Origin of the sequence: Rheinheimera sp., assembly GCF_030824435.1 — a bacterium.
Classification (GTDB): domain Bacteria; phylum Pseudomonadota; class Gammaproteobacteria; order Enterobacterales; family Alteromonadaceae; genus Pararheinheimera.
Window position 1 is genome coordinate 1 of record NZ_JAVBXS010000013.1, and the last position, 115,343, is coordinate 115,343.

At 48.3% G+C, this 115,343-nt stretch carries 99 protein-coding genes and 2 tRNA genes (1 of these 101 running past the window's edge); 37 read left to right on the top strand and 64 right to left on the bottom strand.

The genetic code is table 11. The features are described from left to right. Positions 1-270 precede the first annotated feature (270 nt). Entirely contained in the window at positions 271-2,664 is a 2,394-nt protein-coding gene (locus RCH83_RS01350; RefSeq protein WP_306518279.1) for a collagenase, read from the top strand. A 26-nt stretch (positions 2,665-2,690) separates the two neighbouring features. Further along, entirely contained in the window at positions 2,691-3,317 is a 627-nt protein-coding gene (locus tag RCH83_RS01355) for a hypothetical protein (RefSeq protein ID WP_306518281.1), read from the top strand. Between the two features lie 135 nt (positions 3,318-3,452). On the opposite strand, the gene RCH83_RS01360 is transcribed toward RCH83_RS01355, so the two are convergent. The 10 genes from RCH83_RS01360 to RCH83_RS01405 all read right to left on the bottom strand — a co-directional run bounded on the left by RCH83_RS01360 (position 3,453) and on the right by RCH83_RS01405 (position 14,144). Continuing rightward, entirely contained in the window at positions 3,453-5,489 is a 2,037-nt protein-coding gene (locus RCH83_RS01360) for a TonB-dependent receptor (protein WP_306518283.1), read from the bottom strand. After that, positions 5,474-5,899 carry a hypothetical protein gene (locus RCH83_RS01365; RefSeq protein WP_306518285.1) on the bottom strand — a complete coding sequence of 142 codons (426 nt, stop codon included), beginning with the start codon at positions 5,897-5,899 and terminating at the stop codon, positions 5,474-5,476. Before RCH83_RS01365 ends, RCH83_RS01360 begins: the two co-directional genes overlap by 16 nt. Positions 5,900-5,967: 68 nt before the next feature. Continuing rightward, complete coding sequence (locus RCH83_RS01370) at positions 5,968-6,855, bottom strand: hypothetical protein (RefSeq protein WP_306518287.1); 888 nt, start codon at positions 6,853-6,855, stop codon at positions 5,968-5,970. Between the two features lie 229 nt (positions 6,856-7,084). Beyond that, positions 7,085-7,567: an Ig-like domain-containing protein gene (locus RCH83_RS01375; RefSeq protein ID WP_306518289.1), complete on the bottom strand. Its 483-nt coding sequence runs from the start codon at positions 7,565-7,567 to the stop codon at positions 7,085-7,087. Positions 7,568-7,577: 10 nt separating this feature from the next. Next, entirely contained in the window at positions 7,578-9,161 is a 1,584-nt protein-coding gene (locus RCH83_RS01380) for a DUF4331 domain-containing protein (RefSeq protein ID WP_306518291.1), read from the bottom strand. Positions 9,162-9,483: 322 nt separating this feature from the next. Continuing rightward, positions 9,484-10,149, bottom strand: a complete 666-nt coding sequence (locus RCH83_RS01385; RefSeq protein ID WP_306518293.1) for an anti-sigma factor domain-containing protein — start codon at positions 10,147-10,149, stop codon at positions 9,484-9,486. Next, positions 10,146-10,685, bottom strand: coding sequence for a sigma-70 family RNA polymerase sigma factor (locus tag RCH83_RS01390; RefSeq protein WP_306518295.1), 540 nt, complete (start codon positions 10,683-10,685; stop codon positions 10,146-10,148). The genes RCH83_RS01385 and RCH83_RS01390 overlap by 4 nt, the downstream gene beginning before the upstream one ends. Before the next feature lie 293 nt (positions 10,686-10,978). After that, positions 10,979-11,440: a hypothetical protein gene (locus RCH83_RS01395; RefSeq protein WP_306518297.1), complete on the bottom strand. Its 462-nt coding sequence runs from the start codon at positions 11,438-11,440 to the stop codon at positions 10,979-10,981. Between the two features lie 429 nt (positions 11,441-11,869). After that, positions 11,870-13,564 carry an NAD-dependent malic enzyme gene (locus RCH83_RS01400; RefSeq protein WP_306518299.1) on the bottom strand — a complete coding sequence of 565 codons (1,695 nt, stop codon included), beginning with the start codon at positions 13,562-13,564 and terminating at the stop codon, positions 11,870-11,872. A 151-nt stretch (positions 13,565-13,715) separates the two neighbouring features. Then, positions 13,716-14,144: an Lrp/AsnC family transcriptional regulator gene (locus RCH83_RS01405; RefSeq protein WP_260656461.1), complete on the bottom strand. Its 429-nt coding sequence runs from the start codon at positions 14,142-14,144 to the stop codon at positions 13,716-13,718. 148 nt (positions 14,145-14,292) lie between these two features. On the opposite strand from RCH83_RS01405, the gene RCH83_RS01410 reads away from it, so the two are divergent. From RCH83_RS01410 to RCH83_RS01425, 4 genes are all read left to right on the top strand, one after another. Next, on the top strand, positions 14,293-15,510 hold the full coding sequence (locus tag RCH83_RS01410; protein WP_306518301.1) for an aspartate aminotransferase family protein: 1,218 nt from the start codon (positions 14,293-14,295) through the stop codon (positions 15,508-15,510). A 96-nt stretch (positions 15,511-15,606) separates the two neighbouring features. After that, positions 15,607-16,653, top strand: coding sequence for an arginine N-succinyltransferase (gene astA / locus RCH83_RS01415; protein WP_306518303.1), 1,047 nt, complete (start codon positions 15,607-15,609; stop codon positions 16,651-16,653). Further along, complete coding sequence (gene astD / locus RCH83_RS01420; RefSeq protein ID WP_306518305.1) at positions 16,650-18,170, top strand: succinylglutamate-semialdehyde dehydrogenase; 1,521 nt, start codon at positions 16,650-16,652, stop codon at positions 18,168-18,170. Before astA ends, astD begins: the two co-directional genes overlap by 4 nt. 141 nt (positions 18,171-18,311) lie before the next feature. Next, complete coding sequence (locus tag RCH83_RS01425) at positions 18,312-19,115, top strand: DUF1338 domain-containing protein (protein WP_306518307.1); 804 nt, start codon at positions 18,312-18,314, stop codon at positions 19,113-19,115. A 78-nt stretch (positions 19,116-19,193) separates the two neighbouring features. Here RCH83_RS01425 and RCH83_RS01430 read toward each other — a convergent pair whose 3' ends face one another. The 3 genes from RCH83_RS01430 to RCH83_RS01440 all read right to left on the bottom strand — a co-directional run bounded on the left by RCH83_RS01430 (position 19,194) and on the right by RCH83_RS01440 (position 21,654). Then, a complete protein-coding gene (locus RCH83_RS01430) occupies positions 19,194-19,808 on the bottom strand; it encodes a M23 family metallopeptidase (RefSeq protein WP_306518309.1) in 615 nt (204 codons plus the stop codon). Positions 19,809-20,054: 246 nt separating this feature from the next. Next, the gene (locus RCH83_RS01435) at positions 20,055-20,747 is read right to left on the bottom strand and encodes a hypothetical protein (protein WP_306518311.1); all 693 of its coding nucleotides are present in this window, start codon (positions 20,745-20,747) and stop codon (positions 20,055-20,057) included. Between the two features lie 43 nt (positions 20,748-20,790). Further along, positions 20,791-21,654 carry an MBL fold metallo-hydrolase gene (locus tag RCH83_RS01440; RefSeq protein WP_306518313.1) on the bottom strand — a complete coding sequence of 288 codons (864 nt, stop codon included), beginning with the start codon at positions 21,652-21,654 and terminating at the stop codon, positions 20,791-20,793. A gap of 287 nt (positions 21,655-21,941) precedes the next feature. Here RCH83_RS01440 and RCH83_RS01445 point away from each other — a divergent pair, with 287 nt between their 5' ends. Continuing rightward, complete coding sequence (locus tag RCH83_RS01445; RefSeq protein WP_306518315.1) at positions 21,942-24,278, top strand: methyl-accepting chemotaxis protein; 2,337 nt, start codon at positions 21,942-21,944, stop codon at positions 24,276-24,278. 225 nt (positions 24,279-24,503) lie between these two features. After that, entirely contained in the window at positions 24,504-25,067 is a 564-nt protein-coding gene (locus RCH83_RS01450; RefSeq protein WP_306518317.1) for a peptidylprolyl isomerase, read from the top strand. Positions 25,068-25,207: 140 nt separating this feature from the next. On the opposite strand, the gene RCH83_RS01455 is transcribed toward RCH83_RS01450, so the two are convergent. Further along, positions 25,208-26,293, bottom strand: coding sequence for a methyl-accepting chemotaxis protein (locus RCH83_RS01455; RefSeq protein WP_306518319.1), 1,086 nt, complete (start codon positions 26,291-26,293; stop codon positions 25,208-25,210). A 201-nt stretch (positions 26,294-26,494) separates the two neighbouring features. Continuing rightward, the gene (locus RCH83_RS01460; RefSeq protein WP_373689726.1) at positions 26,495-26,962 is read right to left on the bottom strand and encodes a Dps family protein; all 468 of its coding nucleotides are present in this window, start codon (positions 26,960-26,962) and stop codon (positions 26,495-26,497) included. A gap of 329 nt (positions 26,963-27,291) precedes the next feature. On the opposite strand from RCH83_RS01460, the gene RCH83_RS01465 reads away from it, so the two are divergent. Further along, positions 27,292-27,792: an LURP-one-related/scramblase family protein gene (locus RCH83_RS01465; protein WP_306518323.1), complete on the top strand. Its 501-nt coding sequence runs from the start codon at positions 27,292-27,294 to the stop codon at positions 27,790-27,792. A gap of 130 nt (positions 27,793-27,922) precedes the next feature. On the opposite strand, the gene RCH83_RS01470 is transcribed toward RCH83_RS01465, so the two are convergent. Next, the gene (locus RCH83_RS01470) at positions 27,923-29,518 is read right to left on the bottom strand and encodes an ABC-F family ATPase (RefSeq protein WP_306518325.1); all 1,596 of its coding nucleotides are present in this window, start codon (positions 29,516-29,518) and stop codon (positions 27,923-27,925) included. Between the two features lie 361 nt (positions 29,519-29,879). Next, positions 29,880-30,842: a DMT family transporter gene (locus RCH83_RS01475; protein ID WP_306518327.1), complete on the bottom strand. Its 963-nt coding sequence runs from the start codon at positions 30,840-30,842 to the stop codon at positions 29,880-29,882. 176 nt (positions 30,843-31,018) lie between these two features. Between RCH83_RS01475 and RCH83_RS01480 the strand changes: the two genes are divergently transcribed. Further along, complete coding sequence (locus RCH83_RS01480) at positions 31,019-32,491, top strand: PLP-dependent aminotransferase family protein (protein WP_306518329.1); 1,473 nt, start codon at positions 31,019-31,021, stop codon at positions 32,489-32,491. A gap of 107 nt (positions 32,492-32,598) precedes the next feature. Here RCH83_RS01480 and RCH83_RS01485 read toward each other — a convergent pair whose 3' ends face one another. The 5 genes from RCH83_RS01485 to zwf are packed head-to-tail and all read right to left on the bottom strand — an operon-like array spanning position 32,599 to position 38,216. Next, on the bottom strand, positions 32,599-33,252 hold the full coding sequence (locus RCH83_RS01485) for a bifunctional 4-hydroxy-2-oxoglutarate aldolase/2-dehydro-3-deoxy-phosphogluconate aldolase (RefSeq protein ID WP_306518331.1): 654 nt from the start codon (positions 33,250-33,252) through the stop codon (positions 32,599-32,601). A 4-nt stretch (positions 33,253-33,256) separates the two neighbouring features. Further along, entirely contained in the window at positions 33,257-34,219 is a 963-nt protein-coding gene (glk, locus tag RCH83_RS01490) for a glucokinase (RefSeq protein WP_306518333.1), read from the bottom strand. Then, complete coding sequence (gene edd / locus RCH83_RS01495; RefSeq protein WP_306518335.1) at positions 34,212-36,044, bottom strand: phosphogluconate dehydratase; 1,833 nt, start codon at positions 36,042-36,044, stop codon at positions 34,212-34,214. Before edd ends, glk begins: the two co-directional genes overlap by 8 nt. A gap of 8 nt (positions 36,045-36,052) precedes the next feature. Beyond that, positions 36,053-36,742, bottom strand: coding sequence for a 6-phosphogluconolactonase (gene pgl / locus RCH83_RS01500; protein WP_306518337.1), 690 nt, complete (start codon positions 36,740-36,742; stop codon positions 36,053-36,055). Between the two features lies 1 nt (position 36,743). Beyond that, positions 36,744-38,216, bottom strand: coding sequence for a glucose-6-phosphate dehydrogenase (zwf, locus tag RCH83_RS01505; RefSeq protein WP_306518339.1), 1,473 nt, complete (start codon positions 38,214-38,216; stop codon positions 36,744-36,746). Positions 38,217-38,483: 267 nt separating this feature from the next. On the opposite strand from zwf, the gene RCH83_RS01510 reads away from it, so the two are divergent. Both RCH83_RS01510 and pyk read left to right on the top strand, forming a co-directional pair. Further along, a complete protein-coding gene (locus tag RCH83_RS01510) occupies positions 38,484-39,335 on the top strand; it encodes a MurR/RpiR family transcriptional regulator (protein ID WP_306518341.1) in 852 nt (283 codons plus the stop codon). Positions 39,336-39,478: 143 nt separating this feature from the next. After that, positions 39,479-40,915 carry a pyruvate kinase gene (pyk, locus tag RCH83_RS01515; RefSeq protein WP_306518343.1) on the top strand — a complete coding sequence of 479 codons (1,437 nt, stop codon included), beginning with the start codon at positions 39,479-39,481 and terminating at the stop codon, positions 40,913-40,915. Between the two features lie 124 nt (positions 40,916-41,039). Here the strand turns inward: pyk and RCH83_RS01520 are convergent, their stop codons facing one another. After that, positions 41,040-41,987 (bottom strand): DMT family transporter, encoded by a 948-nt coding sequence (locus RCH83_RS01520; protein WP_306518345.1) that lies wholly within the window; start codon positions 41,985-41,987, stop codon positions 41,040-41,042. A gap of 213 nt (positions 41,988-42,200) precedes the next feature. Between RCH83_RS01520 and RCH83_RS01525 the strand changes: the two genes are divergently transcribed. Beyond that, the gene (locus RCH83_RS01525; protein WP_306518347.1) at positions 42,201-43,211 is read left to right on the top strand and encodes a 6-phosphofructokinase; all 1,011 of its coding nucleotides are present in this window, start codon (positions 42,201-42,203) and stop codon (positions 43,209-43,211) included. A 264-nt stretch (positions 43,212-43,475) separates the two neighbouring features. Here RCH83_RS01525 and RCH83_RS01530 read toward each other — a convergent pair whose 3' ends face one another. The 5 genes from RCH83_RS01530 to hinT all read right to left on the bottom strand — a co-directional run bounded on the left by RCH83_RS01530 (position 43,476) and on the right by hinT (position 46,938). Beyond that, positions 43,476-44,303: a LytTR family DNA-binding domain-containing protein gene (locus tag RCH83_RS01530; protein ID WP_306518349.1), complete on the bottom strand. Its 828-nt coding sequence runs from the start codon at positions 44,301-44,303 to the stop codon at positions 43,476-43,478. Beyond that, positions 44,287-45,366, bottom strand: a complete 1,080-nt coding sequence (locus RCH83_RS01535; RefSeq protein ID WP_306518351.1) for a sensor histidine kinase — start codon at positions 45,364-45,366, stop codon at positions 44,287-44,289. Before RCH83_RS01535 ends, RCH83_RS01530 begins: the two co-directional genes overlap by 17 nt. 178 nt (positions 45,367-45,544) lie before the next feature. Further along, on the bottom strand, positions 45,545-46,012 hold the full coding sequence (locus tag RCH83_RS01540) for a DUF962 domain-containing protein (protein ID WP_306518353.1): 468 nt from the start codon (positions 46,010-46,012) through the stop codon (positions 45,545-45,547). Between the two features lie 78 nt (positions 46,013-46,090). Further along, positions 46,091-46,489, bottom strand: a complete 399-nt coding sequence (locus RCH83_RS01545; RefSeq protein ID WP_306518355.1) for an acyl-CoA thioesterase — start codon at positions 46,487-46,489, stop codon at positions 46,091-46,093. A 98-nt stretch (positions 46,490-46,587) separates the two neighbouring features. After that, complete coding sequence (hinT, locus tag RCH83_RS01550; RefSeq protein ID WP_306518357.1) at positions 46,588-46,938, bottom strand: purine nucleoside phosphoramidase; 351 nt, start codon at positions 46,936-46,938, stop codon at positions 46,588-46,590. Between the two features lie 65 nt (positions 46,939-47,003). Between hinT and RCH83_RS01555 the strand changes: the two genes are divergently transcribed. Continuing rightward, complete coding sequence (locus tag RCH83_RS01555) at positions 47,004-48,818, top strand: M61 family metallopeptidase (RefSeq protein WP_306518359.1); 1,815 nt, start codon at positions 47,004-47,006, stop codon at positions 48,816-48,818. A gap of 97 nt (positions 48,819-48,915) precedes the next feature. On the opposite strand, the gene RCH83_RS01560 is transcribed toward RCH83_RS01555, so the two are convergent. Both RCH83_RS01560 and RCH83_RS01565 read right to left on the bottom strand, forming a co-directional pair. Next, on the bottom strand, positions 48,916-49,776 hold the full coding sequence (locus RCH83_RS01560) for a 6-carboxytetrahydropterin synthase (protein ID WP_306518361.1): 861 nt from the start codon (positions 49,774-49,776) through the stop codon (positions 48,916-48,918). A gap of 87 nt (positions 49,777-49,863) precedes the next feature. Beyond that, positions 49,864-50,121: a hypothetical protein gene (locus RCH83_RS01565; protein WP_306518363.1), complete on the bottom strand. Its 258-nt coding sequence runs from the start codon at positions 50,119-50,121 to the stop codon at positions 49,864-49,866. A gap of 140 nt (positions 50,122-50,261) precedes the next feature. On the opposite strand from RCH83_RS01565, the gene fabA reads away from it, so the two are divergent. Continuing rightward, positions 50,262-50,774 carry a 3-hydroxyacyl-[acyl-carrier-protein] dehydratase FabA gene (gene fabA / locus RCH83_RS01570; protein ID WP_306518365.1) on the top strand — a complete coding sequence of 171 codons (513 nt, stop codon included), beginning with the start codon at positions 50,262-50,264 and terminating at the stop codon, positions 50,772-50,774. A 340-nt stretch (positions 50,775-51,114) separates the two neighbouring features. Here the strand turns inward: fabA and rmf are convergent, their stop codons facing one another. The 5 genes from rmf to rlmKL all read right to left on the bottom strand — a co-directional run bounded on the left by rmf (position 51,115) and on the right by rlmKL (position 57,701). After that, the gene (gene rmf / locus RCH83_RS01575; RefSeq protein ID WP_068065521.1) at positions 51,115-51,297 is read right to left on the bottom strand and encodes a ribosome modulation factor; all 183 of its coding nucleotides are present in this window, start codon (positions 51,295-51,297) and stop codon (positions 51,115-51,117) included. A 383-nt stretch (positions 51,298-51,680) separates the two neighbouring features. Further along, entirely contained in the window at positions 51,681-53,405 is a 1,725-nt protein-coding gene (locus RCH83_RS01580) for a DUF3466 family protein (protein ID WP_306518367.1), read from the bottom strand. Between the two features lie 12 nt (positions 53,406-53,417). Next, a complete protein-coding gene (locus tag RCH83_RS01585) occupies positions 53,418-55,340 on the bottom strand; it encodes an ATP-binding cassette domain-containing protein (RefSeq protein WP_306518369.1) in 1,923 nt (640 codons plus the stop codon). Between the two features lie 10 nt (positions 55,341-55,350). Then, positions 55,351-55,581: a glutaredoxin family protein gene (locus tag RCH83_RS01590; protein WP_306518371.1), complete on the bottom strand. Its 231-nt coding sequence runs from the start codon at positions 55,579-55,581 to the stop codon at positions 55,351-55,353. A gap of 2 nt (positions 55,582-55,583) precedes the next feature. Next, positions 55,584-57,701: a bifunctional 23S rRNA (guanine(2069)-N(7))-methyltransferase RlmK/23S rRNA (guanine(2445)-N(2))-methyltransferase RlmL gene (rlmKL, locus tag RCH83_RS01595; protein WP_306518373.1), complete on the bottom strand. Its 2,118-nt coding sequence runs from the start codon at positions 57,699-57,701 to the stop codon at positions 55,584-55,586. 229 nt (positions 57,702-57,930) lie between these two features. On the opposite strand from rlmKL, the gene RCH83_RS01600 reads away from it, so the two are divergent. Both RCH83_RS01600 and RCH83_RS01605 read left to right on the top strand, forming a co-directional pair. Continuing rightward, a tRNA-Met gene (locus RCH83_RS01600) sits at positions 57,931-58,007 on the top strand. Between the two features lie 84 nt (positions 58,008-58,091). Continuing rightward, positions 58,092-58,168, top strand: a tRNA-Met gene (locus RCH83_RS01605). Between the two features lie 323 nt (positions 58,169-58,491). Here RCH83_RS01605 and RCH83_RS01610 read toward each other — a convergent pair. The 4 genes from RCH83_RS01610 to RCH83_RS01625 all read right to left on the bottom strand — a co-directional run bounded on the left by RCH83_RS01610 (position 58,492) and on the right by RCH83_RS01625 (position 64,521). Next, on the bottom strand, positions 58,492-59,013 hold the full coding sequence (locus tag RCH83_RS01610) for a hypothetical protein (RefSeq protein WP_306518375.1): 522 nt from the start codon (positions 59,011-59,013) through the stop codon (positions 58,492-58,494). Then, on the bottom strand, positions 59,010-60,170 hold the full coding sequence (locus tag RCH83_RS01615; protein ID WP_306518377.1) for a hypothetical protein: 1,161 nt from the start codon (positions 60,168-60,170) through the stop codon (positions 59,010-59,012). Before RCH83_RS01615 ends, RCH83_RS01610 begins: the two co-directional genes overlap by 4 nt. A gap of 494 nt (positions 60,171-60,664) precedes the next feature. Continuing rightward, positions 60,665-63,103, bottom strand: a complete 2,439-nt coding sequence (locus RCH83_RS01620; protein WP_306518379.1) for a TonB-dependent receptor domain-containing protein — start codon at positions 63,101-63,103, stop codon at positions 60,665-60,667. Positions 63,104-63,219: 116 nt separating this feature from the next. Then, complete coding sequence (locus RCH83_RS01625) at positions 63,220-64,521, bottom strand: sugar MFS transporter (protein ID WP_306518381.1); 1,302 nt, start codon at positions 64,519-64,521, stop codon at positions 63,220-63,222. Between the two features lie 178 nt (positions 64,522-64,699). Here RCH83_RS01625 and gtfA point away from each other — a divergent pair, with 178 nt between their 5' ends. Then, positions 64,700-66,187: a sucrose phosphorylase gene (gene gtfA, locus RCH83_RS01630; RefSeq protein WP_306518383.1), complete on the top strand. Its 1,488-nt coding sequence runs from the start codon at positions 64,700-64,702 to the stop codon at positions 66,185-66,187. Between the two features lie 36 nt (positions 66,188-66,223). Here the strand turns inward: gtfA and RCH83_RS01635 are convergent, their stop codons facing one another. Beyond that, positions 66,224-67,243, bottom strand: coding sequence for a LacI family DNA-binding transcriptional regulator (locus tag RCH83_RS01635; RefSeq protein ID WP_306518385.1), 1,020 nt, complete (start codon positions 67,241-67,243; stop codon positions 66,224-66,226). 104 nt (positions 67,244-67,347) lie between these two features. Here RCH83_RS01635 and RCH83_RS01640 point away from each other — a divergent pair, with 104 nt between their 5' ends. Then, complete coding sequence (locus RCH83_RS01640) at positions 67,348-68,304, top strand: PfkB family carbohydrate kinase (RefSeq protein WP_306518387.1); 957 nt, start codon at positions 67,348-67,350, stop codon at positions 68,302-68,304. A 111-nt stretch (positions 68,305-68,415) separates the two neighbouring features. On the opposite strand, the gene RCH83_RS01645 is transcribed toward RCH83_RS01640, so the two are convergent. Continuing rightward, a complete protein-coding gene (locus tag RCH83_RS01645; protein WP_306518389.1) occupies positions 68,416-68,553 on the bottom strand; it encodes a hypothetical protein in 138 nt (45 codons plus the stop codon). A gap of 158 nt (positions 68,554-68,711) precedes the next feature. Between RCH83_RS01645 and RCH83_RS01650 the strand changes: the two genes are divergently transcribed. Then, positions 68,712-69,608 (top strand): LysR family transcriptional regulator, encoded by an 897-nt coding sequence (locus RCH83_RS01650; RefSeq protein ID WP_306518391.1) that lies wholly within the window; start codon positions 68,712-68,714, stop codon positions 69,606-69,608. A 98-nt stretch (positions 69,609-69,706) separates the two neighbouring features. Here the strand turns inward: RCH83_RS01650 and RCH83_RS01655 are convergent, their stop codons facing one another. Next, complete coding sequence (locus RCH83_RS01655; RefSeq protein ID WP_306518393.1) at positions 69,707-70,612, bottom strand: dienelactone hydrolase family protein; 906 nt, start codon at positions 70,610-70,612, stop codon at positions 69,707-69,709. 298 nt (positions 70,613-70,910) lie between these two features. Here RCH83_RS01655 and RCH83_RS01660 point away from each other — a divergent pair, with 298 nt between their 5' ends. Next, the gene (locus tag RCH83_RS01660; protein ID WP_306518395.1) at positions 70,911-71,276 is read left to right on the top strand and encodes a BON domain-containing protein; all 366 of its coding nucleotides are present in this window, start codon (positions 70,911-70,913) and stop codon (positions 71,274-71,276) included. Between the two features lie 70 nt (positions 71,277-71,346). On the opposite strand, the gene RCH83_RS01665 is transcribed toward RCH83_RS01660, so the two are convergent. From RCH83_RS01665 to RCH83_RS01685, 5 genes are all read right to left on the bottom strand, one after another. Further along, complete coding sequence (locus tag RCH83_RS01665; protein ID WP_306518397.1) at positions 71,347-71,826, bottom strand: glycine zipper 2TM domain-containing protein; 480 nt, start codon at positions 71,824-71,826, stop codon at positions 71,347-71,349. A gap of 85 nt (positions 71,827-71,911) precedes the next feature. Beyond that, entirely contained in the window at positions 71,912-73,717 is a 1,806-nt protein-coding gene (locus RCH83_RS01670; RefSeq protein ID WP_306518399.1) for an MFS transporter, read from the bottom strand. Beyond that, the gene (locus tag RCH83_RS01675; protein WP_306518400.1) at positions 73,714-74,793 is read right to left on the bottom strand and encodes an ornithine cyclodeaminase family protein; all 1,080 of its coding nucleotides are present in this window, start codon (positions 74,791-74,793) and stop codon (positions 73,714-73,716) included. The genes RCH83_RS01670 and RCH83_RS01675 overlap by 4 nt, the downstream gene beginning before the upstream one ends. A 4-nt stretch (positions 74,794-74,797) precedes the next feature. Next, positions 74,798-76,006, bottom strand: coding sequence for a Xaa-Pro peptidase family protein (locus RCH83_RS01680; protein WP_306518402.1), 1,209 nt, complete (start codon positions 76,004-76,006; stop codon positions 74,798-74,800). Next, complete coding sequence (locus RCH83_RS01685; RefSeq protein ID WP_306518404.1) at positions 76,003-77,103, bottom strand: proline racemase family protein; 1,101 nt, start codon at positions 77,101-77,103, stop codon at positions 76,003-76,005. Before RCH83_RS01685 ends, RCH83_RS01680 begins: the two co-directional genes overlap by 4 nt. A 182-nt stretch (positions 77,104-77,285) precedes the next feature. Between RCH83_RS01685 and RCH83_RS01690 the strand changes: the two genes are divergently transcribed. The 3 genes from RCH83_RS01690 to chrA all read left to right on the top strand — a co-directional run bounded on the left by RCH83_RS01690 (position 77,286) and on the right by chrA (position 81,377). Then, on the top strand, positions 77,286-78,236 hold the full coding sequence (locus tag RCH83_RS01690) for a collagenase (protein WP_306518406.1): 951 nt from the start codon (positions 77,286-77,288) through the stop codon (positions 78,234-78,236). Between the two features lie 249 nt (positions 78,237-78,485). After that, a complete protein-coding gene (locus RCH83_RS01695) occupies positions 78,486-79,991 on the top strand; it encodes a hypothetical protein (protein ID WP_306518408.1) in 1,506 nt (501 codons plus the stop codon). Between the two features lie 174 nt (positions 79,992-80,165). Then, the gene (gene chrA / locus RCH83_RS01700; RefSeq protein ID WP_306518410.1) at positions 80,166-81,377 is read left to right on the top strand and encodes a chromate efflux transporter; all 1,212 of its coding nucleotides are present in this window, start codon (positions 80,166-80,168) and stop codon (positions 81,375-81,377) included. A 70-nt stretch (positions 81,378-81,447) separates the two neighbouring features. Here chrA and RCH83_RS01705 read toward each other — a convergent pair whose 3' ends face one another. After that, on the bottom strand, positions 81,448-82,281 hold the full coding sequence (locus tag RCH83_RS01705) for a LysR family transcriptional regulator (protein WP_306518412.1): 834 nt from the start codon (positions 82,279-82,281) through the stop codon (positions 81,448-81,450). A 96-nt stretch (positions 82,282-82,377) separates the two neighbouring features. On the opposite strand from RCH83_RS01705, the gene RCH83_RS01710 reads away from it, so the two are divergent. The 3 genes from RCH83_RS01710 to RCH83_RS01720 all read left to right on the top strand — a co-directional run bounded on the left by RCH83_RS01710 (position 82,378) and on the right by RCH83_RS01720 (position 86,896). After that, positions 82,378-83,553 carry an acyl-CoA dehydrogenase gene (locus RCH83_RS01710; protein ID WP_306518414.1) on the top strand — a complete coding sequence of 392 codons (1,176 nt, stop codon included), beginning with the start codon at positions 82,378-82,380 and terminating at the stop codon, positions 83,551-83,553. A gap of 71 nt (positions 83,554-83,624) precedes the next feature. Then, positions 83,625-85,874, top strand: coding sequence for a thiamine pyrophosphate-dependent enzyme (locus RCH83_RS01715; protein WP_306518416.1), 2,250 nt, complete (start codon positions 83,625-83,627; stop codon positions 85,872-85,874). Continuing rightward, positions 85,871-86,896, top strand: a complete 1,026-nt coding sequence (locus tag RCH83_RS01720) for a malonyl CoA-ACP transacylase (RefSeq protein WP_306518418.1) — start codon at positions 85,871-85,873, stop codon at positions 86,894-86,896. The genes RCH83_RS01715 and RCH83_RS01720 overlap by 4 nt, the downstream gene beginning before the upstream one ends. Positions 86,897-86,947: 51 nt before the next feature. Here the strand turns inward: RCH83_RS01720 and RCH83_RS01725 are convergent, their stop codons facing one another. Further along, entirely contained in the window at positions 86,948-88,390 is a 1,443-nt protein-coding gene (locus RCH83_RS01725; RefSeq protein ID WP_306518420.1) for a diguanylate cyclase, read from the bottom strand. A 313-nt stretch (positions 88,391-88,703) separates the two neighbouring features. Here RCH83_RS01725 and RCH83_RS01730 point away from each other — a divergent pair, with 313 nt between their 5' ends. Then, positions 88,704-90,374 (top strand): D-alanyl-D-alanine carboxypeptidase/D-alanyl-D-alanine-endopeptidase, encoded by a 1,671-nt coding sequence (locus RCH83_RS01730; RefSeq protein ID WP_306518422.1) that lies wholly within the window; start codon positions 88,704-88,706, stop codon positions 90,372-90,374. An 83-nt stretch (positions 90,375-90,457) separates the two neighbouring features. On the opposite strand, the gene RCH83_RS01735 is transcribed toward RCH83_RS01730, so the two are convergent. Both RCH83_RS01735 and pxpB read right to left on the bottom strand, forming a co-directional pair. Next, complete coding sequence (locus tag RCH83_RS01735) at positions 90,458-91,417, bottom strand: biotin-dependent carboxyltransferase family protein (protein ID WP_306518424.1); 960 nt, start codon at positions 91,415-91,417, stop codon at positions 90,458-90,460. After that, positions 91,405-92,115 (bottom strand): 5-oxoprolinase subunit PxpB, encoded by a 711-nt coding sequence (gene pxpB / locus RCH83_RS01740; protein ID WP_306518426.1) that lies wholly within the window; start codon positions 92,113-92,115, stop codon positions 91,405-91,407. Before pxpB ends, RCH83_RS01735 begins: the two co-directional genes overlap by 13 nt. Before the next feature lie 234 nt (positions 92,116-92,349). Here pxpB and RCH83_RS01745 point away from each other — a divergent pair, with 234 nt between their 5' ends. Both RCH83_RS01745 and RCH83_RS01750 read left to right on the top strand, forming a co-directional pair. Next, positions 92,350-93,309: an N-acetylmuramoyl-L-alanine amidase gene (locus RCH83_RS01745; RefSeq protein ID WP_306518428.1), complete on the top strand. Its 960-nt coding sequence runs from the start codon at positions 92,350-92,352 to the stop codon at positions 93,307-93,309. A gap of 34 nt (positions 93,310-93,343) precedes the next feature. After that, complete coding sequence (locus RCH83_RS01750; protein WP_306518430.1) at positions 93,344-94,747, top strand: Na+/H+ antiporter NhaC family protein; 1,404 nt, start codon at positions 93,344-93,346, stop codon at positions 94,745-94,747. Between the two features lie 123 nt (positions 94,748-94,870). On the opposite strand, the gene RCH83_RS01755 is transcribed toward RCH83_RS01750, so the two are convergent. The 3 genes from RCH83_RS01755 to ppsA all read right to left on the bottom strand — a co-directional run bounded on the left by RCH83_RS01755 (position 94,871) and on the right by ppsA (position 99,368). Further along, positions 94,871-95,848, bottom strand: coding sequence for an ADP-ribosylglycohydrolase family protein (locus tag RCH83_RS01755; RefSeq protein WP_306518432.1), 978 nt, complete (start codon positions 95,846-95,848; stop codon positions 94,871-94,873). Between the two features lie 50 nt (positions 95,849-95,898). Further along, complete coding sequence (gene rfbD, locus RCH83_RS01760) at positions 95,899-96,813, bottom strand: dTDP-4-dehydrorhamnose reductase (RefSeq protein WP_306518434.1); 915 nt, start codon at positions 96,811-96,813, stop codon at positions 95,899-95,901. A gap of 179 nt (positions 96,814-96,992) precedes the next feature. Next, positions 96,993-99,368 carry a phosphoenolpyruvate synthase gene (gene ppsA / locus RCH83_RS01765; RefSeq protein ID WP_306518436.1) on the bottom strand — a complete coding sequence of 792 codons (2,376 nt, stop codon included), beginning with the start codon at positions 99,366-99,368 and terminating at the stop codon, positions 96,993-96,995. 139 nt (positions 99,369-99,507) lie between these two features. On the opposite strand from ppsA, the gene RCH83_RS01770 reads away from it, so the two are divergent. Both RCH83_RS01770 and RCH83_RS01775 read left to right on the top strand, forming a co-directional pair. Beyond that, positions 99,508-100,317, top strand: a complete 810-nt coding sequence (locus RCH83_RS01770) for a pyruvate, water dikinase regulatory protein (protein ID WP_306518438.1) — start codon at positions 99,508-99,510, stop codon at positions 100,315-100,317. Positions 100,318-100,369: 52 nt separating this feature from the next. Then, a complete protein-coding gene (locus tag RCH83_RS01775) occupies positions 100,370-101,293 on the top strand; it encodes an HAD family phosphatase (RefSeq protein ID WP_306518440.1) in 924 nt (307 codons plus the stop codon). Here the strand turns inward: RCH83_RS01775 and RCH83_RS01780 are convergent. The 3 genes from RCH83_RS01780 to RCH83_RS01790 all read right to left on the bottom strand — a co-directional run bounded on the left by RCH83_RS01780 (position 101,285) and on the right by RCH83_RS01790 (position 104,365). Beyond that, a complete protein-coding gene (locus tag RCH83_RS01780; RefSeq protein ID WP_306518441.1) occupies positions 101,285-102,346 on the bottom strand; it encodes a 2-dehydropantoate 2-reductase in 1,062 nt (353 codons plus the stop codon). The genes RCH83_RS01775 and RCH83_RS01780 overlap by 9 nt on opposite strands. Before the next feature lie 11 nt (positions 102,347-102,357). Continuing rightward, a complete protein-coding gene (locus tag RCH83_RS01785; protein ID WP_306518443.1) occupies positions 102,358-103,707 on the bottom strand; it encodes a class II 3-deoxy-7-phosphoheptulonate synthase in 1,350 nt (449 codons plus the stop codon). Positions 103,708-103,906: 199 nt separating this feature from the next. Next, on the bottom strand, positions 103,907-104,365 hold the full coding sequence (locus RCH83_RS01790; RefSeq protein WP_306518445.1) for a low molecular weight protein-tyrosine-phosphatase: 459 nt from the start codon (positions 104,363-104,365) through the stop codon (positions 103,907-103,909). 111 nt (positions 104,366-104,476) lie between these two features. Here RCH83_RS01790 and RCH83_RS01795 point away from each other — a divergent pair, with 111 nt between their 5' ends. The 3 genes from RCH83_RS01795 to RCH83_RS01805 are packed head-to-tail and all read left to right on the top strand — an operon-like array spanning position 104,477 to position 108,293. Further along, the gene (locus RCH83_RS01795; protein WP_306518447.1) at positions 104,477-105,385 is read left to right on the top strand and encodes a MoxR family ATPase; all 909 of its coding nucleotides are present in this window, start codon (positions 104,477-104,479) and stop codon (positions 105,383-105,385) included. Continuing rightward, positions 105,373-106,329 carry a DUF58 domain-containing protein gene (locus RCH83_RS01800; RefSeq protein WP_306518449.1) on the top strand — a complete coding sequence of 319 codons (957 nt, stop codon included), beginning with the start codon at positions 105,373-105,375 and terminating at the stop codon, positions 106,327-106,329. The genes RCH83_RS01795 and RCH83_RS01800 overlap by 13 nt, the downstream gene beginning before the upstream one ends. Beyond that, positions 106,323-108,293, top strand: a complete 1,971-nt coding sequence (locus RCH83_RS01805) for a DUF3488 and transglutaminase-like domain-containing protein (protein ID WP_306518451.1) — start codon at positions 106,323-106,325, stop codon at positions 108,291-108,293. Before RCH83_RS01800 ends, RCH83_RS01805 begins: the two co-directional genes overlap by 7 nt. Before the next feature lie 38 nt (positions 108,294-108,331). Here the strand turns inward: RCH83_RS01805 and RCH83_RS01810 are convergent, their stop codons facing one another. The 3 genes from RCH83_RS01810 to htpX form a co-directional block, all read right to left on the bottom strand. Further along, positions 108,332-108,565 carry a TIGR02647 family protein gene (locus RCH83_RS01810; protein ID WP_306518453.1) on the bottom strand — a complete coding sequence of 78 codons (234 nt, stop codon included), beginning with the start codon at positions 108,563-108,565 and terminating at the stop codon, positions 108,332-108,334. A 91-nt stretch (positions 108,566-108,656) separates the two neighbouring features. Continuing rightward, on the bottom strand, positions 108,657-109,214 hold the full coding sequence (locus RCH83_RS01815; protein WP_306518455.1) for a YSC84-related protein: 558 nt from the start codon (positions 109,212-109,214) through the stop codon (positions 108,657-108,659). 389 nt (positions 109,215-109,603) lie between these two features. Beyond that, positions 109,604-110,476 carry a protease HtpX gene (gene htpX / locus RCH83_RS01820; protein WP_306518456.1) on the bottom strand — a complete coding sequence of 291 codons (873 nt, stop codon included), beginning with the start codon at positions 110,474-110,476 and terminating at the stop codon, positions 109,604-109,606. 138 nt (positions 110,477-110,614) lie between these two features. On the opposite strand from htpX, the gene pepE reads away from it, so the two are divergent. After that, entirely contained in the window at positions 110,615-111,319 is a 705-nt protein-coding gene (pepE, locus tag RCH83_RS01825) for a dipeptidase PepE (protein ID WP_306518458.1), read from the top strand. Positions 111,320-111,329: 10 nt separating this feature from the next. Here pepE and bioD read toward each other — a convergent pair whose 3' ends face one another. Genes bioD through bioB form a run of 4 tightly spaced genes read right to left on the bottom strand, consistent with a single transcriptional unit; the run spans position 111,330 to position 115,154 of the window. Beyond that, positions 111,330-112,040, bottom strand: coding sequence for a dethiobiotin synthase (bioD, locus tag RCH83_RS01830; RefSeq protein ID WP_306518460.1), 711 nt, complete (start codon positions 112,038-112,040; stop codon positions 111,330-111,332). A 53-nt stretch (positions 112,041-112,093) separates the two neighbouring features. Then, a complete protein-coding gene (gene bioC / locus RCH83_RS01835; protein WP_306518462.1) occupies positions 112,094-112,963 on the bottom strand; it encodes a malonyl-ACP O-methyltransferase BioC in 870 nt (289 codons plus the stop codon). Further along, a complete protein-coding gene (locus tag RCH83_RS01840; RefSeq protein WP_306518464.1) occupies positions 112,960-114,111 on the bottom strand; it encodes an 8-amino-7-oxononanoate synthase in 1,152 nt (383 codons plus the stop codon). The genes bioC and RCH83_RS01840 overlap by 4 nt, the downstream gene beginning before the upstream one ends. Beyond that, on the bottom strand, positions 114,111-115,154 hold the full coding sequence (bioB, locus tag RCH83_RS01845) for a biotin synthase BioB (protein WP_306518466.1): 1,044 nt from the start codon (positions 115,152-115,154) through the stop codon (positions 114,111-114,113). The genes RCH83_RS01840 and bioB overlap by 1 nt, the downstream gene beginning before the upstream one ends. Positions 115,155-115,283: 129 nt before the next feature. Between bioB and bioA the strand changes: the two genes are divergently transcribed. After that, positions 115,284-115,343: the start of an adenosylmethionine--8-amino-7-oxononanoate transaminase gene (gene bioA / locus RCH83_RS01850; RefSeq protein WP_306518468.1), read on the top strand. It continues 1,236 nt past the right edge of the window; 60 of the gene's 1,296 nt are visible here — the first part of the coding sequence; it begins with the start codon at positions 115,284-115,286; its stop codon lies off the right edge, out of view.

The window sequence follows — 115,343 nt, forward strand, 5'->3', positions numbered from 1 at the left end:
CCTTTAAGCCCGCAACACCATCTGCAAAGGTCTGTTGATTTGAGCAATACAAAGCCTGTTGCTGCAACTGATCAGCACCAGCTGTTTCCGTTATAGATTTTATTTTGCAATTTTAGGGTTGTTTATAACTAAAAGCAGCAAAAAAACAACGAAGCAAAACTAAATAAACTCAATTGGATATATTGTATACAATATATGTTGTGTTAACTTAATGAGACCTGCGCAGGTAACACAATTATAACGATGACTCACAGGAAGGAACATGCCTTTATGAAATCCCATCTGAAGCTGCTGCCGCTTTTGCTCAGCAGCGGTTTGGTTATGGCGCAGGATCAGGTGCAACTGACGCACCCCGGCCAGATCAGCCTCGATTTACAACGTCAACATCTGACAGAACGCTTGTCGCAGCAAAACCACATGCCAGAGTCTGGCGCTGTTGTTGCACCACCCCGTTTAATGTCCCCTGCCGAATTTGAAAAGGTTCAGGCAAAAATTTACGCCGAAAAACACGGTCTTGAGCTGAGCACACGCTGGCGCCCTGCTGCAGATCAGGAGTTTTATCTTGCTGATAAAAAAAGTTTTTCTACTGTGGCAACACAAAAATACAACAATGCAGCGACACAGGCAGCTGCTGGCTGTACCAGCCCGGCCGATTTGTTAAATCTATACGGTAACGACCTTGTTCATGCGGTCAGTAACGCCAGTCTGACTGGCTGTTTATATAAACTTTATGATGCCAGTCTGGTGGGTAGCGCCCACTTTTCTGACAGCAAAATTCTGACTATCGCCACAGCTATCAATGAAAAACTGGTTGGTTTTGATGGTTCTGATGCCAGCGGTGCTGTCGTGCTGGAAAAACTGGTCACTTATCTGCGTGCTATGCACTGGGCTGAATCGTCAACAGGCCGTACCTTTGCTGCCAATTACAAAACAATGCTGCAACAGGCATTTGACCAGTATTTTGCCGGCGAACATTTTGTAAACTTTACCGGCACTAATTCCCGCAATTATTTTCTGCGTTATGAAATGCTGATTTTAGTGCGAAGTTCAGCTACAGACGCTTTACAGTTCCTGCCGCGTTTTAGCGAAGCGCTGCAAGGTTACGCCAGTACCGTCAACCGCAACAATGATTGGGGTATTGCCTATGAAGAAAACGGCATGACCCAAATTCTCACTCATTATTTTAATGCGGTAAATATGGGTGGAGTTGCGCTTGAACAGACGCTGGCTGCACATCCACAAATAGTCACCCGACTGCGTGATTTTGTGTTGAATGACGGTCAGTGGTTGTTGGGTCACACCCGTGAGTATCAGTTGAACGATGCGGTGACTGAACTGGGCCGCCTGCTGAAACTTGGGGGTACTGTAGCCGACACTGTCCGCCCTGCGATGCAATATATTTTGTCAAACTACAGCTATGGCGGTATTGGTTCACAAGCCTGGGTGAATGCGCAGGGTATGGTCAAAACCTACGACAGTGCCAACTGTGCCCAATATGGTAATGCCTGTCAGTTTGATCTGGAAAGCACCGTATTATCAGGTAGTCATCAGTGTGGTCCTACGCTAAAACTCAGATTCCAGGGGCAAATCAGTGCAGTAAACCTCGCCGGAATTTGTCAGAAACTGGCCGCTGAAGAAACTTTGTTTCACCAGACTTTTGCCACCCAAGCCAATAAGCCTGTGGCCAATGACAACAACAGCGCGCTGGAAATGGTGATTTTTAAATCTTCGACCGATTATCAGAATTACGCTGGTCAGTTTTTTGGTATAGACACCAACAACGGCGGTATGTATTTAGAAGGCACTCCGTCCGATCCGGACAATCAGGCACGTTTTATTGCTTATCAGGCCACCTGGTTGTTGCCTTCTTTTGTGGTGTGGAATTTAGAACACGAATATATCCATTATCTGGATGGCCGTTTTAACCAATGGGGCAGTTTTAGTGATCAGCCGGAAAACTCCGTCTGGTGGGGTGAAGGTTTGGCTGAATATCTGTCACAACCGACCAACAATGTCAAAGCATTGGCTGCTGCCCCTAATAAAAACTATCAACTCAGTGAGTTATTTCAGACCACCTACGCCAATAGCAATACAGCCCGCACTTATCACTGGGGTTATCTGGCAGTGCGTTTTATGTTTGAGCGTCACCGTGCCGATATTGACCAGCCGCTATTACCGACCTTGCGTGCCGCCAAATATGCCATTTCAACCGAAGCCTGCAGTTTTGACTGGGGCTGGCGTTACAAACCAGATGCCATTGCCAATAACTGGAGCTGGTTATATGACGACAGCGCCTGGGGCTCCGGCAACTGGGTATGGACTTGCGGTCAGCCTAAGGTCGATTTACCCGAATTGCCGGTTTACACCCCTTATCAGGACATTCTGAGCACTTGGGGCACCAATTTTGACATCGAATTTCACCAATGGCTGGATTGTGTCGTCGCAGGTCAGGGCATTTGTCAGCAAAACCCGTTCCGTGCTGCCGACTTGGACAAAAACGGCGCTGTGGATAAAAGAGATGTTGAGCTTTTTAATCAGCGGCTACGCAGCAAAACCGACTTAACACCTGATCTTGATTTTAACCTCGACAAAAGGGTTGATCAGCGTGATGTGCCGGCCATGACCAAACTCTGTGATTTACCACGTTGCGCTATTGCAGCTTAAATCCAACAATAACAGGAATGAATTTTATGAAGTTATTTAAAAACACTTTCTTTGGCCTGGTCGCTGGCGCCTGTTTAACGCTGTTAAGTACAGCGGCTAACGCCACACTTATCAGCATTGAAACCGACCAGCAACAATACCAGACCGGTGACACTGTCACTGCCTGGATCAAAGTCAATAATGCCAGTGAAACCCTGAACGGTTTTTTTCTGGCGTTGCAATATCAACCTGCGCAGTTGTGGCTGCAAAGCTGGACTTTTGGCAATGGTTTTAATGATGGTTTTGGCTCTTATGCGTATTCGGCGCACGACCTTTTTAATGGCAAACTGTCGTTAGAAGAATATGCCGACTGGGCTGCAGATATGGACGCCTTGATGGCACAACAACAAGGTGGTTTTGTGCTCGCCATGCTGAAGTTTACGGCCGGAACTGCTGGCCAATTTGTGCTGGGACTGGATGCAAACTACCTGGGTTTGTTAGGTCAAAGTGGTGACATGCAAAGCCCGGATTGGGCCGGTGTCAGCATCAATGTGCAAAACCCGGTCGCAGTACCAACACCAGCACCTGCAGTGCTCATGCTGACCTCCTTGTTGTTGCTGGGTGCACACCGTACCCGTTTGGCGCTAAAAAACAAAGCAGGCAGCTTAGTCTGACCAAAGTTGTGGTTGAATGAAGGGCCCGGTGCAATACCGGGCCCATTTCAGACAACTGCTGCGTCTCTAATTTAAAAAAATCCTCTAACCCCCGAAGATACAACATTATATTGCCAACTGTTTAACCTAACTGGCTCAGAACATATAACTCAGGCTTAAACGTAACATGCTTGGTTCCAGCGGATGAATATGCCGGTCGGCAACCGGCTTGGCTTCACTGGCCAAACGCGATTCATAAAAGTACTGCATATCTGCGGCTTTGCTGTTTAACATATTGTAAAACTCCAGTCGCCAGCTTAATTGTTGCCACAAACCACCGAACTGCATTGATACCTGAGTGCCAGACGCCGTTTGTTGTTTTGCGGCTGAGTCCAGCGGCCGCGGCCCCAGCTGACGAATTTTAAGTTGCCACTGTAAATTATCATGGCTGTGATAGCGCAGCCTGGCCACAAAAATACCGGGCACACTGCCCTCAATATAAGGTCCTTCTGCCGGGTTATCCAAGCGCGCTTTGGTCAATGCATACTCAACACCAGCGGACCACTGGTGGTTCCATTGATACTCAAAAGTCCCTTCGATACCCAAACGCCGACTGGCACCCTGAAGTTCGGTTTCTGCCGCATCGGCAACATACAGCAGCTCTGACGCTGACAACATGTGCCACAGACTGACAGATGTTTGCCACTTGCCAACAGCGGCTTGCCAGCTTAATTCCAGATGACGGGTTCGCGACCAAACCGGTTGTGCACCTGCCCAAGGCATGTTTTCAGTTGCGGATTGTTCAATGATGCCTCTGGCATCATTCGAATGCAGGCCCTGGCCATATCGCAGCGCCAAACGCTGAATATCCGTCTGATAGAGGATGCCGGCGCGCACACTGGCAATACCGTCAGCCAGCTGCTCAGTGTTGTCTGCCCTGGTCAACAGATCCCTGACTTCCAGCGCCATCCAATCATAACGCAGCCCGGTTTCTACAGACCAGCTATCACTGAGCAGCCATTGTTGCTGACTAAATATCGCAGTTGACCATTGATCGATACTATCAGTACTGACCACCGCCAGGGTCTGACGGTTTTGACTTTGCGCCAAAGTGACCGGCGCTATGTTGTCGACCCGGACTTGCAGGCCATATTGATGATGCCACTGACCAAAACCTGCAAAGTGGCTACTCTGCCGGTTTAATTCTCCGCCCCACTGCCGGCGATCATCTAACTGATAAAACTGATCACCAGCAACAGGATCATGCAAAAAATAGGTAAAATCCGACCACAAATTAAGCCGGCTTTGTAATGCATAAAGATGCAGTGCCCAGTCCTCTTTTTGCCACTGTGAACTCAGACTATAACGATAACTATCTCCGCCAGCGCCCTCATCCGGTGCATAAAACCGACTCACACCTGCAGCTATCAGTCGCGCCGGGATTTGATCAGCTGCATTCCATTGGTTCTGATACGCCATCAATGTCAGACTCAAGTAGCTGTCGATGGTATCTTCCGAATACCGGGACCACAGATTGTATTTTTTGACGTCTTCAGAAATGCCCTGCCATGGGCCATCATAACTTTGTGCTTCAGCACCATTCAGCCAGTGGCCTTCGGCCGTTTTTAAAGTGCCTGCTGCCAGCAAACGTCGGTAACCAAAGGGGCCCACTGTAACCCCAAGCTGTGGATCTATCTGATCTGTTAACGACATCTGCGCTGAACCTGCACTGGCAAAGTCGCCTGAGCGCGCATCAACCGGACCTTTTTGATAATCAAGCTGCGCCAATAATTCCGGGATCAAAAAATTGAGATCTGTATAACCCTGACCATGGCCATGACTACGCGCATTCACGGGTATACCATCAACACTGGTGGCAAAATCAGTACCGTGATCCAGATTAACCCCCCGCAGGAAATATTGGTTGGCTTTACCCGAGCCTGAGTGCTGGGACACCGCTAGTCCGGGCACTGATTCCAGAATGTCACCTGTACGTAATAAACCATGATCTTCTGCTTGCAAATCTACTCGCCCGGCTTGTGCTCCTTTGTTTTGAAATAACTTTTTGCCGTGGATCACAATGATTTCGTCCGGCATCTGATGCAAGCCGTCGGCCAGCAACAAAAAAGGTGCAAAACATCCAAGCCCACTCAGCCAGCGCAGTGGGCGATGTCGTTTTACAGTGCAAGCCATGGATTTGCCTCCGAAAGCACCTGCTCACCCTGCGGGGTTTTGATCAAGGCTTTATGTTCATGCAATTCGCTAAACAATTGGTAGTGCAGCCAGCGGCTGTGTTGACAGTCAGTTTTAAGGTTCAGCTGTAAATAATATTGTTGCTGGATCAGGGTCAATTGCCATTGCGTGGGATCACTTTGCCAGACACAAGCCAGTGGCTGACGTGCTGCGTCATAGTTCAACAAGCGCTGCTGCAAATAATGTTGAATTGGTTGGTGTTGGCTTTTAACCATTGACCAGGTCAGATCCCGGTGAGTTGGCCATTGAAGTGCCAGTTGCAGATCGGATAACGCCAACTGCAATGTTAAGCTGAGCCCTGGCTGTAATTCGCCAAAACCCGTACTTAAACTATGGGATTGCGTGGGCATACTGCACAAACTGCTGAAAAAGAACCCGCAATACAAGAAAAAGTCCCGGCTCAAACAAAGCAGAGGTTTCATAAAATGCCCTTTTTTGTTAACGACGCTAATTCCGTTTGGGTCCAGCCACTAAGCTGCGCCAGTTTGAGGTCGTCCGGCTCTTTTGCCTGTTGATAATTGATAAAGGCATAACGCCGCGCTTTGGCATTATCGGCTTGCAGAAATAAGTAGAAATAAGTTAAGTCGGCGCTGTGTAATAGATCTTGCCGCCTTTCCCGCAGTGCGATACGTTCAGTGACCGCAGCCAAATGCCGGTTGCCCGCTTTGACAAGCTGCTCAGCTCTTGCCAACCGCAATAACAAAGCATCTTCCAGCTGCAGTTCGTGAGCCAGCTTGTTCAATTGGGCATACACGCGCTGCGGTGCTGTTGTCATCAATAAATCGGCCCATTTCAGCCATATGGGCACAGGGGCTTGTGCCAACCAGGGCTCTAAGTGCTGAGCCGCTATCACAGGTTGTTGTAGTTGCTCCGCTTGTTCGGCCAATACCGCTTGTAAATACAACCTTAGTTCAGCAGGAATATCATTACGCTTTGCCACTCGTTGTAATAGTGGATAACTATTTGCCAGCTGCCCGTTGCGACCCGCCACCTCCAGACTGCAAAGCTCAAATAAAAACAGCTCCTGCAGTGTCAGTAGTTGTTGGCAATACCGCATTGCTTGTTCTGGTTTTGCTTCCACCAGCGCAATCCGCGCCTGCATCAAAGGAATTTGTGGTTGTTGTTGCAGCTGTGCCGCCTGCTCTAACGCAGCTTTCGCCCTGGTAAATTGATGTTGTTGCTGCGCTATATCGGCCGCCAGTAGCCAATAACCGGCATTGGGTTGCGGCTCAAGCCTGGAAAAACGGATCAGCGCTTGCTGAATCAAGTTACTTTGCCCTGGCAAACGAGCTTGTTGCATCAACATCGAAATTGCTGCTGTTTCAGTATGCCGGGTAACAGGCGGTGCTGCGGCTGCGATTAGAATATCTGGTTCCATCGCCTGAGCGGTTCCAACCGTATTTATTAGCAATCCGGCCAACAATAGACCGGTGCTTTGACTGAATATTGCCATGGATTCTTTCTCCCAAAACGCTGCATTTTTCTGCCGGACTAAACTCCGCAGCAGCACCTTAGTGCTGCCGCGGATGCCAGGTTTATGGCTGTAAAAGATCGGCATAGTCACTGTATTGCGTTGCATCGGCCGTGAAGTCACGCCCATTTAACGATAAAGGACTTTGTATGGCGTTACGGCCAAAAGCTTGCCGGCTGTATTGCAGATACGAGACCTGCGCCCGGTTGATGCGAATATTGACGACACCAGTCAGTTTGAAAGTACCGTCGGTGACTGATATTTCCAGTTGATCAGTGCCGGTATATTCACTGTTTGGCTGATAGCTGAGTTTGCCCTGCTCGTCCACAGTCGCTACCCCTTGCAACGGCGGTTTTTGTAACGAAAACTTCAATCTGTCGTTATCCGGATCTGTGGCAACTAACTGCACCATCAGGTTCTGATCGGTGACAAGACTAAAGTCATTCATCCCCACAACAGGCGTATTGTTTACTTTTACAGCTTCGGTACGGTCGGAATTACATCCGGCCAGGGTGAGACTCAGCAACACCAAATAGCAATATTTCATGATGTTCTCCTTAGTTTGGCGAGCCTGCCAGGGGCGTACGCAAATAGGGAAAGCTGCTGTCCAGCATGCTGGCATTTAATGGCGCACCGTCGGTAAATGGTACATTGCCCACAGCGGCATCACTGGGTTTGCACAACCCCAAATTAGTGGCTTTGCCATTGACCGGAATATCGTGGCATAAAGCCCCCATCATCACGCGTAACGCAATATCCACTACGTCATCCCCAGGCCGGCGGCCATTTGGAAATCCTGCTAAATCGTTACCTGCCACCCCAAAAGCTGACTGCATCGCTGCCGGTGTCGCCGCAATGTTGGTATTTAACCGCAGCATTTCTGACGGCCTGACTTTCGCGAGCTGATTTACGCCGGGCACACCGGTCAGAAAAGCTGTGACTAGATCATTACGCGGGAAATTGGTGGGGGCTAAATCGGCGATACTTGTGCCTAAAGTGCTGTTCACCGCATCACGGAATAAGATATTTAACAAAGCGGGCAAGCTCGGATGAGTCACATAATCTGCAAACTGTGTGTCATCTTTAGGTGCGCTGGCAGAAAATTTATCTTTATCTGCCACACCTATCACCAGCTCATTTACCAGCGGATTACTGAGGCGGGACACTTGCACCAAAGCCCCACCATTTTTTTCGGTGTTATCAAAACCAGGTTTTGGATTTAATAACCGCGCTTGCGGCAAACTGGCGGTCGTCCAGGCGCCAATAACACCATTGCCAGAGCCGGTAATACAGGTTTTAGGCAGTTCCAATGCCAGTGTTGTGACATTTTTACCGCGCAAATCATCGTTTGCACTCTGCTGCGTGATGCCACCGGGGAAACCAGCCGCATCGCCTGCACCAGGCGCACTGTCGCCTTCAACAGGCACGTAATTCACTAAATCGAAGGTTTCACCCAGATTAACTACAAAGGGGTCTTTACGCTGCCCGACAAAAACCCGCGCTTTTGCGGTGCAGTTTGGTAATGTCACTTCATACTGGTATTGATTGGCATAGGCTTGATAGGCGCTGGCATTACCAAAAGTTTTATCACCGACATAATCATAAGGTTTGGTATACAGACCGTCGGCTTCACCTGAAGGCAACACTGTACCCGCATTACCGGCTTGTGGACCATTCACCAACCTTAATTCATAACGCTCGGCAAAATTTAATGCGCTGTTATTCCCGGCGCCAATGCCCCCGACGTTTTTCAGTGGCACTGCAATCATCTTTTGCTGGCCTGCCGGGCCTATCGGGAGCTTCACGCCTTGATTGCCATTAACCAGACTTTGCGAAAAACGAAACTGAAAGGTCAGGTCTTCAACAGCATCACCATCCTGGTCGATGTGAATGCTGTAGACGGCGGTTGGATCCAACGCAAAATAGTTAGGTCCGCCTTGTGGGTCCTGCAACGGGATATAATTTGCGAGCACAGTGACATAGTCATTCCGGCCCGCTTCATAACTGTTAAACAAGTAAAAGTCCGTTGAGTCTACTGTAGGTAACCTTGTGATATTCGGCGCTTCACGGTGACTGGAAGCCCAGACTAAGCTGCTACAGGTGACAATTGTTAAATACAAGGCAGTAGTGGTGGTTTTCATGGGAGTCATTCCTCTGTTTTTGCACAATGCAGCAGTAGTAACTACAGAGCCTTTCTGCTGGATGCAGTTTGATAAAAATAAATTTAAAAATATTTGCAACCGCACTAAACAACGAATGACTGGGCGTAAGGTCGTTACAACATGGTGTGATGAAGATTGAGTGGTTTGGAATGAGCTCAGCAGGGATGCCCGCTTATGGTGAGCGGCGTTCTGGCCGGGAGCTGCCGCCTGCTTTTTCCGCATCCAGGTCGGTATTTGAGCATTAAGAAGGGGCCGTTATCTACCGCCCCTTTTTTGTTGTTTAATCAATAAAACTAAGCACTTACAAACGAACTAGCTGCGCAGTATGTAGTACCGGCCCGGTCGGCTGACCTGTGGGCGAACCACCTTTTGGCTCGAGACTGACTGCCAGGGCTGCGATCTGAACACCAGCCACCGTTGTTGGCAATGCCCACTGTCGCTGGTCCTGCTGTGGCAATAAACCCAGGGAGACAGGTGCGGCGCCATTTGCAGGTAACATCCAGAGTTCATAATCTGCATCGGTCAGGGCTTTTACTGCGGCCGTGGCCTGCACTGTTAAGGTGCCCTGCTGCCACTGCACCAGCCACAACGCTTCGGCTTGGCTATTTTGAACCACAGCGACTTGCTCTGCTAAGGTTGGCTGCTGTCGCGGTATCAGCAACACCAGCGCAAAACAAGCGGCTGCTGCAAGTACTGTCAGTTCTTTCCAGTAACTTCGTTGTGGCTTGGCTGGTGCCTGCCAACCCAGACGCCAGCTGATCTGTTGCCAGACCTTCGCATCTGGCGATACCGGTTTTAGCCGCTCCACCACAGGGTTAAAATGCTGCTCCCAACGCCAGACTGTCTGACGCAACTCTGGATCTTGCATTAATAGCCCCTGGAATCTGAGCCTGGCTTTGCCTTTCATCGCGCCCAACACATAGCTGACCGCCAATGCATCTTGTCGTTCCTGTTGCTGATAATTCATGCTTCAAGGCACCTTTTTAATTTGACTAAACCGCGACGGATCCAGCTTTTGATAGACCCCAGTGGCGCATTGATATATTGGGTAATTTCCTGATGAGACAGGCCGTTGACAAAGGCCAGATAAATGGACTGACGGTGATCGGTTTCAAGTCCTTCCATACAAAACTCCAGACGGGCTTTGTCGGATAAAGGCTCGGCAAATTCACCTGTATGCAGTGCTTCCATCCAGTCGCTGTCGAGTTCTATATGTTCGGCTTTCATATGCCGGGTTTTTAACAGATCCAGCGCCCGATACCGGGTGATACTGATCATCCAGGTCATCACAGTGCCTTTTTCGGTATGGTAATCGCCGGCATTGTGCCAAATTTTTATAAATGCATCCTGCAACACATCTTCGGCCCAATCACGACGGCGCATCAGTTGCAGGCTTACGGCAAACAGCTTTGCTGAAGTTGCCTGATAGAGTTGTTCAAACGCTTTGCGGTCGCCCAAAGCAGTGGCACGCAGCAATTCAAGCAACTGTTGTTGCGGGGTCATATACATTCCTTATTGTTGACTGTTTGCAACAGATACGACCCAACAGCGGTTTTGGATACAACTATTTTCTGCTTTAAATCATTATTTGGCAGAAAGACTGAAATAATGCGGATGCTTAGTTTGATTTGGTCGGTATTTACCTGAGAAATCCTGATGTGCAATGGTTTTCTTGATGGCCAGAACCGCTGTCAGCAAAAGCTGCATAAATCAGCGCGCCTAACACAAAGCCACGGCGTAAGTTAAATTCTTACGCCGGACAATATGAGTTGTTCTATCTTATCAGCGGCGGTCTTTTAGCTGGATTTGGAAAAAAACATCCCGTGCTGACAATCTGTTGGCGCTGGCTGCCCTTGTTGGTAAATCCGTATTTGATCAAAATTACCTTTGCCAAGAGGTTTCACCACTAAAAGTTCAAACTCACCGGCCACCTGCGCTATATAGTTGCCTTGTGAAGATAAAGCCGCGATATCGCCCTGATGGCTGTCGACTATAGCGCTCATTCTGTTGCTGTATTCGGCTTGTGCTTTGAGTAGTTCAGGATCTGGCCCGCCTTGTTGCCATGCCTGTTGTTCTATGTCGCTGCTGAGTTTTTCCAACACTGTACTATGTTGTTTTAACTCAATTTCCATCGATTTCAACGGCACTTCCAGCCGTTTCATCTGTTGCTCGGCCAGCTGCAGCTCCTGATACAGCTGCACTTCTTTTGGCGTCAGCGCCCGCTCTGACTGCACTTTGCAATCCTTCAGCACTTGCATCTGGTATCCCTCAGAAGCTGCCTCTGATTTTGTCGTTGTGTTGGCCATAACTGCATTGCTACAGGCCGCTGTTTGGCTTAAAGCAGATAACAATAAAAGGCTCAGCAGATATTTAGGTTGGGTAGGATTTAAAAACATAATGGGCTCCGGACTCTGATTTAGCTCTGTTTGATACAGACATAGTCGAAGCGGTATGCAAAAAAGTTGGTGCTGGCGGAAAATAATAAAGCCAAAAGTGAAAAACAGCATCTAACCTGATGTTTTTTTTGAATAAATTTAAATCGCTTTTTTCTGAAAAAGCCTGCCCCTGCTATTTAGCATTCGTTGATGCCTGCTCAGCAAAAAAGCCTGATAAACATCAGGCTTTTTGTCACAGCGTTTCCCTTCGTCAACTTCGCTTTGGGAACTCAGAGTTAGAAACCAACTTAATCAGCTGCTGACCCTTTTATACTGGCGATACTCTGGTTTCCAGAAATTTGCATCAATTTTTTTCTGCAAACTTTCGTCGTCCAGTTCCAGCGCATGGCCTTGTTGCATCGCAACCTTGGCCACTTCAAAAGCAATCTTTTTGGATAACTCTGCAAGTTGGGTTAGCGGAGGCAAAATACCCCCCTCGCCTGTATTGGCCAGTGGTGAAGCCGCCGCCAGAGTTTCACTGGCGATTCTGAGCATATCGTCACTAATGCGTTTGGCTTTTACCGCCAGCACACCTAGACCAATACCAGGGAAAATGTAGCTATTGTTGCACTGGGCAATCGGGTAGAATTTTCCTTGATATTCAATAGGTTTAAACGGACTGCCGGTGGCGATAATGACCTGGCCTTCTGTCCATTCAATAATTTTTTCCGGTCTTGCTTCAATCTGCTTAATAGGGTTACTGAGCGGCATAATAATGGGCAAAGCACAGTGTTTTTTCATCGCTTTGACCACAGCTTCAGTAAATAAACCGGCCACACCGGACACACCTATCAGAATATCCGGTTTGGCGCAGTTCATTACATCGCGCAACGAGGCATAATCACCACTAAAAGACCAATCGGCAATAGCGGCTTTTTGTTGTACCAACGCTTGCTGAAAGTCACGTAAGTCGCTCATGCCATCGGTCAATAAACCAAAACGGTCCACCATATAGACCTGACTGCGCGCCTGGGCGTCACTCAAACCTTCAGACACCATCTGGCTGATGACTTGCTCGGCAATACCACAACCGGCTGAGCCTGCACCAACAAACACCACTTTCTGGCTGGATAACTGCTGACCTTTTGAACGACAGGCCGCCAATAAAGTGCCGACAGTCACAGCTGCAGTACCCTGAATATCATCGTTAAAACAGCAGATCTGGTCGCGGTAGCGTTTTAACAACGGCATGGCATTGGGCTGGGCAAAATCTTCAAACTGCACCATAGCTTCAGGCCAGCGGCGTTTCACTGCTTTAATAAATTTATCAACAAATTCATAATATTCATCGCCTGTGATACGGCGGTGACGGTTGCCCATGTAATAAGGGTCGTTCAGCAGTTTTTCGTTATTAGTGCCCACATCCAGACACACCGGCAAGGTATAAGCCGGGCTGATGCCGCCACAAGCTGTGTACAACGACAACTTACCAATAGAAATGCCCATACCGCCAATGCCCTGATCGCCAAGGCCCAGCACGCGCTCACCGTCGGTGACTACTATCACTTTGACTTTTTTCTTGGTGGCACTGCGCAGTACGTCATCGAGCTGGTCGCGGTCGCTGTAAGAAATAAACAAACCCCGGGCGCTGCGGTAAATATCAGAAAAACGCTCACAGGCATCACCCACTGTTGGGGTGTAGATGATAGGTAACATTTCTTCTAAGTGGTTTTGCAATAACCGGTGAAACAAAGTTTCGTTGTTGTCCTGTACCACACGCAGATAAATATGTTTGTTAATCGGCTCTTCAAAAGACGAATATTGCATATAAGCCCGGGCGGCCTGCTCTTCAATGCTTTCATAACGCGGCGGCAATAAACCTGTCAGGTTAAAAGCAGCGCGCTCTTCACGGCTAAAAGCACTGCCTTTGTTTAATAACGGCGTTTCCAATAATGCCGGACCGGCGTAAGGAATATACAAAGGGGTATTTTGCTCTGATTGACGCATAAAAATCCTGATCTGGTGGCCATCTGGCGGAAAATTACCGAGAGTTTACCTGTTGTAGCGCCCCGTAGTAAAATTTCATCCAACTGGTCGGACTTTTGCCTGAAAGCGCTACAAATGGTTCACATTGTTGTTTTATGTTGTTTTATTACGTCTAGCGCTTAAATTTGGTTTCCAATACCACCGCAGAATTTGTGCGCTCTACCCCATCCAGATTCCCAATATCATCCAATAAGTGACTGAGCTGCTCTGTACTTTGTGCCTGCACCACGGCGATTAAATCGTATTCTCCACTAATGGCATAAAGCTCTGATATTTGTGGGATTTGTTTCAGCTCTACATTGGTTTTGGTGGTGAGTTTTTGTTTCACCTTAATAGACACATGGGCCGACACCAAAGTGCTGACAAATTTGTCGCCATATTCCACCACATAACCTTTAATCACGCCGGTTTGCTCTAGTCTGGCAATGCGGGTTTGTACAGTAGAACGGGACAAATTTAACAACCTGGCTAAATCCGACACACTGGTTCTGGCGTTGGTTCTGAGGATAGAAAGTAAACGTTCGTCTTCTTTACTTAGCATTTTGCTCGCCTTCACCGTCAAATTGACTGAATAAACATAAAATATGTCAATAATGCTACTGCATTTTGGAGGTTCTGCTCAATATAATAAAGGCATACCCCAAAAAATACCGGCACAACCGGTTTACAACTGAATCCAGAGGTTACAAATGCAGGTTACAAGAAGTTTATTTGATGAAGTCATGGTTCCAAACTACGCGCCGTCTCCGATTATTCCGGTCCGTGGTGAAGGTTCTAAACTCTGGGATCAACAAGGTCGCGAATTTATCGATTTTGCCGGTGGTATCGCCGTGAACTGTTTAGGCCACTGCCACCCGGCGCTGGTCAAAGCATTAACCGAACAAGCCAATAAACTCTGGCATCTGTCCAATACCATGACCAACGAACCAGCCTTAATGCTGGCGAAACGTCTGGTTGATAACACTTTTGCTGAAAAAGTATATTTTGCCAACTCAGGTGCTGAAGCCAACGAAGCCGCCTTAAAGTTGGTACGCCGTGTAGCGCTGAATAACTTTGGGCCGGAAAAAACCCAAATTATCGCTTTTAAACAAGGTTTCCATGGCCGTACGCTGTTTACTGTTTCTGTAGGTGGTCAACCTGCTTATTCAGACGGTTTTGGTCCTAAGCCTGCCGATATTGATCACGCTGAATACAATAACCTCGACAGCCTCAAAGCGCTGATGTCAGACAAAACCTGTGCTGTGGTATTAGAGCCGCTGCAAGGTGAAGGCGGCATCATCAGCCCGACCGTTGAATTTATCAAAGGTGTACGTGAGCTCTGTAACCAGCACAATGCACTGTTAGTATTTGATGAAGTACAATCTGGTGTCGGCCGTACCGGCGAGCTGTACGCTTATATGGGTTTAGGCGTGACGCCAGACGTATTAACCACAGCCAAAGCCCTTGGTGGCGGTTTCCCGATTGGCGCTATGCTGACCACCACCGAGATTGCCAAACATTTAGTGGTTGGTACGCACGGCAGTACTTATGGCGGTAACCCACTGGCTTGTGCTGTTGGTTTAGCGGCTTTTGATACCGTCAACACACCTGAAGTACTGAACGGTGTCAAAACCCGTGAAAAACTGTTTAAAGATGCGCTGCACGCCATCAACGAAAAATACCATGTATTCAGCGACATCCGCGGTAAAGGTTTGTTGGTAGGTGCTGCTTTGCACGCCGATTACGCCGGTAAATCGCGTGACTTTATGCTGGCGGCTGCTGAAGAAGGTTTATTGGTGCTGATGGCCGGTTATAACGTGGTGCGTTTTGCACCTTCGTTAATTATTCCGGAAGCAGACATTCAAGCCGGTATGGCGAAATTTGAAGCTGCTATTGCCAAACTGGTTGCTGCGAAAAAAGCCGGTTAATTGCTGACACGGGCCCGACCTGCGTAGATATAAACGCAAGGTGCGGGCCCTTGTATTTTTACCTTCTTGCTTAAGCTCTGTTGAGGACAACCTAAGATGTTATTGATCCGCCCGATCCAACAATCGGACTACCCGGCACTGATGCAAATTGCCATTGAATCAGGCGCTGGCTTTACATCGCTGCCAGTCAATGAGCAGAAATTAAAACAAAAAATTGCCCACTCAGAACATAGTTTTGCCGTAGATACCGACAAACCCGGTAGCCAGGGTTATTTATTTGTACTGGAAGACACCAGCACTGGTGAAATTCTGGGAACCTCCGGTATTGAAGCTTCGGTTGGCATGAGCAACCCGCTGTACCATTTTCATAAAAGCACTGTGATTCACCACTCCAACGAGCTGAATGTATTTAATCCGGTGGAAGTGCTGACCATGTGTAACGACTACACTGGTGTGTCTGAAATTTGTACTTTGTTTTTGCGTGAGCCTTACCGTGCTGGCCTCAATGGCCGTTTTTTATCTAAAGTGCGGTTTTTGTTTATGGCCGAGCAGCCAAAACGTTTTGCCAAACTGGTTATTGCTGAAATGCGTGGAGTTGCCGACGACAACGCTTTACCGCCGTTCTGGCAATGGTTACAGACTTATTTTTTCAGCATCGACTTTCCAACAGCCGACCATTTAATTGGCATTGGTAACAAAGGTTTTATTGCCGATTTAATGCCTCGTCACCCTATTTATGTCAGTTTGCTGCCGGAATCGGCGCAAAAAGTGATAGGTGAAGTGCACGAAAACACCAAACCTGCGTTAAAACTGCTGGAAAATGAAGGTTTTATCCACCGTGGTTATGTCGATTTATTTGATGCTGGCCCCACAGTGGAAGCGCAGCTGAAACAAATTAAGTCAGTGCGCCAAAGCCATAAAATTGAAATCCGTATTGAACAAGACGACAACAAACGCCATGGCGGCGTGGTGCTGGCACTGTGTAACACCTCCAGCGTGAATTTTCGCGCCACTTTTAGCGACGATGTCAAACTTTGCACCGAGCAGAATGTGCTTCTGGTCAGCAGTGAAGTTGCAGACGCACTCAAAGTACAAAACGGTGATTTTGTTCGTTATTTAAATCTGGAAAAAGGTGCCAAATGAGCCAGCCTACCCAATCTCAAGCGACAGCGTTGAATCAAGCAACAGCGCTGAATACCGCAGTGCAGTTTATCAATGGTGAATGGCAGCCAGGTGCTGGCCCAGTATTCAGCTCAGTCAATCCGGCCAATAACAGCGTGATTTGGCAAGGCCAAAACGCTGATGCTGCGCAGGTGAATACGGCCATTCAAAGTGCCCGCGATGCTTTTTATCGCTGGTCGCAGTTAAGCCTGGAAGCGCGTCTTGCCATTGTCGAAGCTTTTGCTGAGCAGTTAAAAGCCAATACCGAACAAATGGCCCGTGTGATTGCTGAAGAAACCGGTAAAGCCTTATGGGAAAGCCGCACTGAAGTGGCTGCCATGACAGGTAAAATTGCCATTTCCATTAAAGCGCACAATGAGCGGACCGGCACTGTGGAAAACCCAATGCCAGGCGCCCGTGCTTTTATCCGGCATAAACCTCATGGTGTAGTGGCGGTCTTTGGCCCTTATAACTTTCCAGGTCATTTGCCCAATGGTCATATAGTGCCGGCGCTGATTGCCGGTAACACTGTGGTGTTTAAACCTTCTGAGCTGACGCCAAAAGTGGCCGAATATACAGTGCAGCTGTGGCAACAAGCCGGTTTACCGGCAGGTGTGTTAAATCTGGTGCAGGGTGAAGTAGCAACAGGCAAAGCGCTGGCGGGTCATGCTGGCATTGACGGTTTGTTTTTTACCGGCAGCTCAGGCACTGGTCATTATTTACATCAACAATATGCCGGTCAGCCAGGCAAAATTCTGGCGCTGGAAATGGGTGGCAATAACCCGCTTATTGTAAAAAATGTCGCCAATATTGACGCTGCAGTGCATGACATTATTCAGTCGGCCTTTATCAGCAGTGGTCAACGTTGTACCTGCGCCCGTCGTTTGTTTATTGAACGCTCTGCCAATGGTGATGCCATTTTGGCCAAGCTGTTAAGCGCTGCCGGCAATATTCAGGTAGCCGAACCTTTTGCCGACAATCAGCCATTTTATGGCGCTATGATTAGCGCAAAAGCAGCATCTGGTATGGTCAAAGCGCAGGCCGATATTCAGGCGCTCGGCGGTGTTTCTTTGCTGGAACTAAAACAGTTGCCGGCAGGCGCTGCTTTTGTCAGCCCGGGCATTATTGATGTAACAAATGCCAAAGCATTGCCGGATGAAGAACATTTTGGTCCACTGCTGAAAGTGTACCGTTATGATGATTTTGACGCCGCTATTGCTGAGGCCAACAACACCGCCTTTGGTTTGTCAGCCGGTTTGTTGGCTGATGCTGAAAGCGACTATCAGCACTTTTTTGCCCGTATCCGTGCCGGTATTGTCAACTGGAATAAACCTATTACCGGCGCCTCCAGCGCTGCGCCTTTTGGTGGTATAGGTGCCAGTGGCAATCACAGAGCATCGGCTTATTATGCGGCGGATTATTGTGCTTACCCGGTGTCATCGGTGGAAGCGCAGGCGGTGTCGTTGCCAGCCACTTTAAGCCCTGGACTGAGTATTTAGTGAATCATTGATCCAGCTAAAAACTGATCAGCTAAAAAACCGAAAGTTTTAACTGGATCAAAGCAGACCCCAAGCGAGGTAGTTACACTGCCCCGCTTTTTAAAAATTGTAGCCATATTGCTGTTTAATATAGGATTTATCATGCATACCAATGTGAATGAATTATTTGCCAAATTGTGGGAAAACTATCTGACGGTCACTCCATCAGCGCAGAAAATTCATGCCCTGCTCGGCTCTTCGCAGCAAAACGACGTGATTAACGATCATATTGCACTGCGTACCTTTAACTTACCTGAAATTGGTCTGGAAAAGCTGGCCGCTCACTTTTTGGCATTGGGTTATGTTGAAGGTGGTGAATACCACTTTGAGTCGAAAAAACTGTACGCCAAACATTATGAACATCCGGACGCCAACCAGCCAAAAGTGTTTATCTCCGAGCTGCTGCTGGAAAAATGTTCAACTGAGTTACAACAGATCATCAAAAATCTGGTGGCGCAAATGGATCCGGCCGCTGTAACCGCCGATAACTTCCTGTATTCAGGCCGTCACTGGACTATTGACCAGGCCAGCTACCAAACCTTGTTGGCAGAAAGTGAATACGCCGCCTGGATGAGCGTTTGGGGTTTCCGTGCTAACCACTTCACAGTGTCAGTGAATGCGTTGCAAAACTTTGAAACGCTGGATTCAGTCAATCAGGCGCTGAAAAACGCCGGTTTTGAACTTAATACCTCAGGCGGCGAAATTAAAGGCAGCAAAGATGTATTGTTAAAACAATCATCCACGCTGGCGGATGAAGCTTTAGTGGAATTTACCGACGGTAACGCCATGATCCCAAGCTGTTTTTACGAGTTTGCCCGTCGTTTCCCAACAGCAGACGGCACTTTGTACCGCGGTTTTGTCGCAGCTTCTGCAGACAAAATTTTCGAAAGTACCAATGCCCGTTAAGAGTTTCTAAACGCGGATAAAAAAAGCGCCTTTGGGCGCTTTTTTTATCCTTGGCATCAAGCGGCATAAAGCGTGGCGTTAAGGCGCGCTGACTCTTTGGCGCTGCTCTGGCTGCGGTAAATAGTGCAGTGGATCCTGTGGATGACCGTTGCGCCAGAGTTCAAAATGCAGATGAGGCCCGGTAGCACGCCCTGTTGCGCCAACCAGCCCTATTTGTTGGCCCGCCATCACAAAATCACCAATGTTGACATCAATCCGGGATAAATGTGCTGACAGGCTTTGCAGTTTATCGCCATGCTCTATCAACACCGCCATGCCAAAAGCATCACTCATACTGCCCATATCAGCGTTCAGTACCACACCAGAGCTGGCGGCATAGACTGGCGTGCCTTTAGGGGCGGCAAAATCAACACCGTGGTGGCGTCTGTTGCGGCTTTTAACAATATATTTAGCAAAAGCCGAGCTGATACGGGCACCAGGCACAGGATGCACAAAAGGCGCCGGGCCGCGTGCTGACTGAAACTCAGGTTTGGGCGCTTTGTGTGGTGTTGGCGTTGTGGTCACAGGGCTTGAACAGGCAGCCAGCAATAACAATAAACTGAAGGCGCAAATTTTCGGTTTGGCAACAGCAAAAACATCAGCAGCATAAGCTGGCTTTGTCTTGTGTTTTGGGGCAACAGACAATTGAAACATCAGGGAAAATTCCAAAGCGCAATATAAATAACCGTTAATAAAGCAGTGTTACCTGTAACAAAGCAGGCCGCAAGGTTTTCGCAGTCTTTTGATGTTTAATTGCTGAAAAAGCAGCCTGCTAAGGCTTTGCAATTGAAAGCGGCAGATATTGGCTGCAATGGGTGTATTGCAGATCACTTCTTGAGGGAGGTCTGTTGTTTTAAAAGTGGTTTGTTGGCGTTGCTTTGCTATTTGCCAGCTTTGTAATCAAGCAGCTTTGCCACCCAACAGCTTTGACATCAACCAGCGCTGATAATAAGCCGCGCCTTGTTTGTGGTACCCACCGGACTTTGGATTGATAAAACCGTGCGAATAAGCGCAGTGCCTGCTACTGACATTGGCTTTGCCACTCAGCGCTTTGGCCAGCGCTTTTACATCAAAATGACGTTCTTGCGCCCAAATCAGTTCAGTCTGACAGCCCGGGTTTAATTCAGCAAAATGCCGGATTTGGCCACCATAAAAACAAAAAGCCTGCTGAATCATAGCGGTTTGACGCTTAGCTGCGGCGCTGCTTGTCAGTTTCTGTTCTGGTTCGCCGTCCAATTTATGCGCCGGCCCGCACCCCAATTCACACCAGAGCGCCGCTGCGCCTGCACTAAAACCCACAGCAATTACTTTTTGTGGTTTTGTTTGTTGCGCAATAGCCAGTTGCTGAAGAATTTGCCGTAACTTTTGCCGGTAACTATCTAAACCACCTTGTTGCTGAAAATATTGGTAGGCCTTTTCATCATCGGAAAAATGCTGTTGTTTGGTATAAGGTGACAACAGCCGCAGTTCACCGCGCCAGTCTTTAAAAAACGCCTGTAACGCCGGGTTGATACCAAAAATATCGCTGCAAACCAATAAAGTGCTGTTGTTTGAACTGTGTTCTTGCAATTTTTTATAGGGGCCGTTGTGCATGCAAAACCTTAAAACCCTGATATATCCGCATATTTTAAACTTTTCAGAATAAATTCAGCGGCAATTTTAAATACACCACACCATTGTCTTCTGCCGGTGGAAAATGCCCTGCCCTCATATTCACCTGCACAGCCGGTAACAGCAGTTTAGGCATACTTAGCGTTGCATCACGGGCTTTACGCATACTGACAAACTCTTGTTCACTAACGCCCTGACGTAAATGAATGTTCTGCTGTTTTTGCTGTGCAACTGTGGTTAAAAAACAAAATTCATTACGCCCACTGGCTTTATAGTCGTGACATAAAAACATCCGGGTGTTGTCCGGTAATAAAAACAGCTGTTGTACCGACTGATACAAAGTTGCGGCGTCACCGCCAGGGAAATCACAACGGGCACTGCCATAATCTGGCATAAAAAGCGTATCACCGACAAAAACGGCGTCCGCCACCTGATAACAGACACAAGCAGGCGTGTGACCCGGGCTATGGATCACTTTGATTTGATACTGGCCAAGCGGCAGCTCGGCGCCATGCTCCAGCAATAAATCAAATTGACTGCCGTCACGCTGAAACTCAGCACCCACACGAAAAATGCCGGCAAATACCTGCTGCACTTCACAAATACGGCTGCCAATACCGGTTTTACCACCCAGCTGTTGCTGAATATAAGGTGCGGCGGATAAATGGTCGGCATGCACGTGGGTTTCCAGCACAAAACACAAAGTTAAAGCTTGTTGTTTTACAAAAGTCACCAGAGCATCCGCACTTTGGGCGCTGGTGCGGCCTGAAGCAAGATCAAAATTGAGCACAGGATCAATGATGGCGGCTTGTTTTGTGTTGTCACACCAGAGTACATAACTGTAGGTATTTGAATCTGTGTCGAAAAACTCCTGAACCTTCAGAGTCATCTGTTTTCTCCTGTGAACTCATCTGCTGCTGACCGGCGAGCCGCAAAAGTCTCGCTTTTATTAGGGCAACTGATCACCACAGCAAAAAACGGTGTCAGCCAGTCATTAAATAAGCGCAACTATAACAAAGTCATTTCATAACAAAAAGAGCTAAGGTTATGCCCATATTGCATAAAAAAAGATTTAATTTGCACAGTCCCAGCCATCCAAACGGCTTTTGTCATAAAGTTGTCATCTGCAACTTCTAAGCTGCCCCGCATCTGTTGCGATAGTTAATCCGGGGTTGTATGAAGATTGCAATAAAGTTTATGACAGTGATGGCAACAGCCACTATCTGTGCCGTGTTGCTGGCGGTGATCGCTACAGCGTCACTTTCTCAACATAAAGCACAACAGGCGCTGAATGACAGTGTCAGTGCGCAATTTACCGCTGTGGCACGAGGCAGAGAACAAGCGCTTGATTTGTATCTGAATGCACAACGTGATTTATTGTTAAGTCTGGCTGCTAACAGGCTTACGCAGGAAGCTTTGTATGCAATGGAAAGGCCTTTTGGTTCATATCGTTACGAAGTCAGCAACCCTGGTGATGAAACGCTGAAGCAGGAGTTATTACACTGGTATCAGCAAAAATATCTGCCAGTCGCCAACAAACTCAACCCGGATTTTGTGCCTGATGTGCCACAATGGCTGGCCAAAAGCCGCACTGAAACCTTGTTATTACAACATAAATTTCTGGCTCAAAATCCGGCATCGACTGACAAGTTGGCAAGTCTGACCGACGCAGCCGATGGTTCAGTTTATGCCCAACAACATAAAAGATTTCACCAGAGTTTTGTCGAAGTGAGCCGGCGTTATGGCTTACAGGAACTTTATCTGGTGGACGCACAACAACAAAATGTCGTGTATTCAGTGCATAAAAGCCCGGTGTTTGCCAGCTCACTGAAAGACGGTGCATTTGCCGGCACAATGCTTGCCAAAGCGGTAACAAACTTGCTGAAGTCCCCTTTAGGTCCAACACCCAATTGGTTGATCACTGAACCCAGTGCTTTTGATGGTTATTTTCAGATGCCGGTGATTTTTTTATTAGCGCAGGTACCAAGCCCGATCAGCGGCAGCACAACGGCACAGGGGGTTCTGGTGTTACAGTTACCTGTCAGCGCCCTCACCGCTTTAATGACCCAACAACAAAATTGGCAACAAATTGGCCTGGGCCAGAGTGGCGACAGTTATCTGGTGGCCCCTGATGGCAAACTGCTGACGGCCTTACGGCCTGAACTTGCAACACCGGACAGTTTTTATCAGCTGTACCCTGAACTCGCCGCCCAAAAAGGCGCTTTTGGTTTGTCCGGCCGCCTGACTTTTCAGTCTGAACAAGTAACTGCGGCCTTGCAAGGCAAAACGGCTATGGTTGAAACCACAGACTACAGAGGTGTGCCGGTTTTAATGAATTATCAGCCGGTGCAGATTGGTCAGAGCAGGTACGCTTTATTAACCCAACAAGACAGCAACGAAGCTTTTGCCGGACTGGCTGAGCTGCGCCGCGAAACACTTTGGTTTAGTGTCGGGACTGTGCTGGTGCTGACGTTATTATCCCTTTTGATTGCCTGGCGTCTTGGCCGCAGTATGGCGGCACCGCTGGAGCAATTTGCCCGCGCTATAGGTCAGGCCGCCGACAGCCACAATTTACAAATCAACTTCCAGCGTCAGGGAGAAACTGAGCTGCAAGCCATGGCCGATGCGCTGAACCAGTTATTTGGTAGTTTGTCTGCGGTATTACACAAACTTCTTGGTGCCGGTGTACAAAGCCAGCTGCAGGCTAGCGAGCAACTGAATATCAGCGACCAGTGTCAACAGGCAGTCTTTGCCCAGAAAAGCGCTTTATTACAATTGCATCAGGACGCTCAAGCCAGTCAACAAGCGCTTTTAGGTATGCAGTTGCAGTTACAACAAGCCAGCGAAGCAGCAAAAGACGCCGAAACCCAATCTTGTGTAGGTATGGAACAGCTGGTGCAGATGCAACAACGGCTGGCGCATTTATCTCAGCAGGTCAGCGCGTCCAGCGACAGTATGCTGGCTCTGGAGCAGGCTGCCGCCAACATAGTTCAGGTGCTGGACACTATCCGCGGGGTGGCAGATCAAACCAATCTGCTGGCACTGAATGCAGCTATTGAAGCAGCAAGGGCCGGCGAACATGGCCGCGGTTTTGCGGTGGTCGCCGATGAAGTACGGCGATTATCCGGCAGTACGCAACAAGCGACTTTGGAAATTCAGCAAATGCTGAACCAGCTGACCTTGTCGGTGCAACAAACAAACAGCGGCTTGTTGCATGAACAACAAAGTACCAGATTGTGTCTGCAAAGTGCCGAAGCGGCTGACAAAGCTTTAGCCCAGAGTCTTGCTGCTGTATGCCGTATTGCCGAAGCGACCACAGAGGTGTACCAGCTCAGTGTGGCCGAAACAGCACGCAGTCAGGGCATTGGCAGTGCCCTGGACCATATCAGCGCCAGCGCCACTGCAACAGACGAAGCCATGGCCACTTTAAGCCAACGCGCACAGCGCCAGCAGCAACTCACGGTCGAAGTCGCAAATCAGGCAGCAGTGCTGAAACTAAGGGAAACCGCCTGATAAGGTTGCCGCAACAGCGAATAAGCCGTTGCGGCACTATAAAACAGCTTTGGCCTCAGGCTGATCCCTTCGTGAACACAATACCGGTCTGTGTTTAACCGTCACTTCACAAGCTGCAAAACAACAACAGTCACAAAAAATGTGCTGACTGCTGTTTTTCAGTACATTGCACTGTTAGGCTGGCTTTTTGCTCAGTCAACTCTGTTTCCACAAGGATACCTAAAAATGAAATACCGGCTGTTATTGCTGTTATTACTGTTCCCGGCAGCGCTGTTACAGGCGCAAACCAGGGCTGTGATCAGCACCAATCTGGGTGACATGACTTTTGAACTGGATGAACAAATAACCCCTAAAACCACCAGCCAGTTTATTCAATTGGCCAATAGCGGCTGGTATAACGGCAAAGAATTTTACCGGGTGGTGAAAGGCCATGTGATCCAGGCCGGTATCAACGACGATCTACATCCTGACCATAAAAAATATCAGCTGGACGGCGAGTTCTCGCAACACAAACAACAAATCAAAGGCAGTCTTGGTATGGCACGGGATGAAGATCCGAACAGCGGCAGCACTGAGTTTTATATTTGTCTTGAGCGGCGTGCTCATTTAGATGGCAAATACACCCATTTTGGCCAGCTTATCGCAGGAGAAGCCGTGCTGGATAAAATTGCGGCGGTAAAGGTCACAGAAAAATGGCTGGAAAACCCCGGTGGTAAGCCGGTTGCTTTTCACCAACCGGTGGAAAAAGTGCTGATCAAATTCATCCGCATTGACGATAACCAGCAATAGCATGGGTGGGTCGTTACTGCAAAACATACAAAAAACCACCCCGGCCAGGGTGGTTTTTATAATTGCTGTTCTTTAATAACGGGCAAGTCACCCATCATTTGACCAGGGCTACGCGCAAGGTGGCCTCTCAAGACTGCGACTCAGGCTGCTGCCACATCCCTTTGCAACGCGCTGATGGCCTGAACCACCAGTAAACATTGGGCCTCCACTTCAGCCAATGTGTTGCTCATTCTGGCTTCATCACCAGTCTGACTGGCGTTGTAAGCTTCACGGGCGGCATCATGCATTAAACGGTGCGGCCTTTCGATACTTTTAAAGCTACTGAGCTGGCCATAATGTTTATAACCATAACCACTGCTGCCACACCAACTTTGAAATTTTTGTTCGGCAAGCGAGGTTTCTGGTTTGTTGTGTTGTGCTAACGCCTGATACAAAGCGGCTTTGTAACTTAAATAATCCAGCTTCAGGCCATTGAGAAAGGTTAAAGTGGTGGTGGTACGAATAAGTTTTTTCATCGCTTCTGAGCGATTGATCACTTCATTCACCACCTGATCGATCTGGCTGCTGGACACCGAAATATCGGCCGCACTTTGTTGGCTTTGTGACACCATGGCCTTGATATTATTGGTTTGTTCTATCACTTTACGAATAAGGTTTTCAATTTGTTTGCTGGCTTCATTGGCTTTGCCGGCCAAAGTCCGCACTTCATCGGCCACCACGGCAAAACCGCGGCCCGCTTCGCCGGCGCGCGCCGCTTCAATAGCCGCATTCAGCGCCAATAAATTGGTTTGGTCAGAAATTTCCTGAATACTGGAAATCAGTTGAGTAATAGCGCTGGCGGTGCCGTCCAGCACAGCTGCAGTTTGTGCACTTTGATTGGCGTGGTCGGTGATATGCACGGAGCGGCTTTCTAAGGTGCGGATGGCACTTTGGGTCTGGCCAAAAATATCTTCCAGTTTGGCAAGTGCCGTTCTTTCATCAATCAGGCTATCGGCCAGCTGATTGACCGTCTGTTGTACCAGCGCCAAAGTTGCTGCGCCGGCAAAAGACTGTTGTTGCCACTGCTGCTGATGGTGTTGCTGCTGTTGCAGTTGTATCAGCTCGTCATTTAACGTTTGGATATGGCTGTCTTTTTGTTGTAGTTCTGCCTGATATTGTTGTTGTAGTTCTTTCAGTTGTAGCCTGAGTTGTTGGTTTTCTTCTTTCAGTGCACGGTTAAAAATCATAAGTCTCCCCTGGAGCTCAACATCGAAATACCATCCTATGTCATGGTGCCATGCAAAAAAAGCCCTTAAACCGTACCTGCGTAAATATTTGTTGTCGACACAGTAACTTGTGACGGCCAGAGACACACTGTACTTTCGCAAAATATCAGACTGATAAAAAAGGACTTCGTTTGAAGTCCTTCTGCTTGCTTTGATTGGGTTTTAGCCAATTAAACTTCTCAGCATCCAGGCGTTTTTTTCATGCACCTGCATACGCTGGGTTAACAGATCAAGTGTGGGTTCATCCGAGGATTTATCAGCAACCGGCACTATAGAACGGGCTGTTTTGGCAATAGCCTCTTGCCCTTGTACTAAATCTTTAATCATTTCTTCTGCCTTCAGATGACCTTCCGCTTCTTTAATACTGGTTAACCGGGCAAATTCGCGGTAAGAGCCGGGCGCAAACTCCCCTAATGCCCGGATCCGCTCAGCAATTAAATCAACCGCCAGCGCCAGTTCGTTGTACTGGGTTTCAAACAAAGTATGCAGCCCCTGAAACATCGGCCCTGTGACATTCCAATGATAATTATGGGTTTTTAAATACAAGGTATAAGTGTCTGCCAACAGTACCGCTAAACCTGCGACAATTTCCTTACGATCGTTTTCGTCAATGCCGATATTAATTTTCATCATCATTACCTTCAGGTTGAGTAAAAAACCGGTTTAAGTTCACCTTAGTCAAAATAAATGATCTGTTCAAAGCATAACCCGCTGATAAAACACATGGTGTTGACGACAATAGGATTCAAGTTGGTTATCCCACTCAGGCGCTGAAATAAACTTTGCTGAAACCAGAAACTACCGGCTGTAGCCCTGCCGCACAAAAAAACTGCTGTAAAACCTGTGTCACACAACCTCCTCATCAGGACGTTCTGCAATAAAGCTTGTTACAGTTGTGGCTTTATTATTTGAACAAATTCAATTATCTTGCGAAAAAACACGCAAGGAAACGCAACGCCATGAAATACCAGATCCGGCAGAAAATTTTCAGCCTGACCGATAGTTTTGATATTCAGGATGAACGCGGTGCAGTGGTACTGCAGGCCAAAGGTAAATTTTTTAGTATTTCCAGCAGTCAGACTTTATATGACATGACGGGCCGCGAAGTATTAAAAATCAAACGTAAATATTTAACTTTGTTGCCCGCTTGCCGGCTGTTATGTGCCGACGGTACTGAGTGGCTGATTAAAAAACGCTTCTGGCCATTCTGGACTTCACGTTTTAGCGTGATGGGTCCTGCCGGCGAGCTCGAAATCAGTGGTAATTTGTGGCAACACGAATATCAAATTCGCCAGCAAAGCCGTTTGTTGGCGTCAGTTTCCAAAGCCTGGTTTAGCTGGTCTGATACTTATGGTGTAGAAATTTATGCACCAGAGTGGACAGCGCAGTTGCTGGCGGCCGTGATAGTAATAGACCGTATTTCGCATGGCGGTAAAAACTCGGTGATTGATGATGATTAAATCTTTGGCTGAAGATGGGGCTGAGTGTTTCGTTTAACGGCATTACCGGAAATAAACTTTTTTTGGTCTTACAGATATAAAAAAAGCTGCCGCAGCAGCTTTTTTATCTTGTACTTCAAAGATTTAACAATTAACCCTGGGCTAAAGTTTGTGCCAGGTAATCATCGTACGAGCCAACAAAGTTACGGGTATCTTTGTCGGTAATTTCAATAATACGGGTGGCCAAAGAAGATACAAACTCACGGTCATGGCTGACAAACAACAAAGTGCCTTTGTACATTTCCAGCGCCATATTGAGTGACTCAATAGATTCCATATCCAAATGGTTGGTTGGTTCATCCATCACCAGAATATTCGGGCGTTGTAACATCAGTTTGCCAAATAACATGCGGCCTTTTTCACCACCGGACAATACCTTCACTTTTTTCTTGATGTCGTCCTGCGAGAATAACAAACGGCCTAAAATGCCACGCACGGCCTGCTCGTCGTCTGATGGCTGTTTATGTTGTGCCATCCAGTCAAATACAGTCATGTCTTCAGCAAATTCGTATTCGTGATCCTGAGCGTAATAACCGATATTGCAGTTTTCCGACCATTTGACTAAACCGGCTTCAGGCTTTAATTCACCAACCAGACATTTTAATAAAGTCGATTTACCAATACCGTTAGTACCGAGGATGGCTACTTTTTCACCCACTTCGATATTCAGGCTGAGGTTTTTTAACAAGTGTAAATCGCCAAAGCTCTTGTCCAGACCTTCCACTTCCAGCGCCATGCGGTACAGCTGCTTTTGCTGCTCAAAACGGATAAATGGGTTTACCCGGCTGGATGCTTTTACTTCATCTAACTGAATTTTATCAATTTGTTTAGCACGAGAAGTGGCCTGACGCGCTTTAGAAGCGTTGGCAGAAAAGCGGCTAACGAAGGTTTGCAGCTCGGCAATCTGGGCTTTTTTCTTGGCGTTGTCAGACAATAAACGCTCGCGTGCCTGAGTGGCGGCAAACATATAGTCATCGTAGTTGCCCGGGTAAACCCGCAGCTCGCCATAATCTAAGTCGGCCATGTGGGTACAGACTGAGTTTAAAAAGTGACGGTCGTGCGAAATGATGATCATGGTGCAGTTACGCTGCGACAACACATCTTCCAGCCAGTGAATGGTATGGATATCTAAGTTGTTGGTGGGTTCGTCCAGCAGCATAATTTCCGGGTTGGCAAATAATACCTGCGCCAATAACACCCGCAGTTTCCAGCCCGGTGCCACAGCAGACATAGGGCCAAAATGTTGTTCTACCGGAATACCAACACCTAACAATAATTCACCGGCGCGTGATTCGGCGGTGTAACCGTCCATTTCACCAAAAGCCACTTCTAAGTCGGCCACTATCATGCCGTCTTCTTCACTCATTTCGGCGCTTGAATAAATACGGTCACGTTCGGCTTTCACACGCCACAGTTCAGCATGACCCATGATCACAGTGTCAATCACACTGTACTGTTCAAAAGCAAATTGATCCTGGTGCAGCTTGGCCACACGCATGTTTGGCTCCACCATCACATTACCGGCGCTTGGCTCGAGCTCGCGGCTTAAAATCTTCATAAAAGTTGATTTGCCACAACCGTTGGCGCCAATCAGGCCATAACGGTTGCCTGAACCGAACTTAATGGAGATGTTTTCAAACAGCGGCTTAGCGCCAAATTGCATAGTAATATTTGCGGTAGCTATCACGGATTTTTTCGCCTGGCTTTGGTGCCGCGGTGTTACCGCGGCGTTTTAAATATGGCTTGGGTTGGAAGTTTGCTCTGCAATTTGCACTCAAGCTTCAGACCCAACAGATGCCCTGAAAAAGGCGCGCCACTATACGCTTTTTAGCGGTAAATTACAAAACAATAGCTGCGAAAAAGCACAATATTCACGCTGTTGTCACAGAGTAGCCTGCAGCTGCTCCAGCTGAGCCGAACGCCTGAATATGCTGTTTTGTCAGCAACAGCCACGGCATTGTTGTGTGGCATCTGTTGCATTCTTGCTTATCATCATTTTTCACTGCGGATCACAACCCGGCATTGTAGGTACAGCCTGCGGGCTTTAGTCAGGCCAGCTTACGGCCAACACCAATAGCCGCCACCACAAAAATAGCCACCCACCACTGCAACAGGCTGATTTCTTCACCAAGCCAAAAAGCGGCAAAACTAAAAGCCAAAAATGGCGTTAATAATTGCAACTGACTGATATGCGCCACCCCACCTAAAGCCAACCCTTTGTACCAGGCAAAAAAGCCCAAAAACATACTGAAGATGGACAGATAAGCAAAACCTGACCAGCTTTGCAGGCTGACATCAAAATTTTCAGGCTGAAAATACCAACAGAGTGGCAGCAAAATTGGTAACGAAAACACCAAAGCCCAACAAATAACCTGCCAGCTGCCTATATCAGCAGCCAATAAAGCGCCTCTGGCATAACTTAAACCACAACAAAAACACGCCAGAATCAACCACAAATCCCCCAAAGCCAAAGTGCCCTGCGCCTGAGTGGCGGCATAAGCCATCACAGCAACAGTGCCGGCCAGCGCAGCTAACCAAAAACCTGCTCTGGGCCATTGTCCACTGAGCCAGGCGCCGAATATAGCGGTAAATAACGGCATAATACTGCTGACCAGCGTACCGTGGCTGGCATCCACAGTTTGCATTGCAATAGCCGAGAACACCGGATACGCAAACACAGCACCAAAAGCAACCACAGCCAATCCGGCAAAGTGGCGACGCTCTGGCAATTTTTGTCTGAGTAACAACAGCAACAGCAGACTGAGCACAGCAGCGACCAAAGCGCGGCCGGTGCCAACAAAAATAACCGGTAATTCTGCCACCGCCAACTTGGTGGCTGGTATACCACCGGAAAACATCAACACCCCCAACATACCCCAGCCCAGACCTTGCCAATAACCTTGTCGTGTATGCAGCCGGGAAAGTTGACGAGGGTGCTGACGGGAAGTCTCCCCAGCCGGCGCACTTTCAGCGCAAACCGGCGTTGATATCACACTTTTAGTCACAGTCATGTTGGGGTCTCCAAGTTCTTTTGCCTCTCGTTTTTTTCCAAGCCGGTAAACCAAACCAACCACCACCCGGCATTGGCGCTGTACAAGCTTGTCAGAGCAGCTACTATAGAAGACAATCAACCAGACAATCAGGACAGTTGGCAATCATCAGGCCAAACTGTACAGGATAATAAACCATGACAATTCAAGTTCAGCTGGATAAAAGCAGCAGTGAACCCTGGTCAAAACAACTACTGCAGCAGGCCCGCACTGCGATCAATGCCGGCAACTGGCCAGCTGGAATGAAATTACCTTCTATCCGGCAACTGGCCACAGATTTAGCCGTCAGTAAATTTACCGTGGCTGAGCTCTATGAAAGATTGGCCGCTGAGTCGCTGGTGGTGAGCCGCCCCGGCAGCGGTGTTTATGTAGCAAGAACCCAGCCTGTGGCGCTTTTATCTGAAGCCCAGGCCGGTCAGAGTTTATTGGCTGGTGAAGTGGCACTGATGCGCCAGACCCTACAACGGGAATCGTCCATCATAAAACCTGCTGCCGGCTGGCTGACACCTGAATGGCTGCCCGCCGCTGCCATTCGCCAGGCCATGCGCGAAGTGGCCAGGCAACCCCAATCGCTCAGCGATTATGGCCCGGCGCAAGGTCATATAGCATTGCGCCGTTACTTGTCTGAACATCTGGCTAAACTGAATATTCCGGCTGAGCCCCAGCAAATTTTATTAACTTCAAGTGCCACCCACGCGCTGGACTTGTGTTTACGTTTGTATTTAAAACCTGGTGACGCCGTGCTGGTGGACGATCCGGGTTTTTATAATTTTTTCGCCATGCTCAGGTTGTACCATTTAAAAGTGTTGTCACTGCCCCGCTGCAAAGATGGCCCTGACTTGACTGCCCTTGCCACTTTACTTGCTGAACACCAACCTAAGGCTTATCTGACCAATTCAGTGTTATCAAACCCGGTGGGCACCTGTGTCAGTCCGCAAAAAGCTTTTGCCGTGCTGGAGTTACTCAAGCAGCATCAATGTTTATTGATTGAAGATGATATTTACGCCGATTTTGAACAACACAGCAGCCTGCGTTATTCCAGCCTGACCGGTCTGCGCAGTGGTATTTATCTGGGCAGTTTGTCCAAAACCATTTCAGCCGATTTACGGGTCGGTTATATAGCGGCAAGCGCAGAACAAATAGCCTCGTTAACCGACTTAAAATTAATCACCGGCAGTTCAACCTCGCAAACGGTCGAACGGATTGTCTATCACATTCTGACCGGCGGTGCTTACAGGCGTCATCTGGAAGCACTGCGCAAAAAACTACAGGACTGTATGACACAGGTCAGCCGTAAATTTGCACAACGGGGTTTTCGCCCCTGGCATCAGCCGGATGCGGGATATTTGTTGTGGCTGACGATGCCACAAGGCGTCGGCGCCAAGGCTCTTACTGAACTGCTGGAACAACAGCATATAGTGCTGGCACCTGGCAGCCATTTTAGTTTGCAACAAGATGCCGATTCTTTTATGCGGGTGAATGTAACTCAGTGCCTGAACCCAAAACTCTGGCAGGCACTGGATACAGCACTTGCGATGATTGCCGTCACACTAAACCCCAAACAACAGTTGCAACTGCCTAAATCCGACAATAAAAATGCCGGACATTAAGCTGCTTTACCGCTGAATCAGCCTCAGAATAAAAAAGCCCGGGCTCTGACACTCCGGGCCTCATTCAGTCACTGCAGAATCTGATAGCGCTGCAGTTGATAAGGTCTTTACGACACCGATTTTGCTTTAGCCACTGCGTCCAGACATAAATCTGTGATACGTTGCCAGTCGCCGGTGGCAATAGCGTCATCAGGCACTATCCATGAGCCGCCGACACAACGCACGTTGGGCAAGGCTAAATACTCCAGGAAGTTCTTTTCGTTAATGCCGCCGGTCGGGCAAAAACGGATATCAGAAAATGGGCCATGAATTGATTTTAAGGTTTTAACTCCGCCTGCCGCTTCCGCCGGGAAAAATTTAAAATGGGTATAACCTAAACCTGTACCTTCCATCAGCTCAGAAATAGAAGCAATACCCGGAATCAGCGGAATAGGCGCTTCTTTACCAGCGGCCAATAATTCACGGGTAAGACCCGGGCTTATCGCAAATTTAGCGCCTGCTTCAATGACTTTTTGCAATTGCTCAGGTGTTGTCACAGTTCCGGCGCCAACTATAGCGTCCGGCACTTCTTTGGCAAGCAATGTTATAGCTTCCAGTGCCACCGGGGTGCGAAGTGTTACTTCCAATACTTTAATGCCGCCTGCCAACAAAGCTTTGGCCAAAGGCACTGCGGTTTCGAGATCTTTAATCACAATAACCGGTACCACAGGTCCTTGTGCAAACAGGGTGTCAGGTTGTAATTGCCAATTTTGAAAAGACATAAGCTTAACTCGCCAGAATTTGTTTTAAGTAGACAGCGCAGCCCAGCAAACCTGGTTGCTCTGCAGTGACGACATAAGTGGCAATACGCCGGTTAAAGTCGGTAAAACGGCCTTTTGCTTCAAAACGGGCGCGAAATTCGCTCTGTTCCAGCAAAGGTAATAATTTGGGCACTATGCCACCGCCAACATAAACACCACCAAAGGTGCTGAGTGTCAGGGCTAGATCGCCGGCCAAGGCGCCTAAACTTGCAAAAAACTGGTTTATCACAGCAGAGCAGAGTTCGTTGCTGCCATTAAGGGCATGGCTGCTGATTTCTGCGGCTGACATAGGCTCAACCTCAGTGCCCCGATAAGCAGCAATGGCCAGATACAAACTTTCAATGCCAGGGCCAGATAACAAGCGCTCCGGCGATACATGGCCATAATGGGCAGCAAGATATCGCTGAATAAACCACTCTTGTTCGTTTTGCGCCGTCCAGTCGGTGTGACCACCTTCACCAGGCAGCGGAATAAAACCATGGGCAGTCGGAATTAAATGACCGACACCTAAACCTGTGCCTGCGCCAAGCACTGCCATAGGTTTGTTGGTGTCGCTGTCACCCACACCAAACTGCACTTTTTCATTGGCTTTGAGGGCAGGCAACGACATAGCCACAGCGGTAAAGTCGTTTAATACAATAAATTCAGCCAGTTCCAGCTCTGCTTTGGTTTGACTGATAGAAAACTGCCAGTGGAAATTGGTCATTTTTACCAGGTCGCCATTCACCGGACAGGCAATAGCAACAGCAACATGGGCGATGTCGGTTAAATTTTGCGTGCTGCGGTAATAACTTAACGCCAGTGCCAGGGTGGCAAAATCAGCGCAGGGGTACACCACCACATGATCAAGTTCCAGCGTGGTTAAATTCACCCGGCTAAAACGGGCGTTGGTGCCGCCAATATCAGCGACAATGGCAAAATTAACCATGCAGATGTTCCTCAGTGGTAAAGAGGCTGCAAGCACCCTGCTCTGCACCTGTTAACACGGTACGCAGGCCACCAAAAATTTCGCGGCCCATGCCGTAATAACTGTCGGACATATCGCGGGTGGCGGCTTCACGTTTGGCAAGTTCTTCATCAGAAACAAACAGCTGCAACAAGCCGGTTTCACCGTCCACCAGCATCAAATCGCCGGTTTGAATTTTGGCAATCACACCACCGTCAATGGCTTCCGGTGTGACATGGATAGCTGCAGGCACTTTACCTGATGCGCCCGACATCCGGCCGTCTGTGACTAAAGCCACATGAAAACCACGGTCCTGCAATACGCCAAGTGGCGGCGTTAATTTATGCAGCTCTGGCATACCACAGGCTTTTGGCCCCTGGAACCGCACCACAACAATACAATCTTTATCTAAATCACCGGCTTTAAAAGCAGCGTCCAGTTCATGTTGACTGGAAAATACCACTGCAGGCGCTTTCACAATTTCAGTGCCAGGGCGCAAAGCCGAAGTTTTAATCACACCACGGCCAACGTTGCCAGACAGCACTTGCAGGCCACCATGGTCTTTAAAGGGTTTGGCGGCCGAAGTTAACACTGTTTCATCTGAAGATGCGGTTGGACCGTCCACCCATACCAGCTGACCGTCCTGTAATACCGGCACCTGGGTGTAGCGGCGCAGGCCAAAACCGGCCACTGTGTTGACGTCTTCATGCAGTAATCCGGCGTCCAGCAACTCTTTCATCAGATAAGCCATACCACCGGCGTGCTGGAAGTGGTTGATATCGGCCTGACCATTTGGATAAATTTTGGTAAGTAGCGGTGTGGCATTGGATAAATCGGCAAAATCGTCCCAATTGACAATAAAACCGGCCGAGCGCGCTACCGCCACCAAGTGCATGGTGTGGTTGGTAGAGCCGCCTGTTGCCAATAAACCAACTATACCGTTCACCACGGCTTTGGCATCCACAATATGGCCAATTGGCATATAGTCAGCGCCTAAATCTGTTAAACGGGTGACCTGACGGGCGGCAGCTTTAGTCAGTTCATCACGAAGCGCCGTGCCTGGGTTGACAAAAGAAGAGCCGGGTAAATGCAGGCCCATCATTTCCACCACTAACTGGTTAGAGTTGGCAGTGCCATAAAAAGTACAGGTACCGGCGCTGTGGTAAGAAGCAGATTCTGATTCCAGCAGCTCTTCTTTACCTACTTTGCCTTCTGCATAAAGCTGACGCACCCGCGCCTTTTCTTTATTTGGAATACCAGATGGCATTGGGCCTGCCGGTACAAACACAAAAGGCAGATGACCAAAACTTAACGCCGCCATTAATAAACCCGGCACTATTTTGTCGCAAATGCCCAGCATCAAACCGCCGTCAAACATATTGTGTGACAAGCCAACAGCGGCCGACATGGCAATAATGTCGCGGCTTAATAAACTAAGCTCCATGCCAGGCTGGCCTTGGGTCACACCATCACACATGGCTGGCACACCACCGGCAAACTGCGCCACTGAACCTACCTGCGCTACTGCTTCTTTAATTAAAGCCGGATAAGTTTCATAAGGCTGATGCGCCGACAACATGTCGTTGTAACTGGAAATAATACCGATATTGGCTTTGGTCAGGCTGCGTAAATCCGCTTTTTCCTGCTTGTTACAGGCAGCAAAACCATGCGCCAGATTGCCGCAAGCCAGGGCACCCCGATGTGGGCCTTTGGCACGGGCCTGTTCAATTCTGCTTAGATAAATCGCCCGTGATTTTTCACTGCGGGCGATGATCCTGTCTGTCACTTGCTGGATAACCGGATGCATGTTGACCTCTACTTGGCTGCGAACATCACTGATATTTCTGGATCAGTGTGGTGTAAAAATGCACGTATTGGCATGGCCAATTCGTCGTGGCTGGCCATTGCCTGTTCCAGCACTCTGAGCTTGGAGTCGCCCACCAGGTGCAAAAACAAAAAACGGCTGTTGAGTAATCTTGTTTTACTAAAAGAGATACGTTGATAAGGCGCTGTTGTCGGATTTACCGCCAAAAGTGCCGGTGCATCCGCTGCCATACCCGCCTGCACTTCTTTACTGCAGGGGAATAACGACGCGGTATGACCATCTTCACCCATGCCCAAAATCACGGCATCAAAAGTGGGTAAATCAGCAACCCTTTTTAACAGCTCTGGCACTGCTTGCTCTGCTTTATCAAAAGGCGCGTACAAACTGATAAAACGTGCTTTAGCGGCGTTTTGTTGCAATAAACTGGCTTTCACCAGCCTTTCATTGCTGTCGGCTTCGCTGTCTGGCAAAAACCTGTCGTCGGCTAAAGTGATAGTGACTTTAGACCAATCAAGCTCTGTCTGACTTAACTGCTGAAATAATGCCTGTGGCGTCCGGCCACCCGACACCACTAAATACGCCTGACCGCGGCTGGTTATGGCATCCGACAAAATGGCAATAAGGCGTTTGGCAAAGTCTTGGTTCAGCTCATCTGAGCTTAAAAAAGTATTCAGCTGCATCTTATTCGTCCCAGTTTCTGTCATCGCGGGCTAATAATGAGATAGCGGCAACAGGGCCCCAGGTTCCGGCCTGATAAGATTTTGGTGGTTCGTTATTCACACGCCAGGCGTCCAGAATTCCGTCCACCCATTTCCAGGCTTGTTCTACTTCGTCACGACGCACAAAGAGGTATTGATTGCCAAGCATAGCTTCCAGCAATAACCGCTCATAAGCGTCGGCAATACGCTGGGCTTTAAAGGTTTCGTCAAAACTTAAATCCAGTTTGCTTTGTTGCAATTGCATGGTTTCGCCAAGGCCCGGGATTTTATTCATGATCTGAATTTCCACGCCTTCGTCAGGCTGCAAACGGATGATGAGTTTGTTGGCCGGCAGCTGTTTATAAGTTTCGTGGAAAATATTGTGTGGTTGTGGTTTAAAACAAATCACCACTTCAGACACTTTATTTGGCATCCGTTTACCGGTACGCAAATAAAACGGCACACCGGCCCAGCGCCAGTTGTCGATATCTACTTTAATAGCCACAAAAGTTTCGGTTTTGCTGTTGGGTCTGGCATCTTCTTCGTCCAGATAACCAGGCACAGCTTTACCGCCGACAAAACCTGCGCTGTACTGGCCACGCACAGTTTTTTCCTGCACGTTTTGTAAGTTAATTGGCCGCAGTGCTTTGAGTACTTTTAATTTTTCATCGCGGATACTGTCGGCATCCAGACTGGCTGGTGGTTCCATCGCAATTAAAGACAGCACCTGTAATAAGTGGTTTTGCACCATGTCACGCATTTGACCTGCGTCGTCGTAATAACCCCAACGCCCTTCCACACCCACTTCTTCAGCCACTGAAATCTGCACATGATCAATAGCATTGTGATCCCAGTTGGAGGCAAAAATAGCGTTGGCAAAACGCAGCGCCAACAGGTTCAGTACTGTTTCTTTACCAAGATAATGGTCAATACGGTAAATTTGCGATTCTTTAAAATATTTCGCCACTTCGTCGTTAATGACTTTGGACGACTCAAGACAATGACCAATTGGCTTTTCTAACACCACGCGCGATGGTTGTTTGGACAAACCGGCAGAATCCAGACCTTTACAGATGTGGCCAAATAACGAAGGCGCAGTGGCAAAATAACTCACCGGAATACGGCTTTTAATGTCAGTAACCGCTTTAAGCTTGATGTAGTCCTGCTCTTGCGATAAATCAATTTGCACATATTGCAGTTTGGCTTTGAGGCGCGCCCATACTTCAGGCACTAACGGCTCTTTGACAAATTTCTGTAAGTTAGTTTCAACAACTTCAATATAAGCATCCAGCGTCAGCGCGTCGCGGGCCACACCGGTAATTCTGCTGTCAGAATGTAACAGCCCAGCCATTTCCAGCTGATATAAGGCAGGTAAAAGTTTACGACGGGCTAAATCACCCTTGGTGCCGAACAGAATAAGATCACAGGCTTTGTTCGAGTGTGCTGCTGTTGTCATGCGCTGACCCTTGATTAGATGTAATTTTACAACACTTGGCCGCATACTAGCCGAGTGTTTGGCGGTTGTAAACCGGATAAGTTGTAATTAAATTACAACTTCCTTAAAGTTTTGACGTAGCCTATATCTTAAGGCAGTCTTTACGATGTATCATTAAATTCGTTGTAAGTTTATCACTTTTGTTGTTACCGCCCCGGTTGGGCTACAAAATTAATTACAGAATCAATCCAGGGCCACCAGGGTCTGTGTCAGAGCAGGAAATATCGGATGAATGTGCTGGAAAAAATAGTAAACAGTGTCAACAGCTTCAGTAAATCAGAACGCAAAGTTGCGGATGTGATTCTGGCCAATCCGCAAACCACTATTCATAGCAGTATTGCGGCTTTAGCGAAGATGGCAGATGTGTCTGAGCCTACAGTGAACCGTTTTTGCCGCAGACTGGATACCAAAGGTTTTCCGGATTTTAAACTGCATCTGGCACAAAGCCTTGCCAACGGCACACCTTATGTAAACCGTCATGTGGAAGAAGATGACGGCCCTGAAGCTTACACCGCCAAAATTTTTGAATCGACCATGGCTGCACTGGATGCGGCAAGGCAAAATGTTGATATTAATACAGTTAATCGTGCTGTTGATGTATTAACCCAAGCGAAAAAAATCTCCTTTTTTGGCTTAGGGGCATCCGCTTCTGTGGCGCATGACGCCCAGAACAAGTTTTTCCGTTTTAATGTGCCTGTGGTGTGTTTTGACGACATCGTGATGCAACGCATGAGCGCTATTAACAGCAGCGAAGGTGACGTGGTGGTTTGTATTTCTCACACTGGCCGCACCAAAAACCTTTGTGACATTGCATCGATAGCACGCGAAAATGACGCCACTGTGATAGGCATTACGGCTTATGACAGCCCGCTTGCCAAAGAATGTACTTTGGTGTTGTCGCTGGACGTACCGGAAGACACTGATATGTATATGCCAATGGCGTCACGGGTGGCGCAGCTGGTACTGATTGATATTCTGGCCACCGGTTTTACGCTGCGCCGTGGTACCAAATTCCGTGAAAACTTAAAGAAAGTAAAAGACAGTTTGCGCGGTTCAAGGTTCGAGAAAAAAGATTTTTAAGCTGTTCCGGGCGCAGGCAACTGCGCCTACCTGTAAGTTTTCTCCAAAATCACGCTATATTCTGTAATTAAATTACATTACACTGTCAGCATCACCGCCAGGGTCCACTGGCGGTTATGCACATCAACAGGCAGGAGCAGCAAATGCCAAGAAGAACCAAAATAGTTGCCACCTTAGGCCCGGCTACCAATACCCAGGCCGCCATCGAAAAATTAATCCTGGCTGGTGCCACCGTATTCCGTTTTAACTTCTCGCACGGCAGTGCAGATGATCACATTGAGCGTGCCAGAATGGTGCGTGCCGCAGCTGCGGCGACGAACGCCCATGTTGCCATTTTAGGTGATTTACAAGGCCCGAAGATCCGGGTTTCTACTTTTAAAAACAACAGCGTAGAACTGACGGAAGGTCAGGACTTTGTACTGGACGCTGAACTTGGCAAAGGTTTGGGTGATGAAACTCAGGTGGGTATCGACTACAAAGAGCTGCCGGGTGACGTGCGCCCTGCCGACGTGTTGTTATTAGACGACGGCCGCATTCAGCTGATTGTTGAAAAAGTACAAGGCAGCCGCATTCTGACCAAAGTATCGGTCGCTGGTAAGTTATCCAACAACAAAGGTATTAACCGTTTAGGCGGTGGTTTGTCTGCGCCGGCTTTAACCGATAAAGACAAAAACGATATCGCTTTGGCATCCAAAATTGACGTGGATTACCTCGCCGTTTCTTTCCCGCGTTGTGGGGATGATTTGCGGGTGGCGCGTCAGCTGGCCCGTGATGCCGGCTCTGAAGCTTTAATTGTTTCTAAAGTGGAACGTGCTGAAGCAGTGGCTGATGACGAAACGCTTGATGACATTATTCGCGCCTCTGACGCTGTGATGGTGGCCCGTGGTGATTTAGGTGTTGAAATTGGTGATGCTGAACTTGTTGGCCAGCAAAAACGTATTATCGCCCGCTCCCGTCAGCTGAATCGTGTGGTGATCACCGCTACTCAAATGATGGAGTCGATGATTGAAAGCCCGATGCCAACCCGCGCTGAAGTCATGGACGTGGCCAATGCCGTGCTTGATGGCACTGACGCTGTGATGTTGTCTGCAGAAACAGCTGCAGGTAAATATCCAACCGAAACCGTCAAAGCTATGGGCCGGGTTTGTGATGGTGCGGAAAAACATCCAAAAGTGTTGTCATCCAAACACCGGATGGACGTGACTTTTACTGAAATCAGCGAAACTATTGCGTTGTCTGCTATGTATGCAGCTAATCATCTGGACGGCATCAAAGCCATTATCGCTTTAACTGAGTCGGGTTACACTGCTAAGCTCATGTCGCGTATTACGTCGGCACACGCCATTTATGCTCTGTCACGCCACGTAAAAACGCTGAATAAAATGGCGCTTTATCGTGGTGTATATCCAGTGTTTTTTGACAGCCACGGTATCAGCAATGACCATCTGGCTGATGATGCTGTGGCAGCAGTGAAAAAAGCTGCGGGTTTAAAAACCGGTGATTTGGTGATTTTAACCCACGGTGATGTGATGGAAACTGTCGGTGCTTCCAACACCTGCAAAATTGTGACCGTCAAATAGCCAACAATGTCTGTAAAAAAACCACCGCAAGCGGTGGTTTTTTTATGGGAAAAAGCAAATCACGATAATGCCTGACCCCGGAAACTTTCAAAAAGCATTGACAGAATAAAGAGCTGGCAGCAGCTTAAACCGCCGCCCTTTCCTGCCGCCATTGTTTAAGCACTGGCGCTAAGGCAGTAACAGCAGAACCCAAAACCACCATCACAGCCCCTAAAACCGACCAAAAGTTCAGCGCTTCAGGTTTTGGTGCGTCCGGCCATAACCAGGCGGCCAAATTGGCAAATAAAATGGTCAGCAGCGGCGTAATAGCCAGCACAGCACTGACTTTCGACGCTTCCCAATGCTCCAGCGCTTCGGCAAAAGCACCATAAGCCACTATGGTATTTAAACAACAAAACAGCAGCAAAGCCCAGTGCAACAAAGACAACTCAAACACAGGCGCTATGTCGATGACAGGTAAAAAACACAAAGCGCCTGACACATAAATAAACGCCATAATTTGTTGTGAGTTAAAGTGCATCAGCAGCTGTTTTTGCGCCAGCGCGTAAGCCGCCCAGGTGACAGCAGCGATGATCACCAGCAAAATACCAAAACTGTCGTGACCAAGCTGGGTTAATAATAAAAATAATCTGTCATTAAAAAACAACAATAAACCGGCCACTAAAGTAGCAGCACCAATTTTTTGCCATAACAACAAATGTTCGCGGAAGATAAAAATACCACCCAGCATCATTAAAAATGGCGCCAGCTGAATAACCACCTGAGCAGTTTCGGCGGTTAATAAATTAAGCCCCATCAAATACAAGATGTAATTGGATAACAAACCAGCAACTGCAATGAACATCAGGGTGCGCGCTTTACCTTTGAGTTTGGTTAAATCCGGTAAATTCCCTTGCTTCCAAAGCACCAGCACTACAAAGATAGCGGCCGCCAAAAAACGAACCCAGGTAATGGTATTGGCAGTTAACTCTGTCAACACCACTTTTAAGGCAATAGGCAGCATGCCCCACAACACTGCGGTGGTCAGCGCTAGAATAAATCCGGTCAGGCTATTGCCCGAAGCTTGGTGCATCACATTATCCTATAAAAGCAGGTACAACAGCGGGCGGCTATTTTCGCTGTTTTTTAATCTGCTGTCGCGGCTTTTTCGTCAAATTCCCCTTCTTTGGCGTTATGCTTTGAAAGTGCAACTTTTTGCTTATTATTGTGTTGCATCAATAACGCAGCGCTGACATCCGGCCATACTGTGCAGATGCCATCCGGTCTTTTAATTCAGGAGTAACACATGACTCATTCGGTACGCCGTATCGGTATCTTAACTTCGGGTGGTGACGCCCCGGGCATGAATGCCGCTTTACGTGCAGTGGTGCTCAGTGCTGAAGCGGCCGGTATTGAAGTTGTTGGTTTTCGACACGGCTTTAATGGCATTTTTAGTGAAGATTATGTTCCACTGAAAAAAGCTGACGTGCTGCATATTATTCAGCTGGGCGGCACTATTTTAAAAAGTGCCCGCTGTAAACAATTACAACAACAAGGTGGCGCTGAACTCGCTGCGACAAAGTTACATCAGTTAGCAATTGATGCTTTGTTGGTGATTGGCGGCGATGGCAGCTTTCGTGGTTGTCAGGCCATTTCGGCTTTTTACCGCGGCCAGATTGTTGGTATTCCAGGCACTATCGACAATGATGTTGACGGTACTGACTTTACCATAGGTTTTGCCACTGCACTTGATACTGCACTCGATGCTATCGACAAAATCCGTGACACCGCTGATGCCTTTGAACGTACTTTTTTAGTTGAAGTGATGGGCCGCCATACCGGTTATCTGGCGCTGGCAGCTGGTATTGCCGGCGGTGCTGAACAAATTATTTGCCCTGAATATGGCGACAAGGTAGACCTTGACGATTTATTACAGGATATCAAAGCGCTGAAACGGGATTTTGGCGCCGGCAGTTACATTATTGTGATAGCAGAAACAATGTACCCTGCCGGTGCTCAGGCGCTGGCTGCTGAAATTACCACCCGCTCAGGCACCGAATGCCGTGCTTGTGTGCTGGGACATTTACAAAGGGGCGGCAGTCCGGTCGGCTCTGATCGTATTCTTGGTACTAAACTCGGGGCTTTTGCCGTAGAGCAGTTGCTCTCAGGTAATGCCCATATGATGATGGCCGGTGAACAGGCAGGACAAGCGCTGTTGTATCCGCTGGTATTAACCGGCGATAAGAAAAAACAAGCCGATCCTTATTTACTGAAGTGGCAACAACAAATGCTGCAACAAAGTGAAACGCAAAACTAAAACGCTTAGCACTTTTGGACGAACAACTTTGCAAAAACCACCTGATGCCACCAAATTGCCAATGTTAAACAACCTAAAGCGCGCGGTGTAACGTTTCTGCTGCGTTGTGTTACCGGCGACAGCTTTGCAAGGCTGAAAACCTGGCCTGGCAGATAAAATCTAATAAAAAACCGGCAATCAAGCCGGTTTTATGATGTACAGCAGGTGCGGTAGCCGTTATTGCTGCAGCAAATCACGGTGATTGTTGCTGCACAGCAGGATTTATCAGGCACTAAATACAGTTTTCACCCTGTCTTTATAACTGCGGCTGACTTTGACCGCCTGACCATTCGTCAACATCAGCTGATGTTCACCATTGGCCAGCATCTGCAATTTGGCAATAGTGTTCACATTAACAATGGCCGAGCGGTGCACCCGCACAAACTGACGAGGATCCAGCTCCTGCTCCAGTTCTTTCATAGTACGGCGCAAAATATGGGTCTGACCGTCTTTGGTATGAATACACATATAGTCGCCGGCAGCATCAACCCAATCGATATTTAAGACCGGTACCCGGGTAATTTCGCCGCTGTCTTTAATACTGATGGCTTCCGGGAACCTGTCATTCATCACCGGTTCTTCCTGATCCAGCCGTTGCAGAATATCGGTGGCGTCTTCGCCAGTCAGTTTGGCAACGGCCTGTGCCAGCTGGCCTTTGTGCTTGTGATCGTCTTTGGCTTCCATCACTTTAAGCAGTTTTTCAACGGCTGCAGCCAGACGTTCACCCTCAACCGGCTTTAATACATAATCGACTGCACTGACTTCAAAAGCATTTAATGCATATTGGTCAAAAGCGGTGACAAAAATAATATAAGGCAGGCTGATTTGTTGTTGCTGCAGGGTTTTTAACACACCAAAACCATCCAGCTCCGGCATTTCCACATCCAGAAATACCACATCCGGCTTAAACTCCCGGATAGCTTCGACCGCCGATAAGCCATTGTTACATTCTGCCACCACCTGCAATTCGGGGAAGGCAGCCAGACGCATCAGCATACCTTTACGGGCCAATGGTTCATCATCTACAACCACAACTTTAAGCAAGTTTTTCATCGGTATGTTCCACCTCAAACGGGATCCGGATATTCACTTTTACACCTTGCGGCTGATTGGGGGTCAGCACCAGCGAGAAGTTTTTGTCATATAAAGCTGCCAGCCGCTCACGGGTATTGACCAGGCCAACACCACCACTGTCATTAGCTTTGCCTTGTTCCAGCGGCATACCTGGGCCGTTATCCGCCACTTCAATCAACAAGTCATGACCAAACTTACGTGCTTTAATGCTGATCAGTCCACCGCTGCTTTGCCTCGCCACTGCATATTTAATGGCGTTTTCCACCAGCGGCTGCAAAATCAGGCTTGGCACCAGTGCTTGTTGGGTATTATCGGCAATATCAAAGTGAATGTTCAGCCGCTCTGAAAACCGCACTTTTTCAATTTCCAGATACAGGTTGGCCGCATAAATTTCCTGCTGCAAAGGCACTTTATTAATGGGATCTTTATAAAGCGAATAACGTAAAAAGTCACTTAACCGGCTGAGCATTTTATTGGCAGTTTCAGCTTCGTTAATTAATACCAGCGTCGAAATCGCGTTGAGTGTATTAAACAAAAAATGCGGATTCAGCTGATACCGCAACATTTTCAGCTGGGCTTCGTGTGCTTTGTTGGACGCGGTCAGCAGTTTTTGTTTTTCCAACTGCAAGGTCTGGTAATACCGAATACCAAAATATAATCCGCTCCAGCTGAGCATCACGTAAAAACCAACAGAGGTCTGGCGGAAATATTGGATCCAGTCGTCAGGTCTGTAACCATGACGATAAATTTCCCAGTAGTTAAAGTTTTTTACCACTGTCCAGAAACAGGACAAGACAAAAGCCAGCACCAGAATAGACAACACCATTTTCCAGGGCGACCAGTGCCAGATCCGCTGATAGGCATAGCGCATCGGTATAGACAACAACCAACCGGCATAAGCGTCCAGCACCACCACAAAAAGGTAAGCTTCACGCATTTCCTGAAATAACGAACCTAAATAACCAACCACAGCAAAACCCAGCCAACCTAAGGTATGCAGGATCCAGAACTGACGGTGACGGTCTTCAAAAATTTTGTGCAAACTATGTACTCAGAGAAGGTCGGGATGGAAATTAACAAGCCCGATTATATCAAAGAAGCGGCAATGGCCTGAGTTGTTAAACTCAGACGGATCCCGCTTCGTCGCATGCCAGGCTCAAATCTGGCAAACGACAAAACAGGATGAACGGACTATACACTCAGGCGTTGTATAAAAACTTTTAATAACGGATGCCAAAACGGCGCAAGACAAAAGCCAGTATCCAGGCGGGTCCAATCAGCAAAAATTGCAGATCTTTAAAGAACGATGGTTTTTTACCTTCAATATGATGGCCGACAAACTGCAAAATCCACATCAACACAAAAAGTACCAAAGACGCCAACCAGACATCCACCATCACAGCCGATTCAAACCAACGTAAAAACAAAACAATAGCAGCGCTGAAAATGGTCATGCCCACACCAATGGCAAAAGACAAACTGAAATAAAACCCCAAAACCGGCAGGCACAATAACAAAGGCCAATTAATTTGTTGTTCGGCAAAACCCGCAAGTGGCATTGGAATTTGCCAAAGCAAACCAAAAACGGTCAGGTAAATCAGCGGGACAGCTAAAAAATGAATTTTTTTATTAATGGGGTTTTGATGACTAACGGCGTATTCGTCCAGCCATTGCTCTATTGTTTTCATTATGCAGGCTCATTGTTTGGGGTTAAAAAGATGGTCAAACCACTGTAACCTTGAGCCTGCCAAACTACAAGAGGCGGATCACCCCAGCACTGGTGTTGGTTTACGATCCGGCCCTAAAGCCACAAAGGTAAAGGTGCCGGAAATAGCTTTATGCTGGTCGTCGCTGTACATGTTTTCGACAAATATATCGACATTCACCCTGATACTGGTGCGGCCGACGTGTTCAATACGTGCCACCAACTCAATGATGGTACCGGCTGGTATAGATTCTTTAAAATCCACCCGGTCTGATGAAACAGTCACTAACGGCTTGCGGCAAAAACGGGTCGCAGCAATAAAAGCGGCTTCGTCCATCCAGGCCAAAGCTTCACCACCAAATAACGTATTGTGGTGATTGGTACGGCCAGGAAATACGGTTTTAGTAACACGGGTAACAGCATATTCGGTACGAATTGCCACCTGAGCTTCATTTGACATGGTTGGACCTCTGTGCGGGAGCGCAAAAGGCGCGGATTTTAGTGGGCTTTTTGTCAAAAGCCAACCGCGCCGGCAAAGAGCGTGGAAAAATCTTGTTGTTAACGCGCCAGCATGGGGCCAAGTGGCTGCCCGCCAAGCAGATGCATATGAATGTGGTACACCTCCTGCCCGCCATGACTATTGCAGTTCATAATCAAACGGTAACCCTTTTCACTGATGCCTGCAGCTGCGGCCAGTTTACGGGCGACAGTGAACATGCGGCCAAGTGCAGCTTCATGTTGGGGTTCAACATCATTGACTGTCGGAATAAGCACATTAGGTATTATCAGAATATGGGTTGGCGCTCTTGGATGAATATCGCGAAAGGCAGTCACCAATTCGTCCTGATACAACAATTCAGTGGCAATTTCGCGGCGGATAATTTTACTAAAAATAGTTTCTTCAGCCATTTCAGATCCTTCAATCTTGCTTTGTGGGTATACTTGGCCCTTTCAGGTTTGGCCGAGTATAAGTGATGGACAAGGTTGCTTTCCACTTTTCAATTGCTGATGTCACCTCGCATTATTTAGATGTCACCCTTAGTTTTACCCCCGCAGCTTTAGAACCGGTGTTGTTATCAATGCCGGCCTGGATCCCGGGCAGTTATCTTATCCGCAATTTCGCCCGGCATGTCGTTGCCATAGCGGCCAGCGACAGACAAGGTCCTTTAACAGTGCAGGCAACAGATAAACACAGCTGGCAACTGACACACCGTGGTTTGCCGGTAGAAGTCTGTTATCGGGTTTATGCTTTTGATTTGTCGGTGCGGGCTTGTTATATCAACGACGAAGTGGCGGTCATCAATCCGGCAGCCTGTTGCCTTGCGGTAGAAGGCTTAACAGGCGTGCCCCATACAGTCCTGATGTCGCCAGTAGCAGGCAAGGCACAGTGGCGTTGTGCAACGGGTTTGCAACGTGCCGTGGCAACGGACTTATTCGCTTTTGGCACTTATCAAGCCGACGATTATCTACAACTGATTGACAGCCCTTTGCTGCTTGGCGAACTTGCAGTCCGCTCTTTTGAACTTGATGGCATCACACATTATCAGGTGTATGCCGGCGCTCTGCTTGCCGACTTAGACCGGGTAGCCCGTGATCTTCAGCCTGTATTAGCAAAACACATCGGGCTCTTTGGTGCTCTTCCGGTAGATCTGACTGAATATTGGTTTTTAAACTGGGTGGTCGACAATGGTTATGGTGGTCTGGAACATCATAACTCCACTTTATTGTTGCTGAGCAGGTACGACCTGCCCAACCCACAACAACCGGAAGAACTCAGTGACGATTACCAAAACTATCTGGCTTTGTGTTCCCATGAATATTTCCATACCTGGTGGGTAAAAAGAGCTAAACCGACAAGCTTCCTGCAATACCAGTTACAGGCTGAACAATACACTTCACAGCTGTGGTTGTACGAAGGTTTTACCTCCTATTACGATGATTTGGCTTTGGTGCGCGCCGGCGTTATTAACCCGGAGCAGTATTTGACCACATTAAGCAAAACCATCAGCCGTGTCAGCAGAGCCCCCAGCAATAACAGTCAGAGTCTTGCTGATAGCAGCTTTTATGCCTGGACCAAATTTTACCAGCAGGACGAAAACGCCATTAATGCGGTGGTGAGTTATTACGCCAAAGGCAGCCTGGTCGCGTTATGTCTGGACGCAGAGCTCAGAAGCCGCAGGCTCAGTCTGGATGGATTGATGCAACAGTGTTGGCATGCTTTTGGTGTTTCGGGACTTGGTAGCGACGAGCAGGGTTTCTGGCAACAACTGACTTTTTATAGCAATGACCCTGTATTGACCGATATGGTCAGGCGTTGGGTTGAACACCCTGAAGCCTTGCCACTGGCCAATGCACTTTGCAAGCTTGGCGTTCAGCTGGATTGGCGTGGTGCGCAGTCGCCACAGGACTTGTCCGGTAAAGCGCCTGTTGCCCTGCCCAGAGCCTTTGGCGCTTTATATCAAAGCAATGATAATGGCCTGCAGATCAGCGCTGTTGCGCAAGGCTCTGCCGCCGCCGCCGCAGGCCTGATGGCAGGTGATGTGATTATTGCGGTGGCCGGCCTCAAAGCAACGGAGAAAAACTTCCAGGCCATGTTAAGCCGTCATCCGCTCGGGGCAAAGGTGTCCTTGCATCTGTTCCGGCAACAAAGATTATTAACCACTGAACTGCACTTAACCGCGGCCCCTGAAGTTATTGCCATGTTGACCATTGTACAGGACGAACCGGCACAAGCCTGGTTGCAATATAACAATGAAAAACAGATGGAAGATAACAACACAACGGCTTAAAACCGCTGATTAAATACAATCTTACAGCACAAAATATAAGGCCGGCATCATGCCGGCCTTAGGTTAATCTATTTGTTGTTCAAGCAAAATCAGGCGCTCAGGCCTTATTCAGTGCAATGGCACCTTTGCCGACACCTTCATAAGCAACTACTTTGTAATCTGCAGCTTCAAGCTGTTGTAATTGCTCAGCAATATAATCGGCCAGACATTCAACTGTGGTATCACAAGGCACTATTTCACAGTGGCTTGCCGGTAAACTGATTTCAAACCAGCCCTGTGGTGCCTGATAACGGAAACTATAATCGCCCTGACTGGCTTTGATGTATTGCAAAGCTTCTGGCGCAACCAAATCTTCGCGGGTGCCTAAATAAATATCCTGCCAGCGTTCAGTCCAGTATTTATTCAGGCGTGGCACCAACATACCATTCTGATAAATTTCTATGGTAGAACGGTGTCCATGGGCAATACGCTGACAATTACCATCATGTTTTTTCAGACCATGGCTGTAATGGTAATAAAAACTGTTGCTGCGTTCTGTTCTGAGGTGAAATTTCAATTCAGCCACATTGGCGGGTAATAAAGCTTTAATTTCCTGAATTAAAAAGCTGGCAATACTTTGTTCATTAATCTCAGCACTTTCAATAGCCACATGAGCCTGAGCTGGTGATGCGATCTGGATCAGACCCCGGTCGCTTTGCCAATGCAGAATATCCATTTCACCTTGCTGTTGATGGCTCAGGCAAGCAGCACGCGACGGATAAGCCAGCTTGTGATCAACCAGATTATCGATGGCTTTTTTTATCACTTTTTTGACATGCCCAAAGTCAAAAACCATCGAGGTTGCATCCAGCTCACCATGCAACTCCACATCAACAATATAACTTTCACCAAGCAAACCACGCTGCTGACAAAGGTAAGAAAAATCGATCACTGTTAAATCGCGGACAAATAAGATCATGCTGGGCCTGTAGCTGCAAACAAAGTTGCCTGCATTATACGGTAAGCGGCACGCCGAGTTAACCCAATGTTGTGCAGCTTTGTAATTTCAGCGTTTATGGTCGGTCAGCCAGCCGTTTAACAAGCCGACCTGCCCTAATTTATGTGCGGCATACATCAATCTGATGGCGTTGCTGAGCAACAAGCTGTCATTCCACTGTGTTTTGGCCTGAATTTCTTCATAACAAGCCATGGCTTCAGGTGTTAAATAGCCTCTGAGTTCTTTACGGCCGGATTGTTTTTGCCTTTGGCGATAACGTTGTTGTTTTTCGGCGTTGCTCAGCGTTTTTTTGGTCAGCTCGGTCATGCGCTTGATACCCCGTCACTCTGTTGTCATAAAAATTGCCAACAATGCGCTGCCACTGATGGTGATTGTGACAAATCGGACTTGTTTAGCTTACAGCTGTTCGCTAAAGTGAACGGCAATTTTTTTCGGACTTAACATACATGACTCAGAATAGCTTTACAAAAGAAGAATTAATCGCTTGTGGTGAAGGCCGTTTGTTTGGCCCGGGTAACAGCCAGCTACCTATCGCAAATATGCTGATGATCGACCGTATTGTGCATATTTCAGAAGAAGGTGGTAAATATGGCAAAGGCCAGATTGTTGCTGAGTTTGATATCAATCCTGATCTGTGGTTTTTTGCCTGCCATTTCCAGGGTGACCCTGTGATGCCTGGATGCCTGGGCCTGGACGCCATGTGGCAGTTAGTTGGCTTTTTCTTAGGTTGGTGTGGCGGCCCCGGCAAAGGCCGTGCCCTGGGTGTTGGCGAGGTAAAATTTACCGGACAAATTCTGCCAACTGCAAAAAAAGTCACTTATACCATTGATATGAAACGCGTGATTAAACGCAAGCTTTTTATGGGTATCGGTGATGGCGTGGTGAGTGTTGATGGCCGCGATATTTATGCTGCTGAAGAATTAAAAGTGGGTCTGTTTCAGGACACATCCAGCTTCTGATTCTGCACTGACTTTTATCAAAAGCCCGCTTAATGCGGGTTTTTTCTTGGTTTTTTTGATTGCTGCCCCACAACAAAACCATTCAAACTTCAGCGTTACCAAAAATAGCTGTGCATAGTCAAACTGATAACAGAGTCAGAATGCTGCTTAGGCTCTTACTATCGCTTCTGCTCTGCGTACTGTGAGAATACAGAGCGGCGGACAACATGTAGCTTTACGATTGAGAGCTGTCAGGGTCACCGTCAATTTTATGCATAATTTGGGGCTTACCAAAAGCAACAAACCCCACCGGAGTGAGGTTTGTGTTGGGCGCGGTTGTTACACTGCGCAAGCTGAAAGATTATTGACCTTTACTAAATAGACCACCACCGCGGTCTTCCATCGCCTCGCGGTAACCCCCTAACCATTGCGAGCGCGCATCTAAATTCTGGTACGGACAAATTTCTTTAGAACGGCCTGTTACACCAGCACGGTAACCTTGAGCATGAGCACGTTCCAGACGATCACGTTTTTGTCTTTTCATACGGCAGTCTTCCTCAACTGTTTTATTGGAGCACAGCGCTTTTTCAGCTACCTGCAAAAAGCCTGTGTTTAATAGATAGCCCTAGAGTTGGAAAGGTTCAACCAAATTAAAAAGGAATAAAACTTGACAAAAGATAACCGGCTGAACTTCATTACAATTTGATGGAAAAAAAATTAAATTTTTTTTTCGTATTACTGGCATTTTAAGTTTTTACAAAATGGCTGGCACTGAATAGTTGCAGCTTGTCTGATGAATTGAATGGATGCAAAAGAGATGGGGAAAAGATTCAGAATTTAGGAGCCAACTCAGGCTTCATTCCGGCAGTAAACAACGATACTGCAAACCGGAATAAAGTCTGAGGTGGTTTTTGATAATAACTCAGTTTAAAGCTGGCGGCGTCTGCGTTGTAATCCTGCCAAAGCTAGCAGAAACAAAGCAGCCATCCCCATACTGCCGCCTTTACGCTCATAACCTGCATCTTCTGACGGGTTGCAGTTGTCAATAACACCACCTGCTACCGGATTTAACTGCACAGCAACCGCGACTTCTTCACGCAGTACATTTCCGGCACTGTCTTTGACCACTTCACCTTTGGCATCACGTTTATCAACAGCTTTTACCGCTGTCGCCAAAATAACATTTTTGTCATTAATATCCATGGCCGAAACCAGTGTGTAGCCTGCGTTACATTTCAACATGGTATTCAGGTTCGTGAATTTGTCGGCGCCGATATCATACAAAAACGCCACATTGCGCCGTGCCGACGACTGGTCAGTAAACGCCTCTGTGGTACCAACAACCAGATTATTGTCGTTGATCGCTTCCGGTATAGTATTGGCCGTTGAAAATAACGCATTCGGGAAAGTGGCTTTTTGTGTGTTGTAGTCATACACAAACAACTTCTGAGCAGTACGCGACTGAGCAAAGGTATACCACTTCTGTTGTGCGGCACCCACAATGATATTTTTATTGTTAATATCAACCGCAGTACTATATTCCCATTCTTTTGCGTCAAGCAGCGGTTTTACCTCAGAACCAGCGAACAAAGTCGCCTGAGTGACGGTATACACTTCATCACGGAAAGTAAAAGGGCTAAAGCGTATATCACTACTGTCAGTGTAAATTGAACTACCAACAACCAAACCCGCGTCGTTTAAATCATTTGGTATGGCATCGTATTGCACAGCAGGATAATTAGCATTGGTGTGCGGCAGACCTGTATTTTTGTCCCCCAGATAGCCCAGTTGCGCAGGGGCAGCTGGTTTACCATTGTTATCAAGTTGCCAGACCAGACCATTACGGCTGTATGCCTGCGTCAGCTGACTACTGACAATACCGTGATAACAAAGAGCAACAGGTTCAGTTTTGCCAAGACAAGTGGCATTGATGGACGCAATAGTTGCGTCAGTCATAGCAACACTGCCGTAACCTACCACTTTGCCATTATTATTCAGTGCCCTGGCCACAGAAAAACCACCACCATAATTGGTGTACAGCGGCGGTAATGTTTCAATCACGCCATTGGTCACCACTGCACCTAACAAATAACCGGCTTGTGGTACCCATAACCTTTGCGCTACCGGATTTGGCGTTGCTTCTGTTGCTGCAGGCGTAAAACTTTGCACGCTAAAAGGTGCACCGGCATAACCTGCTAACTGACCTAAATCATTAATATCACTCAGGTATTCATAGTTCGTTTGAACTGGCGCAGTTTCCCGTAACTTCAGCAACTGTTTGTTATCTAAACGGCTGGCAAAAGCGTCGCTATAACGTTGCACCTGAAAATTTGAAGCGGATAACTGTAAATAATTCAATAACACAGACAAAGCTTTGGCGTTAACATTACCTTTTTTAACTTCTTCAATTTCAGCAGCACTTAATGCACTGGTAATCACAGTACTGGCAAAATCGACATAAGCTAAATCTACAGGGAAATTAAACTGTCCGGTAAGGGTACCAACCGATTGGTTGCTGTTGTTAATTGCCGCAGAAAAACTTGATTTATAACCGTCAACAGGACCAAGTTCAACAACCTGGTAGACTTCAGCCTGAGTCGCAAATACCGTTAATGCCGGTAACATTGCGAAAAAAATAGGCGCTAATTTCATTCAAATCCCCTACTACTGCTGGTTTAATGCTTCTAATTGTTCCCAACGCTCGTATGCGTGCGCCAGCTTCGACTCGGTCTGCTGTAATTGGTTCAATATAGCTGTGGTGGCTTCGGCGCTTTGCCGGAAAAAATCTGGATCATTGACTTTAACTTGCATGGCACTGAGTTCAGCATCCAGGCTTTCAATCAAAGCGGGCAATAGTTCCAGTTCGCGTTTTTCTTTATAAGATAACTTCTTGGTATTCTGTGCTGAAGTTGGTGTTGCAGTTTGTACCACAGGTTCGGCTTTGATTTCAGCAGAAACTTGTGGTTTGGCAACAGTTTTCGGCTGTTGCTGGTATCTTTGCTGGTAAGCAACCACATCGTTGTAATCGCCGGCAATATCAATAATCCGGCCTTCACCGGCAAACCACAATGAACTGGTGACGGTATTATTAACAAATTCCCGGTCGTGACTGACCAGGATCACAGTGCCCTGATACTGCTCCAGAATATCTTCCAAAAGCTCCAGGGTTTCAACATCCAGATCGTTGGTTGGTTCGTCGAGGATCAATAAATTGCTGGGTTTGGCAAAAAGCCGTGCCAATAATAAACGGTTTTTTTCACCACCAGATAAAGCTCGTACCGGTGTACGGGCGCGCGCTGGCGGAAACAGGAAATCCTGCAAATAACTCAGCACGTGGCGGGTATTGCCATTTTGAGTAATTTCCTGGCGGCCATCAGCGACGTTGTCCTGCACTGTTTTATCTAAATCCAACGCCATCCGGTGTTGGTCAAAATAGGCTACTTCTAAGTTGGTGCCGCGTTTGACTTCACCGGATTCCACCTGATATTCGTCCAGTAACACTTTAATCAGGCTGGATTTACCCACACCATTTGGCCCGACCAAGGCTACGCGGTCACCGCGCATCAGCAACAGATCCAGATCGTCCATTACCTTTTTGCCATCAAAAGACAAATTCAGCTGTTTACCTTCAAACACCAGCTTGCCCGACTTAGCCGCTTGTTCAATGGCAAAATCTACTTTACCCAGTTGTTCAACCCTGGCGGCACGTTCTTTACGCAGCTCTTTTAAAGCACGAACCCGACCTTCGTTACGGGTGCGGCGGGCTTTAATGCCCTGACGGATCCAGACTTCTTCTTCGGCCAGCTTTTTATCAAACAAAGCGTTATGTGATTGCTCAACTTCCAGCGACTTTTGTTTACGCTCCAGATACTCAGCGTAATTACCAGGATGTGAGGTTAAAGTGCCGCGGTCTAAATCAATAATGCGGGTAGCAACAGCGCGGATAAAAGCCCGGTCGTGCGACACAAAAATAATGGCGCCGCTAAAGTTAATTAAAAACTGCTCCAGCCACTGAATAGCCGCCACATCCAAGTGGTTGGTCGGTTCGTCCAAAAGCAGAATATTAGGTTTTGCCACCAATGCCCGGGCTAAAGCCGCTTTACGCAACCAGCCGCCTGACAGTGATGCCAAAGTGGCTTCCGGGTTCATCTCAAACTGTTCACACAACTGCAGAATACGGGCTTCCAGCTGCCAGCCATCACGGGCGTCTAATTCGGCCTGTAATTCGCCAAAATGGTGCATCTGGGCGTCAGTCGCTTCGCTTAAATGGTCGGATAACTGATAAAAGTCATGCAGTTTTTGCGCTAAATCACCGGCACCTTCGCGGATAAAATCGGCAATTTTTACATCGACTCTTGCTGGCGGATCTTGCTCTAAACGGCTTAATAACACATTGTTTTGTTTAACAATCTGGCCATCATCTAAATTCTGCTGACCGGTCAGCAATTTCAGCATGGTCGATTTACCTGCGCCATTGCGACCGACTAAACAAACCCGCTCGCCGGTAAATAAACTAAAGTCGACTTTATCCAGCACCGGATTGGTGCCAAAGGCTAAACAAGCCTGTTGAAAACGTAATAATTCCACGCTGTTGTCCTTAAGAACTGTGAGTTTTGACAAAAGCCGCTAAAGCATCCTTGTCAAAAGACCAGTATAAATAGTGCTGTGCTATCGCCAGAACTGGTATATGCAGCCGGAATGCTGCAAAAGCCTGTTCATCATCAACGATATCAATCAGCTGAAAATCGATATTGGCGGCTTTTAGCAGCGCTTCGGCCTCTTCACAAAGATGGCAACCCCAGGTGCTGTATAAAACCGCTTTGTTCATGGTTAAACCCGCGTCAGCTCAAAACAAACATGAATATGCACATTGCGTTTAAAATCTTCCGGCAAACTGGCCGCCGAAATATCTTTGATTTGCCAACCGGCCTGCTGCAAAGTTTCATAATCAAGTTTAAAACGGCGTTTATTGTTGGAGAAAATCACTTTGCCACCTGGTGCCACCAAGTTGCTGAGCATATTCAGCAGCTTCACGTGGTCACGTTGTACGTCCCAGGTGTCTTCCATGCGTTTGGAGTTGGAAAAGGTTGGCGGGTCCACAAAAATCAAATCAAACTGGTTTTTACAACCTTTGAGCCAGTCCAGCACATTGTCCTGCACAAACTGATACTGTTTGCCATTAAGCTGGTTTAAATCAAAATTACGTTTGGCCCAGTCGAGGTAAGTGTTTGACATATCAACTGTTGTGACATTACGGGCACCACCGAGCGCTGCATGCACCGACGCTGTACCGGTGTAGGCAAACAGGTTTAACACGGCTTTGTCTTTACTTTGTTGCTGGATGGCGCGGCGGGTCACACGGTGATCCAGGAACAAACCTGTATCGAGATAATCACGTAGATTCACCCAGAACTTAGCGCCATGTTCGCTGACCACTTTATATTGGCCGGCTTTGGCAAGCGCCTGATATTGCTCTTTGCCTTTTTGTTTTTCCCGGACTTTCAGCACCATTTTGTCGGTACTGATGCCAAGCACTTTGGGCACCAAATTAACAATATCAAACAAGCGTTTTTGCGCGACGTTTTCATCTACATTCGATGGCGCGGCGTATTCATGCACAACCACTTCACCGTCATACCAGTCAACGGCAACGTTATATTCAGGAATATCAGCGTCATACAAACGATAACAGCTGATGTTTTCGCGTTTTGCCCACTTTTCCAATTGTTTAACGTTTTTCTTTAACCTGTTGGCAAAAGAGTCACTTTCAGCAAAAAACTGCGCTGGTGCCGCACTGTTCACCTGCACCTGTTTTTCGGTGAGATCAAACAGACTGAAGTCACATTCCAGCGGGCCGTTATTAAATTTGTAGTTTTTCAGTTTGGATAACTTCAGTGCCCGTAATAAATCGGCATTAGAAGTAATAACCGCCAGACGCCAGCCGGCAAAATGTTGTTTTAACCTAAGTGAAAATTCGGCATAAATAGGAATAAGCGCCGGTAAATCACCCAAACGTTCACCATAAGGCGGGTTGGTCACAATCACCCCAGGCGTCAAACCTTCAATGGCTTCTAGCTGAGTGGCATCCCCTTGTTTCAGTTCAATTAAATCTGAAAGACCAGCTCTGTTGGCGTTTTGCCGTGCTTTTTCCAGCGAGCGGCTATCCAGGTCAATACCAATAAAACGCACACCAGGCTCAATAGCACGGCGCGCCGCTAAAGCGTCTGCACGCAGCTGATGCCAGGTTGACGCGTCAAAATCCTGCAACTTTTCAAAGGCAAAATGCGCACGTTTTAAACCAGGCGCCAGATTACGCGCCATTAACGCCGCTTCAATTAATAAAGTGCCTGAACCACAAAACGGGTCCAGCAGCGGTTGGTTAAACTGCCAGCCGGAACGGATCAGCAGCGCAGCCGCTAAATGTTCTTTTAAAGGTGCTTCACCCTGCTCTTTGCGATAACCACGCTGATGTAAAGAAGGACCGGAAAAATCCTGGGCAAAATAAAAGTGGGTGCGCTCCATCCGCAGCTGAAAACGGACATCAGGTTCTAACCGGTCGACGTTTGGTCTTTCGCCGGTTTTATTGCGGAATTGGTCGCAAATCGCATCTTTTACCCGCATAGCGCCAAACTGGGTGTTGTCGATAGTTGGGTGTTTGCCGACACACTCCAGCGCAAGGCTTTGATTGAGCGTCATATACTGCGACCAATCGATGTCGCTTGCGACCTGATAAACGTCACTTTGTTCATCAATAGCAACAGCGGCTATCTGGCGCATGATCCGGGTGGCCAGCCGCGACCATAAACACAATTTATAGGCGGTGTCGGTCGTGGCGGTAAAACGCACCAAACCAAGACCCAGTTTCACAACTTCACCGCCATGTTGTTTAATTTCGGTGGCTAACACTTCTTCAACCCCTTTCGAGGTTAAGGCCCAGAATTCCTGCATATACACTACCTTTTGGCAAATTGGCGCGCATTATAGCAGAAGCTTTGTTAAAACCGCCGTGCGTTTTTGCGCTGCAAAGCTGTAATTGCAGGCTAATTTAGTTGGGATCAGCCAATAAAGCAGCATATTGCCGATTAAAGCAGCAGTCAGTTGCAAAATGGCGTTTTAATTGAAATTGTTACTTGCCATCTTTTATTAAAAACCATAAGATGCGCCCCGCAATGACGGACGCGGGATGGAGCAGCCTGGTAGCTCGTCGGGCTCATAACCCGAAGGTCGTCGGTTCAAATCCGGCTCCCGCAACCAAATTGCTGAAACTTAATAAGATTCAGACAAGAAAATCATTGCAACACAACAAATTACATTCACTGCTCAAATGTAATTTTCGGACGCGGGATGGAGCAGCCTGGTAGCTCGTCGGGCTCATAACCCGAAGGTCGTCGGTTCAAATCCGGCTCCCGCAACCAACTTAAAAGCCGACTTAATGTCGGTTTTTTTGTATCTGTAATTTGTAGATTGCCTTAAATAAGGCAAAGGTCGCCGGTTCGCACTTCAGAAAACCTGGCGACTCCAGCCACCCACTTAAAAGCCGACTTAAAGTCGGTTTTTTTGAAAGTAGCATACGGGGTCAGGTCTTGCCTTTTGCCTAATCGTAAATCATTTCTGGTAAAACTCCAGACTTCGGCATCCTAATACCAAGTTAACTCAAAGGCAAAAAACAAGACCTGACCCTATTAGTCCAATAGTCCAAAGCCCCGGTTAAGGGGCTTGGTGAATTACACATGATTAATTATGAGGCTTTGGACAATACATCTATTTTCAAAATGCAGGGAAAGGCATCCTTAAATTTATCAGCACCTTCATACAAGTTTCCACCATCTACCCAAACAACTTCGACCCTGAAATTGGCGCGAGGGTAATTTTTCATTTCATCCTCAAAGCGTCCTTGCCAGCAGTGTGTTGGAAAGTTTGTATGCTTGTATTTTGAACGATAAATTGGAATACCATCAATCATCACATCCTCGCTACCAGGAGTCGTACTTACAACTTTCACAGTTCCTTTGATTTCATCAGATTTTCCTTCAAAAACCTTATTTGCAAAGTAACCTTCGTTCAACACCAAATACAGTATCACTGAGATTGGGAAGCCAAAACAAAATAACATCCCATATCCATCTCCAAACAAAAAACGCTTTTTTAGTACAAATATGTTTCGGAAACCAGACACAAATAATGCTGCCCAAACACATATGAATACAAAAAAAAGCCACCAGTTAAAATCATATGCTTGTGCAGTGTATAAATTTTTCATTGACGCCCCCAATATAGCAGCTTACCGAAGCATCCAAGATCAACAGTTGACGTGTGTGGCACCTGAATACCATAGGAGACATTCGCTACAGGAGTTACCGGTAATTTTACAACACTCTCAACTTTTGGTAATAGTGAGGCACTGTAAGACCAGCCAGATGCCGTAACAGCTTTTGGAGAGGAAAAAGGTTTATCATCCCAAGACACCGATTCGACTCTCCCAAAAGAACCTATCGGTGTATTAATCATTGCGCCTCCAGTTGTGCCATAACCGCCCAAAATACTTTCTGCGTCTGCAGGCTTAATTCCTGGCTGCCAATGTAAACGGGTAACACCAAACTCAAGCCCTCTGCTTGTATCCACTTTTATCCCCGCTGGTGATCCCGCCCAACCTACAGCCACTTTACCATCGGACTGGAATGCAAACGTAAACTCCCCACCAAATGTAAAAGTCGAATAACCGCCTGATAAGCTATAAGTATCTGTGGTCGTCCTAATACCATCAACTGGCTGGTCAATGAAACTATCAAACCCTTTGTTCATGATTTGGTTAAACCTGTCGTAGGTTTTCTCAAATGCTCTGCCATAAGCGTTTGCTGACCGCTCCAACAAATCTACACCCGACGCAATGCCGCCCCGGAAATCTTGCGCTCTTTGTTTTCCAGCTCCCCACATGGCATTATCAGCCGCCAATGCCGAGTCATAATCGAACAATGGCTGAGGCGAGCTATAGACAGGATTATCTATCCTGAAATCCATCAGCTTTTGGTCATACCTTTGCTGAATTTTCGATGCCTGCAATGCACGTTGCTGCCGGTTTGTTTCTGCTCTGGTATCAATAGCCTGAATATCCCGCTGGGTTTTCCGGCTCATATTCAGATAACCATCAACTGCACCCAACCTTTTATTAAGTGATGAGTCCATCATCATATCGGCTGCATTTAGCTGGGCTAAGGCATTGGCATCAAAGGCCGCAGCACCTTCCGCAGCGGTTCGGACGCCAATATCATTGGCCATCGAATTTGTGTTTTGCTGAAGCTCTGAACGCACTCTGGCATCAAGGTTTGCCAGTTCTTTATTGCCAACCTTTGCAACTTTCCGGTCAAGCTCGGCCTGTTCTTTTGCCGAGAATGTACCTTCTGATGACAACCCTTTCACGATGCTGTTACCAAGTGCATTGCCAATTGCGTGCAGTAGGTAGGGTCGTCATACCAACATTTGCAACCAAGATTCACCGGTTTTAAACGGTGTGCATCCGTCGTACTGATACTTTATATATTGATCTTCAACTAAAAACTGAGCTGAATAATGCACGTATTTTTAACCTGTTGGCAATGTTTTAATGTTTCGAAAATTTCGAGAGCTGCGGTTCATTCTGTCTCAGCAATGTCCGCTTTACGGTCAAAGCGGACGTTAACTGCAACGCAAACTCATGGCAACTCCTGGCACAAAGCCACTTTTCGACGAAGTGGTACTTTGCATGAACGTCGTGGTGTGATTCACCTGCAACAGGTGGTAAGGACAGGTTGCAATGAGGTGGGAAATTAACTGCAAATACCCATTGGATGCACTGATGCTAATTCTTCATATTTGCTAGCCCGATAAAAAAATACCCCGCTAATGCGGGGTATTTTTAATCAAAACTCGCGGGCTTAAAACTGGTAACGTAAACCCAATGAGGCAGTACGGCCATTAATAGTGCGGGCACGGATAATACCGTTGGCCGGCACTGAACCCTCTTCTGCTTCTGTTAAACCAACTTTGTCAAAGAGGTTATTAATATTCACTGACAGATCAAGGTTTTGCGCCAGATTGTAACTGGCAAAAGCATTGACCTGCGCATAACCGCTGAACTTGAGATCGTTATTATCCTGCGCATAAGCGTCACTGGTGCCAATAATACTGAAACCCAACTGCGTTTTTTCCAGATAATAACGGGCCAGCAGGCTATACAACAGATCCGCCTGACGCCGTGGTTTATTGCCGACCAGTTCAGGGCTCAACGCATCTTTACTGATTTCGGCATCGGTCAGCGTCACTGAGCCACGAAGTTCCAAATCCCCCAGGCGGTAGCTGCTTTCCAGCTCCAGGCCCTGCGCCTGATAAACCCGGTCAAAAAAGCGCTGGCTGGTTGCTTCAAAATTCTGCTCTTCGGTTTCGGCGTAAAATGCCGTCGCAAACAGATTTAAATCACCATGACGGCTTTTACTACCAAATTCATACTGTGTCACTTTATCAACAGCGTCCTCTCTGGCCACGCTGCCATCGGCATTCACCTTGCCGAATAACAAACGGTCAGCATTGGCCCGGCCACCTTGACTGATGCGGGCAAACAGCGCCCAGTCTGTTTTAAGCTGATAGTTGGCGCCGGCAGAATAAGAGTTATAACCCCAGCTATAGTTAACCAGGTTTGGCTGGGCCAGATTAATACCAGATACACTTTGCTCAACCTGGCTGATTAAACCGTCATTATTCATATCACGTGTACTTTGTGCGGCACCGGCATAAGTACCGGACGCATCACCATTATCACGACGCACACTGGCATCCAGTGACAAGCTGCCAAAGGCCCAGCTTACACCGGCATAAGGCGCTTTAATGCTGTAGCTGGTGTCGTAATTACGCTGACAACAATTGCCCCAATAAGGCACCCCATAAGCCAGTAAACCTTGTTCTGAAAAAGCAGTGCCATCGGCAGCAGTCACGTTCAGCAGCTCAGCATTGTCCCCTTTGAGTGCCATCAGATAACTGTTCCACAACCAGGACATACTGATGTTCTGGTCGGCAACGTAATAACCAAGATTCACATCCACATCACCAAAGCTGCGGGACAATTTCAGATCATTGACGATGGAGCCAAAGTCATTGAGCTCAACATCAAAACTATGAATACGCATGGCGTTTTTTGCGTTATAGGCCTGACCGGCATTTGGCCCCACTGCGTAGCTCAGCGCTGCACCACTGCCTGCAATACTGTTTGCCATTTGTTGACTATCGCCAACTTCGGCCGGGAACAGGGTGATAAAATTGCCGCTGATATCACTTAAACGAAAGCGGTTTTCCATGGTCCAGCCTTCAGGCAAGTCAAACACAGCTTCAGCACCAACACTGTTTACCTGTGGGTTCATGCCGTCACGCAAATCGCCGCGGGAAATTTGATTATCGCCGTTAAGGCGCACAGTTTGCGTTAAATAAGCTGACTGCAAAGTGTCACGCTGTGCATCAAAACCGGCAACTGAGCTGCCATCCGCCAGCATCGGCATCGGCATATAACTGGCGGCTTTGTCGTTCAGGTGTTTCAGATATAACCGCACATAACCGCTGTCAAATTCCCGGGTCAGGTTGGCTTTGAGCTGATAACCACTTTCGCCCTGATAACCCGGATCCCGCACACCTTCGCCCTGCCGGACAAAACCACCAATATGAAAGCGGGTCTCTGCATTGAGGTCACCGCCATATTCAAAGTCGGTGCGCAAAGTGTCGTAATTCAGGCCGTTGGTGAAGGCAATACTGCCACCTTCGTTTTCGCCGGTTTTACTGACAAAGTTAATAATACCGCCAGGTGAATTGCTGGCAGCTGTGCTGGCGGAGCCACCCCGGATCACATCTAAACGGGCTAAGCTGGCGTCAGCGCGCAAAAAGATATCGGCATTACCAAAGGCGATATCGCCAAACTGCAGTACCGGCAAACCATCTTCCTGCAGTGCTAAAAACTTGGCACCGCCCGATGCAACCGGCAAACCGCGTACGGCAATATTGGCATTGCCTTCACCGCCGGTTGATTCACTGCGAACGCCTGGTAACATGCGGAATATCTCCGCTGTGCTGCGTGGGGTTGCCACTTCAATATCAGTGGGCGTTAAAGTACTGACCGAGACACTCGATTGCATCACTGTTTGTTTACGTGCAACAGCGCCTGTTACCACAATACGCTCAAAATCAAGGCCTTTACTGGCTGCAGCTTCAGACTGTGTTTTGCTGTCAGCAGCCTGTGTCTTTGACTCATTCTGCTGTGCCTGTGCATAACCACTGCCCAGGGCCAGGCTGACCGCCAGCGCAAGATAAGCAGGTTTTATCTGTTGTTTTTTCATCGTCTAGCTCCCGTGTTGATTGTGCTATCTCTTTGACTGGACAGCTCTTTTATTAAAAACTTAATCGTTTAAGTGTATTAAGCCAACAAAATCGAGGTAAGTGATCATCTTAGGTTTTAGGTATCACTTGATGATGGCCGGCGATAACCAAGCCGCTGTTTGGCCGGTTGTGCCAGATAGTTGTAAAGCATGGCTGCTGCAAGCAATGCCGAAAAAACAGTGGCAAGATAAAAACCGGCACTGACATCTGCCGCTAAATCTCCGATAAGCGCCATCAGCGCAGGTGCCAGCGCGGCTGATAAGGCAGTAAATGCCAGGATCAAACCGGCTACAGCACCGTGTTGCTGCCGGCCAAAACAGCTGATGCCTTTGGAGTTTAAAGTTGGGTAAATCATTGACATAAAAAGACCAGACAGCGGCATTAACCAGAGCGCAACTGCTTTGCCACCGAGCATACTGAAGAAAAAACAAGCAAAAATGGCGACTGTGCAAATTGCCATCACACTGCTCCAGCAAAAATGTTGCAGGATAACTCCGGCGACAAAACGTCCGGCGGCACGAAGAATAAAAAACAAGGTAATTGCATGCGCCGCAACAACAGCAAAACTGCCTTGATAATCGGCCAGCAAAGTCGGCAACCAGACAAAAATAGCCACTTCACAGCCCACATAAAGTGCAATGGCCAGGGAAAAACCCAAAGCGTAGCGATCTTTTAACAAAGCCAGTGATTGGCGCAGCGAGACCTGTTCGGCCGCAGGCTGATAAGGCGGGTAAGGTAACCTGGCAGCCATAATCACCAGCACTGTACACAACAAACCGGCGACCAAATATAACTGCTTCCAGTGCACTGAAGCGGCAATCATCACAGTCACTAATGCAGGACCAGCAATAGCGCCGAGCGCAAAAAAACCTTCGACTTTATTCATGGTTCTGGTGTGGCTTAAGCTGTCTGGGCTGATATCGCCGATAAGCGCCAGAGCGGCGGTTTTAAAGATGCCAATCGCTAAACCACAAATGCCCATCAGCAGGATAAAAAACAGCGCATCGTCGCCGGCAGTAAAAGCGTAACAAGCGGCGGCATACAGACTAAGACCCACGATGATCAGGCTTTTGCGCCCCAGTTTATCTGCCAGCCGCCCAAGGAATAGTCCGGCCAGCCCTATGGCCACCATAGGCACATAGTGAAAGGCACTGGCCTGAAATAAGCTCAGTTGGTATTGCGCCATGGCCTGCGGAATAATGACGCCTACTGCGTCTGTGGTCATGGCAAAGACAAAAAACATCAGATAAGTCATCCAGCGCACCTGGCGCTGCATCTGTTGTGTCGCATGTTGTGTCGCCTGTTGTGTCGCCTGTTGTGTCGCATCAAGGGTGCCATCGGCTGAAACCGCGACTACATTCGTTTTACTTGTCTGCATTGTATTCCCCGTTGTTACAGCAGGCTGACGCTCGCACCTCAGCCAGTTCACACGCTTCATGACAGAGCTTTGTACCTTTGCCCTGTAATTATTCAGTGGGGGCTTGACAAAGTTGTGCGCTGGCTTAAAGCTATATCTTAATCGTTTAAGATGCAAATATTTTTTCAGGATGCGCGCAATGACCCATGCAGTACAAACCAACCAGATCCAGTTAATTACTTATGTTGATAGATTAAGTGGTGGAAAAATAACAGATTTACATCAGATACTTAACGGGCAACTGGCCTGCTTGTTTGATGCCGTGCATTTGCTGCCGTTTTACCCGCCTATTGATGGAGAAGACGCTGGCTTTGACCCGACAGACCATACCGCAGTGGACAGCCGCTTAGGCAACTGGGCTGATATTGAACGTCTGGCGGCAGATTACCCCATTATGGCGGATATGATTGTCAATCATATGTCGGCGCAGTCACCGCAGTTTCTGGATGTGCTGCAACAAGGTGAAGCATCAGCCTACTGGCCGCTGTTTTTAACCCGTGACAAAGTGTTTGGTCAGCAGCCGGATCAGGCGCAGATAGATGCCATTTACCGGCCAAGGCCAACCCCCTGTTTTACCGATATCCGTTTAGCCAATGGTGACACCAAAGCGTTCTGGACCACTTTTACCGCCAATCAAATTGATATCGATGTGGCTTCCGCCCAGGGCGACGCTTACCTGCAGGCCATTTTGCAGCGATTTACCGACCATGGTGTTAAATATATCCGGTTAGATGCGGCAGGTTATGCCATTAAAAAAGCCGGCAGCAGCTGTTTTATGCTGCCTGAAACCTTTGAATTTATTGAAAAACTGTCACAGCAAGCCAAGGCGCGTGGCATGACCTGTCTGGTTGAAATTCATGGTTATCATAAAACGCAGATAGAAATCGCCAAACGTTGTGACATGGTGTACGACTTTGCGCTGCCACCACTGGTATTGCATACCATTTTCAGCGGCAACGCCCAAGCCTTAAAAACCTGGCTGGATATAGCACCGCGCAATTGTATTACCGTGCTCGACACCCATGACGGCATTGGTATTGTCGATGCAGCCGATTATCAGGGCGAGCCCGGACTCCTGACAGATCCGGAACTGGATAGCCTGGTGGAAAAAATCCATCACAACAGCGGCGGCAGCTCAAAACTGGCAACAGGCAACGCCGCCAATAACGTGGATTTGTATCAGGTCAATTGCAGTTTTTACGATGCTTTGGGCCGTAACAACGAACACTATCTGTTGGCGCGTGCTATTCAGCTGTTTTGCCCTGGCATCAGTCAGATTTATTATGGTGGATTGTTGGCAGCAGAAAATGACGTTGCGCTGTTACAACAAACCGGCGTGGGGCGCGACATTAACAGGCCGTATTTTGATGAGAACAGCCTGCAGCAGGCACTGCAAAAACCTGTGGTACAAGCCTTGATGAAACTCATCCAGCTGCGCCGCACCCTGCAAGCCTTTAATGGTGACTTTAGCCAGACTTTAGCGCCAAACCTGTATCAACTGAACTGGCAGCACGGCGGACATAGCGCCAGTTTAAGCCTGGCACTGGATAGCCTGACGGCCACGCTTGACTGGCAACATCAGGGACAAGCGCCACAACAACTATCCCTTGCCGACTTGTTGGTGTAACAAACCAGCTGTTGCTGTGGCAAAGTTTGCCACAAATTAACTGCTCTCCCCCAGCCTGAGCTCATAAGGTAAGCGCTGGGGGCTATCATCACCGGACAAAAATGCCCGCACTGCCGCCTGGCCTTTGGCATCGCTGAACTGCCAGACACTGCTTAAAGTCGGGTGATAACGTAAACTTTCTTCAATACCATCAAAACCAACCACTCTGAGCTGATTCGGGATCTCAATGCCCTGTTGTAATGCTTCGCGCATGGCGCTGAGGGCAATTAAATCACTCATACACAACAGCACAGTGGGTCTGGGTTCAAGTGCCAGCACAGTTTTGGCCGCAAGCTGGCCATAATGCTGATTACTTTCGGGCAAATGCCACAGATACTCGGGTTGCAGTGTTAAACGGCACTCTGCCATAGCCCGCAGATAACCATCCAGCCTGCGATGCGCAATAGAGCTTTGGTTGTCCCACATCGGCGCTTGTAGCACCGGACGGCTGTCGGGAGCATCAATCAGCCGTAAACCTAAAATGGCGACAGTGTCATTGGGCTTTAATACAGCCAGTGCACTTTGATAGGCCGCCTGCTCATTATCAATATTCACGGACGGTCGGCCGGGTAAATCAAAATCGACGGTCAGCACCCGCTTTGGACTGCGTGTTAACTGTTCAATCAGCCCCAGATTGCGTGGTGCGCCATAACAAATAAAACCATCCACAAAATCACTGATCGCCTCTAAATTGGCACTGCTGCCGGAAAACAACAACAAATGCAGTTTATGCCGCTCCAGCTCGCGGGTGACTCCTTGTAAAAACTGGCTGGCAACAGGGTCGCTGACCATATATTCCAGAGAGTCAGATAAAATCACGGCCACAATGCCCGAGCTGCCGGTACGCAGCGACTGTGCGGCTTTGTTTGGGCCAAAATAACCAAGCTCGGCACAAGCACTGAGTATTTTTTCCCTAAGCCCAACAGACAGCTGATCGGGCCTGTTAAAGGCATTGGATATGGTGGCCGTCGACACCCCCAGCGTTTTTGCCACACTTTTCAGCGTTAATTTACTCATGATCCGGTCACTTCAGGCTTTCATCTTAATTGATTAAGTTATATGATTTTTAAACAATAGCCAACCGCAGGTTCTGGCTGAGCTGACTGCCACAGGATACTACTATGCTTGCTGTAATTGGAGAAAACGTTGTTGATTTGTTGCCTGACGCCACTGACCCCAATGGGATGTACCGGGCCTGTCTGGGTGGATCGCCCTTTAATGTCGCCATAGGCGCGGCCAGGCAACAAATTCAGGTCAGTTATATTTCACCTTTATCACAGGATAACTTTGGCCGGCAGTTTGCTGATTATCTCAATCAAAATGGCGCAAACTATGGCCTCGATAGCTTCAGTCTTTGCCCAAGCTCGCTGGCACTGGTCAGTATCAACCAGCAGCTGCAGCCCCAATACAGTTTGTACCGCAGTGGTATCGCCGACCGTGATATCTGTGCCGACCGACAAATTGCCGCCTTGCCGCCCGCTTGCCAACTGCTGCATTTAGGCTCACTGGCGCTTGAAAGCGAAGACGCGCCCCGCATCCGCCAGGTGGTTGCAGCGGCAAAAGCGCGGGGTATTCAGATTGCGCTCGATATTAATGTGCGTCTGAATGCGGTATCTGATCCTGCCGCCTACCGCAGCTTTGTGCTTGAAATGATTCAACAAAGCGATTTTATTAAAGCCAGCGATGAGGATTTGCAGTTACTTTTTGCCGCTATGGCGCTGCCCGATGCTATAGCCGCGATCAGGCAAGCTGCGCCCGCTGCGATGCTGGCGCTGACCGAGGGCGATAAAGGCGCGGCTATTTTCTGGCAACACCACCAGATAAGATTGCCGGTGATAGCCGCTGTGCCTTTTGTGGATACTGTCGGCGCTGGCGACACCTTTTGGGCCAATTTGCTTGCTGCACTGTTAAAACTGGGTTTACCTGATGCAAGCCGTTGCAGTGCCCTGCTGCTGGAGCAATGTTTAACCCGGGCTATGCTGGCAGCAAGTTTAAATATTGCCTGCAAGGGTTGTAACCCGCCAACTCTGGCACAACTCGATCACGCCATGGCCAATTACCAGCAGAGTCAAGTCTGACTGTAACGCGTTATTGCTCCGGCATCACTGCCAGGCTCTGCATTGCTGATGATAAACGCCGGTATCAAGCCAACCGGCGTTTTGCTCTGGATTTTAGATCTGGCTTTTAGATCAGGGTTTTACTTTGGCCTGACAGGCACTGTCACAACGGCTTGGGTTGTCTTGTTGTTGTGGTGGTAATTTATCTACAATCACACCGTCCATCTCCAGCATTCCTTTAAACACTCTGAATAAAATTTGGAAAAACATCACCGGGCTCCTTGTTGCCGATTGCGACCTGCGTATTGTAAGTAGCTATTGTTACCTTGATTAGACAGCAACTCAGAGATACATTGTTTCCTAAAGGAAACAATCAGCACGATATCTTACTGGTATCATCCATAGAAGCTGTTGAACCCGGGGTTACAATGTCGTTATTACAAAGACTTAGTGATATGGCCATTTTTGCCAGAGTGGTGGAAAGTGGCAGTTTTACTCAGGCTGCTATTGCGCTGGGAATGTCCAAAGGAGCAGTCAGTAAAGCTATCGCCAGGCTGGAACAACATCTGGCGGTGCGGCTGTTGCAACGCACCACCCGACAACTGAAACTGAGCAGCGAAGGCCAGGCCTTTTTTGCGTATTGTCAGCAGGTAGTACGTCAGGCCGATCAGGCCGAGCATCATCTGGCAGAGCTTAGAGACGAACCAGTTGGCACTATCCGCATTAGTGTGGCAGTGACTTATGGTTCCAAAGTCATAGCGCCGCTTATTCCTGAATTGCTGCAGCGTTACCCCAAATTACAGCTTGAGCTTGATTTAAATGACAAAATTATCGATTTGGTGGCTGATGAAGTCGATTTAGGCATACGGTTTGGCAAACTACCCAGCTCCAGCTTAATTGCCAGAAAACTGACCCATCTGCCGATAGTGCTGGTGGCATCCCCTGCTTATCTGGCAGCTTATGGTGTGCCACAACATCCCAATGATCTGGTGCATCACCTTTGTATTTCCACCAATAGCGGTGGCCCGGAGTCCTGCTGGGAGTTTCTGGAAAATGGCAAGGTGCTGCAAGTGCATACCAGCGGCCCTTTTCATACCAACAGCAACAGAGCGGCCAAACCCACAGTGCTCAGTGGTATGGGACTAATGTTTGTTACCCGTTATCAGGTGGAAGAAGAATTACAGGCCGGTTTATTGGTGCAGGTACTTGCCGACTATATGCCCAAACCTTTGCCTGTGCATCTGGTGTACCCACACCGCACTCATATGAAAGCCGGACTGAAACTGGTGCTGCAATATCTGCAAGGTAAAATTGGTGATAGCTAAGTTGAATTGTGTCAGTGCAAGCACCGACATCGCCAGGTAACACCACCACAATGACGTTGTACAACAGCCATTGTGGTGATTGCCTCTGGTTGTGGCCCTTATCCTTTTAGCAAATGTTGCTTAAAAAAGCTGATGGTGCGCTGCCATGCCAGGGTTGCAGCTGCTTTATCGTATCTGGGTGTGGTGTCATTGTGAAAACCATGCTCCACCCCTTCATACATAAAACTCTGCGCCGTTACGCCAGCTGCCTTAAGCGCCTCGTCATAAGCTTTGGCGCCTATATTAATCCGCTCGTCATTGCCGGCATAATGAATAAGCAATGGCGCCTTAATCAAAGGTACTTTGGCAAGATCGGCCTGCCTGCCGTAAAAAGGCACTGCAGCTGCTAAATCCGGTACTTCGGTTGCCAGCATATTGGCAATACCGCCACCATAACAAAAACCCACCACCCCGACTTTGCCGTTGCCCTGTGGCAGGGTTTTCAGCATTTTTGCAGCTTCAACAAAATCGGCGGCTGTTTTTACCGGATCCAGATTTTTAAATAACTCCCGTGCTTTATCTTCATCACCCGGATAACCACCCTGGGTAAAAAGTGCATCAGGCGCAAATACAATAAAGTTCTCCAGCGCCAGACGACGCGCCACGTCTTCAATATGCGGATTTAAACCGCGGTTTTCATGCACCATCAGCACTGTTGGCAATGTCACTTCTGCCTTCCTTGCAGTGTCGGCAGGTTGCACCAGATAACCACGGATCTTGCCGTTGCCGTTAGGGGATGCGATTTCCAGATATTCAGCTTTGAGTCTGCTATCACTGGCTTTAATTTGTTCGGCCTTTGCAAACTGCGGGCTTAATGCCTGCAGCACACTGAGAGCTGTTACACCGGCAACGGTATATTTGGCGACCTGAGTTAAAAAATCGCGGCGACTGATATCTCCATGCACGTATTGATCAAAAAGTTTCAGCGTTTGTGGGTGAAAATCCTTCGAAGTCTTCAGTGTCATCAGACAGTCTCCTGTTGTGATAAGTCCGGTGCGACCAGCGCACTACAAAGTGCAACAAGGGGGCGACCACAAAACAACCCTTTGGCTCAGCCTATCTAACGCGCTTTTTTGCCTGGCAGCAATATAAAAACCGGCAAAAACCACAACAGCGTCGACAAAAGCTCTGCAAGGCTATTGGACGCTTTTGCCAGGCCCCCTTGCGAGACTGACATTTTCACCTTGTTCGCTAACGCACAGAATCTGGTCTGCACTGAGTGCACATTAAAGTCCCTACATCAGGTTCACAAGGAGATACAAAATGACAAGGTTTAACACAATACAACACCACAGGCCCCATTCGAAGGTGCAGCTTTTGCTGGCCGGTCTGGCTATGGTGTTCAGCCTGAACGCCTGTGGTCAACCTCAGGAACGGGTCGATACCGAACGCCAGCCAACAGTGTTACCAGCTGAAGAGTCGGATTTAGATGTGACCACTAAGGTGATTAATGCATTAAGCCGTGATGATGTACTGATGATATTTGATATTCAGGTCAAAACGGTCAAAGGTGATGTTTCACTGACCGGAGCCGTAGATACTCAGGTACAAATTGACAGGGCATTACAACTGGCACGAAATATCAGTGGTGTTGTCAGTGTGCATGACAAATTAACACTAAAACCATGATTTATTAGCTGTATTGCCATAAACAAAAGCTCAGTGTGAGCACTGAGCTTTTTTCTGTGAACGGCGTGATTTACAGCTGATACAGCTGCTGGCCCTGAATACTCACCCTGTCGCCAATTTGTAAATTACCTATATCCTGGTAATCAAAATGACGGATCTGTCCGTTTTGTAATTGCACCGTCACCCGGTACAGCTGGTTGCCGCCCTGATTGCGTTTTTGGATTTCATTACCCGCTAAAGCCCCGCCAATCAGACCAGCGCCTGTGGCAACTTTACGTCCTGAACCACTGCCAAACTGATTGCCGACCACACCCCCTATCACAGCACCAATCAGCGCTCCAGAGCCTAAACCCTGTGTGCCTGAGTCCACCAGCTGAATACTTCGGACAAAACCCAGCTGATCTTGCTGTTGTTGCTGCCGTATTGAGGTTTGTGGTGTATACCCCTGTTGACTGCTGCAACCCGTCAGGGGTGTCAGCGTCAATACCACACAAAGACAAAGTACAAGGGGAGCAGCACCTGACTGCGGGTGAAAGCATGAAAGTTTCATGATCTTGATCCAAACAGTGAATGAGATCCCGATCCTGGCTGTTGTGCTGCCGCAATTCTGTTCGTCGCCCCACTTAGCTGCTACTTTATCGCTTCGGATGACGTGGTAGCTGCAGATGCAACCCCATCAGCAACAACGCGGTAGCAAGCCCTAAAGCGGCAAATAAAGTCCACATCAACATAGGCTGTTGTTGCTCTATGGCAAATAGCTGATAAGCCCAGCCTGACAACAAACCGGCAAATAAATAGCCCAATGCCATAGCAACAAAATAATACCCCATATACATGGCGGTCTGATGGCCGGGCGCTATAGCAGCAACATATTCCTGACTTTTTGGCGACGCCAGCATTTCACCCAATGAAAACAACAACACAGCCCCTGCCATGGCAAAACCACCCACCACCAGCAGCCCACTTAAGCCAAAACAAAACAGACCTGCACTTAACACCAGCGTACCGCCCACCAAAATAGGTAAAGCCGGCAACCGCTGAATAAGGGCGCTGATAACAATTTGCATAAGCACTATGGCGGCAAAACCAAGATTGACAATATATTCAGGATTAATTTGGCGGAACTGACTTTGCCACTGACTGGCAAGGGTGGCAGCTGTGGTTTGTTCTGCGGCCAACGCCTGTAAACCAAGTTGAAGTTCAGCCAGAGGAACCCTGAGTTTATGATGGTACAACTGCTGGCTTACCTGCTGCAGACTTTGGCTGCCTTCACTAAAACCAGCAGCAAGTTCCGGCAATAACAGCTGGAGTTGCGGCAGATTAACCACGGCCAGATAATCCAGCCAGGACGGTGCAAAAGTTGCCACGCTCTGCACCAGATCACTGGTATCAACAAAATCGCGGATAAACAGCGGCACCGTAATAAAAAGTTGGTTGTAGATGGTCCAAAAGCCGGTCAGGATCAATAAATAACAGACAAAAGCTTTGTTACCTGTTTGTAGCTGTTGCAAATACCAACGGCTGGGCTTGATATTGGCCGCCCCTAACAACAGACTCCAGCACAGATTCAGCGTGATCCAAAATGCACAAATCGCCAGGGCTTGCCAGAACGTCATTGTGGTTAAAGGGCTGCACATCAACAGCAATAACAAAGGCAATACCAACAGCGCTAACCTGCCATTACCAAGCACCAGCCGCACTTCCTGCAGTAACGGTAAGGCATTGGTTTTATTTGCTTTTTCCGCCGTCGTCAGCGATGGTTCTTTGTACCAAAAAAGCGCTGGAATAAAATTCAAGCTGATCCAAAACGCTGACATAATAAAAACCCAATCCCAGCTGATGGCCCGCACATAACCGGCTACCAAAGGCCCGATAAAACCACCAATATTCACCATGGTATAAAAAATACCAAAACCCAGGCCACGGTTACTGTCGTCAGTGCAGCGCCCGACCGTGCCCACCACCACGGGTTTAAAGCAGGCAGCGCCCAGGGCCACCAGCACAAAAACGGCAAAAAATGACCAAAAACCTGACACTTGCCCCAATAAATAATAACCAGGGGCCATCAGCATAAAAGACAATAAAAACATCCGTCTGTAACCGTATCTATCGGCCATGGCGCCGGTCAGCACCGGCAATAAATACAATAAAAACGGGATCATGCCCTGCACAAAACCCCTTTGTTGTTCGCTAAATCCAAGGCCCCCCTGACTCAGCGGGCTGGTGAGATACAAAGACGACAAGGAAAAAAAACCATACCAGGCCAGCCGTTCAAAAATTTCCATACTATTGGCCACATAAAAAGCGACCGGAAAAGGGCTGCGTTTGGTTTTTTTATTTGTTTGAGCGTCTGAGGTTAAAGCTGCAGTCTGGTCGTTTTGCGCTGTTGCCGTCAGCTGTGCTGACGACCGCGGCTGTGTGCCGGAAGAGGTGGTATTCATGCTGTGGTGTGCCCCGGCTCTGGTTGAACAACGACCTTTGGCGCTAACTCCTGCAACATCAGCGCTTGTTGATAACGCTCCAGCACTAAGGCGGCACATAATAAATCGCTGAGTGCCGTACCCACAGATTTAAACAATGTGATGTCGTTGTAACTCTGGCGTGCCGGCGGTAAAGCTGTTGCAGCTGCCTGCTCTGTTAAACAGGCCGCAGTTATGGTTGCATGGCCTTCACGGCATAAAGTCGCTAAATCTGCTTGTATATCCGTCGCTTTAAAACAACCTTCAGCGATTGGCAATAGCAACTCGCCGGCTTCTTTTAACACATTGTTTTTGTCATCGACAAAAACCCGCGCTTTTTGTACCAGCGCGCTGTCACATTCCCTTTTATCCACATTGTGATTGCCCAACAAATCAACATGGCTGCCGGGTTTGATTCGCGCGCCAAACAACAAGGGCTCGGCTGAGCCTGTTGCAGAAACAATGATGTCACTATTGCTTTGTGCCTGCGCTAAATCCTCTACCACAACAATGCCAAGTTTTGGATATAAAGGCAGTAACTCAGACATGGCTTGTTGTTGTAATTGTTGTGCTTTTTGTAGGCTTCGTCCCCACAATAAAATCCGGCGTAAAGGCCGCACCGACAGATGCGCCCGCAGTAGCGGCATGGCTAAATTACCGGTGCCAAGCAATAACAAAGTGTGGCTGTCGCTGCGTGCCAGATGAAAAGCTGCCAGCGCCGACACTGCCGCAGTGCGGGCACAGGTCACACTGACGCCATCAATAAAAGCCAGTGGCGCCCCGCTTTTTCTGGCAAATAACATCAGCTGCGAATGTAAAACCGGCAAATTATGCTGGCCGTTATCCGGCAAATAGGTAAAAGCTTTAACGCTGATATAACGGTCATTCCAGGCCGGTAACAGCGCAAAAGCGTCGTGATTGCCGGTTTTGTCCGGCGACAAAGCATATAACTGGCGTGGCGGCGCTGAAAAATCGCCGGCAAAACCCTGGTTTAAGGCATTGATCAAAGACGGATAATCCAGATGGGCCGCAACATCGGCAGCAGAAAGCGTCAGCATGGTGTTACTCCCGAAGGGCCAGTTCAAATTGTTTGGGGGCTTTGGTTAAAATGCGGCAGCCTGCTTTGGTCACCAGCACATCATCTTCAATACGCACACCACCAAAATCAGCAATATAAATACCGGGTTCAATAGTGATGACGGCGTTTTCTGGTAACAGCTGCCGGCACAAAGGCCCGAGAAATGGTTGTTCGTGCAATTGCAAACCCACGCCATGGCCAAGGCCAGGCCCGGCGTCTTTGGCAAAAGGTGACGCGGCCAGTATGTCGGCTGCAATATTGTTGAGTGCTGCGCCACTGGTGCCGGCACGCACTGCTTCCAGCGCCGCTTGTTGTGCCTCCAGCACCACCTGATACATTTGTTGTTGCAGCGGACTTGCTTTGCCACAGACAAAACTGCGGGTCATATCAGAGCGGTAACCATTGACCACAGCGCCAAAATCCAGCACCACTAAATCGCCTTTTTTCAGCCGTTTATCTGTAGGCAAGGCATGAGGCAAAGCAGAACGCTCGGCAAAACCCAAAATAGTGGCAAAAGAAAAGTCCTCTGCGCCGGCTTTTTTCAACTGATATTCAAGCTCAGTGGCAAATTCACGTTCACTGACCCCAACCTGCAACATGGGTAAAGCGCGGGCTAAAGCTAAATCGGCAATCGCAGCTGCTTGTTCAATTTGTGCTACTTCCCAGTCATCTTTCACCATACGCTGCGCCGCCAGATGCGGTGGACAAGGACTGAATTCAATCAGGCCGTTGTCATCACAAATAGCACGCCACAACAACACACTGATATCACTGTCTTCAAACCAGACCCGGCGTGCTTTAAAGGCAGCCAGTTGCAAAGCGATGGCCTGGCCCAGGCTCTGGCGGTCGCGGTCACGGCAGAAAAAAGTTGCTTTGGGGCAAACCGATTTGCTTTCCTGCTCTGCCTGGGCAATAAAACGATAATCGGTAATAAGCACAACCTGTTCCGGCGTCACCACCGCCATCAAGGCTTCACCGCTGTAATTAAATAAATAACGTAAGTTCACCGGCGAAAATATTAATGCAGCGTCCTGACCTGCCTGTAACATCTGGTAGCGGAACTGACTTAAACGGCCGGTAAAATCCGCTGCTGGCGGCGCCATCTTCAATGCTGCAGTCAAAGTTGCCCCTGCCGCTGCAACAGTATTGGTTGGAATTTCTGTCTGTAATTTCATTGGGATAGGTGTATTCATCGGAATATAAAACCTTCTGCAAGCGGATCTTCAGGATCTATAAAAAACTGATGTTGCCCTGTGACATGGGCTGTGCCGGCAACTTGAGGGATCACCGCATCATAAGGGCCGTAGCTGGTTTGGGTTTTGACCGACACCTCAAATTCAGAGCCGACAATACTTTCAATACGGATTTTTTCACCTGGTGCTAACCTGCCTTGCTGCTGCAATAAAGCCACCAGGCCGGACACACCACTGCCGGTTGGGCTGCGGTCAAGTTCACCATTGGCAAAAATACAAACATTACGTTGATACACCCCCGGTTTTTGCGCCGGCCCGGTAAAAATCACGCCGTATAAAAAGCTTAAATCTTCGCTAAATGGGTGTTGCACTGACACTTTATCCGCCAGCAGCTGCTGTTTAATCAATGCGCCATAACGGATAATTTGCCGGTGATTGGCCATCGACAAGTCAAGGTCGATAGCTTGTGCGTCCACATAAGCATAAAAAGCGCCACCATAAGCCAGCTGATAAGGCACCCGGCCTATGCCTGCGACATCAATATACTGACTGGTGCCAGCCACAAAAGAAGGCACGTTTTCAAACCAGCAACGATGAACTTGTATCGGGTTTTGCTGAGCAGCTGAGCCTATAGCCTGATCTGCATGATCTGTTGGATTGCCAGTGGCAATTTCAGCAAAAAGCCGGATTTGACCACAAGGCGCGTCCAGCAGAAATTCAGTCACCGGATAAGTAACAGGCACCACCCCCGCTTCCACCGCGGTTTTGGCAAGGGCAATCATGGCGTGGCCACACATGGTGCTGTAGCCTTCGTTATGAATAAACAACACCCCAAAAGCACTGTTGGCACGCTCTGGCGGCACAATAATGCAACCATACATATCGGCATGGCCACGGGGTTCAAACATTAACGCTGTTCTTAAATGGTCAAAACGCTGCTGACAATCGCGGCGCTGCTCCAGCACTGTAAGACCCCGAAGCTTTGGAAAACCACCGGTGATAATACGTAAAGGTTCGCCCCCGGTATGACAATCCAGACTGCTGATTTGCAGCCAGTGGGGTGGCGCCTGCCAGAAAGAAAATGCATTTTTTGCCAAAGTGAAATCCTGATCAAAAGTCGATTTAAAGTTGATTGAGAATATTGTATACAATATATTTGAATTGAAAGGAACTGCTCAAGTTAAAAAATCAACAAGCTGCGCTGATAACTTTGCTTGTGAAACTTTGTGCTGCTCTGCCCGCTGTATTGACAACAGCTTGTTTATCATCAGGAGAATTTATGTTTGTGTTCAATAAGATGCAGCGGGCCTTTGCTGCTGTGTTGGTGTTATCTGCGCCCCCTCTTTATGCCGAAGGGCTGATTGCCGCTGAAGCTAAAGCTCAAGATAAAGTGAAAGTGCAGACCGACGCTGCCGCCGGGGTTTTGACTCAGGTGCATCAGTGCAGCCCATCATTACAGTTGCGCTCAGTTGCATTAAACAAACAGCAGCAGTCGCAAAACTGTCTCGATTTAGCCAAAGTTGAGCAGCGTTTTATGTGGTTATTTGAAAACCCCAAACCTGTGCTGCATGACGGCAATATGATGCTCAGGGCCAATATTTATCAGTCAAAACAACAATATGTTGAGCTTGCCAGCCAGCATTTTTTGATGCCAACCGACAATGGTGGTATGTATCTGGAAGGTTTGCCACATCTTAAAGGCAATCAGGCTGAGTTTGTCGCTTATCAGCGCGACAACGGCGAAGTGTGGAATCTGGGGCATGAATATGTGCATTATCTGGATGGTCGTTTTAATTTAGCCGGTGATTTTTGCGCCAACTTACATGACTCGCACGCTGCGCCAGAAAATTGCCCGCGCCCTGCACCTTTAAGCCCTTATCTGGTGTGGTGGACAGAAGGCATGGCCGAATATGTCGCCCATGGGGACGACAACGAAGCGGCCATCAAAGTGGCCAAAGAAAAAACCTTTCCACTGAGTGCCTTGTTTCATACCGGTTATGAAAAAAATACCGGCAGCGACCGTGTGTATCGTTGGGGTTACCTGGCGGTGCGTTATATGTTTGAAAAACATCCGGATAAACTCAGGCAAATGTTGGTTTTTACCCGCAGTGGCGATTATCCGCGCTATCAGGCCTTAGTGAACGGCTGGGGCAACTCGATGGACGACGACTTTTCGTTATGGTTGACGACATTGCCGGCTCCGGCAGCACAAACAACCAAAGCTGAATAACAATACCAGCCCAAAGCGGTGCCACTGCTGCAGTCAGCTTTGCACAACACTGTGATACCACCAACACCACTTTTGGCTAAAAACACCGGCAATAACAGAAAAACTGAATTAAAATCCGTCAGTTAAGCTGTCATTGCCGGCACGCCCCTTACCGCAACAATTCAGCTCTGGTACATTCATTGCCCTGCAAGCTGCTTGCTGGTGCTGGTCTTATTTTTCAACAGCGTTAAAACTCATTCAGAGGTTGTTATGCGTGTGTTATTTGTTTTAGGTTTTGTTTTGTTCAGCACACTAAAAGTCACTGATGTTGCCGCTATGCCGGGTGACGCCATACTCGCCAGCAACTTTGACCAGAATGAGCAGCAGTTTAATATTTTATCGGGTTGTAGCCTGCAAAAAGACATAGTGAAAAGTGGTATACAAGCACTCAGTTGTGGCCGCGGTTCCAGTTCATTAATCAGCCGTCAACCGCTGGCTGAGCTTGGCTTGCTCGAGCTTTGGGTAAAACCGGAAAACGCTTTTACCAGTTACCGGATAAATATTCTGACTTCGGCCTCTATCCGTATCGACAGTGTCTGGCAACAAGTGGGGTTAATTGAAACCCAGGCCGGCAGCACCGACTTTATTGCCCACCGTATTTCGATTGACGACCCGGGTCGCAAATATATCCGGCTGGATATTGAAACCAGCAATGGTGCTCTGGTGATTGATGATCTGGTGGTCGACCGCATTCTGCTGGACACTGCGCTGCAGAAAAACGAACAAAAAATTATCAGTGGCATCCTCGAACAACTGAAACAAAACCGCAATTATGAAGTGCAGGCCGAGTCGTTCCGCACTTTAGGCAAAAATTACGCATCGCAGCTGGAAAGTCAGCGCCAATACCTTGAATACGCCAATGCCATTTATTCCAGTATTACTTTTGTGCTGGCAAGTTCTGAACGTAACAAAATGTCGAACCCTATGGCTTATGCGTCGTTTCGTACTATTTTGGCCGATACCAAAAGAGTGGCTTCCCCGCTGCAACAAGCACGGTTAAATTCGATGGTGAAACCTTTTGGTGATTTAGTCACTGCCACTTTAAATGTGGTGAGCGCCGGTACTTATTCTGCTTTTGCCGAGCCTTTTAAATCCTTTTTGGCCGCAACTTTTGATAAATCCAATTATGAAAATGCTGATTTAAGCCGCAAAGATCGCAAGTTTGCCGAAGAAAACGGGCTGAAAATTTACGAAAACGCCGAACGTTTTTTAGGGGAGCTGGAACGTGAGCTGGTGCAGGTGTCCACTTTGGATCAGGATTTACAACAAATGGCCAAAATGGTGGAGCTGTTTCGTAAAGACTTAGATAAACATCTGCGTAATTACCTGCAACATGCAGGACTCGCCCGCACTCAGGAAAATTATGGCCGGGTGATGAGTAAAGAAGAGTCCATCCGGGTGAATGTGATGACCGAAGTGGCACTGAATGTGACGAATAGAGCCCAGTCTTACCTGGCCAGCGAAAACAACACTGAGTTAGTGCAATATTTATTAAAAACCCGCGAGCAGCTGGAAGCCCTGCAGGAATTTAAAGAAAGGTTTAACCAGATCACCGCCTCTTCTATTACCTTTTATGAAAAGTTTGAACGTTCAGTGGCACCTGAACAAAACCCCTTTACCGACGCCAAAGACAAAGCGGCATGGGAGCAACATGCCAAAAAAGCCCGGGCTTATATTCAGCAATCCAAAGAAGCCTTTAGCAAAGCTTATATGTAATATTTTTGTCATACGTCAGATTTAAGCTTCGGCTGTTTACCGCTTGGATCTTAAGTATCAGCGCACAGGTATTAGCGCGCAGGTATACAAGGCTCAACAGTGCATCACAATGAAACTACCGCCACAGAACTCAGCATGCTGAGTTCTGTTTTTTATTTGAGGAGCTACCGGCCAGTGCATCAGCAACAAGGATCAGAACAACAGCTTACGTCCCCTTCGTTATGGCAACTTTTTATTATTTTTCTGACACTTGGCTGTACCAGCTTTGGCGGCCCTTTGGCCCATCTGGGTTTTTTCCGTTTTGAATTTGTCGAAAAACGCCGTTGGCTGAGCGACCAGGATTATGCCGAGCTGGTGGCTTTATGCCAGTTTTTACCAGGCCCAGCCAGCAGTCAGGTCGGTATGGCCATTGGCTTTTTAAAACGCTCTTATGCCGGCGCCCTGGTCAGTTTTTTAGGTTTTACCCTGCCTTCTTTTTTAATGATGTATTTGTTTGCGCTCTATTTACAGCGCGAAGCCGGTGGCTTTGATGCAGATATAGTACATGCGCTGAAACTGGTGGCTGTTGCCGTAGTGGCGCAGGCACTGTATGGCATGAGTAAAAGCATGTGCCCCGACTGGCCACGGCGTTTATTTGCGCTTGTTGTGATGCTAATTCTGCTGTGGCAACCCGGCGTTTGGCAGCAGCTTGCGGTAATTACGATGGCCGCTTTTTGTGGTCGATATTTTGTATTGTCTTTGCCTAAGCCAGCGCCAGCCAGAGTCCAAAAGCCCTTGCTCGCGCCTGTGTTACTGGGGGTGTTTTTATCCTTACTGCTGCTCCTACCATTATTGGCGGCCATCAGCGATCACGGCCTGTTAAACCTGATAGATAAATTTTACCGGGCCGGTAGTCTGGTGTTTGGTGGTGGTCATGTGGTGCTGCCGATGCTGCAGGCTGAGCTTGTACCGGACCTTATTGATAACCAGAGCTTTTTGGCAGGTTATGGTTTAGCACAGGCTTTACCTGGTCCGCTCTTTGCTTTTGCCAGCTTTTTAGGGGCTGCAAGTGACTTGCCTTATTCAGCTTTGTTGCTGGCCTTTGTTGCCAGTGTCGCCATATTTTTGCCGGCCATGTTGTTGGTACTGGGCGCTTTGCCTTATTGGCAACAACTCAAATCTAAAGCACCGGTGCAGCAAGCCATGGCGGGCGTGAATGCCGCTGTGGTCGGTGTGCTGGCCTGTGCTTTTGTGCAGCCGGTGGCCAGCAGCAGTATTGGCTCTGTGACTGACTTTTTGTGGGTACTACTTGCGGTGTTTTTGCTGGTGAAAGCCAAACTATCGCCTTTTTATCTGGTGGCGGGTGCCCTGCTGCTTTCGTTGTCGGTTTCAAAGTTTATGTCGTGATAAAACAGCTTTGCTAGCGGTTTTTTAAGCCCGGCGGCACACAAAAAAAATACAGCAGCCACAGCCCGTTTTATTGTTTTTTTGCCACTTCACATAAAGTTTTGACTGCACTCTGATGCTGTTGGTTTTTATCAAAAGCCAGCACTAATTGCCGCTCAGATAACACCAGCTCCAAAGGCCTTATTTGCATTTCCGTCCTGTTTCTGTGGCTTTCAAAAGCCGGTAATAAAGCACAACCAATACCGGCGCCCACCAGCCCTATGGCATATTCAATGGTATGAATATTGGCGCGGATATCGGCTTTGATATTGTGCCTGTTCAGCGCCGTTTGTAGTTGATCCCAGGCATCACAAGGGGTGCGTTTAATCAGCGGTAGTTTTTTAAAATCTTCGATGCTGATTTGTGCTTTGGCACATAAAGGGTGCTGCGCCGGTAATGCCAGTAAATAAGCATCACTCCAGAGCGGCTGATAGAGCTCACCGGCTTTCAGTTGGCGGATATTAATAATACGGGCATCACAAGGCTCATCCGGCTCCACTAAGTGCAGCTCTAACCCTGGCAACTGGCTATTAAAGTCTTTCAGTAGCGCACTCATACGCTCTACCCCTAAAGCCCGCACCAGTCCAAGCCTGAATTGCAGCCGTTTGGCCGGTTTTTTAAAAGAAGCCTGTACCGCCTGCAGCTGACTTAAAATCTGGCAGGCCTGACTGTATAACCTTTCGCCTTCTTCGGTGGCTTTGACGCCTCTCGGTAAACGGATAAACAACAACACCCCAAGTTCGGTTTCCAGCGCCAATAAAGCAGCCGACACTGAAGGCTGCGCTACTTCAAGATGTCTGGCCGCTGCACTGATGCTGCCTTGTTCAAAAACCGCGACAAAATAACCAAGCTGACGCATATCCATAGGAAAAAACTATACCTGACCAAGCTTCTATATGTTTTTACTTTAAATCCGAGCTCCATAAGATAGCAATAACTTTCACTGCATTGAGTAATGGCCATGAGCAAAACCGCGTTTAACTGGCAAGACCCTTTTGCCTTCAATACCTTATTAACCGAAGAAGAGCGTTTAATTCAGGAAACTGCCCAGAGTTATTGTCAGGAACGTTTAATGCCACGCATTCTGGAAGCCAACCGCCATGAACATTTTGATGTCGCCATAATGCGCGAGCTCGGTGAACTGGGTTTGTTAGGTGCCACTTTGCCGGAAAAATACGGTTGCTCTGGCGTCAATTATGTCAGTTATGGTCTGGTGGCCCGTGAAGTGGAAAGAGTCGACAGCGGGTATCGCAGTGCCATGAGTGTGCAATCTTCCCTGGTGATGCACCCTATTTATACCTATGGCTCTGAAGCACAGCGGATGAAATACCTGCCTAAACTCGCAACCGGTGAATGGATTGGCTGTTTTGGTTTAACAGAGCCGGATTCAGGCTCAGATCCGGCGTCTATGCGCACCACAGCGAAAAAAATCGACGGTGGTTACAAAATTTCCGGCACCAAAATGTGGATCACCAACTCCCCTGTTGCCGATGTATTTGTGGTCTGGGCCAAACTGGATGGTGTTATTCGTGGTTTTATCCTGGAAAAAGGCATGAAGGGTTTAAGCGCCCCGAAAATTGAAGGTAAGTTTTCACTGCGTGCTTCTATCACAGGCGAAATTGTGATGGATGGCGTGGAAGTTTCAGAGGACCAGTTATTGCCCAATGCTCAGGGATTGAGTGGGCCCTTTGGTTGTTTAAATAAAGCCCGTTATGGCATTGCCTGGGGTGCTTTGGGCGCCGCTGAGTTCTGCTTTAATGCAGCGCGCCAGTATACGCTGGACCGTTCGCAGTTTGGCCGGCCACTGGCTGCCAACCAGCTTATTCAGAAAAAACTCGCCGATATGCAAACTGACATCAGCTTAGGTTTATTGGGTTGTTTACAGGCTGGCCGCTTGATGGATGCAGGTTTGTTGCCGGTGGAAACTATTTCGCTCATTAAACGCAATTCTTGTGGCAAAGCGTTGGATATAGCGCGTATCGCCCGTGATATGCACGGTGGCAACGGCATTGCTGATGAATATCATGTGATTCGTCATGTAATGAACTTAGAAGCGGTGAACACCTATGAAGGCACCCATGATGTGCATGCGCTGATTTTAGGTCGTGCCATTACCGGCATTCAGGCGTTCTGCTGAGTTCCTAAGGCCAGAGGCAAAAGCCCTGGCCTTTTTTCTGTCGATAACAACTACATATGGCAGGACTTTTGATGACACCTTATGAACAACATGCATGGACGACGGCATATCTGGACAAAATTCAGAGCCACAAGCTGCCGACGCCCAAATCTGCTGCTTTAACCCTGACGGACGCGCAAATTTGCCGTTATTTTGATTCGATGCTTTCCAGCCGTTTGCTGGATTTACGCTCGCGTTTATTACAGGCCAAAGGCCAGAGTTTTTATACCATTGGCTCGAGCGGCCATGAGGCCAACGCTGTGGTGGCAGCTGCGCTTGAAGTGACAGATCCGGCCTTTTTGCATTACCGCAGTGGTGCTTTTTTTATTGAACGCAGCAAACAGTTGCCAGGCTCCACCCCTATTTACGATTTGTTATTGTCTTTTACCGCTTCCAGTGAAGATCCTATCTCAGGTGGCCGACATAAGGTGCTGGGCAGCCTGGCGTTGGCCATTCCCCCGCAAACCAGCACCATTGCTTCCCATTTGCCCAAGGCTGTAGGTACTGCTTTTGCTATTGATTTAAGTAAAAGATTACAACAACAAGGTCAGTGGCCGGAAAATGCCATTGCACTTTGTAGTTTTGGTGACGCTTCAGCCAACCATTCCACAGCACAAGGCGCAATCAACGCTGCTTGCTGGGCCGATTATCAGCATGTGCCTGTGCCAGTGCTGTTTTTATGTGAAGACAATGGCCTGGGGATTTCCACCCCAACCCCTTGTGGCTGGATAGCACACAGCTTAAGCCCGCATATGCAGACTTTTACTGCCGACTCGCGCGATTTAGCCGATGTGGCACAGGCAGCCAGAGCGGCCGTTGATTTTGTACGGAAAAACCGCCGCCCTGCACTGCTTCATTTGAAAACCTATAGGTTATTTGGCCATGCCGGTGCTGACGCCGAAGTGGCTTATCGCAAAAAACACCAAATTGAAGCTGAGCTGGATGAAGATCCGCTGTTATACGCCACAGCCTTGTTGTTACAACGTGGTATTTATCAGCAAAGCGAATTACTGGAACTGGTATTAAAACTGGATCAGCAAACCGCCCGTGTTGCTTTTGTTGCCAGCAATAAACCTAAACTCACCTCCGCCGAAGCTGTGATGCAAAGTATTGTGCCCAAAGCTGCTGCGCAAAAAAACACAGCGGTTAAAGCCTCAGCGGTATCAACAGAGCCAGCCACAGCACAAACTTTAGAGTTTGATAAACATAACCTGGGTAAACCGCAACATCTGGCCAAAATTATCAACTGGACTTTACACCAGGCCATGGCGCGTTACCCCAATGCCATAGTGCTGGGGGAAGACGTTGGCAAAAAAGGCGGGGTTTATAACGTCACTTCGCAACTGGTGCAGCAGTTTGGCAGCAACAGAGTGATCAACACCTTACTTGATGAACAAAGTATTCTGGGGCTGGGTATTGGCTTGGCGCAGCAGGGGTTTTTACCTGTGCCGGAAATTCAGTTTTTGGCTTATGTGCATAACGCTGAAGATCAAATCCGTGGTGAAGCTGCCACTTTGCCGTTTTTCTCCAATGGCCAATATCAAAACCCTATGGTAGTGCGTATTGCAGGACTCGCTTATCAACGGGGTTTTGGCGGTCATTTTCACAACGACAATTCTTTTGCGGTATTTCGCGATATTCCGGGTTTATTGTTGTTTTGCCCATCAAACGGCCGTGACGCCAGTTTATTGCTGCGCCAGGCGCTCGAGCTTGCCCACAGTGAAAAACGGCTGGTGATTTTTTTAGAGCCAATAGCCCTTTATATGACCCGCGATTTACACCAGCCGGGCGACAACCTCTGGGCTTGTGATTTGCCGTTATCAGAAGAACAGCTGCCGGATATTGGCACACCGGCCATCAGACATCATCATCTGGATAAACCAACAGATTTGGTGATCATCAGTTATGCCAACGGTTTTTATTTAAGCTGTCAGGCGCAGCAACAACTGGCGGCTCAGGGTATTGCCGCAACAGTGCTGGATTTACGTTATCTGGTGCCATTGCATATCGACAAAATTGCCAAAGCCATAGGCCAAACCCAAAAAGTGCTGATAGTGGACGAATGCCGGCGTCGTGGTTCACTCAGTGAAGAGTTATTTACCGCTTTGCATGAACACAAACCCAACTGGTATCAGCTGTCGCGTTTATGCGCACAAGACAGTTTTATTCCGCTTGGCAGCGCCGCTTACACAGTGTTGCCTTCTGTTGCACAAATTATTGAACAATCAATCTTGTTGCTTGGTGAAAACAAACAACAGCCCAAGCTGGAGCAGGTCGGATGAAACAAACAGCAGTAGTGTTGTGCCCTGGCCGCGGCACTTATCAAAAAACAGAATTAGGTTGTCTTGCCCCTTTTTATGACTCAAACACCTTAAAGGCCATTGATAAACAAAGACAACTTCTGGGCCTTACCACTGTGACTGAGCTCGATAGCGCAGCTGTGTATTTACCGGCCAGCCACCAAAAAGCAGAAAATAACGCCGCGTTAATTTATGCCGCTGGTCTGGCGCAGTTTCAGGCGCTACAACAAGATTTGGCTGCGCAATACGACATAGTGGCAGTCAGCGGCAATTCGATGGGCTGGTACACAGCGCTTGCCTGCGCCGGTGTCTGGGACAGCGCTTTTGGCACTGAAGTGGTGTCAGGTATGGCGCAGCTCACCGCCAAAGCCGAAGGTCAGCAGTTTATTTATCCGTTATTAGATGAACAGTGGCGGCTTGATCCGGCAAAAGACGCTGCAGTAAAACAGCAGCTGGCACTGCACAAAGGTGAACTCTGGATGTCGATTGAATATGGCGGTTATGCGGTGATGGCCGGCAGCAAACACGCGGTCGCCAGCGCGATGAAAAATCTGCCGCCACTCGATGGCCGTTTTCCGTTGTTATTGCATGGTCATGCCGCTTTTCACAGCCCTTTGATGCAACAAGCATCAATGCAAGCGCTTGAAAAATTCAGCCAACAACATTTCCAGCGTCCACAAACCCCGTTAATAGACGGCTCTGGTGCCATCTGGCATACAGGCCCGGTGGACACTGAAGCGCTGTGGCGTTACACCTTCCAGACGCAAGTGGCTGATTGTTATCACTTTAGTAAAGCTGTGCAGGTGGCAGTCAAAGAATTTGCGCCGGATAAACTGATTTTATTGGGCCCCGGGCAAAACCTGGGTGGCGCAGTGGCCCAAAGTCTGATTGACATTGGGTATGCCGGCCTTAAAAACAAACAGGATTTTGTCGCGCTGCAACAAAGTGATAATCCTTTGCTGATTGAAGCGCAGGCCCTGCTGACACAAGCTGAACCTGCTTAGTTTGTTTGCATCATAACGGATAGGCTAAAGACACAAACAGCCTTGTGGGGCTCAGGGTTGTTTTGTGGTTTGTGTAAGTTCAGATCCGGATTGCTGGGCCGGGATCAACACCAGTTGGTCCCGGCCTTGTTTTTTCGCCTGATATAAAGCCTCATCCACCTGCTGCAACAAAAATTTTTTATCAAGCAGCAGATCCGGTACATCTGAATAAGCCCCAATGCTGATGGTACAACTGCGGCAATGCTCATCATGGTTTATTTCAGTGCTGGCTATCACACCAACAAAAGCGCGCAGCAATTTTTCCATTGCTGAAGCTTCAGTGCCGACACTGATCAACATAAACTCTTCGCCGCCATACCGTACCAGCATGTCTTGTGGCCTTTGAAAATAACTGCGGCATAAGCTGGAAAACTGCCGTAAACAGGCATCACCATACAAATGGCCACATTCATCGTTCAGTTGTTTAAAGTGATCCAAATCCATCATCGCAACAGTCAGCGTCAGCTGCTGACGCTGGCAAAGTGCCAAAGCATCCTGCAGTTTCTGGTCAAAAAATTGTCTGTTATAAAGCCCGGTTAAAGGGTCGTGCTGGCTCAGTTGTTCAAGTTCGGCATTGGCTTTTGTCAAAGCTTTGTTCAGCCGGTTCAGTTTCAGATAAGCCCACAGCCACAATAGCCCAAGCGCCGCAGCGCCGGCCAGTACCTGCCACACCAGTTTGTAATCCACTCCCTGCTCATAACGAATACTGAACCAACGGTTGTTAATTTGTTGCTGTTGTTGCGTTGGCAAGCGCAATAACAATTTCTGCAAAATACTGCCAAGTAAAGGTTCGTCGTTGCGGCTGGCAAAAGAAAGCTCACTGTCGCCGTGCAGCCGGCCGGCAATTTTCAGGTTGTGCATTTTGTTTTGCTGCAGGCTGTAGCTGATGCTGCCCATATTGCCTAAAAAACCATACAAAATACCTTGTTGTACCGCCAGCAACCCTTCGTCGTAACTGTCGTATTGCATAATATGTAAGGCCGGATATTGGTTCTTATACAATTCGATAAAACCATAACCACGGCGCACCCCAATAGCCTGCGGCGGTAAATCAGAAAAATCAGTGAGATAAGCTTTGTCGATGCTGGTCACCAGCACAGTTGGAATATTCAGATACACAGTGCTGAAGTTTAAATAACTGCTGCGCTCAGGTGTTTTCATGGCTAAAGGCAAAAAATCACAACGACGATCTTTGGCATATTGCAGCGATTGAGCCCAGTTTTTGGTTGGCACCAGACGAAAAGACACAGGTAGTTTCTGTTGCAGCAACTGCAGATAATCGGCGCTGATACCCATATGCCGCCCTTGGGTATCGACCCCCTCAAACGGCATCCAGTCGGGATCAATACAATAACTGAGCTCGCCTTTGTGCTGAAGGTAGTTCAGCTCTGCCTGGCTAAAACCAACCTCTGACTGCCGGGCAGTGACAGTGCCTGCCAGACAGCATAACAGCACGGCAATTCCAGGCTTGCTCACAATATTGTTTGTTCTGACAGGCTGGCGCATAACAGCTGCATTTGTGAAGGACACTGTTACTACCATAACAGCAAGCCAGAAGGGCGCAAGTTGTGAACACAAAAAACCGGCAACACAAAAAACGACTGATTTTTTGCTGTAGTCACAACAAAAACAACAAGGCGATGAAGATGTTGTGACAACCATGGTCAAAAACTGGCAAGATAAAAACACAGCACCTTTGCCTGTGCTCTGCCTGATGAACCGCGTCAACAACCCCTTTGGCAAAATAACAACATGGCCGGGAGTGATTTTGAAGATTGTTAATTATGTTGGAATGACACTGGCTGGCCTGATACTAAGCGCCTGTAGTTCAGCTCCGCTTCGCCAGCACAGTTTTTCCACACAGCTGCAACAAGCCGGCTTAACAGCAGACGAGATAAGTCTGGTGATGCAGCCACTGTTTCAGGGCAACAGCGGTTTTTATCATAGGGCCGATGCCGCTATGGCCCCTGCATCCACCATGAAACTGCTCACCAGCACTGTTGCACTTGCAACACTGGGACCAGACTGGCGTGGCAGCAGCCGTTTTTTATTGGCTCAGACTGATTATATAGCGCTGCAACAGCAAGAATTACAACCACAGCCCTCTTTTACATTACGTCAGCCGCTGTACCTGCAAGCCGGAGCAGACGCTGATTTTAATTATGCTGAACTGTCGGCTTTATTAAGTCAGGTTCGCGCTTTAGGTGTTACTACACTTGGTGCCGGTATAGTGCTGGATCGCAGCAGCTTTTTACCAGGACGCAACGATATCGGCCAGGCTGATTTTGATGAAGCGCCCAAAGCCCGTTATAACCATAGGCCAGACGCGCTTTATCTGGGGCAAAGCCAACAGGTGCTCAGGCTGGTCTCAGACCATAAAAATGCCAGAGCCACCTTGTTCCCCTATTGGCCGGACGTCAAGCTTGATCTGTCAGAACTGCAGCTGACACAGCATAATTGCGAGCAGGCCAAATTGTCGCAGTTAACATCAGAATTTGTTGCTGAGCAGCAATATTGGCGGTTAAAACTCAGTGGTTCTTTTCCGCAAAATTGTCAGCAACAACAAAGCTTTGAACTGATAGACCGCGATGCGGCGCTGCTGCTTAGTCTGGCACAGGAATGGCAACGCCTGGGCGGGCAAATTCACACTGAAACTGCAGTGCCGACTGAACTGCACAAAGCTGCCCATCGCAGCGCCCACTGTTGCCATCTGCCAATACAACACAAAAGTAGCGCTGCAGTTTTATTGCCATCCGTCCCCAATACCAACTGGTTACAAACCGCAGTCACGCCACCAGACGCAGTGCCGGTCGCAACTCACTTAAGCCGGCCTTTGGGCGAGTTAGTGTTAAGAGTCAATAAATCTTCCGACAATGCATTGACCCGGTTATTGTATTTAACTTTGGGCGCTGAGCATGCTGCCAGCCTTCGCACCACTAATGTTTTGGCAAACCAACACCAGTTGTCGCCTGATGGCTCCGGACTTATCCCAGGCAAAGCGCCTGAGCTCACCCCAACAGCACAAATGGCAGAGCAAAAAATAAGACACTGGCTGACGCAACAGGGCATCAACCAGCAACAGTTGGTGCTGGAGAATGGCTCTGGTTTATCCCGTAGTGAACGAATATCTGCGTTGTTTTTGACACAACTGCTGTCTCACGTCTGGCAAGCAGATTATGGCCCTGAGCTGATAGCCAGCCTGCCACTTGCCGGTATTGACGGCACTTTAAAAAATCGTTTCAGACAAGGCGCAGCTTATAAAAAAGCCAGGTTAAAAACCGGCACTTTAAAAGATGTCACTGCGCTGGCAGGTTATGTTTATGACGGTCGTCACAGACCCTGGATTTTTGTCGCTGTCGTTAACAGTCCCAAAGCAGCAACAGCAGGCAAAACTTTGTTAAATCAACTGGTGGAACAACTGGCGCAATATCAGCAATAACCCTGAGCAAAACATCACAAGCGCTTCCAGGGAGAAGGCATGGTGAATAAACGCAGAACGCGGCAAAGCGCAGTAACAGCTCTTTAGTTGTGTTGCCACTCTGCCCCAAGCTGCGCCAACCATTGCCGCTGCCTGATGGCTTTTGCCTGAATGTACTGCAGATCACGTTGTACAAAACGCACCAGGCTGCCGGGCCGGCATTGTGCCAAAGCATTCAGGCTTAAGCGGCTGACTGTACCAGGTTTGGCGTAACCCCCTATGGTCTGATGATCATTGAGCATTACCATAGGTTGCCCGTCATTGCTGATTTGAATCGCACCACAACAGATCCCCTCCGAATACATCTGCGCTGGCGTCTTCACTTTAATTTTGCCCCCACTGAGCCGGCAGCCCATACGATCTGATTGTTTTGTCAGGCGAAATAACTGTTGGTTCAACCGGTGAATAGCATCTTCACTAAACCAGTCAAATTGCGCCGCCGGCAACCAATCAAGCTGGGTCACAGCACGGAAATGGGGTTGTTGCTGGTAAGGCAAAGAACGTAATGGCAAGGTGTCGCAGGGATTAACCGCCAACCAGTCGCCGTCAGCCAGCGCCTGGCCATTCAGCCCACCTATGCCTTCACGCAGCACAGTGGAGACACTGCCAAGGGTGGTGGGTACTAAAAAGCCGCCAGCAACAGCCAGATAACAACGTAAACCCGCTCTGGCGTAACCGATTTCAATTAAATCACCGGATTTTATCTTGATAGTGCAGTAACGCGGTACCGCCTTGCCGTTGTGTAAAAAAGGCATCTGGGCGCCGGTGAGCGCCACATAAGTATCGGCCTGAGCCCTTAAACTGACACCACCTACACCAATCTCCAGTAAAGGTGCGCCGGCGGCATTGCCAAGCAGCATATTGGCCAGCATGGCCGACTGTTGATCACAAGCGCCACCTTCGGTAAGGCCCAGACTTGCCACGCCAAATCGACCTAAATCCTGCAATTGGCAAAGGGCATGGCTGCGCAGCAGGTAAAAACCACCCTGTTTTAATCCGTCCATAACTGGCCCCCAAGCCGGATAAACTCATTGCGTTCTATCGGCACAAACTGTACTTCATCACCAACAGCAACCGGCATCAATGGTGAAGCTGTTGGGTCAAATAACGGCAGCGGACAATTGCCAATGATATTCCAGCCGCCCGGCGAACTGGCCGGATACACTGCCGTTTGCCGGTCGGCAATGCCTACTGAGCCGGCATGCACCTGCTGCCGGGGTGTGCTGAGTCTTGGTGTATAAATTTGTTCAGGGACAAAACCTAAATAAGCAAAACCCGGCGCAAAACCTATGGCATACACCAGATACGCAGTGCTGTGATGGAGTTCAATCAGGCGTTTTTGGCTCAGCTGATGTAAAGCCGCCACCCGCGCCAGATCAGGGCCACTGTCTTTACCATAATACACCGGTAGTTCAACCTTTTTTCCGGCAAGTTCTGCCGGAGGCTGTTGCAACAGCCTCCGGCAGATGGCTTTGAGTTCACGGCACAGCGGCTCAAAGGCAAAAGATTCAGCTTCAAAAATCAATAACAATGATAAATAAGCGGGCACTACATCCCGTAAATGGTGGCCATAATGCTGTTTTAGCTGATGCTCCAGCTGCACCAGCATTGCCAGCGCAGCCGGTGAAGGCTCACGCGCGATATCAAGGTAAAGTGCATGCTCGGAGGCAAGCCGGATTGACAACAGAGGTTCATTTGACATCGGTTCGGGCCCAAAGCAAAAGGAGAAAACTATATCGCCATAAAACGTAATAAATTACAACCAGATAGCCCAGGATAGCAGCATAGAAGCAACCATGACTTTTATGTTATCTTTCGCCTTTCACCAGCAGCTTCCGCCTGACAGTGCAGCAACATCTTGTTGTGAAGTGGCTGATTTGGCTCGCCGGTTGTTATTGCCAAAGTCTGTATTACAGGCTGTATCACAGGTTGTTTTATGTTCCGACAAAAATTGCCCTACAGAGTTCGCGACATCTTCCAGCACACAGTTTGCATTGGCCTGGTGTGGTTGCTTGCCGCTTGCTCCAGTGCACTTTCGCCGGTAAAACTGCAAATTCAGCCTTACCCTTCAGCAAATCAGAATCACAGAGTGCGTTTTGTGGTGTTGCATTACACCGCCGGTAACTGGCAACAATCTTTGCAGATTTTAACTGAAAAATCCGCCCACCCTGTCAGCAGCCATTATTTGATCCCTGAGTCTTTTGACGACACTTACCCTGAGCGGGAACTGAAGGTATATCAATTGGTGGATGAGTCTGAACGCGCCTGGCACGCCGGCGAAAGTCAGTTTGAAGACAGGCACAACCTGAACGATCAATCCATTGGCATTGAACTGGTGAATACCGGCCATTGTGATAATGCAAACACAAAAACCTTGCCCCTTGTGCCCTCTACGGCCAGGCCAAACTTATGTCTGACACCCGATTTTGACGCCAGGCAAATGCAATTGCTGGCATTGCTGCTCAAAGACATTCTAAAACGTTACCCCGACATCAGCCCAACCCGTATTCTGGCGCACAGCGATATTTCGCCAGCTAAAAAACAGGACCCTGGTGCCCGTTTTCCCTGGCAGTGGCTGGCTCGTCAGGGTATAGGCGCCTGGTATGACAACGCTCAGGTGCAACATTATTACCAACAGCCGGTGCTGACCGGCGGTATCAGTCAGCTGCAACAGGCGCTCCAGCTTTATGGTTATGCCATCAGGGTTACAGGCGAACATGACGACCAGAGCAGGTTGTACTTCAGTGCTTTTCAGCGCCATTTTGTGCCTGAACAGATCACAGGTCTGCCTGATGATAAAAGCATTGCAGTGTTATCGGCCTTACTGGCAAAGTATCGGCCTGCTGAGCTCCACAAATTATTACAACAACAGCAACAGGTTCAAAAACAACAATAAATAACAACTATAAATAACAACAAAGAGGTGCATTTTGTCTGATTGGCTAACGCTGCTGCCCGCGCTGGTGGCTTTGATTGTGGTGCTTTGGAAAAAAGAAGTGATAGTGGCGCTGTTGGTGTCGTTATTTTGCGCCGAATTGTTGTTATTAAGCCAACAAGGTGAGTCTTTGTTGGGCGCAGCGGCTTTGGGTGGCCTGAATACCTTTGAAGCCCTGATCAAAGTGATGTCTGACCCCGGCAATGCCCGTTTGTTATTGTTTGCGCTGTTGGTCGGTGCCTTAATGGCTTATATGCGTTACTCCGGCGGTGTAAACGCGCTGGTGGTGCGTTTAGTGGCGCGTGGTATTGCCAAAAACGCCCGGCAAAGTAAGTTGTTGGCGTTTTTTACCGGTGTGGTGATTTTTATCGAGTCCAATTTGTCGGTACTCACAGCCGGTATTTTGTCCCGCGGTTTGTTTGATAAATTTAAAATCAGCAGAGCCGAACTTGCTTATATTATCGACAGCACCAGCGCGCCCATTTGTATTCTGATTTTACTCAATGGTTGGGGCGCTTATGTGCTGGGTTTGCTTGGTAGTTATCAGCTACCGGAAAACCCGGTGTCCATTTTGATGCAAACCATTGCTTTTAACTTCTACCCGCTTTTTACCTTAGCGCTGGTGCTTTTTACTATTATCACCGGCCGTCATTTTGGCCCGATGAAAACCGCCTGGCAGCGCCAGCAAAGTTTGCACAGTGCCACCACTGATCTTGTGGCTGAGCAGGATGTCATTGAAGGCAAAGCCCGTTACATGCTGCTGCCGCTATTAACCATGATTGTTTCTATGGTCGGTTTTATGTACTGGACAGGTCAAGGCGATTTGGCAGCAGGCTCTGGCTCAAAATCTGTGTTGTACGCCACTGCCCTTGCCTGTTTAGTCGCTTATGCCCTGCTGCGTTTTGACAACAAATTCAGCCATCAGCAGTTGGTGGATATTGGTTATAAAGGCATGAGTGAGCTGTTGTCTTTAACCACTATTTTGTTATTGGCCATTGCGCTTGGCGCCAGTTTAAAAACTTTGGGCACTGGTACTTTTATTGCCGGTTTAGTGGCAAGTTCAATGCCGCTGTTTTTAATTCCGGCCATGATGTTTTTAGCCGGTGCGTTAATTTCCTTTACCACAGGCACTTCCTGGGGCACTTTTGCCATTCTTATTCCTATTGGCATGCCTTTGGTGCTGGAGCTGAATTTACCACCAGCCCTGGTGCTGGCGGCTATTTTGGGAGGTGGTGTCTTTGGCGACCACTGCTCGCCTATTTCTGATACCACAGCTGTGAGCTCAGTGGCGGCTGGCAGTGATTTACTTGAGCATGTGCGCACTCAAATGCCTTATGCCGTGTTGTGTGCTGTGGCGAGTTTTATCGCGTATCTGCTGTGTGGCTGGTGGATGATTTAAGCTGGTGCTGCAGGACCTGGTTGTAGAGCGCAGATGCGAGCACAGATGCAAACATAGAAAAATATGCAGACAAAAAAACCGTGAATAAATCACGGTTTTTTGTTTTTAAGTGTGTCAGAAAAATTAAACCAGCTCAGCTGGTGTTAATAAAATCAGCTGTTTAGCAAGCTCCAGCGCATCAACAGGCCACATAACTTCTGGCCTTGGCTGGTCAACCCCTGTTACCCCTTCCTGCGGTTTACACTGGGTTATAGTGTGCAGCCAGTCCGGGTCAATTTTATCTATACCTTGCACTGCGCCCACTAATGCCGCAGCTATCAGCGCATTACTGCCGGTATCGCCGCCCTGACGCACAGTGTCGACTATCGCCTCCCCCACAGATTTTGCATACAGCAGCTGCCAAATAGCATTGTGAAAAGCACAAAGTGCAGGCATAGCCGGGTTTTCATAATTGGCAGGTGGCATAAAAAGCGCTTGTTCTATGGTCTGACGCAGCGAAAATTCTACTTTTAAATCCCGCGCCCACTGCTGTAAATCCTGATACAAAGTTTCAGCGTCTGCACCTGTGTCTATGGCTTTGGCCAGCAGCATGGCGTAAAGCGCACTGATTTGCTGACATACAATGGCAGCTTGGGTAAGGGCTGTGTCGGCCATAGCCCAGGCTGCTATTTGTGGCAACGAAAAGTGCACGCCCATCATGGCAATGGGCAACTGCCGGCCAAGTGCTGCCAGGCCAAAATCCTGCTCAGAAGCGCCAACAGTCAGCGCCTGTTGCAAAGAAGCAGAAATCGCAAAAGGCTGGCTTTGTAACCAATATTGATAAGCTGAAGCGGCGTCCGCTTGTTGGTAACAACGGCAAAATGCCAACATCCGGCATAACAACAACACCAGCTCACCTTCTTCAGTCGGTTGACCGGCTAAGGTATGCCAGGGACCTTCACTGAGTGTCAACAAAGTCGCAGCACCAAGGCGGTTGCGCTCGTCTTTGCTTAAAAACTCCGCCTGCACCCCCAAAGCATCAGCTGCCAATAAGGCCACCAGCGCGCCCTGGGCACGACCAATTTGTTGCTGTTGCATTGGTGTGCTGTCGCTGCTGTTCATTTGACACTCCGTTGAAAAATTAGACTGGTCTAGCTTACTTAAGATATTGATTATTTACCAGTTTCTGTATGTTTTTTTATCAGCTGTAAACACTCCGTCAGCTGTTGTTGCCATGGACTCATACTGATGCCAAATGTTGTGTTGACTTTGTCGTTACAGAGCCTTGAATTGGCGGGTCTTTTGGCCGCTCTGTTCAGGCTTTGACTGTCGGTTGGCAAGACTTCAGGTTGCTGCTCGAGTAAATCTTCGTCCACCGCATAATGAAAAATGGTAGTGGCAAATTCATACCAGCTGCATTCGCCGGCTGCTGTCAGATGATAAATACCGCTGACGGCACGGGCTTCTTCTTGTGACATGGCAAAAATTTTACTAAAAATGCTGACAACAGCGTCGGCGAGGTCAATGGCGCTGGTTGGCGCCCCTGTCTGATCGTCCACCACTAAAAACGGCTCTTGCCGCTCCGGCGCCAGCGACAACATCGTCGTTAAAAAATTACGGCCTGTGCTGCTGTACAACCAGCTGGTGCGAAAAATCAGATGGCGGCAGCCGGATGCAACTATGGCTTCTTCGCCGGCCACTTTACTGCGACCATATTGTTGTAACGGCGCTGTTTCGTCTGTTTCAACATAAGCTGCGGCTTTTTTGCCGTTAAATACATAGTCGGTAGAAAAATGGCATAACCAGCTGTGTTTTTCTTTGGCAATAGCACCAAGCGCTGCAGGTAGCTGATGGTTTAAAGCTTCACAAAGCGCGCCGTTGCGCTCGGCGCCATCCACATCTGTCATGGCGGCAGCGTTGATGATTACATCCACCTGCTGCTGCGCAAACCAGGCTTTAACAGCCGCTAAGTCGGTTAAATCCAGCTCTTGCCTTGTGGGTGTCAGCACAGTGCCAAGGGCGGTTAAATCTTGTTGTAATGCCTGCCCCAGCTGACCGCTGGCACCTAATAAAATGATTGTTAACATAAAAAAGTCTGTCTGGGTTCTGAAAGATAAAAGTTATAAAACCTGATTTATTGCTATTCAACCAGCGTTATCAAACAAAAGTTCTTTCACACCGGCAATACAGGCCCGCAATTACAGGCCAGTAATAAAAAAGCCAACCTGAACCCTAAGGTGAGGTTGGCTTTTTTCAGGCAGTTAGATTAACCGCCGTATTTTTTCGCCAGATATAACCAGGTTTCCAGCACAGTATCAGGGTTCAACGACACTGAATCAATGCCTTGCTCCATCAGCCAGGCGGCAAAATCTTCGTGATCTGAAGGGCCCTGACCACAAATACCGACATATTTGCCTTTGGCTTTGGCGGTAGAAATGGCCATCGACAACAGCTTTTTAATGGCCGGATTGCGTTCATCAAACAAATGCGCGATTAAGCCAGAGTCACGATCCAGACCCAGAGTCAGCTGAGTTAAGTCGTTAGAACCAATAGAGAATCCGTCGAAATATTCGAGGAACTCATCGGCTAACAAACAGTTACTTGGCAATTCACACATCATAATGACTTTCAGGCCATTTTCGCCGCGTTTTAAACCTTGTTCTGCCAGTAAGTCGATAACCGCTGCTGCTTCTTCTAAAGTACGCACAAAGGGGATCATAATTTCGACATTGGTAAAACCCATGTCGTTACGCACCCGTTTTAACGCTTCACACTCAAGCGCAAAACAATCGCGGAAGTCTTCAGAGATATAACGTGAAGCACCACGGAAACCAATCATCGGGTTTTCTTCGTGTGGTTCGTACTGCTGACCACCGACTAAGTTGGCGTATTCGTTTGATTTAAAATCGGACATCCGAACGATGACACGCTCAGGCGAAAACGCAGCGGCCAGCGTTGAAATACCTTCGGTCAGTTTGCCAACATAATATTCAACAGGTGAAGCGTAACCGGCCATCATCTCGTCAATAGTGGCTTTGACATCCGCAGGTTGCACATCGTAATTCAAGAGTGCCTTGGGGTGCACGCCAATACCACGGTTGATAATAAACTCCAGCCGCGCCAGACCAATACCGGCATGTGGCAACTTGGCAAAGCTAAAAGCGCGCTCCGGATTACCGACGTTCATCATGATTTTCATTTTCAGTGGCGGCATCTGGTCTACACGCGACGTCACTACGTTAAATGGCAAAATACCGTCGTAAACAAAACCGGTGTCGCCTTCGGCACAAGAAACTGTCACTTGCTGACCGGTTTTAACCTTTGCTGTGGCATCACCACAACCCACCACTGCCGGAATACCGAGCTCACGCGCAATAATAGCGGCGTGACAAGTACGGCCGCCGCGGTTGGTGACAATGGCTGAAGCGCGTTTCATGATAGGTTCCCAGTCGGGGTCTGTCATGTCGGTGATAAGCACATCACCTGGCTGAATCTGGTCCATATCGGCGATGCTGGCCAGCACCTTGGCAGTACCGGAACCAATTTTGTGACCAATGGCTCGGCCTTCAACCACAACTGGCGCGCTGCCTTCGAGCTGGTAACGCTCCATCGAGTTACTGTCTTCGCGTGAACGTACAGTTTCCGGGCGGGCTTGTACTATATAAAGTTTGCCGTCGATACCATCTTTGGCCCATTCGATATCCATGGCGCGGCCATAGTGTTTTTCGATGGTGATGGCCTGGCGGGCTAATTCTTCCACTTCGGCATCGGTTAAAGAAAACTGCCGGCTTTTCGCCTGCGGAATATCTTCAATTTTGACCTGTTTGCCATGACCCTGTTCAGAGGAATACACCATCTGCACCAGCTTTGAGCCTAAAGTGCGGCGCACCACGGCCGGACGACCGGCAGTCACTGTTGGTTTATGCACGTAAAATTCGTCAGGGTTCACTGCGCCCTGCACCACCATTTCGCCCAGACCGTAAGAAGAAGTAACAAAAACCACGTCTTCAAAACCAGATTCAGTGTCGATAGAAAACATCACACCAGAAGAAGCGCAGTCTGAACGAACCATGCGCTGGATACCGGCAGACAACGCCACACCACGGTGGTCGTAACCCTGATGCACACGGTAAGAAATAGCGCGGTCGTTAAATAACGAGGCAAATACGTGTTTGATGGCTTCAATCACCGCATCATAACCACGCACGTTTAAGAAAGTTTCCTGTTGCCCTGCAAAGGAGGCATCCGGCATATCTTCAGCAGTGGCAGAAGAGCGGACAGCAAATGAAGCGTCGTTTTCGAAGCCGGCACAAAGTTCGGCATAAGCAGTGCGGATGGCTTGTTCAAATTCGCTTTGGAATGGGGTTTCAATCACCCATTGCCGGATCTGAGCGCCGGCTTTGGCAAGTTCAGTTACATTGTCGACATCAGTTTTATCGAGCAACTGATAAATCCGCTCATTGACACCACTTTGTTCCAGAAACTGATTAAAAGCTTCTGCTGTTGTGGCGAATCCGCCTGGTACTTGTACACCGGCATTGGCCAGGTTACTGATCATCTCACCCAAAGAGGCATTTTTGCCGCCGACCCGAGGAACATCGTGCATGCCCAAGTCCTGATACCAAACAACGAATTCTTGCACAGTATGTCTCCAATTTTTGTTGCAGGTTAGGTAAGCTTACGAGGCTCGCTACATAAGCAAAAAGATTCTACACTGCCAGACGGCTTAAATAAAACCTTAATTTTCAATGTAATTTTATAACAACAATGGGGACTCCAGCGTGCGCACAGCCTTTTATATCTCTGACGGAACAGGTATTACCTCCGAAGTATTCGGCCACGCCTTACTCTCTCTATTTCCAGCAGAATTTGACCATGTCACCATCCCATTTGTTGAAACTGCCGACAAAGCATTACAGACCAAACAACGCATTAACGATCGTTATAAAACTACCGGTGTGCGTCCTTTGGTGTTTTTAACTTTTGTTGATGAAGGCCTGCGCGCCATTATCAACAGCTCTGAAGGTGTTTGTTATGACTTTCTGAATGCTTTTGTGGAGCCAATGCAAAAAGAGTTGGGCATTCAGGCCATGCCAAAAACCCACCGTACTCATAGCATTCATGAAAAAACCTATGATTTTCGGATTGACGCTGTGAACTATGCGCTGGCCAACGACGATGGCTCTAATTTAAAAGATTATGCCAAAGCCGATATTATTCTGGTGGGTGTCAGCCGCTCCGGCAAAACCCCAACAAGTTTGTATCTGGCGCTGCAATACGGCATTAAAGCGGCCAATTATCCTTTTGTGGAAGAAGATATGGACCACCTGAGCTTGCCCAAAGTGTTGCAACAACATAAAAGCAAACTTTTTGGTTTAACTATTACACCCGAGCGGTTATCACAAATCCGCGAGCAGCGCCGGCCAAACAGCCGTTATTCGTCATTGCGCCAGTGCAAACTGGAACTTGGCGAAGTGGAAAATCTGTATAAAAGAGAACGTATTCCATATTTAAATTCCACCACCTTGTCGATTGAGGAAATTTCGGCAAAAATCATGGCGGAAACCGGCCTGAAACGGCAAAAATATTAATAAAATCAACTGCAACTTGTACTGCAATAAGAACAAACACAAGGATAGTTTGATGTCATCTCTTGACTCACGTTTACCTTCATGGCGACATGGCCCGCGCCGTGATGCCATTTTGGCTTTTATTGATAAGGTGACTGATCCAGATTCTCCTTGTTATGTTGCCCCCGCGGACAGAATTGCCACCTTTGACCATGACGGCACTCTATGGGTGGAAAAACCTCATGTCACTGAAATCACTTTTATTAAAGATTTAATGCAACACGATGAAATACGGCAAAAACCGCGTTGTGGCACAATTTTGGGTTTTGTGCGGCATTATCTGGCAGTTTTGATGGAGAAAGTGTTGTCTGATGCCCGTTGGTTATTGCGGGAATGGCTGGATGGTGTCAGTACCGATGAATATAAAGTTTGGGTACAACAATGGCTGAATAAAGCAACACATCCAAAATTTAACCGCCCTTATCCACAACTGGTGTATCAGCCGATGCTGGAGGTGTTAGCGCTTTTTCGCGAAAACGGCTTTCGCAATTATCTGGTGTCGGGTGGCAGCTGTTATTTTATCCGGGCTTTTTCAGAGCAGGCTTATGGTATAGGCCCTGAGCAGGCGCTTGGCAGTCAGCTCATGACCAGAGTTGCTGAAAAAGACGGCAAGCTGGTGGTTGAACTAAAACCTGTGCCCTGGTTTTTGGATAATGGCAAAGGCAAAGTGCTTTGTATTGAAAGCCATATCGACCGTCACCCTGTGGCCGCCTTTGGTAACAGCAGTGGCGATATTGCCATGTTGCGCTGGGCAGGCCAGGCCAAAACCTCGTTATGTATGCTGGTGCATCACACTGATGACATCAGGGAGTATGCCTACAGCCCCGGAGATAAAACGCTCAAGGCTGCTGCAGATCACGGCTGGCAGCTGGTGGATATGAAAGCAGACTGGCTGGAGGTTTTTGCCGTAACAAATGGCAACTCAACTTCAGGCTGAAGCTAAAAGTTGCTGGCGCAATTGTTGTGGGCTGAGGTGAATGGCTTCCCCCTGCTCCAGATGTTTCACCAGTTCAACTATGGCGCTGTTTACCGGTGTTGGCACGCCGGTTTCAATGCCAAGACGCACCACAGCACCATTTAAATACATCACTTCAGTGCGCCTGCCGGCCTGAATATCATCCCACATCGAAGAACGGGCCGCTTCGTCAATCAACAACATTTGCCGCGCCAGCACTCTGAACAACCAGGTTGGTAAACGTAATAACCAGGGCAACAGCTCATTTGGCAATGCAGTCATGGCCTGTGGTTTTATTTGCAAAGTTTTGCATACCATCAACCACTCTTGCATGGCTGCGGCCAGTACCAGACGGATATCCTGCTGCAATAGCTGTTGTTTAAGCGGCAAACCACTTAATGCATTCAGCGCGTTATTTAGGTTTAACAACAACTTACCGTATTCAACAGCGCGCATATCGGCACATAACTGCACACCTGAACCATGCTGGCGAAAAATAGCGGCCAGATAACTCAACCTGTTGTCATTGCTCTGCGGCCAGAGTAACTGGCCAGCGCTTGTTTGCTGAAAATGGCCAGGGCCGGTTTTAACCACATTAAAAGGCACCACAGCTCTATACACAGGGTTGTTCAGGCTGGCACTTAACATAGTGTCTACCCCAATGCCGTTTTGCAGCGCAATCACAGGCACGTCGGGGCGGATAAACTTTTTCAGCTGCGGAATTAAATGTGGCAGGCTGGTGGCTTTGACGGTCAGCAAAATAACATCACAGTCAATCAGACTGACCATCGAAGTATAAAAGGCCGGTGCTATGGCGCTGGCGTTACCGCCAGGGAAGGCAGCCGACAAACCATAAGCGGCAAGCTCCAGTCCAAGCGCTTCCCGGCCAAAAAACTGCACCGAAAGGCTTTTATCCTGCGCCAGAATAGCGCCTAAAAAACAACCTATGCTGCCGGCACCAACAATACCAACAGTGCTGTGAATTGCAGCACTGCGGTATTGTGACTGGATTTCAAGGCCGGATTTTGACGGCATAAGGGCTGTACTTACTTGCGGACACTTTGCAGAGTATCAGCGATTAAAAAGGCTAATTCCAGTACCTGATCGGCATTTAACCTTGGGTCGCACTGAGTGAAATACCTTTGGCTTAAGTCGTTTTCAGACAACCCATAAGCACCACCGGTACATTCGGTGACATGTTCACCTGTCATTTCCAGGTGAATACCACCGGCATGGCTGCCTTCAGCCTGATGTACCGCAAAGAAGTTACGGATTTCACGCAATATGGCTTCAAAATCACGGGTTTTGTAGTCATTGCTGGCTTTGACTGTATTGCCGTGCATTGGATCTGAACTCCAGACCACTTTGCGGCCTTCGCGTTGCACCCGGCGCACCAAAGCCGGCAGTTTATCGGCCAGTTTGTCAGCGCCCATCCGGGTGATCAGCGTCAGACGTCCGGGGATATTGTCAGGGTTCAGTTGGTCAATCAGCCGGATCAGGTCCAGCTCATCCATACCTGGGCCAACCTTGACACCAATAGGGTTATGAATGCCACGGAAAAACTCGATATGCGCGTGATCCAGCTGACGGGTCCGTTCGCCAATCCACACCATATGGGCAGAACAGTCGTACCAAAGACCAGTTAACGAATCACGGCGGGTTAACGCTTCTTCGTAATTGAGCAGCAATGCTTCATGCGAGGTATACAAAGTGGTTTCTCGGATAGAAGGTGAATTTTGTGCGCTGATGCCACAAATTTCCATAAAGCGCAACGCTTCCTGAATACGTTGGGCAATATCCTGATAACGGCCTTTGAGTGGGTTACTTTCGACAAAACCCATATTCCAGCGGCTGACCTGATGTAAATCGGCCAGGCCCCCCTGAGCAAAAGCACGTAATAAATTTAAGGTGGCGGCAGAATGATGATAAGCCGTTAATAACCGGTTTGGATCCGGTTTACGGGCAGCTTCAGTAAATTCAAAACTGTTGACGATATCACCACGGTAACTTGGCAGGCTGATGCCGTCGATGCTTTCCAGATCGCTTGAACGGGGTTTGGCGTATTGACCTGCCATCCGCGCCACTTTGACCACAGGGCAACCGCCGGCAAAAGTCATCACCACGGCCATTTGCAATAACACTTTAAAGGTATCGCGAATTTTTGGTGCATTAAAGTTACTAAAGCTTTCCGCGCAATCGCCCCCTTGCAGCAAAAAGGCGTTACCTTCAGCTACCTGGCCTAACTGACTAAAGAGATCACGGGTTTCCTGCGCAAACACCAAAGGCGGAAAAGAGTGCAGCTGCTGCTCCACAGTCGCCAAAAGCGCCGGATCATCGTAATGGGGTTGTTGTTGGATGGGAAATGCTCGCCAACTTTGAGGCGTCCAGGTATTCACGTTGTATGTCCTATTAAGGTTATGAAATGGGTTTTTGATTCACTTTGGCTATTAATCCAAGGACAAAGTAAATTTATTACCGGACAATTTCAATCGCTAATTTGTTATAACCTAGAATTTAGCCGTCTGTAGCGCAAAAATGCAGCAATAAGCTCAGAGGCAACCGGTGGGATGAAGTAAAAAAACAACAAAAGCGCCTTCAGCGCCTTTGTTGTAGCTCAGCCAGCAATTGTTCGCAGGCTTGTTCTATCAGCTGGCGCACCAGTTCAAAACCCCGTGTTCCACCATAATAAGGATCCGGCACTTCAGGTTGATTGGCAAACTCAGCGTGATAGCTCATCAATAGTTTTAGTTTATGTTGATGTTCCGCCGGACAACGACGTTTTAACGCGGCCATGTTTTCAAGATCCATAGCTAAAATGAGATCGTAATAACCAAAATCATCATTTTGCACCGGTCTTGAATAAATGCCTTTAAAACTGACATCAACGGCAGCTTTGATACTGCGTGGATCGGGCGGCGCCCCTTTATGGCTGGCGCTGGTGCCCGCAGACTCCACCTCACAGACAAAATTATTGTCGGCGGCCAACTGGCGGAAAATGGCATGGGCAGTTGGGGATCGGCAAATATTACCCAGGCAGACAAAAAGTATTTTCATCACAAAAACATTCCCAAAATAGCGCTTGCGGCAGTATACGAACTTTGCAACTATTTGCCAAAGCTCCATTTTCGCCTGAAGCGACATGTTATTCAGCGCAAGGACAAAGCAGTGCATACAGATATTCAACAAGTAGAATTGCAACTGAATCAAGTGATCCTCGGCAAAGCGCCGCAGATCAGGCTGGCACTGACCTGCCTGTTGGCGCAGGGTCATTTATTACTGGAAGATTTGCCCGGCATGGGAAAAACCACCCTGGCACATGCGCTGGCACAAAGTCTGGGCTTAAGTTACCGGCGGGTGCAATTTACCAGTGACCTGCTGCCGGCTGATCTGACCGGTTTTAGTATTTTTGATGCCCGTTCGCAGCAATTTAATTTTCAGCCAGGTCCTGTGTTCAGTCAGGTGCTGCTGGCCGATGAAATCAACAGAGCCAGTCCAAAAACCCAAAGTGCGTTATTAGAAGCCATGGAAGAGCAGCAGGTTTCTATTGATGGCGAAACCCGGCCTTTGCCAGCGCCTTTTTTTGTGATTGCAACACAAAATCCGTTGTTTCACAGTGGCACCAATGCCTTGCCGGAATCGCAACTGGACCGTTTTTTGATGCGGTTAACACTGGGTTTTCCTGATCGCTCTGCAGAGCTGCAACTGTTACAGCAAGACCAGCAGAACCGTCAGCAACAACAACTGCCGGCACTGCTGAGCACCGAAAGGCTACGTGCGTTGCAACAACAGATCCCACAGCTGACAGCGACCGACGCGGTGCTTGGTTATATTCTGGATTTAGTGCAACAAAGCCGGCACCGCAGCGATATGTTACCTTTGTCTCCGCGGGCTGCACGGGGACTGGTCAGGGCGGCCAAAGCTTATGCATTTTTACAACAACGCCATTTTGTTACCACTGAAGATGTGCAGGCCGTGTTTAGTGCAGTGGCTGAACACAGATTACAACCCAGACAACAGCAGCATCAGTCAAATCTGAGTGCGCTGTTGTTGCAGGAAACGCCATGCCAGGTGTAAAACGCCTGACACAGTTTATCAGAGCAAAGATCTGGGCCTGGCTGGAACGGCGCCAGCCTGCTGCAGAACAATTAAAACTGCGGCAACACATTTTATATGTACTACCGACCCGTTATGGCATGGCGTTGTTTGCGCTTGCGGCCATTTTGTATTTATTGGGCAGCAATTATCAAAACAACCTTATTTTATTGCTCAGTTTTTTGTTAATAGCTTTGCTGCTGTTATGCATTATGCTGGCGTTTGGGAATCTGCACGGACTGGTATTGCATCACACTGCAGCCAAAGCTGCTTTTGCCGGCGATCAGTTAACGGTCAGCATCCTGCTTGAACAGCAACAACAGCGGCAGTTACTGGAGTTCAGCCTCAACGGCAAACATCAGTTGTTCTGGACCTTGCCCACTGAGGTCATGTTGCAGGTAGACAGCTCCCGCCGTGGTTATTACCAACTGCCACGATTTAAAATTCAGAGTATTTATCCTTTTGGTCTGGTACGTTGCTGGTGTTATCCGGCATTAAAACAACACTACTGGGTTTATCCACAACCGCTGACCAGTACCAGCCAACAGAATCTGCCGGCCGGTGATGGCGAGTTACAGTGGTCACATCTGAGCCCTTACCAGCCGGGTGACGCGCTACAGCGTATCGACTGGAAAAGATTGGCCCGTCAGCCCACTCAGCCTGTGGTTAAGGTATTTAATCAACAAGCAACTGAACTGCATCAACTGGTCGTTCCTTCGTTATCAGGTGCAGCGCTTGAACAGGCGTTGTGCCATATCACAGCACAAATTTTGCACCTGAGTAACCGTCATTTGCCTTATAGCCTGCAGATTGGCAACCAGATCTTAACTGCAGAGCACAACCTGACCGGCACCGATGCTCAGCAGGGCGTGAATGCACAAGAGCTGCATCGTCAACGTTGTCTGGAGGCGCTGAGTTTATGTTAAGCAGCCCGACATCCAGCCTGGCTCCGCCAACCCAAACCGTCGTGCTCTGGCGTTTATGGCTGCTGCAGACATTGCTGCTTGCTTTGTTGTCGCCCGCCTTTAATTTCTGGAGTCTGGCCATTTTTTCGTTATTGCTGCTGGCGAAATTGCCGCAGTTGTTGTTGGGGCGACCGGTCTGGAGCCTGAGGTTATCGAATCTGCTGGCTCTGGTGATAGTGGCGGCACTTTTGCTGTTTGCCCGCGATCTTGGGGTATTACACCTGATGATCCACCTGTTGTTGCTGGCAGCCATCTTGCGATTATTGGGCTTTCGCCATGCCGATCAGGCCGATATACAGCAGCTGTTATGGGTGCAGTATTTTTTATTTGCCTGCTGTTTTATCCTGCATCAGTCGTTGGGCATGGCGCTGCTGGTATTTTTGTTGTTGTTGTTACAACTGCAGACACATTATCTGGCTTTTGCCGCGCCCGGCAGCCATTTTCCGCTAAAAACCAGCTTAAAAATTGCCTTGTTGTTTGTCCCATTCTGGCTGGTGTTGTTTTTATTGTTCCCGCGTATTGCGCCGCTCTGGGCTTTGCCTGACAGCAAAAGTGCCATGACAGGCCTTGGTGAAGAACTGAATCCGGGCAGTATTGAACGGCTGGTGGAAACCGATCAGCTGGCATTCAGGGTCGAGTTTCACAGCCGCAAACCCAGAGCCGATGAGTTGTATTGGCGTGCACGCATTTACGACACTTTTGATGGCGCCAGCTGGCGACGCCGTCACAACGACGAACAAGCCGACTTTAGCCGGATGAAATATTCGCCAGCCAACAGGCTCAGTTACAAAATTATTGCCGAACCCCATCAGCAGCGTCATTTATACAGCCTTGGCGTGCCTGTGCGGCTTATTTATCCGCAGCGTGCAGACACCGACGCCTTGCTAAGCAGCCGCACATTGCTGTCACAACGTGCCAGTTTTCAAATTCAGAGTGTGTTAGCACCGGTGCCAGACTTGCCGCTCAATCAGGATAGCAATCTGCAACTGCCAGAGGGCAACCCAAAAAGCCGGGCACTGGCCGCTGAACTGGCAAAACAATATCCACAGCCGGACCAGCTGGTATTGGCCATAGGCCGGTATTTACGCGAAGGTGGTTTTCGTTACAGCCTGACGCCACCGGCATTGTCCGGTGACCAGATTGATATGTTTTTGTGGCAAAGCAAAACAGGTTTTTGCAGCCATTATGCCCAAACCACCACCTTTTTATTACGTGCCGCCAAGGTGCCAGCCCGTATTGTGGCGGGTTATCTGGGGGGAGAATGGCGTGATGGTCAGAATTATCTGGAAGTCAGCCAGCGTGCCGCCCATGCCTGGGTGGAGTACCGCCATAATGGCGCCTGGCATAAGTTTGACCCTACACTGGAAGTGGCACCTGAGCGGCTTTTTTCCAGTCTTGAAGACTTGTTGTCGGCCACTGAGTTATTACGATTACAAGGCAATTGGCTAAGCAGAGCCGGTTTTGCCAAACAATGGCTGCAACAGCTGGAAGACCTGGATTATTACTGGTCACGCTGGGTGCTTGGTTTTGACTCTGAACAACAACAGTCGCTGTTAAGCAGTGTGAAATCGCGTATACAACAGCTTGCGGCCCTGAACTGGTGGCATTACAGCAAAGTGTTATTGCTGTTGCTTGGTGCCTTGGCCATCAGCTGGCTGGCTTTTTTGCGCCTGACAAGAGCGCCCCGCTCTGTGTCGGCCTGGCTGATTGCCGAACTGGCTGCTGTTGGCGCCAAAACACCACAACAAACGGTATTGCAATATATTCTCAGCCTTAGCGGGAATACGGCCGCCAGCCAACAACTGACACAGCAGCTGGCTGATGACTACCAGCAACTGGTGTTTGCCGGTGATGTCAGCCTGGAAAAAAATGTCAAAAACAAGGTTAAACAACTGAAAAAACTATTAAAACAACAACGCCGCTAAAGCGGCGTTGTGTTTTGACAAAAAAGCAACAGACTGAATCAGGTACCAAGAATCCGCAACGCAATCTGCACATGTTCGGCGCAGCTGCGGCCAAGGTCTGTCAGATATCCCCCATCTTCTTGTGTCACCAAACCTTTTTGATATAACCGTGCTATTGCCGCTTTACTGGCGTCATCGGCACTTTTGTGTGCTTTGATGCCTTCAAGGCTACTGTCTAAATTAAATAAATTAAGAATACGGATTTCGGCATTGAGGTCAGCATTTACAGGCATAAAGCCTCCTTGTTCGATTGCTGTGTCAATCTGAGTCTGCATCAGTGGGGTCGGACCTGCGAGCCGGGCTTTTCCCACTGCGCAAAGCCCGCTAGTTTAATGATTCATCACGCCAGAATTTTGTCCCTTTGATGGTAGCCTGTAACGCCAGCCCCGATTCTGTCAGCTGATAAATGGTAATGTTATCAACAGTGATTTCGCCCCCTATCGCATCGCCCTTGTCTTTTGCCTTGGCCGCTGCATCCAGCTGGCCGCCAAAAGCCCAGCCATGATCAACAAAACGGCGCAGCGCTTCTTTGGTATGGAACACAAATACCAGGCGATAATCTTTAGCACCCAAACCCAGACCTAAACCCAATTCACCCATTTTCATGTAAGTGACATTGCCGTTGTTGCTATGCACCACACCATAACCACCACCGGCACTGGCAAAAATCAGGTTAACATTGGCATTGCTGAAGACGGCGTAACCGGCCGAACGTTCGATGCTATCTGCTGCATAAGGTTTTTGCCGGTATAAGGTGTTGAGGGTTTCGGCACGCATATTTTCAATCGATTGCCGCTGCTGCTCCACACTTTTCCCCTGATGTGAAGCACAGCCGGTTAACGTGATGGCGAACAGCGACAATATTAAAATCCACTGCTTCATTGTTGCTCCTTTTGCGGATGTTATTGTTATCAGACCACCAGTTGCAGATATTGCCGGGCAAAAGGCAGTGTTTTTGCCAAATGATGTTGCACTCTGACTGAAATGATTAAACAAAGTTGCGCAGTCAAGTGACTGAATATCAATTGTTTCACACTGTTCCACAGCCAGAGGCAGTTGTAAACACCTGAACAAAGCAAAAGTGCGGCACAAAAGCAAAATGAAAAACCAAAATGCTGTCAGGCGCTTATGCAAAACAAAGCAGGCAACCGACTTGATGGGTAGGATACAGAGCTAACTGGCGTTTTATGCGAAGGCAATAAAAAAACGGGTTGTATTCACAACCCGTTTTTTTATCTTTGCGCCCGCTTACACTGGCCGAAACAAATCCATCAGCGCTGCTGACGCAAAGCTTCAATACGTTTTTCCAAAGGCGGATGACTCATAAAAAGCTCAGAAGCCGCTGGTTTATTGGCAATACCAAAAGCCATCATTGAACCTTCCAGCTGGCTTTCGTGGTTATTGCGCAGACGCTCCAGCGCAGCCATCATTTTGTTGGCTCCCACAAGTTTGGCGGCACCGGCATCGGCACGGTATTCACGCTGGCGCGAGAACCACATCACAATGACACTTGCCAGTACACCAAAAATCATTTCCAGTACAAAAACAGTAGCCATATAAGCAAAACCGCCGCTGGAGGATTCTTCATCGCTGCTGCGACCAGCGTTGGAAATAGCACCGGCAATCAGGCGGGCCATGAAAATCACAAAGGTATTGACCACCCCCTGAATGAGCGTCAGCGTCACCATGTCACCGTTAGCAACGTGCGACACTTCATGCGCCAGCACTGCTTCTACTTCGTCTTCACGCATATTGCGTAATAAGCCTGTGCTGACAGCAACCAAAGCATTGTTACGGTTCATACCTGTGGCAAAAGCATTCATTTCCGGTGAATCGTAAATAGCAACTTCCGGCATGCCGATACCAGCTTGTTGTGCCTGACGGGCAACAGTGCTCATCAGCCATTGCTCAGTGGCGTTGCGTGGTTGTTCAATCACCACTGCGCCTGTAGAGCGTTTTGCCATCCATTTGGACATAGCCAGAGAAATAAAAGAACCACCAAAACCAAAAACTGCGGCAAGCACCAGCAAGCCACCCATGCTGCTACGATCAATGCCAAACACTTTAAAAATGATGCTTAAGACAATGGACAACACCAGCATCACAGCTAAGTTGGTCAATAAAAACAGCACTATACGCTTCATAAATACCTCGGTTACTTCATTCGATGTTGCTACTATATGGGCTTAACGCCGGTTTTCAACCACAGCTTGTGCCTGATTTGTAAGGGTTGATGTCAGGCAACCAAACCTTGCTGCAATTTTGTACCTGATGGAGTTTGTATGAAATTATTGTTATTAAGTTCATCCCGTGCTGCCAACAGCGCTTATCTGGCGCCTAATCTGGCACTTATTGGGCAGCATCTGGCTGGTGTGAAAAAAGTGCTGTTTATTCCTTATGCTGCTGTCAGCATCAGTTACGACGCTTATCAGCAGATGGTTCAGCAAGCTTTTGACGCTATAGGTATTGAAGTTGACAGTATTCACCTGCATCAGAACCCCAGACTTGCAGTGGCGCAGGCCGAAGCCATAGTGGTTGGTGGAGGTAATACCTTTGTCTTGTTACACCAGTTGTATCAAGAGGGCTTAATGAATGAAATCCGGGCGCAAGTGGCCAACAATGTGCCTTATCTGGGCTGGAGTGCCGGTTCTAATATTGCAGGCCTGAGTATCCGCACCACCAACGATATGCCGATTGTTGAACCTGAATCTTTTACCGCATTAAATTTGCTGCCTTGTCAGCTGAACCCACATTACAGCGACTATAAACCTGAAGGTTTTCATGGTGAAACCCGTGATATGCGCCTGAATGAATTTATGTTGTTAAACCCCGATACCCCTATTGTTGCTTTACCTGAAGGCACAGCGTTATTGCGCCAGGCTGATGAGTTAAGTTATCAGGGCAATGTGGATGGTTATTTGTTTATTGGCGGCAGCAAAACTGCCATTTTGCCAGGGGCTGAACTTTCCGCATTTTTGCAACTGTAAAAAAGCGTCTTTAATTCAGCTGTAAAAGCAGCGCCTGTGCCAATTGAGTTTCTATTGGCAATTGTTGTTCGGGCGCGCTTTGGCAAGCCTCCTGTTGGCAAATACCCTGTTGATAAGGCACCACACCAAGGCAGGGCCAGGGTAAACGTTGTTGTAAGTCGGTGATATTTTCCTGAAGTAACAACATATTGGGGTCAACACAATTGGCTACCCAACCCAGCACTCTGGCGCCTGAACGTTGTAACTCTCTTGCTGTTAACAGGGCATGATTCAGACAACCGAGTTTCATGCCCACCACCAACAGTACCGGCAGCTGATGGCGTAGCACCCAGTCGGCCAGATAAGTATTGTTATTTAACGGCAATAACCAGCCACCGGCGCCTTCAATGAGCCGCACCTGAGCGTCGCATCCGGCGGTCTTTTGAAGCTGTGCATCCAATAAAGCCAGATCAATAGCCGTATCACAAGCTGTTGCCGCCAGATGTGGCGCCACAGGCGCCTGGAACAATACCGGGTTCACCTCCTGATATGACAAAGGCCTAGCCGATAACAGCTGTAACATTTTGGCGTCGCTATTTTTACCGTCTGTATCCACACCTGCCGCTATCGGTTTTAAACCAATAGCCGGCACTTTTAAATGGGCAAAACCACGCAGCAACAAAGTGCTGATATAAGTTTTGCCGGCGTCGGTGTCAGTTGCTGTGATAAAAATGCTGTGCATAAAGGTCTCTGGAAGATGATAAGGACTTGTTTTTAAACTATTTCAGGCCGGTGTTAACGGCTCTTTCTGGCTACTATTTTTAGTACCTGATAACTCAGCGGCAAACCTTGTTCAGTGCGAAACTGCTCGTAAGCTTTGGCAAACTGCAACCAGCGTTTTTTACCACCAAGACCGGAATCAGAGCGGCCTGCCACATAATTGGCGCCAATTTGTTTAAAACTGCGGGCCAGGCTTTGTACATCGGGGTAAAACAGCTGATAAGTCCGTATGTCACTCTGGCAGACAAAACCTTGTGCACTGGCTGCTGCCAGTACTTGCGCTGCTGATAAAAACTTTAGTTGATGGGCATGGTTATCCACTTGTGCCCAGCTTTGGCGAAATTCGGCCATCGAATCTGTCACTAAAGTACTCAGATAAAAGCAACCGTTATCTTTCAGTACCCGGTGAAACTCCGCAAAAACGTCGGCTGGTTTGGGGCACCACTGCAACATTAAACTGCTGAAAATGCTATCTATGCAATTTGCGGGAATGGGCAATGCAGTAGCGTCCGCTTCGATAAAACAACTGGCCTGGTTCAGGGTTTTGGCTTCTGCCAACATTTGGGCACTTAAATCGGCAGCCCAAAGTTCAGAACAATAGTTTTTAAGCTTCGGGTGTAACCAACCGGGGCCACAACCCATATCCAGCAAGCGTTTTTGCTGCTGTGGTGTAACTTCGGGTAAAAGTGCCAATAAATCAGCCGCCACCTGCTGCTGCAATCTGGCACCGGACTGATAACTTTGTGCTGCTTTATCAAAATGCCGGCTAACGATATTTTTGGCGCCAGCCTGCTTTTTTGCGTGAACCCTGTTTTCTGCACCCGCCTTTACCGGCAGTGGCAACACATCGGCCGCTCCTGCATCCATAGCCACAATGGCACTCATAACAAATCCTTTAAGGTTTTAAACAGCAGCTGTAAATCTGCCTGAGTGTGCAAAGCGCTTAAAGTGATACGCAGCCTGGCCTGATTAAGCGGCACTGTTGGTGCGCGAATAGCGCTGAGCCAAATACCCTGCTCTGCCAGCTGCTGACTGACCAACATGGCTTTGTGGCTGTCGCCAATCAACAGCGGCTGAATAGCACTTTGGGAGGGCATCAGCGCCAGCTCATAATGCGCCGCCAGTTCACGGCACAAACTGATATTGCTTTGTAGTGCATCACGACGCCATTGCTCACTGCGGCACAGCTGAATACTCTGGCGCATGGCTACAGCCAAAGCCGGAGATAAAGCAGTGCTGTAAATAAAATGCCGGGCTTTTTGCGTCAGATAATCGGCCACCAATTTGCTGGTAGCGAGAAAACCACCCTGTCCGCCTAAAGCTTTACCAAAATTGGCCATCAGACACTGGCTGGTTTGGCTGGCAAGGCCGGCAGCAGCCAATGAGCCTGCGCCTTCATTGCCAAGCACACCCAAACCATGGGCATCGTCCAGTAACAGAGGTGCCTGATATTGCTGGCATAACTGGCTTAAACGGAGCAAGTCAGGGCTGTCGCCGTCCATGCTAAACACGCCTTCAGTGGCAACCACGGCTTTATCACTATGACTAGTCAGCTGTTTTTCAAGCGACGCCAAATCGTTGTGTAAAAACCTTTGATAACCCCCCGGATGTTGCAAAGCGGCGTCAATCATCGACGCATGGCTGAGTTTATCCAGCAACAAGGTTTCATCGGTATCGGCAAGGCCAAGCAACATCGCCTGATTGGCAGCAAAACCGGAGCTGAATAACAACACAGCTTCCACATTCAGCCAGTCACAAATTTCGTCACAAAGCGCCTGATGGGGCGCCTGCTGACCACTGACCAGCGGCGAGCCTGTGCTGCCAACGCCATAATCAGCAGCGCCTTGTTGCAGCGCTGCAATAACAGCAGGATCGGCAGATAAACCCAGATAATCATTGCCGGAAAAATTTAGATAATCCCGGCCCTGATCACGGATCAAACGCCCTTTTACCTGCTGTGGCACCTTCAGCGCACGCAAAAGCCCGGCTTGTTGGCGCTCAGCCAGCAGTTGTTGCATCACTTCAACGCGCATCAGCTGGCCGCGTGAAATAACGACGGTGTATTTTGTTCCTGAATTGCATCAGCCATAGCTGCTTCATAAGCTTCGTCCGACACATCATGGCGCTGCTCTGGTTTTAAACCCAGTTTGGCAAACAGCAACATATCAGCATCTGCTTCCGGGTTTTCAGTGGTCAGCAGTTTGTCACCGTAAAAAATTGAGTTGGCGCCGGCCATAAAACACAACGCCTGCATTTGTTCGTTCATGCGTGAGCGGCCAGCCGATAAACGCACGTGGCTTTTTGGCAACATAATACGGGCAACGGCGATAGTGCGGATAAATTCAAAACCATCCAAATCTTCCACGTTTTCAAGCGGCGTACCGGCAACTTTCACCAGCATATTAATAGGCACACTCTGCGGATGTTCCGGCAAATTGGCAATTTGCATTAAAAGCGCTGAGCGGTCGTTGGCACTTTCGCCCATGCCAACAATGCCACCACAACAAACTTTCATCCCGGCGTCGCGCACATGGCTAAGGGTATCTAACCTGTCCTGATAAGTCCGGGTGGTAATAATTTCACCATAAAATTCCGGCGAGGTGTCGAGGTTATGGTTGTAATAATCCAAACCGGCTTCGGCCAGCTCCCGCGCCTGCTGCCCGTCCAGTTTGCCAAGGGTCATACAGGTTTCCAGCCCCATGGCTTTTACACCTTTGACCATTTCCATAATGTACGGCATGTCACGTTGTTTAGGATTACTCCAGGCGGCGCCCATACAAAAACGGCTGGCACCTTTGTCTTTGGCAGCTTTGGCCTGGGTTAATACTTTTTCCACTTCCAATAAACGTTCGCGTTCAAGGCCGGTGTTGTAATGGCCGCTTTGTGGGCAATATTTACAATCTTCAGCGCAGGCACCGGTTTTAATCGATAACAAAGTGCTGACCTGCACTTCCTGCGGATTAAAGTTCGCTCTGTGGGTGAGCTGCGCCTGAAACATCAGCTCATTAAATGGCAATGCAAAAAGTGCATTCACTTCTTTAAGTGTCCAGTTATGGCGCACTGTTGAATAAGACATAAATTTCCCTGTAAGCCTTGAATAGCGGCATTGTAGTTCGATGAATTTGCCGCTAGTCTAGCCGCCTGCCTTTTGAAGTCAACGCCAACCAGTTGATGAAGTTTACCACCGACCAATAAATGAGCATTTATGGCTATTGATCTCGCTTTTGACCGTCAGCATATCTGGCACCCTTACACTTCATTAAAA

Coding starts and splice junctions, on each gene's coding strand:
- RCH83_RS01350 (WP_306518279.1), top strand. CDS start 271: ATGAAATCCCATCTGAAGCTGCTGCCGCTTTTGCTCAGCAGCGGTTTG.
- RCH83_RS01355 (WP_306518281.1), top strand. CDS start 2,691: ATGAAGTTATTTAAAAACACTTTCTTTGGCCTGGTCGCTGGCGCCTGT.
- RCH83_RS01360 (WP_306518283.1), bottom strand. CDS start 5,489: ATGGCTTGCACTGTAAAACGACATCGCCCACTGCGCTGGCTGAGTGGG.
- RCH83_RS01365 (WP_306518285.1), bottom strand. CDS start 5,899: ATGCCCACGCAATCCCATAGTTTAAGTACGGGTTTTGGCGAATTACAG.
- RCH83_RS01370 (WP_306518287.1), bottom strand. CDS start 6,855: ATGTTGATGCAACAAGCTCGTTTGCCAGGGCAAAGTAACTTGATTCAG.
- RCH83_RS01375 (WP_306518289.1), bottom strand. CDS start 7,567: ATGAAATATTGCTATTTGGTGTTGCTGAGTCTCACCCTGGCCGGATGT.
- RCH83_RS01380 (WP_306518291.1), bottom strand. CDS start 9,161: ATGAAAACCACCACTACTGCCTTGTATTTAACAATTGTCACCTGTAGC.
- RCH83_RS01385 (WP_306518293.1), bottom strand. CDS start 10,149: ATGAATTATCAGCAACAGGAACGACAAGATGCATTGGCGGTCAGCTAT.
- RCH83_RS01390 (WP_306518295.1), bottom strand. CDS start 10,685: ATGACCCCGCAACAACAGTTGCTTGAATTGCTGCGTGCCACTGCTTTG.
- RCH83_RS01395 (WP_306518297.1), bottom strand. CDS start 11,440: ATGCAAGTGCTGAAGGATTGCAAAGTGCAGTCAGAGCGGGCGCTGACG.
- RCH83_RS01400 (WP_306518299.1), bottom strand. CDS start 13,564: ATGCGTCAATCAGAGCAAAATACCCCTTTGTATATTCCTTACGCCGGT.
- RCH83_RS01405 (WP_260656461.1), bottom strand. CDS start 14,144: ATGCTAAGTAAAGAAGACGAACGTTTACTTTCTATCCTCAGAACCAAC.
- RCH83_RS01410 (WP_306518301.1), top strand. CDS start 14,293: ATGCAGGTTACAAGAAGTTTATTTGATGAAGTCATGGTTCCAAACTAC.
- astA (WP_306518303.1), top strand. CDS start 15,607: ATGTTATTGATCCGCCCGATCCAACAATCGGACTACCCGGCACTGATG.
- astD (WP_306518305.1), top strand. CDS start 16,650: ATGAGCCAGCCTACCCAATCTCAAGCGACAGCGTTGAATCAAGCAACA.
- RCH83_RS01425 (WP_306518307.1), top strand. CDS start 18,312: ATGCATACCAATGTGAATGAATTATTTGCCAAATTGTGGGAAAACTAT.
- RCH83_RS01430 (WP_306518309.1), bottom strand. CDS start 19,808: ATGTTTCAATTGTCTGTTGCCCCAAAACACAAGACAAAGCCAGCTTAT.
- RCH83_RS01435 (WP_306518311.1), bottom strand. CDS start 20,747: ATGCACAACGGCCCCTATAAAAAATTGCAAGAACACAGTTCAAACAAC.
- RCH83_RS01440 (WP_306518313.1), bottom strand. CDS start 21,654: ATGACTCTGAAGGTTCAGGAGTTTTTCGACACAGATTCAAATACCTAC.
- RCH83_RS01445 (WP_306518315.1), top strand. CDS start 21,942: ATGAAGATTGCAATAAAGTTTATGACAGTGATGGCAACAGCCACTATC.
- RCH83_RS01450 (WP_306518317.1), top strand. CDS start 24,504: ATGAAATACCGGCTGTTATTGCTGTTATTACTGTTCCCGGCAGCGCTG.
- RCH83_RS01455 (WP_306518319.1), bottom strand. CDS start 26,293: ATGATTTTTAACCGTGCACTGAAAGAAGAAAACCAACAACTCAGGCTA.
- RCH83_RS01460 (WP_373689726.1), bottom strand. CDS start 26,962: ATGAAAATTAATATCGGCATTGACGAAAACGATCGTAAGGAAATTGTC.
- RCH83_RS01465 (WP_306518323.1), top strand. CDS start 27,292: ATGAAATACCAGATCCGGCAGAAAATTTTCAGCCTGACCGATAGTTTT.
- RCH83_RS01475 (WP_306518327.1), bottom strand. CDS start 30,842: ATGACTGTGACTAAAAGTGTGATATCAACGCCGGTTTGCGCTGAAAGT.
- RCH83_RS01480 (WP_306518329.1), top strand. CDS start 31,019: ATGACAATTCAAGTTCAGCTGGATAAAAGCAGCAGTGAACCCTGGTCA.
- RCH83_RS01485 (WP_306518331.1), bottom strand. CDS start 33,252: ATGTCTTTTCAAAATTGGCAATTACAACCTGACACCCTGTTTGCACAA.
- glk (WP_306518333.1), bottom strand. CDS start 34,219: ATGGTTAATTTTGCCATTGTCGCTGATATTGGCGGCACCAACGCCCGT.
- edd (WP_306518335.1), bottom strand. CDS start 36,044: ATGCATCCGGTTATCCAGCAAGTGACAGACAGGATCATCGCCCGCAGT.
- pgl (WP_306518337.1), bottom strand. CDS start 36,742: ATGCAGCTGAATACTTTTTTAAGCTCAGATGAGCTGAACCAAGACTTT.
- zwf (WP_306518339.1), bottom strand. CDS start 38,216: ATGACAACAGCAGCACACTCGAACAAAGCCTGTGATCTTATTCTGTTC.
- RCH83_RS01510 (WP_306518341.1), top strand. CDS start 38,484: ATGAATGTGCTGGAAAAAATAGTAAACAGTGTCAACAGCTTCAGTAAA.
- pyk (WP_306518343.1), top strand. CDS start 39,479: ATGCCAAGAAGAACCAAAATAGTTGCCACCTTAGGCCCGGCTACCAAT.
- RCH83_RS01520 (WP_306518345.1), bottom strand. CDS start 41,987: ATGCACCAAGCTTCGGGCAATAGCCTGACCGGATTTATTCTAGCGCTG.
- RCH83_RS01525 (WP_306518347.1), top strand. CDS start 42,201: ATGACTCATTCGGTACGCCGTATCGGTATCTTAACTTCGGGTGGTGAC.
- RCH83_RS01530 (WP_306518349.1), bottom strand. CDS start 44,303: ATGAAAAACTTGCTTAAAGTTGTGGTTGTAGATGATGAACCATTGGCC.
- RCH83_RS01540 (WP_306518353.1), bottom strand. CDS start 46,012: ATGAAAACAATAGAGCAATGGCTGGACGAATACGCCGTTAGTCATCAA.
- RCH83_RS01545 (WP_306518355.1), bottom strand. CDS start 46,489: ATGTCAAATGAAGCTCAGGTGGCAATTCGTACCGAATATGCTGTTACC.
- hinT (WP_306518357.1), bottom strand. CDS start 46,938: ATGGCTGAAGAAACTATTTTTAGTAAAATTATCCGCCGCGAAATTGCC.
- RCH83_RS01555 (WP_306518359.1), top strand. CDS start 47,004: ATGGACAAGGTTGCTTTCCACTTTTCAATTGCTGATGTCACCTCGCAT.
- RCH83_RS01560 (WP_306518361.1), bottom strand. CDS start 49,776: ATGATCTTATTTGTCCGCGATTTAACAGTGATCGATTTTTCTTACCTT.
- RCH83_RS01565 (WP_306518363.1), bottom strand. CDS start 50,121: ATGACCGAGCTGACCAAAAAAACGCTGAGCAACGCCGAAAAACAACAA.
- fabA (WP_306518365.1), top strand. CDS start 50,262: ATGACTCAGAATAGCTTTACAAAAGAAGAATTAATCGCTTGTGGTGAA.
- rmf (WP_068065521.1), bottom strand. CDS start 51,297: ATGAAAAGACAAAAACGTGATCGTCTGGAACGTGCTCATGCTCAAGGT.
- RCH83_RS01580 (WP_306518367.1), bottom strand. CDS start 53,405: ATGAAATTAGCGCCTATTTTTTTCGCAATGTTACCGGCATTAACGGTA.
- RCH83_RS01590 (WP_306518371.1), bottom strand. CDS start 55,581: ATGAACAAAGCGGTTTTATACAGCACCTGGGGTTGCCATCTTTGTGAA.
- rlmKL (WP_306518373.1), bottom strand. CDS start 57,701: ATGCAGGAATTCTGGGCCTTAACCTCGAAAGGGGTTGAAGAAGTGTTA.
- RCH83_RS01610 (WP_306518375.1), bottom strand. CDS start 59,013: ATGAAAAATTTATACACTGCACAAGCATATGATTTTAACTGGTGGCTT.
- RCH83_RS01620 (WP_306518379.1), bottom strand. CDS start 63,103: ATGAAAAAACAACAGATAAAACCTGCTTATCTTGCGCTGGCGGTCAGC.
- RCH83_RS01625 (WP_306518381.1), bottom strand. CDS start 64,521: ATGCAGACAAGTAAAACGAATGTAGTCGCGGTTTCAGCCGATGGCACC.
- gtfA (WP_306518383.1), top strand. CDS start 64,700: ATGACCCATGCAGTACAAACCAACCAGATCCAGTTAATTACTTATGTT.
- RCH83_RS01635 (WP_306518385.1), bottom strand. CDS start 67,243: ATGAGTAAATTAACGCTGAAAAGTGTGGCAAAAACGCTGGGGGTGTCG.
- RCH83_RS01640 (WP_306518387.1), top strand. CDS start 67,348: ATGCTTGCTGTAATTGGAGAAAACGTTGTTGATTTGTTGCCTGACGCC.
- RCH83_RS01645 (WP_306518389.1), bottom strand. CDS start 68,553: ATGTTTTTCCAAATTTTATTCAGAGTGTTTAAAGGAATGCTGGAGATG.
- RCH83_RS01650 (WP_306518391.1), top strand. CDS start 68,712: ATGTCGTTATTACAAAGACTTAGTGATATGGCCATTTTTGCCAGAGTG.
- RCH83_RS01655 (WP_306518393.1), bottom strand. CDS start 70,612: ATGACACTGAAGACTTCGAAGGATTTTCACCCACAAACGCTGAAACTT.
- RCH83_RS01660 (WP_306518395.1), top strand. CDS start 70,911: ATGACAAGGTTTAACACAATACAACACCACAGGCCCCATTCGAAGGTG.
- RCH83_RS01665 (WP_306518397.1), bottom strand. CDS start 71,826: ATGAAACTTTCATGCTTTCACCCGCAGTCAGGTGCTGCTCCCCTTGTA.
- RCH83_RS01670 (WP_306518399.1), bottom strand. CDS start 73,717: ATGAATACCACCTCTTCCGGCACACAGCCGCGGTCGTCAGCACAGCTG.
- RCH83_RS01675 (WP_306518400.1), bottom strand. CDS start 74,793: ATGCTGACGCTTTCTGCTGCCGATGTTGCGGCCCATCTGGATTATCCG.
- RCH83_RS01680 (WP_306518402.1), bottom strand. CDS start 76,006: ATGAATACACCTATCCCAATGAAATTACAGACAGAAATTCCAACCAAT.
- RCH83_RS01690 (WP_306518406.1), top strand. CDS start 77,286: ATGTTTGTGTTCAATAAGATGCAGCGGGCCTTTGCTGCTGTGTTGGTG.
- RCH83_RS01695 (WP_306518408.1), top strand. CDS start 78,486: ATGCGTGTGTTATTTGTTTTAGGTTTTGTTTTGTTCAGCACACTAAAA.
- RCH83_RS01705 (WP_306518412.1), bottom strand. CDS start 82,281: ATGGATATGCGTCAGCTTGGTTATTTTGTCGCGGTTTTTGAACAAGGC.
- RCH83_RS01710 (WP_306518414.1), top strand. CDS start 82,378: ATGAGCAAAACCGCGTTTAACTGGCAAGACCCTTTTGCCTTCAATACC.
- RCH83_RS01715 (WP_306518416.1), top strand. CDS start 83,625: ATGACACCTTATGAACAACATGCATGGACGACGGCATATCTGGACAAA.
- RCH83_RS01720 (WP_306518418.1), top strand. CDS start 85,871: ATGAAACAAACAGCAGTAGTGTTGTGCCCTGGCCGCGGCACTTATCAA.
- RCH83_RS01735 (WP_306518424.1), bottom strand. CDS start 91,417: ATGGACGGATTAAAACAGGGTGGTTTTTACCTGCTGCGCAGCCATGCC.
- pxpB (WP_306518426.1), bottom strand. CDS start 92,115: ATGTCAAATGAACCTCTGTTGTCAATCCGGCTTGCCTCCGAGCATGCA.
- RCH83_RS01745 (WP_306518428.1), top strand. CDS start 92,350: ATGTTCCGACAAAAATTGCCCTACAGAGTTCGCGACATCTTCCAGCAC.
- RCH83_RS01755 (WP_306518432.1), bottom strand. CDS start 95,848: ATGAACAGCAGCGACAGCACACCAATGCAACAGCAACAAATTGGTCGT.
- rfbD (WP_306518434.1), bottom strand. CDS start 96,813: ATGTTAACAATCATTTTATTAGGTGCCAGCGGTCAGCTGGGGCAGGCA.
- RCH83_RS01775 (WP_306518440.1), top strand. CDS start 100,370: ATGTCATCTCTTGACTCACGTTTACCTTCATGGCGACATGGCCCGCGC.
- RCH83_RS01780 (WP_306518441.1), bottom strand. CDS start 102,346: ATGCCGTCAAAATCCGGCCTTGAAATCCAGTCACAATACCGCAGTGCT.
- RCH83_RS01790 (WP_306518445.1), bottom strand. CDS start 104,365: ATGAAAATACTTTTTGTCTGCCTGGGTAATATTTGCCGATCCCCAACT.
- RCH83_RS01800 (WP_306518449.1), top strand. CDS start 105,373: ATGCCAGGTGTAAAACGCCTGACACAGTTTATCAGAGCAAAGATCTGG.
- RCH83_RS01805 (WP_306518451.1), top strand. CDS start 106,323: ATGTTAAGCAGCCCGACATCCAGCCTGGCTCCGCCAACCCAAACCGTC.
- RCH83_RS01810 (WP_306518453.1), bottom strand. CDS start 108,565: ATGCCTGTAAATGCTGACCTCAATGCCGAAATCCGTATTCTTAATTTA.
- RCH83_RS01815 (WP_306518455.1), bottom strand. CDS start 109,214: ATGAAGCAGTGGATTTTAATATTGTCGCTGTTCGCCATCACGTTAACC.
- htpX (WP_306518456.1), bottom strand. CDS start 110,476: ATGAAGCGTATAGTGCTGTTTTTATTGACCAACTTAGCTGTGATGCTG.
- pepE (WP_306518458.1), top strand. CDS start 110,615: ATGAAATTATTGTTATTAAGTTCATCCCGTGCTGCCAACAGCGCTTAT.
- bioD (WP_306518460.1), bottom strand. CDS start 112,040: ATGCACAGCATTTTTATCACAGCAACTGACACCGACGCCGGCAAAACT.
- bioC (WP_306518462.1), bottom strand. CDS start 112,963: ATGAGTGCCATTGTGGCTATGGATGCAGGAGCGGCCGATGTGTTGCCA.
- RCH83_RS01840 (WP_306518464.1), bottom strand. CDS start 114,111: ATGCGCGTTGAAGTGATGCAACAACTGCTGGCTGAGCGCCAACAAGCC.
- bioB (WP_306518466.1), bottom strand. CDS start 115,154: ATGTCTTATTCAACAGTGCGCCATAACTGGACACTTAAAGAAGTGAAT.